Here is an 86010-nt window from a genome sequence, read left to right as displayed (position 1 = left end):
CTGCCCGAGGAGGCGATCGCCGCGCTGGGTGCGCAGGTGCCGCATCCGGCGCGTCTGGGTGACCCGGTCGAGTACGCGGCCCTGGCCCGGCACATCGTGGAGAACCCGATGCTCAACGGTGAGACCATCCGCCTGGATGGCGCGATCCGCATGGCGCCGCGCTGAATTTCACGCCGATTCGTCGGCGATGACGCGGGGCCCGGTCCGTATCCCCACGGACCGGGCCCCGTCTGGCGTGTGCGAGCGCGGGATACCTTCGCCCGCAACGTATCGGAAGAATCAGGCGACGACGGGCTTCACGCCGGCGACCAGCTCGGGACGCAGGATGTCGGCGAGCCGCTCGGGCGGCAGCAGCCCCTTCTCCAGCACCAGCTCGGCCACCCCGCGGCCGGAAACCAGTGCCTCCTTGGCGATCTCGGTCGCGGCGAGATATCCGATATAGGGGTTCAGCGCGGTGACCAGACCGATGGAGTTCTGCACCATCGCACGGGTGACCTCGGCGTTGGCGGTGATCCCCGCGACGCACCGTTCCGCGAGGGTGCGGCAGGCCGCACCCAGGTGCACGATGCTCTTGGACAGCGAGTGCAGGATGATCGGCTCGAATGCGTTGAGCTGCAACTGCCCCGCCTCCGCGGCCATGGTGATCGTCATATCGTTGCCGATCACCTCGAAGGCCACCTGATTGACCACCTCCGGAATCACCGGATTGACCTTGCCGGGCATGATCGACGAACCCGCCTGCACCGCAGGCAGATCGATCTCGTTGAGCCCGGCGCGCGGTCCCGAGGACAGCAGTCGCAGATCGTTGCAGCTCTTGGACAGTTTCACCGCGATCCGCTTGAGCACACCCGAAAGCTGCACGAACGCACCGCAATCCTGGGTCGCCTCGACCAGATTGGCCGCGGTCACCAGGGGCAGCCCGGTAATGGCGGCCAGGTGGCCCCGTGCGGCCTCGGCGTACCCCTCGGGCGCATTGAGCCCGGTGCCGATCGCGGTGGCGCCCAGATTGATCTCCTCCATCAGCACCACCGCCTCGGCCAGCCGGCTCTGATCCTCCTCCAGCATCACCGCGTAGGTGGAGAACTCCTGGCCGAGCGTCATCGGCACGGCGTCCTGCAACTGGGTGCGGCCCATCTTGAGCACGTCGTGGAACTCGGTCGCCTTGTCGGCGAAGGCGTTGCGCAGCACCGTCATCGACTCGAGCAGCTCGTGCACGGCCAGAATCGTCGCCACCCGCACCGCGGTCGGATAGGCGTCGTTGGTGGACTGGCTGAGGTTGACGTCGTCGTTCGGATGCAGGTGCGCGTATTCACCCTTGGCGTGTCCGAGGATCTCCAGGGCCCGGTTCGCGATCACCTCGTTGGCGTTCATATTCGTCGAGGTGCCCGCACCGCCCTGGATGACGTCCACGATGAACTGATCGCGCAGCCGACCCTGTTCGCGGATCTCCCGGCAGGCCGCCGAGATGGCCGCGGCCTTGTGCGGAGCGAGCAGACCGAGTTCCTCGTTGGCTCGCGCGGCGGCCTCCTTCACCGCGGCCAGCGCGGTGATCAGATGCGGATACGCGGCCAGCGGGGTGCCGGTGATCGGGAAGTTCTCGCTCGCGCGCAGGGTGTGCACACCCCAGTAGGCGTCGGCGGGAACGTCGCGGTCCCCCAGCAGATCGTGTTCGCGGCGGGTCACGGCGGTCGTCATCGTGCGGGCATTCCTTCACTGGGACGGGATGCGCCGTGGCCGGAAGGGTACCGCGGGCCGCGGCGCATCCCCTAGGTTTCGCGCCGGTCGGCGCCCGGATGACCCTACGCCGATCCAGTGGTATATGCCACCATTTACTGGCATATACCAAATTTCGTTGGCCCATAGGCAGGTGGTGCGGCGGAGGGAACTACTGCTTCGGCGGCCCGGGGTGGCTAGGGTGGTGGCCATGTCCACCGACTCACGTCCTGCCGCCGCATCCGGAACCTTCACCCTCGGCGGCGATCTGCCCATTCACCGCCTCGGTTACGGCGCCATGCAGATCACCGGTTCGGGCGTGTGGGGCGAGCCGAAGGACCCGGACGAGGTGGTGCGGCTGCTACGCCGCGCGGTGGAACTCGGCGTCAACTTCATCGACACCGCGGACTCCTACGGCCCGTTCGTCAGCGAGACCCTCATCCGCAAGGCCCTGCACCCCTACGCCGACGACGTGGTCATCGCGACCAAGGCCGGTCTGACCCGGCCGGGCCCGGACGTGTGGCTGCCGCTGGGACGGCCCGAATATCTGCGCCAGCAGCTGGAATTGAGCCTGCGACACCTCGGGCTCGAGCGCATCGACCTGTACCAGTTGCACCGGATCGATCCGAAGGTGCCGCTCGCCGACCAGATCGGCGAGCTGGTGGCGCTGCAGAAGGAAGGCAAGATCCGGCACATCGGCCTGTCCCAGGTCACCGTCGCGCAGCTGGAGGCCGCGCGCAAACTGGCGACCATCGTCTCGGTGCAGAATCTGTACAACCTGGCCGACCGCAGCTCCGAGAAGCTGGTCGACCACTGCGAGACGAATCAGATCGCCTTCATCCCGTGGTTCCCGATGGCCACCGGTAAACTCGCCCGCTCCGGCGGCCCGCTCGACGAGATCGCCAAGAACCACGAGGCCACCCCATCCCAGCTGGCCCTGGCCTGGCTGCTGCGCCGCTCGCCGGTGATGCTGCCGATCCCGGGCACCTCGAGCGTCGCCCACCTCGAGGAAAACGTTGCCGCGGCGACGGTTTCGCTGTCCGACGAGGACTACGCGGCGCTGTCCGCGGTGAGCGCCCCGCCGAATTCCTCGGGCGGCGTTTCCCGACTGTTCAAGCGACGCTGAGCCGAATTATCCTTGCTATCAACGCAATTCGGGCTGAGGCAGACCAGACACCCGGCTGCCACAGCCCGAATTGCGCGTCCCTACAGCGGCGTCACGTACGCGCCCGCGATGCCGCCGTCGACCAGGAACTGTGACGCGGTGATGAACGAGGAGTCGTCGCTGGCCAGGAAGGCCACCGCGGCCGCGATCTCCTCCGGCTCGGCGAAACGGCCGATCGGAATGTGCACGAGGCGACGCGCGGCACGTTCGGGATCCTTGGCGAACAGCTCCTGGAGCAGCGGAGTGTTGACCGGTCCGGGGCACAGGGCGTTCACCCGAATTCCCTGACGGGCGAACTGAACTCCGAGCTCGCGGCTCATCGCCAGCACGCCGCCCTTGGAGGCGGTGTAGGAGATCTGCGAGGTGGCCGCGCCCATGACCGCGACGAAGGACGCGGTATTGATCACCGATCCCTTACCCCGGGTCAGCATGTGTTCGATGGCGTACTTGCTGCACAGGTAGACCGAGGTCAGATTGACCTGCTGCACCCGCTGCCAGGCGTCCAGGCCGGTGGTGAGGATCGAATCGTCTTCCGGCGGTGAGATTCCCGCGTTGTTGAACGCGATGTCGAGCCCGCCGTAGACCTCCACCGCCGTCTGGAACAGCGCCCGCACCTGCTCCTCGTCGGTGACATCGGTGCGCACGAACCGTCCGTCGACCTCCGCGGCGGCGGATTCGCCCGCGGCATCATCGATATCGGCGACCACCACCCGCGCACCCTCCTGCGCGAAGCGGCGGACGGTGGCCAGGCCGATACCGCTGCCGCCGCCGGTGACGACGGCGACGCGATCCTGTAAGCGCTGCACGATGACTCCTCTGCGAACGAACTCCGGACGTTCCGGAGCGGGGAGATGTGAATGCGATGGTGCCGGACGGCTATTCGGTGGCGATGAAGACGTTCTTGGTCTCGGTGAACGCACGCGCCGCGTCCGGACCGAGTTCACGGCCCAGACCGGACTGTTTGAATCCGCCGAACGGTGTCCAATACCGCACGGAGGCATGCGAATTCACGGACAGGTTCCCGGCCTCCACCGCACGCGAGACGCGCAGCGCCCGACCGACATCGCGGGTCCAGATCGAACCGGACAGCCCGTACTCGGTGGCATTGGCCAGCGCGATCGCCTCGGCCTCGTCCTCGAACGGCAGCAACGCCACGATCGGACCGAAGATCTCCTCGGTGGCAATCCGCTCCGACGCGCTGCCGGGCAGCACAACCGTTGGCGGATACCAGAATCCGGGCCCGGACGGATTCGTCCCGGTGTAGGCGACCGTGGTCGAGGAGTCGACGAATCCGGCGACCCGCTCGCGGTGTTCGGCCGAGATCAGCGGGCCCATCTCGGTCGACTCCTCGGCCGGATCACCCACCCGCACCGCCCGCACGGCCGGTTCGAGAAGTTCCAGGAACGTATCGAAGACGCTGCGCTGCACCAGAATCCGCGATCTGGCACAGCAGTCCTGACCGGCGTTGTCGAACACACCGGCGGGCGCGGTGGCCGCGGCGGATTCCAGATCGGCGTCGGCGAAGACGATATTGGCGCTCTTACCGCCCAGTTCCAGCGTGACGCGTTTGACCTGCCGCGCGCATCCGGCCATGATCTCGCGCCCCACCTCGGTGGATCCGGTGAAGACCACCTTGCGCACGGCCGGATGGGTCACGAACCGCTGCCCCACCACGGAGCCCTTGCCAGGCAGGACCTGGAAGACATCCGGAGGCAGACCCGCCTCGAGGGCGAGTTCGCCGAGCCGGATCGCGGTCAGCGGGGTCAACTCGGCCGGTTTGAGGACCACGGTGTTCCCCGCCGCCAGCGCGGGCGCGAAACCCCAGCCGGCGATCGGCATCGGGAAATTCCACGGCACGATCACCCCGACCACGCCCAGCGGTTCGCAGAAGGTGACGTCCACCCCGCCGGGCACGGGAATCTGGTTGCCCAGCAAGCGTTCCGGCATACCCGCGCAGTAGTCGAGCACATCGCGGACGTTCCCGGCCTCCCAGCGCGCATTACCGATGGTGTGCCCGGAATTGGCGACCTCGAGCCGGGCCAGATGCTCCAGATCGGCATCCACGGCCGCGGCGAAACGACGCAGCAGCCGGGCCCGATCCCCCGGCGCGACCGCTCGCCAGGACGCCGCCGCCTCGGCCGAGCGCGCGATCGCGGCATCGGTCCGCGCGAGATCGGTCGATTCCACCGTTGCCACGGGCTGTTCGGTGGCGGGATTGATCACCTGCACGATTGTCACCGTCGACACTCCTTTCGCCTCAGAGCCGTTCGAAACCGCGCACGCGTTCCCAATCGGTGACCGCGGCGTCGAAGGCGTCCAGTTCGACCTGCGCCGCGTTCCGGTAGTGCCGCACCACGTCCTCGCCGAACGCCGCCTGCGCCACCGTGCTCTCGCCGAACAGCTGCGCGGCTTCGCGCAGCGTACCGGGCACGCGCGGGCGCTGCGACCGGTAGGCGTTGCCGTGGAATTCGGGCTCGAGCGGAAGGTTGCGCTCGATGCCGTACAGGCCCGCCGCGATCAGTCCGGCCACGGCCAGATACGGATTCACATCCCCGCCGGGGACCCGATTCTCCATGCGCAGCGACGAGCCGTTGCCGACCACGCGCAACGCGCAGGTGCGGTTGTCCCGGCCCCACGCGGCGACCGTCGGCGCGAAGCTCCCGGCGACGAATCGCTTGTAGGAGTTGATGTTCGGCGCGTACAGATAGGTGAACTCACGCAGGCAGTCCAGCTGTCCGGCCAGGAAGTGCCGCATCAGCGCCGAGGGTTCACCGTCGTCCTTGGCGAACACCGGCCGGTCCTGCTCGTCCCGCAGGCTCAGATGGATGTGGCACGAATTCCCCTCGTGCTCATCGAATTTCGCCATGAACGACAGGCTCCGGCCCTCCTGGGCGGCGATCTCCTTGGCGCCGGTCTTGTAGATGCTGTGGTTGTCGCAGGTGTTCAGCGCCTCGTCGTAGCGGAAGGCGATCTCATGCTGGCCGGGTCGGCATTCCCCCTTGGCCGATTCGACATACAGTCCCGCGCCGGACATCTCGCCGCGAATGCGGCGCAGCAGCGGTTCGATCCGGGAGGTGCCGAGCAGGGAGTAGTCGACGTTGTACTGATTGGCTGCGGTGAGATCGCGATAGCCCGAACGCCAGGCCGACTCGTAACTGTCGTCGAAGACCAGGAATTCGAGCTCGGTGCCGACATAGGCGCGTAATCCGTGCTCCGCCAACCGATCCAGCTGCCGGCGCAGCACCTGCCGCGGCGACACCGCGACCGGCACACTGCCGGATCTGCCGGTCGCGTCGACATGGGCGATATCGCAGAGCACCAGCGCGGTGCCCGGCCACCACGGCAGCAGCCGGGCGGTGCTCATATCCGGCCGCAACGCGAAATCGCCGTATCCGGTGTCCCAGGAGGACATCGCATAGCCCTGCACCGGTGTCATCTCCACATCCACCGCCAGCAGGTAGTTGCACGCCTCGGCGCCGTGCGCGAGCACCTCGTCCACGAAATACCGTGCCGAACAACGCTTCCCCTGCAGCCGGCCCTGCATATCGGTCACCGCGACCAGCACGGTGTCCAACGTCCCCTCCTCGACCCGCTCCACCAGCTCGACCACACTCAACATCCCGGTGCGCATCCCGAACCCCTCTCAGCGTCGACCAGCTCACGCTAGAGGAACCCGCGCACTTCGGCCCGTCGAACACGCAATCGCAACCCGGTCAGGGCATGAGGACGACGATGTTCAGGCCGTGCGCATCGGCCGCGGCGGACAGGGCCGCCGCGGGATCGGCCAGGCCGACCACCGTGACGTTCAGGACCGACAGGTCCAGCACACCGTGCCGGATCATCGACCACACCTCGCGCACCGTCGTGTCGTGCGCCATCCACGAGCCGCGCACGGTCAGCCGGCGGTGCATCAGGTCGTGGTAGGGAATGGGCAGTTCGTGGCGCACGCCGCCGACCAGAACCCAGGTCCCGTCGGTGCGGATCGCGTCGTACCCGGCCATCGTCGGCTCCGGCGAGGGCACCATGCCGAGGGTGTCGACGACCGCGTCCAGCGGCCCGGCCGCCGCGCGAATCGCCCGAGCGTCGACCTCGCGTTCACCGGACAGCGGCACGGTCAGCACGCGCGGATCCAGAGCGGCCAGTGCGTCGAGCGACGTGCGATTGCGGCCGACCGCGACCACCGCCGACGCACCGCGCGCGAGCGCCAGCAGAACCGCCGCCGAACCGAGCTGCCCGGTCGCGCCGACGACGCCGACCGTGTGACCGGGGCGAACACCTGCCCGCTCGATTCCCTCCCCGGCGATGCCCAGCCATTGCAGGAAGGCCAGCCGTTCGGGCGCCGGATAGTCCTGCGCGCCGGGCAGCGCGACGAGCGTGCGTTCGGGTTGCAGTGCGCGTTCGGCGAACAGGCCGTCCCGCCAGATCTCGCGCATCCGATCCGTGGTCGGGGTGGGCCGCCCGTCGCCGCCGATCCCGGTCCAGCTCAGCAACACCTCCTGCGGGTCGTCGGTGCGATTCGAGCGGAACATCGCGTTGGCGGCGACGATGTCGCCCGGCTGCACCGCGAACACGTCGTCGGCGGCTTCGGTGACCCGCGCAATTCCGCAGGGGCCCAATACGATCGGTGTCGGGAACCCGCCGCGACCACCGGCCACGAGCTGCCCGGTGTACGCGGGGATCATCGAGGCGAGCACCTCGAGCGTGGCCCCGCCACCGCGCAATCGCGGTTCCGGGACGTCCGCGAGGTTCAGGCCGCTGTCGAGTGCTGTCATCTGCCATGCCTTCATATCCCCAGTCCACTACCGACCCGTCGCGCCATCCAGAATCGCGTGATCGTGGAACCGGGAGTACCAGGCTGCCCGGTACACGGTCACGACGGCCGCGGGCGAATTCGGATCCGGTCGCCGACTGCTCCGGGACCTGCTCGACGTGGTATCCAGAAGTACGTGATCGCGGAATCGGAGATCGTGGACAGTGCGGGGAACGGAACACAGCGGCCGGCGACGCTGGCCCGCCGCCGCGAACTCGGCGCATTTCTACGTGCCCGCCGCGAACGCACCACTCCCGCCGAGGTGGGGCTGCCCGGTTCGGACCGTCGCCGCACGCCCGGCCTGCGGCGCGAGGAGCTCGCGGTGTTGTCCGGGGTCAGCACGACCTGGTACGCGTACCTGGAGCAGGGTCGCGATGTGAACCCGTCGGACCAGGTGCTCACCGCCATCGCCGACGCCCTGCGCCTGACCCCCGACGAACGCGCCCACCTCCGCACCCTGGCCGACGACACCGCCGGATCGACTCCCCCGCCTCCGAGGGAAATCCTCGCCCCCGAGGTCGCCGCCATCCCCGCACTGCTCTCCCCCGCCCCCGCGTACATCACCGGCGCGACCACCGACATCCTGGCCTGGAACGACGCTGCGGCGGAATACTTCTCGGGCATGATCGACCGATCTGCCTGCGCCGCACCGAATCTCGCACGCTGGGTCTTCCTCGACCCCGCCGCCCGCCGAATCCTGCTGGACTGGACCGAGGTGGCCCAGTCCGTCCTGGCCCGCCTGCGCACCAACGCCGGTCGCCACCCCGGTGATCCCCGATTCGCTCGTCTGGCGACCGAACTCCGGGAGGGTAGCGCCGAGGCCGCGGCCTGGTGGCCCCGCTACGACATCGCGACCAGCCACTCCGGCACCAAACGCCTGCATCACCCGACGCGCGGGCCGCTCACCCTCACCCACGCGTCGTTCGCCGTCACCGACGCCCCGGACCAGATCCTCGTCGTCTATTCCGTTCCCTGACCGCTCGGTCCAGCGGCGCATCCCCTGGTGTCCCGCTGTCGACGGCTGACTACCCGGACAACTGGGCAGATCGACTCGTGCGGCCGGATCCGGCCTTGATCCCATCCGGCATTAAATCCGATGCATGCTCGGCCTTCCCTGTGAAATAACTGTGCCCCATCGAATTTCAGATGAGAAGGAGACAGAGCATGACATTCAGGACAATCGCCGCCGCAGCGATGACAACCGCCGCTCTGACGGGGGTCATCTCGTTCGCCGCCCCGGCTCAGGCCGCGACAGGCTACGACCGGTGCCCTACCGGTAATTTCTGCGTCTTCACCGGGGCCGGCGGCGGTGGCGCGATCGCCTACTTCAAGGTCGGATCGTCCGATCTGCGCCTGCAAGGCGTTGACGGACATGTGCATTCGGTCTGGAACCGCACCTCGCTGGTATGGGACGGCTTCACCGGCTACAACTACACCGGCGGCATGATCATGCACGTGAACGGCGGTTGGAAAAGCGACTTCCCGGCCGCCGACTCGCCCAATCTCCACTCACTGAAGCACGAGTGATTCGGTCGGGGCGGTCCGTCCGTCTCCGACGCGCGGACCGCCCCGTCGCCATGGTCCGGTGGCCGAAATGCCGGGATGAGACCGCGGTTCGGAAACCCAGCCGAGAAAAGGCGGCGATCACCGATGAATTCGGCGAACGGACGCGGTCCACATCGATGACCCGCACGCTGTGGACCGTCAGGGAGGACCCCATGAGTACCGATGCACTGCCACCCGTCGTCGACGCCGAGACCTGGCAACGCGAACTCGACGCACTGCGCGTCCGGGAGAAGGCCGCGACCCGCGAGCTCGACGCGATCGCCGCCCAGCGCCGCCGCCTGCCGATGGTCGAACTGCCCGACTACACCCTCGAGGGCGAGCAGGGTCCGGTCCGCCTGGCGGACATCTTCGACGGCCGATCACAGCTGATCGTCTACAACCACATGTGGTTCGAGGGCGAGCAGTGGCAGTGCCCCGGCTGCACCGGATTCACCTCGCAATTCACGCGTTTGGAGTTCCTGGACAACTACGACGCGCGTTTCGTCATCGTCACCCAGGGCCCGATCGACGAGGCCCTGGCCTACAAGCGCCGCGTCGGCAACAAGATGCCCTGGTACTCCACCGCGCACAGCCCGTTCGGCGCCGAGGTCGGCGCACCCCCCAACAGCGGCTTCGCAGTCAACGTCTTCCTGCGCCACGACGACACCGTCTACCGCACCTGGCACACCAACGGCCGCGGCACCGAACAACTCAGCCACACCTTCTCCCTCATCGACCTGCTCCCCTACGGCCGCCAGGAAGAGTGGCAGGATTCCCCCACCGGCTGGCCCCAATCCCCCACCTACACCCGCTGGACCAGCTCCCAGGACGTAGCCGCCGCCTACGGCGAAGCGGACTGAAACTCGGACCGCGAGTATCGAATCCGATCGCGGTGATCGGATTCGAGCTCGTCACACCCCGTTCGAGGAACGGTTACCGGCGGGCACTACTGTGAGCGGCGTCTCGTCGTTGTCGTCAGGAGTGCCGATGCGTGGGATCTCTGGAATGGCTCGACTCGTCTCGGTCCTGGCCGGGACGGTGATTCTCGGTGTCGCGGCCGCCTTGGTCCCGGCCACCGCGTCCGCGGCCGTCCCGAGGTTCGATCACATCGTGCTGGTGATGTTCGAGAACGTCGGATTCGATTCGATCATCGGCAGCTCGCGAGCGCCCTATTTCAATCATCTCGCCGACAGCGGCGCGCTGTTCACCGACGCGCATGCGCAGACCCATCCCAGCCAGCCGAACTACATCGCGTTGTTCTCCGGCAGCACGCAGGGCGTGACCGACGACAGCTGCCCGCACAACCTCGGTGGGCCGAATCTGAGCACCGCACTCGCCGCGACCGGACACTCGTTCACCGGCTACGCCGAGTCGATGCCGACGCCCGGCTACACCGCTTGCACCGGCAGCAACGGCCGGTACGCACGCAAACACAACAGCTGGGTGGACTTCGCCGACGTCCCGCCCGCCGCGAACCAGACCTTCGCCGCGTTCCCCAGGGACTACTCGCGGCTACCCACGGTCTCGTTCGTCAGCCCGGACATGTGCAACGACATCCACGACTGCCCGGTTTCCACCGGCGACACCTGGCTGCGCAACAACCTCGGCGGCTACGCCGACTGGGCCAAGGCGAACAACAGCCTCCTGGTGGTGACCTTCGACGAAGACGAAGGCACCCGCGCCAACCACATCCCCACCATCTTCTACGGTACAGGCATCAACCCCGGCCGATACAGCCAGCGCATCGACCACTACTCGGTCCTACGCACCCTCGAAGACGCGTACGCCCTCCCACCCCTGGGCGAATCCGCGCACGCCGCGCCGATCACCAACATCTGGGCACCCACCCTCGGCGGCATCCCTCTCCCGACCGGCTCACACTGAGCGCGCTCTCGCCGACCGACCGTCAGATCAGCCGCACCCGACCCTCGTGCGGGATGTGACGGCGAACGATCGCCATGCGCAGCAGCCACAGCGAGTTTGCTCCGGACGGCTCCCGGTTCAGCTTCGCGACCCCGGCAGGACGGCGAGCAGAGTCGTCGCGACAGCCGCCTCGTCGTCGCTGAACAACGCCGGACACCCGCAATCACGGACTGGCCTGATTCCGAACTCTTCGAAACTTCCCATACAGCGTATGGCTAATTCGGTCTCGGCGCGCTACCGTTACTAGCCATACACCGTATGGGAAGTTTGAGTCGGAGGAGCTGAGAACGATGTTCGGTGGGGCAGGAACGATCGTGCTGGTGGTCGTCATGCGAGTGCTGATGGCACGCGCCTGGCGGGAAGGCATCGGGCTCAGCCTCAAACGCCGGTTGATGCTCCCGGCGATCGCGCTGCTGCTCGCACTGGTGACGCTGCGCAACAGCGGCGGACACGTATTCGCCTCCTCCACCATGCTGCCGGTGGTGCTGCTCGGCATGGTGCTGACCGCGGCCGCGGGCGTGGTGCGGGCCCGGAGCGTCGACTACTCGTCGGTGCCCGAGACGGACTCGCATCCGGGCGGAATCTGCATCCGCGCCCGGCAGATCACCCTCGCGGCCGACGTCGCCGCGGTGGTGTGCTCGGCGCTGGTGATCTTCCCGGTCGTGCTCCCGGCGGCGGGCATATCGGCCGCGGCGGGATCGTGGACGCTGACGGTCGCGATCGGCGACATCGTCGCCTCGGTCCTGCTGGTGTTGCGCGGCCGTCCGGCCTCGCTCGCGCGGTGATCAGCGATGTCGTTCCGGTCCGTGACGTCCGGGCTGCGGTTGCCCGGCACGTGGTCGCCGGGGCAGCGCACCCGGTGGGACCTGACGAGGTCGGACCCGTCGGGGCGCGGAACCCGATCACTAGAATGGCCAGGTATGTCGACCGGCGAGCGCACGCACGGCTCTGTGTGGATACGTCCCGTGCGGACCCCGCGCGCGGCCCGGGGGCAGGCCTTCACCCAGAACGATCTGGCGAACACCGCGATCGCGCTCGCCGACCGGGACGGGCTGGACGCGTTGTCGATGCGCCGGGTCGCCGGTGAACTGGGCATCACGGCGATGTCGCTCTACTGGTACGTCGACACCAAGGAACAACTCGTCGAGCTCATGGTCGACCGGGTTTTCGCCGCACAGCAGGCTCCCGTCGGTGACACCTGGCGGGAGCGGCTGCGTTCGATCGGACGCGACACACTCGAGCTGTACCGCGCGCACCCGTGGTTCGTCCACGCCCTCGGGCGTCCGGGGACGTTGCCCGGCCCCGGGCAACTGAGCAACTGGAACGACCACGTGCGGGCGCTGACCGATCCGGACATCACCCCGCGGCTGGAACCGCAGCATGTGACGCTGGCCGTAGGCACGGTCAAGAACTTCGTGTTCGGCTACGCCGTGAACCCGGCGCCCGGCGTCCTCACGCCCTACGCCGGACATCCCGAGATCGATCAGTACCTGCGCGACACCGTGCTCGGCAACGAACTCGAGCATCTGCGTTCGCTGGCCGGGATACGGCACCAGTTCATCGAGGACCGCTTCGACAGCGGACTGGACATCGTCCTCGATGGGCTGCACGCCCGCATGTTCGGCAGCGCCACGCTCTGACCGGCGCCAGAGCGCCAACCCCGCACATACGCGATCCGCACGACGGGACGAATCGCGCTGTCCCCATGCCCCCTGTGAAAGGCCGGACACCCCATGACCGAGTCACCCGAAGTCCTGATCGTCGGAGGCGGCCCCGCCGGGCTCACGATCGCCGCAGACCTGTTGCGCCGCAACATCAATGTTCGGGTCGTCAGCGCAGCCGACCAAAGTTTCCCCGGCTCCCGCGCCAAAGGAATCCAGCCCCGCACCCAGGAGATCTTCGAGGATCTCGGCGTCCTGGACGAGATCATCGAGCACAGCACGAACTACCCGAAACTCGGCATCCATCTCGGCCCGTTCGTCCTGCCCCGCACCATGTTCGACGTGCGCGAGCCCAGCGACGACGTGCCCTACCCGAACACGCTGCTGGTCGCCCAGTACGACACCGACGCCGCCCTCCGCCGCCGAGTCGAGAAGCTCGGCGGGCTCGTGGAGTTCGACACCCGGCTGACCGCTCTGGAGCAGGACAGCGACGGTGTCACGGCCACCCTCGAAACCGCGACCGGCACCGAACAGGTGCGCACCCGCTATCTCGTCGGCGCGGACGGCGGCGCGAGCAAGGTGCGCGCGGCCTGCGGGATCGAGTTCGCCGGCAGCACCGACGACAGCGACCGCATGATCGTCGCGGACCTGCTGGTGCGCGGCCTGTCCCGCGACCACTGGCATATCTGGCCGGCCCGCAAGGGACGGTTCCTGGCGCTGTGCCCGCTGCCCGGCGACGACGAACGCCTCTTCCAGCTCATGGTCAAACTGCGTCCCGGCGAGGACGCCGACACCGGCCCGGAAGCCATCGAACGCCGGATCCACACCTATGCCGGCACCCGCCGCCTCGCAGTCGACGCCGTGCGCTGGAAGTCGGTGTGGCGCCCCAACATCCGCCTCGCCCACCACTACCGCACCGGGCGGGTGCTCCTGGCCGGCGACGCCGCCCACGTACACCCACCGACCGGCGCACAGGGGCTCAACACCGGCGTCCAGGACGCCTACAACCTCGGCTGGAAACTCGGCCAGGTACTCGCCGGCGCACCCGACACCCTGCTCGACACCTACGAAGCAGAACGCCGCCCCATCGCGGCACGAGTATTGGGTCTGTCCAGCGAGCTCTACGCCGACACCAAAGGCCGCCCACTAGCGGCCACGACCCGCGGCGACGAGGTACGCCAACTCTCCCTCGGCTACCGCGGCGGCCCCCTGGCCCCCGCCGCCACGACAACCACCCCAACCGCCGGCGACCGCGCCCCCGACCTCCGATGGCACGACCCACACACCGGCCCCCAACGCCTCTTCGACCACCTCCGCGGCCCCCACTTCACCCTCCTGGCCATCGGCACCCCCGCAATCACCGCCCTGCCCGAAATCCCCTGGCCCACAACCGGAGCCCCCCTCCACCGAGTCCCAATCGAAGGCCCGGACCAATCAAAGGTCGCCCAAACCTTCGCCTGCCCCTCCCCAGCACACATCCTGATCCGCCCGGACGGCTACCTCGCCTACATCACCGACAAGGAATGGACAACGACCGCAACACGTTTCGCAACACTCACCGTCCCCGCCCAACAGACCTGCCAGGCCGAACACGAACCCGCACAGCAAGAATTCATTCGCACAATCGAGAAGGGAGAACTGGACCGATGAGCCACGCACGCTGGAAGATCCTCCGGGAACGCAAACTCGCAGAGGGTTACACCGAACCCGACGATGTCACCGAGGCCCGCCGCGAAATCCGGCTCTCCATGGCACTGGCCAAAGCCGTCTACGACCGCCGCACCGAACTCGGACTCACCCAATCCGACCTCGCCGAACGCGCAGGCCTGACCCAAGCCAAAATTTCGCGCACCGACACAGCCTGAATCCACCACAGCTGCGACGAGTAGCAATCAAAGGCCCGGACCAAACGAACGTCGCCCGAATCTTCGGGGTCGCCGACTAGAAACATGTCAGGTAAAGGAACACTTTCGACGTGCCATCCTTGCGGTCCTCGACAGCAACCCACCTCTGAGGTGGCTGCTCTACGTGCACGGACCGGGTCGAGCCCGGATCTGCGGTACGCAGACCGGATGCCCACTCTTCCTTCTGCCAGCGGCCGGGTCGCAACCAGTCCTGCGGTATACCCGGGGTGAACTGTGGAAGTCCCGACATCGTAATGAAGTCGGAGATCTCATTCGTCGGAACCTGTGCCACGAATGCCACCAAGGCATCACCGTTCCACGTAGTGTCCCCACTCGTGGACAAAATCTGCGGCGGATGTCGAAACTTGATGTGGCCACACTCCGACGCCTTGTTCAGAGCCTGATCCGCCGGCGTGGAATTCGAACACCCCGCAACTGCCAGTAGAAGTACACCAGCAATCGTGGCGATTACCTTCCCCATGACCACCTTCGGGTTGATGTTCAGCATTCTTCAAGGAAGAGTTTCCGACCTGCAATCTATGTCTGCTTCACCATTCGCTCTATAGCTGCGCGCACTACCGGCCTCTTCGAGCCAGACGCAAGCACGATCGAGTTCCGCACCCATCGTGCCGCCGACAGTACCATGGAAATAATAAAAGTCGCTGACATACAGCCTCGACGTAATCAACGCCGACAAGGCCGATCCGTCATCGGCGGGCCTCGCAACAACCACATCCGCGCCGACGGACATCCAGTAATGCCCGAGAGCATTATGGACATCTTCGTTGTCCGAGGGGCCTGCGGGAGCCCAATCGGTCGTGATCTCCATAGTCATGCCATAAAGAAGCCGGTTGGCCAGAACGGCCCGCTTTGCGTTGGTTTTGATCTCGGACATAGCATTCTCGATACGCCCCCGCATATCACTCGTCGCCAGAACCTGACGCATGTCACGGTCGCGAATCGTATATCTGGTTCCTTCCTCATGGTTGGCCAGATAGAAATCGAGTTGATCTGCGGCGAAATCCCATCCGTGATGAGCGAAGTCCATACGTGCCGCGACAACCTCTGTCATGTAATCGTTTGTGGTCTGCCAATCCCAAACATTGGTTCTCCAGCCGTATCTCGGGCGATTTTCCGGTGGACCATAGCCGGGAGTCGGTCGTTCAGCAGGTGGATGCAAAAAAGCCCCCTCAACTCACCCCTGATCGATGAAGCGATCCGGTCTCGGAACGCCTTAAATCGCCTGGATCATACTGTGCGAGAAGAACTCTCGTCAAGACAAATAGTGGCGCCACCACCGATGTCGACCAGATCGGTTGTAGGGCAGCCGCCGCATCGACACTACCGCACAGGATACGGCTCCTGATACGATCGCGAGAGTGGTTGACGTTGGGGGACAGCGGAATCGGCCCATTCTGAAGGGCTCCGGATCCGACCTCCACAGGAGGGCGGGATCTTGTCGAACGAAGTAACGGTCACGTCGGCGGCCCTGAGCGGCTTCGCGAAAGATCTGACCGACGCCGGCGAGAGCCTGTTGTCCAACACGAGCAGGGCGACATCCGGATTGTCTCTGAAGACAGGAACCGGAGGCCTGCTGGCCACCATCGCGCCCTCGCTTCAGGACTTCAGTAGCGCTGTGTCTGCGCTCAGTTCGAAGAACAACGATCAGATCCAGCAGTTGGGATCGAATCTCACCACCACCGTTCGAAATTTCCAGCAGCAGGACACCACATGGGCGAGGGCGGTGAACTCCCTTTCGGGACTTTCGCTGCCATCCCAGGCAGGAACTTCCGCCGAAATACTCCGGTTCCGCGGAATGCAGTCACTGCACCTCCCCGACGTGCAGTCCGGTAGTCTGACATTGAGTGCCACCGTCACGGCCGTCCGCGACACGATCGCCATATTCGACGATCGCCTACAGAAGTCCATCGGGATCAAACCAGCGGAGAAGTACCTCACACCACTGATCGGCGATTGGGAGACTCTCCAGACCTTCGGACAATGGATCCGACACCTCGCCGGAAACGATACCCTTACTGCTGGCAACCTGAGCAACGGATCCCACTGGTTGACCTCGCAGTGGTCGGGAGATGCCGCCCGATCCTATTCCAATGCGATCAGCACTCTGCAGTCTTCGATCTTCGAGCGCGGCACCGACATGGATTCCATCGCCAAAACCTTGGAGAAGGCGGGCGAATGCCTGGAGCGACTCGTGTACAACCAGGCAGCCGGTATTGCTACGGGGTTGATGGAGCAGCTGTCGATAATGGGCTTCACCCTGCCGGTCGGCATGTGGGCACAGATTGTGGACCGACCGATGCCCGAGACGGCAAAGAATCAGATCACCGAGAAAATGGACGCCATCAGAACTCAGGCGGACTCGCGGGAGACTTCGATCGGAGAACTGGTCGACCGAGTCCGTAGCGCATTGAAGTACGAACCGGGAACCACCGTTGCGCAACCGGCAGGGAACCTCTTCGTGGTTCCCGGCAAGGTCGTGGCCGACTTGACAACTCTCCGGTACGGATTCAACGACAATGTCTGGTTCCAGCACAGCCTTGCGAGCGCTCTGTAGATCGGTGTGGGTCTCGCAAAAAGCAAGAGCCGCAGGTCGCTGACCTGCGGCTCTTGCCTCAGTGGAGCTGCCGGGAATCGAACCCGGGTCCTCCGCCGCTTCTCCAGGGCTTCTCCGTGTGCAGTTCGCGGTGTCTCTGCTTGGATCTCTCAGTCTTGCGAACGAGCCGAGATGACGATCCCAGTCGCTGTTGGTTGTCCCGTCCTACTCCGCGACCGAGCAGGACGGTGAGCCTTCTAGCTGATGCCAGGGGCCGGGCCGAAGGCGAACCCGGGCTGACAGACACGCTCTACTGCTTAGGCAGCGAGAGCGTAGTCGCGCTGATTGGAATCGGCGCTTATAGGGTTGCAGCGACGCTTACGGTGGTCTCTTGCCTGCACCGACACGCTTCCCCTGAATCGACGCACGTAGTCGAAACCGTTCAGCCCCGTACTTCAATCCAAGTGCCCGGCTGGTGACCGGGCTGTTCATAGTAACACCCCGCGCGCACAAGTCATTCCCTGCCACACCGGCGGGTCGGCGGTCCCGGCCTCGAGAAGCTACGAGTTCCGTACTATATGCATCTCGTACTTCCAGGCGTACGATCGGTCGCATGAACGCAGACAGATACCGCCGGACGACCAACACGATCAACAAGGTCATCACCGGGTTGCAGCGCCTGGGCATCGCCTTCGGGCCGATGCAGCTGCTGACCGTCACGGGTCGGCGGAGCGGACGATTGCTCACCTTTCCGATCGCGGTGAACGAACTCGACGGCGGCCGATACATCTTCCAGGCATTCCCGAAGGCCGCCTGGGTCGCCAACGTGCGCGCGGCCGACACGGTCACGCTGACTCGCGGCCGCCGGTCCAGCACGGCCCGCCTGGTCGAGCTACCCGTGGACCAGCGCGGCCCGGTCCTGCGCAATCTGGTCGCCACCAGCCCGTCCAGTGTCGGATCCCGATTCGTCACCACGGGGCTGGCGGACGAGGCGACACCCGACGGAGTCGCCGCCGCCGCGGACCGGATCGCGGTGTTCCGCGTCGAACCCGCCTGATCCGGATCGTTCCCGGGCGGATCGGTGCGGCGGCGCGGCCCGACGACGCGATACCGTATGAGTTTCATACGATCCGACGTGAGGACGGCAGATGGGCGACCGCACCCTCGGCGACCCCTCGTTCGAGGGCACCGGACAACCGAGCACTCGCGGGGCCCGCGCATGAGCCCCGACGCCGATCGGACCGCGACGCGACGACACCGTCAGCTCACCGTCGCGGTCCGGGATGCGTTGCGCGATCTGAACATTCAGCTGTCCCTGCTCAATCGACGCTTCGGGAACCGGGTCGAACTCCGCGATATCGATTGGACCTGTCTGGATCTGGTCAACCGGCACGGACCGCTGTCCCCCACCGCACTGGGCCGCCTGGCCGGAGTGCACCCGGCCACCCTGACCGGAATCCTGGATCGCCTGCAGAAGGCGGGCTGGATCGTGCGCGAGCGCGACCCCGAATCCGCCGACCGCCGCGCGGTCACCCTGCGCCCGGTGCGCGACCGCAATCCCGTTCTGTACCAACTTTTCTCGGGAATGACCCAGCGTATGGACGAGGTCTGCGCCGACTACACCGACGCCGAACTCGAGGTCATCGCCGACTTCCTGCGCCGAACCAGCGCAGCCGGTCACGACTCGGCGGAGGAACTGGCGCACTGACTTTCAGGCCGTGGCGATCAGCGCGACGGACCCCAGCGCCATCGCCATGCCGATCTTCTGCAGCGGTCCGGCCCGTTCGCCGAGCAGAACCATGGCCAGCAGAACCGTCGCCGCCGGGTAGAGCGAGCCGATCACGCTGATCAGGGACAGCAGACCGGAATGGAAGGCGTACTGCATGGCCACATTCGCCAGCACGTCCAGAACGCTGACGTAGCAGGCCAGCCGCAACGGCTCGCCGCGCGGCGCGCGGAACTGACCGGCAGCCAGCGCCGCCACCCAGACGACGACGGTCGCCGCGACACGCGAGAGCAGCACCGGCCACACGCCCGAGGACGGCGTGGTTTCGTGCAGACAGACGAAGGCCAGGCCGAACGCCAGACCCGAGCCGACCGTCAGCAAGGCGACGCGACGATCGAATCGCAGCTTCCGGCCGCCGGTGATCTCCTCGGTCACGTCATCGGGCGATTCCTTGCTGACCAACACCACCGCGATCAACGCACACGCGATCCCGACATACGCGGGCGGACTCGACCGCTCCCCGGTCACCATCCCGACCAGCACCGGAACCCCGGCAACCAGCACCGCCGTCAGCGGTGAGACCACCGCCATCGGCCCACTGGCCAGCGCCGCGTAGAACCACCACACCGCGAGCCCGCTCGCCACCCCCGAAGCCAGGCCCCACAGCATCGAAGCCGTATCACAATGCCCGCCGACCAGCGGCGCGACGACCAACAGGATCAGCACCGACAGCGGATAGGACACGATCACCACCCGCAACGCGGCAACCCGCCGCGACGCGACCCCACCCGCGAAATCGCTCACGCCGTAACCGACCGCCGCCAGCAGCGCCAGGAGAACTCCGATCAACGCATACCCTTCACGCGTCGACCGAGCTCCCGAGTCACCTCCCGCTCCATCGTGCGGCGGGCCAGATCCTGACGTTTGTCGTAGTCCTGCTTGCCCTTGGCCAACGCGAGCTCCACCTTGACCTTGCCGTCGGAGAAGTACATCGACAGCGGGACCAGCGTCTGATTGCTCTCCTTCACCTTGCCGGTGAGCTTGTCGATCTCCCGGCGGTGCATCAGCAGTTTGCGGGTGCGGCGCGGCGAATGGTTGGTCCACGTGCCGTGCCCGTATTCGGGAATGTGCAGCCCACGCAGCCACACCTCACCGTCGTCGATGGTGGCGTATGCGTCCACCAGCGACGCTTTACCCTCGCGCAGGCTCTTGACCTCGGTACCGACCAGCGCGACCCCGGCCTCGTAAGTGTCGAGGATCGCGTAGTTGTGCCGCGCTCGCCGGTTGGTGGCGATAACCTTGCGCCCCTGCTCCTTCATGTACACCCTTCTAGCACATCTGCCCTGGTGAGCGGCAATCGATTTATGCCCGCACCACCGTGCCACGCCGCGCTCCCCGATCTGCTCGAGGACGCGTGTGATCGAACCTCCCACGCACAACAACTCGCAGGTGCAGTATCTTCCGGCGCTTCGCGACCAGCACACACCCGATCTACGAAGCGATCAGCACGCCGGTCAACGCGATCGTCGCGACCCAGACAGTGGACAGGACCGCCAGGACCAGGGGCCGAGCGCCGACCTTCGCGATGGTGGCCGCGCGCACACCACACCCCAGGGCGAACATCGCGGCGGTCAGCAGGATCGTCTGCGCGGTCTTCGCATTGTCCAGAATCACGCCGGGCAGCAGTCCGGAGGAACGGAGCAGAACGCAGACCAGGAAGGCGACGACGAACAGCGGGACGAGTGGCGGACGTTTCACACCGGCGTCGGATCCGAGCCGATTGCGTTGCCGCACACTGAGAGTCAGCATCACCGGAGCCAGCATCAGCACGCGCGCGAGTTTCACCACCACCGCCACGCCCAGTGCCGCACCGCCGATCGCGCTGCTGGCCGCGACGACCTGTGCGACCTCGTGGATCGAACCACCCGCCCACAGCCCGGCGGTCTGGTCGGACAGGCCGAACTCGTGCGACAGCAACGGAACGACCGGAATCATCAGCGTGCCGAACAGAATGACCAGCGCGACCGCGGCGACCACCTCCTGTTCGTCGGCATCCACGACACCGTCGACCGCGGCGACGGCGGCCGCGCCGCAGATGGAGAATCCGCACGCGATGAGCAGTCGCTGCGTCCAGCTGAGGCCGAGAAGTTTTCCGGCGAACATCGTCCCGGCGATGCCCAGGAAGACGATCGCGATCACGACCACGATCATTCCCCAACCGAGATCGATGATATTTCGCACCATGAGTTGCAGACCGAGCAGAGCCACACCGACCCGGAGCAGTCGCTTGGCGGAGAACTGCAATCCGGGCTGAATGCGCTCGGGTATTCGCACCACATTCGTGAGAATTGCGCCCAGTACTATCGCGATCAGCAACGGGCTGATCGTCGGCAGAAAGTAATTCACCGTCATCGCGATCGCCGTGGCGAGGACGCACAGCGCCGAACCGGGCGCCAGCGCGGTCGCTGCGGCAATCGTGCGCGAACGGCGTGATTGCGCAACGTCCTCGACCACGCCAGCCGCGTCACCATTCACTCGAGTGCTCATGAATTCACAGTCGGGCATTACCGGGAGATGCGGAAGCCCGCTTTTCTACATGAGGCCATATCAGATGGACATACCCCTGCGCGAGGCTATATCGTCGACGCATGTCGAGGCGGTTCCCGGATTTCGGTGCATTGGAGCTGCTGGTAGGCGTCGACGACTACGGGAGCCTCAGCGCCGCAGGTCGCAAGCTGGGGATTCCGCAACCCAATGCGAGCCGCGCCGTCAAGCGGCTGGAGCGGCAGTTCGGCGTGCCACTGCTGGAACGCAAGACCAGCGGGTCATCATTGACGGCGCAGGGAACCGTCGTCGCACACTGGGCGCGGATCGTCCTGGCCGACGCGAACAAACTTCTCGACGTCGCCGAGGGATTACGCATCGGACATTCACCGGAACTCACGGTGGGCGCGAGTATGACGGTCGCCGAACATCTGATGCCGCGCTGGCTCGGCCGCCTGCGCGGATTACATCCGGAAATAACTGTTCATCTCCAGGTTTACAATTCCACCCAGGTATTCGAGCGGGTGATCAGCGGTGAATGCGGGGTCGGCTTCGTGGAATCACCGACGGTTCCGTCCGAATTGCACAGTATCGTTGTTGCCCGGGACAAACTCGTCGTCGTCGTACATCCCGAGCATCCGTGGGCTCGAAGCGGGAAGCCGATTCCGATTGCCGAATTGGCAGCGACGCCGCTGGTGGTTCGAGAACCCGGATCGGGTATGCGGAATACGCTGGACATGGCGTTGCAGGAATACGACCGGGCGGAGCCGCTGCTGGAATTGGGCAGCGCCGCGGCAATCCGCACCAGCGTATTGGAAGGAGTGGGTCCCGCCGTGCTGAGCACCTTGGCGGTCGGCGATCACCTGAGTTCGGGCGCATTGCGAACCGTCGAGGTCCAAGGCCTGGACCTGTCGAGACTGCTGCGAGCGGTGTGGCGCTCACCCCGGCGCCTCGCGGGCCCCGCGGGTGAACTCGTCGACCTGGCCTGCCGAGGCGTTCAGGACGGCGGCCTGGAGTAGACCGAATCATCGGTCGTGAACGGCGGCGAGTTTCCGCAGTCCGGCCGGATACAGACACCTGCCCGCCACCAGCGCGGCAATCGCGACGAGATAGGCCAGCGGTGCCAGCCGCAGCGCGGCGGTCAGGCCGCAACGATCAGCGAGCAGGCCGACCACGAAGGGCCCCAACGCCATTCCGAGCAGACTGTCGGACAGGGTCAGCATTCCCATCGCCGAGGCGCGGACCGAGGAGTGGGTGAGATCGGCGACCACCGCGGCGATCGGCCCCGAGGAACCGCCGGAGAACCACGCACCGATACCGATCAGAATCAGCTGCGCCGGGCCGGGCTCGATGCTGAACCCGAGCATCAAGCAGATCAGCGAGACCGCACAGAATGCGACCGCTGCCGGCCATTTGCGCGACAGATCGCGGCGGCCGATCCGATCGGCGACGACGCCGCAACACACCATTCCCGCGCCGACCAGCAGCACCACGCCCGACGCGGCGGCAGCGGCGGTATCGGTGGCCAGACCGTAGACGCGGTTGAAGAAGCTCGGCGTCCACGCGAGCAGCACCGCCGCGGTGAACAGCTGCGCGCCACCGCCGACGTAGGCGCACCACACCGCGGGGTTGGTGAACAACGTCGAGATGGGAGCCCGGAACCGACTGTGCCGCACGGATTCCGCCGATCCTCGGTCGACATACCGCGCGAGTTTCCGCTCACTGACCAGCGCACCGAACAGCGCGGCCAGAACCAGACCCACCAGCGCCATGGTGACGAACGACCAGCGCCAGCCGAGATGAACCGCGATCGCACCGCCCGCGGCGACACCGAGCACCGATCCGAACGAACCACCGGCCATGAACGCGCCACCCAGCGCGGCATGGACGCGCGAGCCGAAAATGCCCAGTACCAAGGCGATTCCGACACTTCCGTACGCCGCCTCGCCGACTCCGACCAGGAATCGAGCGCCGAGCATCTGGTGGTAGTTCGCTGCGACGGCACACAGCAGCGTCGCGACGCTCCAGAGCGTGGCCATCAGCACGAGGCTCTTGACCCGTCCCCATCGGTCGGCCAGCAGGGACAGCGGAAAGGTCAGCAGTCCGACCATCAGTGCCACCACGCTGTTGAGCGATCCGAGCCGTGAATCGGTCAACCCCCATTGAGTTTTCAACACCGGGAAAACGGCACTCAGGACCTGCCGGGACATGTAGTCGGCGAGCAGCAGGGCGAAGGTGAGGACGAAGACCAACCACGGATACATCCGTGTGCGCCCCGTATTTCCCACCGAGTCGATCGGACCGTCCGCCGCCGGTGTCCCTGGGGTGGTGTGCAACTGCATGGATGCTCCTACGAACCGAGGCGGCACACCCGCCGCACCGAGGCCTGTGACAGATACGGATTGCGCCGCAACGCATTTCGGGCACGATGCCGGACATCGCGCCATCCCGATGTGATGCAGACGACATTAGGCCGGAGTGACCCTCGGTGCTTTACTCTGGGGGACATGGATACAAACAATCCGGGACATCGAAGGCGGCCATGAAGCCCCTCGCGCGGTATGCGGCCTTGAACGATTACGTGGCTCTGGGGCAGTCCCTCGGCCTCGATCCGGCCCGGCTGGTCCGCGAGGCGGGAATGGATCCCGCGAGCCTGAGCATGCAGGATCGGTGGGTGCCCGCCTCGGCCGTCACCGAGCTGCTGGAGCGCTCCGCCGCCGAATCCGGCCGCGAGGACTTCGGCCTCCTGCTCGCCGAACGGCGACGCCTGTCCAATCTCGGCCCGCTCGGCTTGGTCATCCGCGAGGAACCCGATGTGCGCAGCGCACTCGAACTGATGGTCCGCCACCAGCACACCTACAACGAATCGCTCTACATCCGGCTCACCGAACGCAACGGCTTCGCCAGCGTTCGCCTGCATCTGGACGTCGGCGAGCGCCGCAGCACCCGCCAGGCCACCGAACTCGCCATCGGGGCGATGCACGGAATTCTGCGGGGATTCCTCGGACCGAACTGGCAGCCCGCCGAAACCACCTTCGCCCATCCCGCACCGCACGATCGGACCACCCATCGGCGGCTGTTCGGCCTGCAGCTGAAATTCGACCACGAGTTCACCGGAATGACCCTGTACACAACGGATCTCGACACCGCGAACCCGATGTCGGATCCGCTGCTGCGGCCCTATGCCCAGCAGTTGCTCGACTCGGTGAGCGCCACAGCGGAGACGGCGGTTCGCGATCGGGTGCAGGAACTCGTGGAACTGCTGCTGCCGACCGGACGCTGCTCCGTCGATCAGGTCGCCCGCAGCCTCGGCGTCGACCGCCGCACCGTGCATCGCCGCCTGGCCGACGAGGGGTGCACCTATTCGGAGATCCTGGAGAACACTCGCGTCGATCTCGCACGACGAGCGGTGGAGAACCAGCGGCGACCGTTCACCGAGATCGCCGACATGCTGGGCTTCTCCAGCCCCGCGAGTTTCACCCGCTGGTTCCGCAGTCGACACGGGTCCAGCCCGAGCCAGTGGCGGGCGGCGGCGGCCGCCGGCGCCGACTCGGTCAGCGCGCCCGCACCAGGTCGACGGTCTCGGTCAGCAACTCCCGGGCACGACTCCAGGGACCGAAACCCGAAGCGGGATTGAGATGCCCGACATCACCGAGGTCGACGAGTCGACTCCCCCACGCCTCCGCCATTCCCGCAACTCTCCGGAAGGACGCCAGCGGATCGGTGGTACTCGCGGCCGCGATACTCGGAAACGGGAGGCGGCCGCGCGGAATCGGCAGCCATCCATGATGATTCAACTCTTCGGTGGTCGGATATCCAGGGGGAAAAGCAGTTTCGATATCCGCTGGGGTAGCGAGTAAGGCGCTGTGGATATCCCGAGTCGGCCGCTGCGCCCACTGCACGGTGGTCATCACTCCGGCACTGTGGGCGACCAGCACCACCGGACCCGACACAGCGGACAGCACCCGATCCAACGCCGCCACCCGTGCGGCGAGACTGAGCCCGTCCTGCTCCAGCGGCGGCACGATTCGCACCTGTTCGAGCTCTGCGGCGAGCCTGGTCTGCCAGTGGTCGAGGACGTGATCGCGCAATCCTGGCACGATGACCACGGTCGGATCGATGGTGGGCTGCACTGTGCTGCAACTCCTTCGGTGAGTAGGTGCGCCGGAGCGACTGCGCGGAGCCGGGCCCGGCGAGCGGTGACGGCGGACCGCTCGCCGGAGTGCCATCCGGTCAGGCGTGGTGCGTGAAGCCGACCTGTCCCGGTTTCCGGTTCGGTGCGAAGCCGATCTTCGCCAGCGTTTCGTCGGCATCGCGGTACCGCTCGTCGAGTTTGTAGATCTGCCGGGCTTCCTTACCGGTCGCCACCTCCCGCCCCAATTCCTCGGAGATGCGGACCAGCTGCCGGATCTGCTGCACCGAGGTCATCTTCTCGCCCTTGCGACCCCACAGCGTGTCCTCATTGCCGCAGCGGGTGTGCAGACCCATGGCGATCGCCATGGTGTTCACCGGGAGGCAACTGCGCATGAGCGTCTCCAGCGTCAGCACCGCGCCGTCGGGAACACGGCGGATGAACTCCATCATGTTGTACGGATTCGGGCCGTCGAAGCCGCCGCCGATGCCGACCCAGGTGACCATCATCGGACCGGTGTACCTGCCCCGGCGGATCAGCCGCTCCACGGTCTCCAGCTGCGGAATGCTGGAGAGCTGGAAATGTGGCTGAATTCCCTTGGCCTGCAACCGCTTCAGATGCTCCTCGACCCAGCCCGGTCCAGCCGGAACGTACATCTCGCGGTACGCCTCGTAGACCTCCGGCCGCGTGAACGAGGTACCGGCGATATCGTCCTCGGTCATCAACTCCACGATGTTCATCTGGCTGGTATTGATGGCGATGGTGACCTGATCCGGCTTCGGATCCAATTCCGCCAGCATGTGGCGGGCATCGTCGGACAGCCACTTCGCGTCGGCTCCGTCGCCTTCCGGCGCGAACGAGATCGACCCGCCGACCTGCAGGATCATCTCCGGAACCGCCTCGCGCAAACGACCCAGCAGCTCGTTGAACTGCGACAACCGCTTCGAGCCCTTGCCGTCCAGCTCCCGCACGTGGATGTGCAGTACGGTGGCGCCGGCCTCGTAGCAGTCCACCGCCTGCTGGACGTGCTCGTCCATCGTCAGCGGCAGGTCGTCGCGGAAATCGTCGAGTTCCCATTCCGGACCGTAGGGCGCTGCGGTGATGACCAGCTTCTCCTGGTTCTCCGGAAACAGGGCGTCGTCGTGAAAGAACATGGCACTACTCCTAGCGAAATCAATTGTGGCGAAATAGTTTTCAGAACGGCTTGTCGCCGATGATGCCCGCTCGTTCCATCTTGCGAACGTCGGGGAAGTAATCCTGCACCGCGTAGTGCTGGGTGCAGCGGTTGTCCCAGATCGCGAAGCTGTTCTCGGTCCACCGCCAGCGGACCTGATATTCGGGGACGCTCGCCTGCCGGATCAGATAATTCAGCAGCTCGGATGCGCCGGGCGCGTAGTCGATGCCGAAGCGCACGTTCTGCGGGGTGTGGTAATTGACGAAATGCGTGGTGAAAGCGTTGACGAACAGCACTTTCTCACCGGTTTCGGGGTGCGTGCGCACCACCGGATGCTCGGCGTCGGGAAACTGTTCGTGCAGCCGGAGGCGTTCCTCGGTCGGCCGCATCGCACCGAAACTGGCCTCGATGGAGTGGCGTGCCCGCAACCCGTCGATCCGCGATCGCACCTCTTCGGGCAGACGCCGGTACGCCTCGGCCATATTCACCCAGATGGTGTCGCCGCCGACCGCGGGCGACTGCACGCAACGCAGGACCGATCCCATCGGCGGTGCCTCCCGCCAGGTCGCATCGCAGTGGAAGGCGTTCTCGTAGTGCTCGGGTCCGCTCTCGAGATCCTTGTAGATCCGCACCAGGCCGGGGTGGTCCGGATCGCTGCCGATCACCGGATGATCCTCCAGCGGACCGAAATGCTCTGCGAGAGCGACATGGTCGGCTCGACTGATGTTCTGGTCGCGGAAGAACAGCACCTTGTACTCGAGCAGCGCGCCCTTCAGCGCGGCGAACAGCGCCTCGTCACGCGCGACCTCACCGAGGTCCAGGTCGAACAGCTCCGCACCGATGGCGCAGGTCAACGGACGTATGCCGAACGGCGCGGACCTGGTCGAAATATCCACGGGGGCAGTGCTTGTCATGACAGCCCTTCCTGGTCCACCGTGAGTACCGACGAGCCGACGCTCATCCCCTTCTCCAGATCACGGTGTGCGGCAACCGCATCCGCGAGCGCGTAGCGTTGATTGATGCCGATGCGAATACGCCCCTCGGCCACGTGCGAGAACAGTTCTTCGGCGAGTTCGGCGCGTTCGGCCGGATCGGCGATGTAATCGGCCAGGGCCGGACGAGTGAGGAACACCGATCCATTGACCGCCAACTGCATGGCGTCGATCGGCGGCACCGGTCCCGACGAGGTTCCGAAACACACCAGAAGTCCGCGCCGCGCAAGCGAATTCAGCGAGGACTCGAAGGTCGTCCGGCCGATGCTGTCGTAGACCACGCGGACACCGGCGCCGTCGGTCAGCTCGCGAACACGTTGTGCGACATCCTCTCTGGTGTACACGATGACGTGGTCGCAGCCGTGCGCGCGAGCGATCTCGGCCTTGTGTTCGCTGGATACCGTCCCGATCACGGTGATACCCAACAGTTTCGCCCACTGGGTGAAGATCAGGCCCACCCCACCGGCGGCGGCATGCAACAGCACGGTGTCACCGGATTGCAACGGATGGATGCGGCGAAGCAGGTAGGCCGTCGTCAGACCGCGCATGGTCATCGCGGCGGCGGTGTCGAACGGAATCTCGCGCGGGAGCCGGATCAGATGTTCTGCGGGCATCACCCGCTCGGTGCTGTAGGCCCCCAGCGGACTGCCGGTGTAGGTGACCCGATCGCCCGCGGCGAACTCGGTGACACCGGGTCCGACAGCCTCGATCACCCCTGCGGCCTCCACCCCCATCCCGGCGGGGAGTGGCGCCGGGTACAGCCCCGTCCGGAAATAGGTGTCCGCGAAGTTCAGGCCCACGGCTCGGTGTCGAATCCGCACCTCGTTCGGGCCTGGTCGGCCGACTTCGACCTGCTCCCACCGGAGCACCTCGGGCGCACCGGTCTCGTAGAAGCGAAATGCTTGTGCCACAGGGTATCTCCTCCTCCACCGAGCGAGGACGCTCGTCCCCGACGACAGGTGCCGCACAGTTCGCGAGTTGCCCGTTCATCGGGCAGGTGGCGAGTCTCGGCTCGCCGACCGTCGCACTGCCTCTGATGCAATCAACGGTAGGCATCCGAATGGAGACTTTCTTACCCCTGCGGGACATTCTTCTGTACATATCGGGACATGGCCACGGGACCGAGGCGTTCCGGACGGCCGGACTGACTTGCCCATTCGATTCAGCGGTCGTCCGATGCGTCCGCCGCTTCATACAGCGAATCGGGGAACGAATTCCGCTCACAATTTTCGCGGTTCGTTCCCCGATTACCGAAAAACTCGTATATCAGGCTCCGGCCTGAATCGGCTGGATATGAGCGGCGGTGGCGCCGGACGCTTTGTCTCCATTGTCGACCGGATTTCCGACGCTCCACGGAACCGAGAGTTGCGTGGTTTCGTTCGGCGGGGTGACCGACACCTTCGTCGGGGTCCACAGCGCCGCCGTCTCGCCCGGCGGAAGGCTGCCCGACGGGTCGATGTAGTAGATGACACTGTGCGCGCTGGCGCCGGCGGCGAGGGTCACGGGCGACGCGTTGCCGACTCGCGGCAGGGAGTAGGTCGAACCCGGTCCGACCAGATCGACTCCGGGGAAGCCGGACATGACGCAGGCATGTGCCGAGTGATTGGTGAAGATGAGCGGCAGATTGTAGTGCGTACCAGCGGCTCCCAGCTGTCCCTGAACGTTCACGGGGACCTTCTTCTGCGCGCCGAGCCGGGCCGACAGGTCTGCGGTGTGGCAGGGCGAGGCGGTATTCGACTGCTGCTCACCCGTGGCGGCAGGAGGCGCGGGGGACGCGGCCTGCTGCGCGGACGATGCCTGCGGTGTCGTTCCCGACGTCGCCGAACCGCTCCCCTGACAGCCCGAGACCGACAACGCGAGCCCTGCCACGGCGACAGCGATCCCCACCGAATGCCTGTATTCCACGCCCGCTCCCATCGATATACGAAAGAGGTTTCGCCAACCCCATGAGGTCCTGAATCCGGTGCAGACCTTACAGCCTCGCCACCACACCTGAGGTGCGACAACCTGTACTCGACGGAAATTCTGATATGCGCGATTTTTCACAGACCCGATCTGTAAACGCTGTGCGACTGCCATGCGATATTGATCGGGGTCGCCCGCCATCCCCGTGCGGGCGACCCCGAGAAACCGGCCGCGCAATCCTGCCCTGTGAATGTATTCCCCTCCGAAACATCACAAGTGCAGTTCACCGTGGGCGCGGGCCCGACCACGCTATTCCTCGTTGGTCAACGCACATCCGTGTTGTCGGTGAAAGGATTTCGCTATCGGTATCAATTTCTACTGGTTCCCAAGGTGCTTCGAGACGGCTCCGCGCACGCCGAACCGGCGGGCGAGGTTGTGCTTGTTCGAAAACGTTAGGCGTCGACGCGGCCGGGTCTCTACCGTTTTCCGGCAAAGTTGCGACGTTTTTCGGCAAGCCCTACCTCGTCGTTGCGACGTCGGCAGCCGAATTGTGACGTGCCGCACGAGGATCCGCGCCGGTCACCCCTCGGCGGCGATACCCGTCAGCTGGTCGCGCCACTGGGCCGGAGTCTGCCCGAAGTGCTGCCGAAAGCTCTCTCGGAACCTGCGGGTCGTACCGAAGCCCGTCTCGAAGGCGATTCTGTCCAGGTCCACGGGGAACGGGGTGGACAGCCTCCGACGTGCGCGGTCGAGGCGGATCGTGCGCAGCATCGCACCCGGCGCGAGCCCCTCGGCCTGTTTGAGCGCGTTGTGCAGTGTGCGCAGGGAGCAGCCGCACATCCCGGCGATGGCCTCCGGTGTCACCGTGTGGTCGCCGGCGTGGACCTCCATGAACGCACGCGCCCGTCGAGCGACACCCGAGAGATTGTCGGGCGTGACCGGCCGGACCGGGTCGAGCACGCCCTCGAGCAGTGCGAGTGCGCCCGAGAAAGCGACGGTGAAATCTTGCGCGGTCCACTCCTGACGGCAGGCGACGAGTTCGCGGACCTGATTCGCCAGCAGACGTACCAGCGGCCGCGTCTCGTCCAGGGCGAGCGGGGCGTCTGCGGCGCGGGCGAGGGTGACGGACTTTTCGGGAACGGTCATGATCAGCGCACGAAGCGTCTCGTCCTGCCGCATGTACATGGGGTGGCCCCAGTGGAAGAAGGCGAGTTTGCCCGGCTGGACGACCTCCTTCGAATCACCTTGTGCGAATTCGAATTTCCCTTCGAGCGGAATGAGTAGCCGGTAGCTGTTATCACCGTCGTCTCGCACATTTCGTTGCGAGCGTTGGTAATCCAGCGGGTCGGACTGGAACTCGACGACCTGGAGCGGGCCCACCTCCTGAGCGAACGCCGAGGAGTAGAAGTCGTCGCCGCTGTGGAAGGCCAGGCCGACCGATCCCTGTCGGGTACGAAGATAGTTGTGCCAGAGCTCAGCCCGGTCGGCTCTGGTCTGGACATCGTTCGTGGAGACGCGTTCTGTCCGGTACTCGGGATCGGTCACACGGACACCCTTTCGCGTACCGCTGCGAGGCTACAAGGGCTTTCAACATACCAAGGCGCCGAAGCAGACGCGCTCGGCCGAAATCCGAACTCCGTTGCGCTCGGAATCGGATCAGCCGGTGTGCACCTCGAGGTACAGCACCAACAGCGCGATCCACACGATCAGCAGGATGATCGTCGAAATCCGCGGATGCCCCAGATGACGATAGGTATGCGGACGCAACCAGCCGGTGTCGACGGTTCCATCGAGACCGCGGGCGCGAGCAGCGACCGACTCGGGCGCATCCGCCTGATCTCGATCGGAACCACCGGATTGGGAATCGCCACCATCGGAGTGATGGTCGTGATGAACCATGCCCAGAACGCTAACCGGGTGCGCCTGCGCACTCACGTAATTCGCGCGAATCGGAATGTGTTCGTGCCGTTGCCGCGGGCGCGTGCCGATTCATGCCGGGCGTATCTCCAGATACAGGGCCAGGACCGCGACCCACACCGACATGAGCACGAGGGTGGACACCCGGGGCCGACCGAGCTGTTCCCGACGAGGCCACAGCCGGTGCTGGCGGGAATGCCCCGCGGCACCCGGATGCGGCTGGGTGTCGGGTCCTGTCACCGTGAGGGTCGGCACCTCGGTGGGGCCCACGCCACCACCGGCCACATCATCGTTACCGAGCGTCATGTCCGAAAGTTACCCACATTTCGGGTTCCGATAAACGGATTGTTCGATGTCGCGCTCAGTACCCATCGTCCGGCGGCGGCTCGAAATCCCAGTCCGGTGGCGGTTCGCGATCCCAGGCCGACGCCTCCGAAACCGGCTCCCGAGGCGGTTCCGGCCGGGCCGCTGCGGCCCGGGGCCGCGACGCCGTGGGGGCCGGGCGCGAGGTCGAATCAGCACGGGAGCGAGCCGGGGCAGGGGGCCGGCTCGACGGCGCGGGGGCAGCCGGTTCGCCCGACTCCGGCTCCCCGGCGACCGTCTCCAGCACGCCCTCGCCGTATTTGGTGAGCTTGTTCTCCCCGATGCCGCTGATCTCGCCGAGCTGAGCCAGGCTCGTGGGTCGGCGAGCGGCGATCTCGCGCAACGTCGCGTCGTGGAAGACCACATACGCCGGAACGCCCTGCTCCTTGGCCGTGGCCGCGCGCCAGGCCCGCAGCCGTTCGAACAGTCCGGCATCGGCCGGAGCCAGATCGGCGGCGGCGAGGCGAGATGCCTTGGCGCGCGGCGCTTTCGCCGCCTTGGCCCGTTCGGGCTCACGCCGCAGTGCGACCTGACGGCCCTTGAACAGCACCTCCTCGCTGGCCTCGGTGAGCACGAGGACGCCGTAGTCCCCGTGCACCGCCAGCAGGCCCTGCGCGAGCATCTGCCGGACCACCCCGCGCCATTCGACATCGCGCAACTCCGCGCCGACGCCGAAGACCTTGAGCTCGGTGTGCTTGTGCTGCAACACTTTCGGGTTGGACTTGCCGACCAGGATGTCCACGATGTGCCCGGCGCCGAAGCTCTGCCCGCGCTCGCGTTTGAGCCGCAGCACCGCGGAGAGAACCTTCTGCGCGGGCACCGTGCCGTCCCAGGATTCGGGCGGATTCAGGCAGGTGTCGCAGTTGCCGCAGGGTTCCCCGCGTTGGCCGAAATAGGCCAGCAACTGGGTGCGGCGGCACTGCACCGTCTCGCACAGCGCGAGCATCGCGTCCAGATGGAGGTTAAGCTGGCGGCGGTGCGCGGCGTCGCCCTCGGAGGAGTCGATCATCTTGCGCTGCTGGACGACGTCGTTGAGGCCGTAGACCATCCACGCGGTGGACGGCAGGCCGTCGCGACCGGCACGCCCGGTCTCCTGGTAGTAGCCCTCCACCGATTTAGGCAGGTCCAGATGGGCGACGAACCGCACGTCGGGCTTGTCGATGCCCATGCCGAACGCGATGGTCGCCACCACGACCAGCCCGTCCTCGCGCAGGAAGCGCGACTGGTTGTTCGCGCGGGTGCGCGCGTCGAGCCCGGCGTGATACGGCACCGCCTCGATGCCGTTGCGGGTGAGGAATTCGGCGGTCTTCTCGACCGAGTTACGCGAGAGGCAGTAGACGATGCCCGCGTCACCGGCGTGCTCGGAGCTGATGAAGCTCAGCAGCTGCTGATCGGCCCGGTTCTTGGGCTCGATCCGGTACTGGATGTTCGGGCGGTCGAAGCCCGCGACGAAATGCTTCGCGCCGGTCAGATCCAGGCGTTCGGCGATCTCGCGACGGGTGGCCTCGGTGGCGGTGGCGGTCAGCGCGATGCGCGGCACATCGGGCCAGCGCTCGTGCAGCACCGACAACGCCAGATAGTCGGGCCGGAAGTCGTGGCCCCACTGCGACACGCAGTGCGCCTCGTCGATCGCGAACACCGACACCTCGCCCTTGTCCAGCAGTTGCAGCGTGGAGTCCAGGCGCAACCGCTCGGGGGCGAGATAGAGCACATCGAGTTCACCGGCGAGGAACTGCTGCTCCATCGTGCGACGCTCGTCGGGGAACTGGGTCGAGTTCAGGAAGCCCGCACGCACGCCGAGGGCATTGAGCGCGTCGACCTGATCCTGCATGAGCGCGATCAGCGGTGAGACCACCACGCCGACACCCGAACGCACCAGCGCGGGAATCTGATAGCACAGCGATTTGCCGCCGCCGGTCGGCATCAGGACCAGCGCATCGCCGCCCTCGATGACCTGCGAGACGATCTCGTGCTGTAATCCGCGGAAGCTGTCGTAGCCGAACACACGCCGCAGAACCTGTTGCGCCGCATCGGGTTCGGCACCCGCGCCGGACTGATCGATCAGCGAATCGGCCACCGTCTCGAGCGTCTCCTGCGAACTCACCCCCGACATCCTACGGATCCCCACCGACCGCGCGAGCACTCTCCCGCAGCCGCACCCGCCGCAAACACAACGCACCCGCTCCGAACGCTGGAGCGGGTGCGTGCGCGTGTACGGGGTGCGGCGCTATTCGCGAACGTAGTAGCGCAACGTCCCGTAGGCCGTCGCCGCGGCGAAGACGATCCCGACCGGAACGATCGTCATCGCGACCAGCAGGACGTCGTCACCGGTGATGCGCGGGAACACCTTCGATTCGAACAGCGACCCCAGTGCCTGATCGATCACCAGCGGCCGCGCCACGAGCAACCCGACCACCGCCAGCACCGAACCGACGATCGCCGCGGCCACCGCCTCGAGCAGGAACGGCAACTGCGTATACCAGCGGCTCGCGCCGACCAGTCGCATGATGCCGACCTCCTCCCGCCGGGTGAACGCCGCAATCTGCACCATGTTCGCGATCAGCAGCACCGCCGCGAACGCCTGCAGCACCGCCAGGCCGAACGCCGCGTTGCGCAGACCGTCGAACAGGCTGACCAGGCGGTCGACCACATCCTTGTCGTTGCGCACGAACTTCACGCCGGGCCGGGCCTGGAACTTCTGCAGGATGCTCGGATACGCCCCGGCATCGGTCATCTTCACCCGCATCGACGCAGGCAGCGGCGACTGCGCGACGTAGGCGGCCAGCTCCGGCTGATCCTTGAACGTCTTCTCCTTCGCCTCGCGGATCGCGTCCGCGCGGTTGAGGTACTGCACCGACACCACACCCGAGGTGTCCTTCAGATCCGCGAGCAACGTCTTGCACGGATCCTTCGAGCAGTCCACGTCCGTGGCGGACACGGCGTCGTCCAGGTACAACCGCACCTCGAGCCGGTCCAGGAAGTACTGCTCGGTCTTGTCGGCCATCTTCACCGCGAGCAGACCGCCGCCGAGCATGGTCAGCGAGACCGCGGTGGTCAGGATCATCGCGATGGTCATCGTGACGTTGCGGCGCAGGCCGTTGAGGACCTCGCTGAGTAGGAACGCTCCGCGCATTACCGGCCCACCCCGTACACGCCGGTCGCCTCGTCACGGACCAGGCGGCCACGATCGAGCTCCACCACACGCCGGCGCATCGCGTCGACGATGTGGTTGTCGTGGGTCGCCATCAGCACCGTGGTGCCGACGCGGTTGATCCGTTCGAGCAGGGTCATGATGTCCTGACTGGTATCGGGGTCGAGGTTGCCGGTGGGCTCGTCGGCCAGCAGCACCAGCGGCCGATTCACGAACGCCCGCGCGATCGCCACGCGCTGCTGCTCACCGCCGGACAGCTCGCTGGGCAACCGGTCGGCCTTACCGGACAGGCCCACCAGATCCAGCGCCTCCGGCACCGCGCGATTGATGAACTTGCGGTTCTTGCCGATCACCTCGAGCGCGAAAGCCACGTTCTGCTCCACCGTCTTCTGCTGCAGCAGCCGGAAGTCCTGGAATACGCAGCCGATCCGCTGCCGGAGCTTGGGCACCTTGCGCCCGGCCAGGCGGTCCACCCGGAAGTCCGCGACGTGGACCTCGCCTTCGGTGGGACGCTCCTCCTTGAGCAGCAGCCGCATGAACGTCGACTTACCCGATCCGGACGGCCCGATGATGAACAGGAACTCGCCCTTTTCCACCTCGACCGAAACATTGTCCAACGCGGGACGCGTCGAGGTTTTGTATGACTTGGTGACGTTCCGCAGGGTGATCACGAGGTGCCAGTGTAGCCAGCAATGCAAGTGCGCTCTCCGGCACACACCCGGTAATTGCCTGGTGTCACATTCGGGTCACTTGGCCTGCGTGGATGAAATCACCGATTTCGGAATCGTATTGGCAATCGGTGAGAACCCGCTGTGATCCGGGGTAGCGGGCTTGACGAATACGTACAAAACGAACGTGGCGACCCAGACAGCGATCAGAGCCGCGGTGGATTTACGCAGTTTCACTCATGCCCTCCCGGCGTAACGCCGCAGCAACCCGTACCCTGAGCTCGCGGCCGACTTCGAACTGTTTGCCCGGCAGCGTGCGGGCAACCATGCGGATGTTCATCTGGTCCACGGTGAGGTCCTCGAGTCCCATCACCGTGGGCTCGTCCAGCAGGAGCGATTTCAGTTTCCGATCGGCGAACGCCTTCGCGCCGACATCGTGCAGGATCTCGTTGACCTTGGTGATGTCGGAGGTCGCCGGAACGGGGACGTCGATCGCCGCGCGCGCCCAATCCTTGGACAGGTTCGTGACTTTCACGATCTGCCCGTTGGGCACCGTGATCACCTCACCGTCCGGATTGCGCAACGTGGTGATCCGCAACGTGATGTCCTCGACGGTCCCTTCGGCAGGGTAGGTCTGCCCGGTGACCGCGATACTCACCACATCGCCGAATCCGTACTGCCGCTCGGTGATCAGGAAGAACCCGGCCAGCAGATCCTGCACGATGCGCTGTGCGCCGAAACCGAGCGCGGCACCGATCACCGCCGCCGGGGCCACCAGGCCGCCGAGTGGAAAGCCCAAGCGCTGCAACACTTCCAGCGCGACCAGGAAGTAGACGATGGACAGCAGCACCCAGGTGACCACCTGCGCCAGCGCGTGCCGGTGCTTGGCCGCCTCGGAGCGCACCAGCGAATCACTTCCCTGGAAGCCCGCATCGATCCGGCGGATGATCCGGTCCCGGACGAACTGGGCGAGCCGGCTGAACAGCATCGCGCCGATCACGAACAGCACGATCTCCAGGCCGCCCGAGCGCGCCCAGGCGCCGACCCCGGCCAGGGTCGAGCCGTCGGCGAGATTCACGGTCATCCTCTCACCTCTGCCGACCTCGGCCCACACCCGTCAAAATCTGCCATGCTGCCACCCGAACACACGTCCAACAGGTTACTACGGCGCGCGCACCGTTCGAAACGTCGTGATTGTGCCGTGATTGGCTTGCTTCCGGGCAAACCTCGGATTACTCTTCCGCACCCTGGCGCATCCGCCAACGGATTCCCTCTTCGATGAAGCCGTCAATCTCACCGTCGAGTACTGCTGTCGGATTGTTCACCTCATAATTGGTGCGCAGATCCTTGACCATCTGATAGGGGTGCAGCACATACGAACGCATCTGGTTGCCCCAGGACGCGCCCTCGGTGGTCTTGAGGGCGTCCATCTGGGCGCGCTCCTCCTGCCGCTTGCGCTCGAGCAGCTTGGCCTGCAGCACGCGCATCGCCGAGATCTTGTTCTGCAGCTGCGATTTCTCGTTCTGACAGGTGACCACGATGCCGGTCGGGATGTGCGTGATGCGGACCGCGGAGTCGGTGGTGTTGACGCTCTGCCCGCCGGGGCCCGAGGAGCGGTACACATCGACGCGGATCTCACCCTCGGGCACGTCGATGTGGTCGGTGGTCTCGACCACGGGCAGCACCTCGACCTCGGCGAAGGAGGTCTGGCGGCGGCCCTGGTTGTCGAACGGGCTGATCCGCACCAGCCGGTGCGTGCCCATCTCCACCGACAGCGTGCCGTAGGCGTACGGCGTCTTGACCGCGAAGGTCGCGCTCTTGATCCCGGCCTCTTCCGCGTACGAGGTGTCGTAGATCTCCACGCCGTACTTGTGCCGCTCGGCCCACCGGACGTACATGCGCATCAACATCTGCGCCCAGTCCGCGGCGTCGACGCCACCGGCGCCGGAGCGGATGTTCACCAGCGCCTCGCGCTTGTCGTACTCACCCGAGAGCAGCGTGCGCACCTCCATCGCCTCCACGTCGGCGTGCAGGGCGGCACGTTCGGCGTCGGCGTCGGCGAGGGCCTCGGTGGCCGCCTCGCCCTCCTCGGCCTCGGCGAGTTCGTAGAGCACCGGCAGATCGTCCAGGCGCTGCCGCAGATCACTGACGCGGCGCAGCTCGCCCTGGGCGTGCGACAGCTCGCTGGTGACCTGCTGCGCGTGCTCCTGGTCGTTCCACAGGTCCGGATCGGCGGCCTGGTGTTCGAGCTCATCGATGCGACGGCGCAACTCGTCGATGTCGAGCACCGACTCGACCGTCTTGAGAGTCGTGTCGAGTTCGGCGAGATCAGCGGTGACGTCGGGATGCACGATGTCCCAATCTACCGTCCGCGCTCGGCACGATGAAATACGACGTCGGCGACGCTGTGCGGGGCGCGGCCCGCGCGGTGCGCGCCGATCGGATCGGCGGACCGGGAGCGCGCCGGATCTGCCGCGCGGACAGCGCATTCCGGATTCCGGGGCAGTCTCGCTGAGCGGGATCGAATCGTCTGCGGCGCTTGTAACCTCGCAGGGTGAAGGGCGTAAGCACCGTCGACGAGGAGGTTGTATGAGAGCGATCGGCACGGCCGCGCAAGGGTCCGGCAGCAGTGAGGTGCAGTCGTGAGCGTCCTCGCGGTCACCGGCAGCGCGTCGGGAATCGGCGCGGCGGTCGTCGCGCATCTGGAGAAGGCCGGACATCGCGTGATCGGCGTGGATCTGCACGACGCCGACGTCACCGCGGATCTGTCCACCGCCGAGGGCCGCGCCCACGCGATCGCCGAGATCACCCGCCTGAGCGAGGGCGTCCTCGACGGCTTCCTGCCCTTCGCCGGTGTCGCCGCCGCCACCGGACGCCCCGGTGATCTGGTCGTCTCGGTCAACTACTTCGGCGCGATCACCGTGCTCGAGGGCGTACTGCCGCTGCTGCGCAACTCCGACTCGGCCTCGGTGGTCCTGGTGTCCTCCAATTCCACGACGACGCAACCGAATTGGCCGGTCGATCTGGCCGAGGCATGCCTGGCCGGCGAAGAGGACCGCGCGCGGGAGATCGCGAACTCCTTCGGCGAATGGGGTGCGATCCAGGCGTATCCGGCCACCAAGGCCGCCCTGGCCTGGTACGCGCGGACGCGGTCGGCGGATCTGATCAAGGACGGTATCCGCATCAACGCCATCGCCCCGGGCATCATCGACACCCCGATGACCCAGGAGGGCACCACCGATCCGCTGGTCGGCGAGGGCATGAAGGGTTTCCTGGGCGCGACCCCGATCGGCCGGGCCGGACGGCCGGAGGAGATCGCCGAACTGGCCGGATTCCTGATCTCGGATCGGGCCTCCTTCTTCGTCGGCTCGGTGCTCTTCTGCGACGGCGGCATCGACGCGGCGTTCCGCGGTAAGGACTGGCCTGCGGTGTGGAGCTTCGAACAGTCCTGAACGTCCCCGGTAATCTTCAGGCCGTGACCGACCACACCGCCGACCTCGACCTTGCCCTGCGTCTGGCCGAGGAGGCCGACACGATCACCCGCGACCGGTTCGGGGCGCTGGATCTGCGGGTCGACAGCAAACCCGATCTGACTCCGGTCTCCGACGCCGACCTGGCCGTGGAGAAGGCGTTGCGGGCGACGCTGGGCCGGTACTGCCCGCAGGACGCGGTGCTGGGCGAGGAATTCGGCGGCAATGCCGAGTTCTCCGGCCGTCAGTGGGTGATCGACCCGATCGACGGCACGAAGAATTTCGTGCGCGGCGTTCCGGTGTGGGCGACGTTGATCGCGCTGCTGCAGGACGGTGTTCCGGTGGTGGGCGTGATCAGCGCGCCCGCGCTGTTCCGGCGTTGGTGGGCGGCCACCGGTTCCGGCGCCTGGACGAGCGTGATCGCCGCCGAGCCCGAACCGATCTCGGTGTCCGCGGTCGCCGAACTGGGCTCGGCGAGCCTGGCCATCTCGAGCCTGTCCGGCTGGCGCGATCTGGGACTGCGGGATCAGCTCGTCGGCCTCACCGACGAGGTGTGGCGGACCCGTGGCTACGGCGACTTCTACAGCTACTGCCTGCTCGCCGAGGGTGCGGTCGACATCGCCACCGAACCCGAGGTCTCGCTGTGGGATCTGGCCCCGCTGGATGTGCTCGTCCGGGAGGCCGGCGGTTCGTTCACGGCGTTGAACGGCACTCCCGGCCCGCACGGCGGCAGCGCCGTGGCGACCAACGGGCTGCTGCACGAACAGGTTCTCGCGCGCCTGGAGAAGTGAGCAATTTCCCGGGAAATTCGCTCGATCGAGCGAACTCCCGCAATAATTCACAAATATTCGCGTCGCAGGAAAGCGTCCATGTTGACGTAAATCGCGGCGGCAGGCCCGAAATTCGCCCCGCCGACCGGTCTTTCCGCGGCATTGTCGCTCGTAGCCGCCGCAGCTGACCTGCGGCCGGTCTACGACGCCGGCCCCGCGGTGCGGCGGCACGAGGATCCGCGGATCATCCGGCCCTCGGCCCGCTACGCCGGGCCGCCCGCGCCGCAACCGATCCCCTGGCCGAGCCGGGCCTCGTCGTCGCGAGCACGGAAGTTGCCGCGCGATCGCGACGGGGCCGGTCCCGGCCGGTCGGATTGTTCATCGCACCCGCGCGGTGGGTACGCACCGGCAGGGACATCACCCGCGTAACTGGTCCGGACCGGGGCGTTGCGGTCGAGATCGCGGTGCGTGTGCTCCCGGTTGGCGGCGTTCTTACTCTGGAGTAAGATAGACTTACTCTCAAGTAAGAAGCTGGGACCACCCGATCACCCCCACACCCCGAGAAGACTGGTGATTATGAGCACTCGAGACACCGCAACGAAGCGACGTCCGGATTCCGCCGTCGGGCTGAACCCGGTCAAGCGCGACTGGATGGGCGCGGCCATGCGAGTCATGACGACCATCACGGGCTCGGAGCTGGCCGAGAAGTACAACCTGCGCAAGCCCATCGAACGATGGACCTACGAGAGCACCAAGACCGGCTTCCGCACCCTCGGCGCGGCCACCCGCGCATTCGGCAAGGTGTCGGGGGGCGGTAAGCCGAAGCGGCTGCCCGCCAACGAATCCCGCGGCAAGGACTACTTCGACCTCACCCCGTCCGACGAGCAGCAGATGATCGTCGAGACAGTGCGCGACTTCGCCGGGGAGATCCTGCGCCCGGCCGCCCACGAGGCCGACTCCGCCACCGCGGCCCCGCGCGATCTGCTCGAGCGCGCCGCCGAGCTGGGCATCACCCTGATCAACGTGCCCGAGGAGCTCGAGGGCGCCGCCACCGAGCGCGGCGCGGTCACCAATTCCCTCGTCGCCGAGGCGCTCGCGCACGGCGACATGGGTCTGGCGCTGCCGATCCTGGCCCCGTCGGGCGTCGCGGTCGCGCTGTCCCAGTGGGGCACCGACGCCCAGCAGAAGACCTATCTGGGCGCGTTCACCGGTGAGAACGTCCCGCAGTCCTCGGTCGTGATCAGCGAGCCGCGGCCGCTGTTCGATCCGTTCGCGTTGTCCACCAAGGCAACTCGCTCGCCCAGCGGTTACCGGCTCAACGGCGTCAAGAGCCTCGTCCCGGCCGCCGCCGATGCCGAGCTGTTCATCGTCGGCGCCGAACTCGACGGCCGCCCAGCGCTTTTCGTCGTCGAATCGGACACCCCCGGCCTGGTGATCGAGGCCGATCCGAGCATGGGTCTGCGGGCCGCGGGCCTGGGCCGGTTGATCATGGACAACGTCCCGGTCGCCACCGACGCACTGCTGGGTGACGGCGATGCCGCGCAGCACGCCGAGGACTACGCCGACGCGGTGCGTCTGGCCCGGCTGGGCTGGGCCTCGCTGGCGGCCGGCACCGCCGGAGCCGTCCTGGACTACGTCAAGCCCTACGTGAAGGAGCGCGAGGCGTTCGGCGAGCCGATCGCGCATCGCCAGGCCGTGGCCTTCATGGTCGCCAATATCGCCATCGAGCTGGACAGCATCCGCCTGGTCACCCTGCGTGGCGCCTCCCGCGCGGAGCAGGGCCTGTCCTTCGCCCGCGAGGCCGCCCTGGCCAAGAAGCTGGCCACCGACAAGGGTATGCAGATCGGCCTGGACGGTGTGCAACTGCTCGGCGGCCACGGGTACACCAAGGAGCACCCGGTCGAGCGCTGGTACCGCGATCTGCGGGCCATCGGCATCGCCGAGGGCGTGGTGCTGTGCTGAATTGCCTCCGCTCCGCTCCGGCGGGGCCACGGCCCTCCAAGGGCCGATTCTTCCCTCCCTCCGCTCCCCCGCTTCGCTCCTCCGCTCCGCTCAGTCCAGAATCGACCCGGGCCGCGGCCTCGGAGCTGGTGTTGTCCGGGGTCAGCGAACCGGGTGCGACCCCCCACCGGTGTCGTGCGGGTAGTCCCGCGACCCCCATCCCCTTGATGGAGCCGAATCCATGATCAACCTCGAACTGCCCAAGAAGCTGCGGGCCAGCGCCAATCAGGCCCACCAGGTCGCGGCGGAGATCTTCCGCCCGGCCTCGCGCAAATACGATCTCGCCGAACACGAGTACCCGGTCGAGCTGGACACCATGGCCGCCATGGTGGAGGGCCTGGCCGACTCCGGCACGCAGGACATCTCCGGCGCGACCGGCGGCCGCAAATCGGAGACCAAGACGGACGGCGAGGCCGACTCGCACGCCACCGAGCTGCTCGGAAACTCCAACGGCGGCAATATGTCCGCGCTGCTCAACGCCCTCGAAACCTCCTGGGGCGATGTGGGCCTGATGCTCTCGATCCCCTATCAGGGCCTGGGTAACGCCGCCATCGCCGCGGTCGCCACCGACGAGCAGCTCGAGCGCTTCGGCAAGGTGTGGGCCGCGATGGCCATCACCGAACCCTCGTTCGGCTCCGACTCGGCCGCGGTGACCACCACCGCCACCCTCGACGGTGACGAGTGGGTGCTCAACGGCACCAAGATCTTCGTCACCGCCGGTTCGCGCGCCACCCACATCGTGGTGTGGGCCTCGGTCGACCGCAGCAAGGGTCGCGCGGCCATCAAATCCTTCGTGGTGCCGCAGGGCGCGCCGGGCCTCACCATCGCCCGGCTCGAGCACAAGCTCGGCATCAAGGCGTCCGACACCGCCGAACTGCGGCTCGAGGACTGCCGGATTCCGAAGGACAACATCCTGGGCAGCCCGGAAGTCAACGTGGAGAAGGGTTTTGCCGGGGTCATGCAGACCTTCGACAACACCCGCCCGCTGGTCGCCGCGATGGCCATCGGCGTCGGCCGCGCCGCGCTCGAGGAGCTGCGCACCATCCTGACCGAGGCCGGTGTGGAGATCTCCTACGACACCCCCGCGATGAACCAGCACGCCGCCGCCGCGGAATTCCTTCGGCTCGAAGCCGATTGGGAGGCCGCGTATCTGCTGGCGCTGCGCGCGGGCTGGATGGCCGACAACAAGAAGCCCAACTCGCTCGAGGCCTCCATGTCCAAGGCCAAGGCCGGCCGGATGGGCACCGACGTCACCCTCAAGGCGGTCGAACTGGCCGGCGCCCTGGGCTATTCGCAGCGCACCCTCTTGGAGAAGTGGAGCCGCGACTCGAAGATCCTGGACATCTTCGAAGGCACCCAGCAGATCCAGCAGCTCATCGTCGCCCGCCGTGTGCTGGAACTGAGCAGCACCGAGCTGAAATAGGCTGTCGCACAGCAAGGAACCGGCGCATGGTCTTCGTGACCCGCGCCGGTTCTTTCGCTGCGGAGTAGGTTGCGCCGATCATGATGCGTTCTCGGCCAACAGAATCCAGCGCCCGATGCGGTAGCCGGAGTCAGTCCGGTGACCGTATCGACGCGGAGTCATCGACCGGGCCGTCCACCGCTGTCTCCTCGGCGGCAGTCGAATCGGCGACGGACTCGGATGCCGACCGGGATTTTCGCTGCGCGATCGCAACGCCGAGCAGGCACAGGATTCCGCCGAGCAGGGCCAGGGCGGGCGGGAACTCACCGAGCGTGGGCCACGCCAGCGGCACGGTCAGGGACGGCACGACGTACGTTGTCGCGGCCAGGCGCCCCACCGGCATATGAGCCACCCCAATTCACCACTGCCGCAAGGTTTTCCGCCGAGGCATGACCCACGTCGGTCACCAACTGGCCGCTGCAGGGCAGGCAGGCGATCGCACCGATCGCACTGGCGTATGCGGTGACCTGCACGTACCGCGTAGCACAGATGCTCACCGTCCTCGGCGAAGACGGCGGGACCGTCGGTACCGGCCGGCACCGGCAGATCGGTGCGCCAGATCTCCTCGGCCGGAAAGTCATTCCCGCCGGCCATATGGGTGGTCAGACGTGGCGCGCGCGCCCTCACTGCGCGGCTTCGCCGAGCACCGCTCCGATGAGGCGGGCGGATCGGTCGGCGATCTCCTCGGGCGGGCAGGGGCGGTCGCGTTCGAGCCACCAGACGATCGATTGGACGAACATCGCGGAGATGACGCTGGGGACCAGGGCATCGGGTTGCCTGCCGGGGAGGTGCGCGGTGGACATGGCGGCCAGCGCCGAGCGCATCCGGTCGGCGAACCACGGGCTGCCCTTGCGCCCGAGCAACGCGCCGTAGAGCCGGTGGTAGGCGTCGATGTGCCGGAAGAAATCGGCCCAGCGTTCCCGGGACGTCCGGGTGTCGTCACCACCCGCGGTCATCTCGGCCATGGCCTCGTCGAAGATCTGCTCGACCAGCTCGTACTTGTCCCGATAGTTCCGGTAGAACGCGGCACGGCTGATCATGGCGCGCGAGGTCAGCTCCCCCACGGTGACGCGATCGAATCCGCGCTCCTCGATCAGGTCGACCAGTGCCTCCCGCAGCAGGGCGCGAGTGCGGCGCACGCGCACATTCGGTCGAGACAATTCTCGTTCTCCGTCTCGTTCGGGACAGTGTCGGTGATGTGGTTCTTGTGGGCCCGATCCTCGCGATCGGACACTGCACTGGTCGTTTCGAACGAGACAACCTGTCTCGTTCCGTACCGAGTGTAGGAGTAACGCTATGCGGGCTGTGCAGGTCACCCGATTCGGCGGACCGGAGGTGCTGACCATCGATGACGTCGCGGATCCGACGCCGGATGCGGGACAGATCCTGGTCGAGGTCGACCTCGCGGGAGTCGCCTACGGGGATGTGATCGTGCGCTCGGGGCGGTATCCGCTGCCACTGCCCTGGACGCCCGGACTCGAGGTCGGCGGCCGGGTGATCGCGGTCGGTTCCGACGCGGACCGCGATCTGATCGGCAGGACCGTCGTCGCGACCACGGTCGGACAACGCGGCGGATATGCCGAGCGGGCGATCGTCTCGGCGGACTACACGTTCCCGCTGCCGGACGGCCTGCCGCTCGATATCGCGCTGACGGTGTTCCAGGCCGGTGCGGTGGCGCGGGGCCTGCTTGCCGAGATGCGGGTCGGCAGTTCCGACATCGTGCTGATCACCGCTGCGGCGGGGCGTATCGGTTCACTGCTGGTCCAGTTGGCGAAGTCGGCGGGAGCCACTGTCATCGGCGCCGCGAGCGGTGAGAAGTCCGCTGCTGTAAGGGATTTCGGAGCCGATCATGCGCTCGACTACGGTCTCGCCGAATGGCCTTATCGGGTCCGGGAACTGACCGGCGGCCGGGGCGTGGACGTGGCGCTCGACGCGATCGGCGGCGAGACCGCCCAGCAGGCGCTGACGGCCGTCGCGGACGGCGGCGGCCGAATCGGCTTGTACGGCTTCGCATCCGGCCGCTGGCCGGACCTGGATGCCCGAACGCTCGCCAGTCGCGGACTGACGGTCTCGGGCCCGCTGGGTGCGGTCGTCCGCAAGTCCGATGCCGAACAGCGGGACGACGCCGCACAGGCGCTCGCGGCGGCGGCTCGCGGCGAGCTGACGCCGCGGATCCACGCTCGATTCCCCCTGGCGCAGGCCGCTGCGGCGCACCGCGAGATCGAACAACGTCACTCGATCGGCGCTGTGCTCATCACGGGCTAGATTCCCTTGTCCCGCAGGCTCTTAGACTGCGACGGGTTTCAGCAGCCGTAGAGCTTGCCGATGCCCTCGGTGGGCGATTTCTCGCTCAGGCAACCGAACGGGAGGATGCCCGCGTCGCTGATCCGGACCGCGGACTTGGTGGACTTGTCCTCGCAGATCAATCCGCTGGAATCCATGCGGCAGGTGTAATCGCCTGCGGCGATCCGTGATCCGTAGGGAAGCTGGTTACCGTAGCCGCGCACGAACGGGCCCGGATCGCCGTGCATGGAGCCCACCGATGCCTTGGTACCGGTGAAGTCGATCCAGTTGGCCACGAACTCGCCCTCGCCGCTGCGGGCCGGCTGGGCCGGCGGATTCTTCAGATCGACCAGGCAGTACAGGCCCGGCATACCTTCCTCGGAATCGCTGGTGCACTTGATCTTTCCGGTCGGGCTGTTGAAGGCGACGTCGCCGTCCTTCAACGGGGTGGTCGTACCGTCCTGGGTCGTCGCGGTGGCGTATTTCGCCGCGTCGGCGGCGCGTCCTTCGTGAACCCATGCATCGACCGCGGCGAAGGATGCCCCCTGCCCCGGCGCGTCACCGGACGACGCGGTGGTCGAGGTGGCAGACGAGGCGGAGGTGGCCGACTCGGTCGGCGCAACGGTGTGCGCGTGCTGATCGGTTGCGGTCGAACAGCCCGCCACCAGAAGTACGAGCACTGTCAATGCCGCGATACGCATACCGCCCACCCTAGGGGCACAGGACCATCCGCGCGAAAGCGCCGCGCGGCGCAGCGAAGCTGTCGTACCCCCCTGCCATGCTGGAGCGACCGAGGGGCGGCGGATCGAAAAGAGATCCGACACATATGGGTTCGGGAGACCGTTCGTGTCGATTTCGGGGATGTTCGTTCGACGGGTAGGTGAAGGGGCCGAAAGACGGCCGCACAACCGGAAGGACAACAGCATGCGCAAGCTCGTGGCGTTCGAGCATCTCACCCTGGACGGCTTCGCCTCGTCCAGGCAGGGCACGGGATTCGAATGGACCCACCGTGCCTACAGCGCGGAGCTCGCCGAGTACGCAGCTCATATCCAGGCCGATTTCGATACCGCCGTCTACGGACGCGAGACCTACCTCGGGATGTACGGCTACTGGGCGAACCAGCCCAACGAGGAGAGTTCGCCGCAGGAGCGGGCACATGCGGAATGGGTGAACGCGGTCGACAAGATCGTCTGCTCGACCACGCTGGAGTCGGCCGAGTGGAACAACACCAGGCTGATCACCGGACATCTCGCCGAGGAATTCTCGCAGCTCAAAGCCGAATCCGGCGATACGATCGCAATCTACGCCAGCCCGAAGCTGGTGCACTCGTTCCTCGATCTGGGCCTGATCGACGAGTTCCGGATCGTCGTGCACCCGGTGGTCATCGGTTCCGGAACTCCCCTCTTCCCGGACAAGACAGCACTGGACCTGGAACTGATCGAATCGAAATCGTTCGAATCCGGCGCGGTGTACCTCCGCTACCGGACCGCCTGAGCAAAGGACATCGGATGCGTCACCTACTTCTGATCCGCCTCGATCCGGCAGCCCAACCGGTCCAGGGCCCGGATCCCGCGCTCGCCGAGGATATGGGCAAGCTGATCGAGGAAATGACCAAGGCGGGTGTCCTGCTGGACACCGCCGGACTGCGGCCACTCGACGAGTCGACGCGGATTCGGCTCGCCAGCGGCGAACTCACCGTCCTGGACGGGCCGTTCACCGAATCCAAGGAGATGATCGGCGGCTACTGCCTGCTGCAGACCCGCTCGCGGGACGAGGCAGTGGAATGGGCCTCCCGGTTCCTGCGCGTGCACGGACCGGAGTGGACGATGGAGATCGAGGTCAGACAACTGGATCAGCAATGAGCCGACACCGACGATGAACAGTGAGCCCGCGCCCGCCCGACGGGCGGTCGAGGCCGCCTGGCGGATCGAATGGCCGCAACTGGTGGCCGGGCTGACCCGCGTCGTCGGCGATATCGACACTGCCGAGGAATTCGCCCAGGATGCCCACGTGGCGGCGCTGGAACAGTGGCCGCGCGAGGGCGTTCCGGCGAATCCGGGCGGCTGGCTCATGTCTGTGGCGAAGCGTCGTGCGATCGACCGGTTCCGGCGTGATGCGACCTTCGCCCGCAAACTGGCTCTGCTCGGACGAGATCTCCTCGACGAGCAGAGGTCGGGATTTCCCGGTGCCGACGCGAATATCGGCACCGGGATATCCGATGACATGGTGCGCATGATCTTCACGACCTGTCATCCCGCACTCCCCCGCCAGGCGCGCGTCGCGCTGACCCTGCGGATGGTCGGTGGCTTGACGACCGAGGAGATCGCGCGCGCCTACGTGGTGACCAAATCGACTGCGGCACAACGGATCGTCCGCGCGAAACGCATCATCAAGACACTCCGGATCCCCTACGAGGTTCCGGAGGAGAGCGAGCTCGCCCCGCGCGTGGACGCCGTACTCGAGGTGATCTATCTGATCTTCAACGAGGGCTACACCGCCACCTCCGGCGAGGATTGGATGCGTGGCGAACTCTGCGACGACGCCCTGCGCCTGGCGCGCATCCTGACCGCCCTGCTGCCGACCGAACCGGAGGTGCACGGCCTGGCGGCGCTGCTCGAATTGCAGGCGTCCCGGCTCGACGCCCGCAGCGACGCGGCCCGCCGCCTGGTGCCACTGCCCGATCAGGACCGCTCGCGCTGGGACCAACTGCTGATTCGCCGCGGATTCGCCGCACTCGGACGAGCGCATGCGACCGCCCGGCAACGCGGAGCGCCGCCCGGCCCCTACGCGCTACAGGCCGCCATCGCCGCCGCACACGCCTCGGCCCGCACCCCCGAGGACACCGACTGGCAGCGCATCGCCGGACTGTATGCGATTCTGGCCCAACGCTTTCCGTCCCCCGTCGTCGAACTCAACCGCGCCGTGGCCATCACCATGGTGCACGGCCCCACGGCCGGACTCGAACTCGTCGACGCCGTCGAAGAGACCGGCATGCTGGACAGTTACCACCTGTTGCACGCGGTCCGCGCCGATCTGCTCGCCCGGCTCGGCCGCAACGCCGAAGCGCGCCGCGAATTCATCCGCGCCGCGGAACTCACCGGGAACGCCGCCGAACAGTCACATCTGCGCGCACGCGCCGAGGACTGCGCGAAACCCGATTCGGGGTAGCTCTCCGCCCCCAGAGATCGTCGCCCTGCCGACAACCGGCGGCTCCGGTTTCACACCTGGCACAGTTGGCCGAATTTCTGCATCCCGCGCCAGTTCCGGCTGCTACCGTCCACAGCACCCGGTCGGTAGGCGTGCGGGTTCGCACGGTATGCGCATGGAGGTGGTCGCAGATGACTTCGGTTCTGGAACAGTTGCAGCGCAAGGTGATTCACTCGGTCGAGGCGATCCGCGGTATCAACGTCCTGCGGGAGCGCGGCATCATCGATATCGGCAATCTGCAGGAGACGCTGCGGACCGCCCAGGAGGGCGCGGTCCTGGGCTCGCAGGCGACCGCGGTGCGTCATGCGGCACGGCTGTGGCCCGAGCGCACGGCGGTGGTGGACGAGCGCGGCTCGATGACCTACCGACAGCTCGACGAGCAGTCCACCGCCCTCGCGCGGGGCCTGCAGGGAATGGGCATCACGCCGGGCACGGTGATCGCGATTCTGGCCCGGGACCACCACGGGCTGATGCTGGCGATGGCCGCGGCAGGCAAGACCGGTGCGCGGGTCGCGCTGATGAACACCGGTTTCGCCAAACCGCAGTTCGCGCAGGTGTGCGAGCGGGAGAAGGTCAAGGCGGTGCTGCACGACAGCGAATTCGTCGGCCTGCTCGACGCCCTGCCCCCGGAGCTGCCGCGGGTCCTCACCTGGGTGGACGAGGGCCACGAAATCCCCTCCGGCGCAACAACTATCGAACAGCTCATCGAGGCGAACCCGACCGACGAACTGCCGCTGCCGGAGAAGGTCGGCGGCTTCGTCATCCTCACCAGCGGCACCACCGGCCTGCCCAAGGGCGCGCCGCGCGGCAAGATCTCGCCGATGGCGACGGTCCAGGTGGTCGACCGGATCCCGTTCCCCCGCCAGGGCACCGCGATGATCGTGTCGCCGATCTTCCACAGCACCGGCCAGGCCACCTGGCTGGTCGCGGTCGCACTGGGCAATACCGTCGTCACCACGCGCCGGTTCGACGCCGAGGACACCCTGCGCAAGATCGCCGAACACCGGGTGCAGATGCTCGTGGCGGTGCCGACGATGTTGCACCGCATGGTCGAACTGAATCCCGAGATCCGCAAGAAGTACGACCTGACCTCGTTGAAGTCGATCGTGCTCGCCGGTTCGGCGCTCTCGCCCGAACTGACCGTGCGGGCCACCGAGGCGTTCGGCCACGTCCTGCACAACCTCTACGGCTCCACCGAATGCGCCGTCGCGACCGTGGCCCAGCCGCAGGATCTGGCGATCGCACCCGGCACCGCGGGGCGCGCGCCGGTCACCTGCGAGGTGGTGCTGTTCGACGACGACGGCCACCGCATCCACGACACACACGTCACCGGACGCATCTTCATTCGCTCCGGCTCACCCTTCGAGGGCTACACCGACGGGCGGCACAAGCAGATCATCGACGGCTACATGTCCTCCGGCGACGTCGGGCATTTCGACGAGCACGGCCTGCTGTTCGTGGACGGCCGCGACGACGACATGATCGTCTCGGGCGGTGAGAACGTCTTCCCGCAGGAAGTGGAGAACCTGCTGCTGGAACGTCCCGACGTCTTCGACGCCGCGGTGGTCGGGGTGGACGATGTGGAATTCGGGAAGCGGTTGCGCGCGTTCGTGGTCGCCGAGCCGGGCAGCACGCCCGACGCAGAGGAGATCAAGGCCTATGTGAAAGGCACGCTCGCGCGCTACAAGGTGCCGCGCGAAGTGATCTTCCTCGACGAACTCCCCCGCAACACAACGGGCAAGCTCCTGCGTCGTGAACTGGTCGAGTATCGGATCACAGAGTAGGCCCGGCCGGACCTGTTGGAGGTACCGTCGGTAACAGAGACGCTAACCACATACGAGCAGGTCTGCTTGCTAGTGTTAGCACGCACTGGATCTCGATGTTGCGGTCAGCCCGGCCCAGGTCAGGCGGGATCGCGGAAGGTTGTACCTATGTCAGCTGTCCTTCCGTCGGCAAGCACCACCCTCCGCAAGGTCGGGGATTTGGCTCTGGGGGCCAACACGATGCGCAGGCGCGGGCTGTTCAACCCGTTGCGCCTCGATCATGCGGTGCGCTCGGTCGTCGCGATCGGCAAGTACGGCCCGTTCGCGGGCGTGGTCGTGCATTCCGCGCAGACCCGCCCGAACTCCCCGGCGATCGTCGACGAGCGCGGTGAGCTGACCTTCGGCGAACTCGACCGGCAGTCGAATGCGCTGGCACGGGCGCTGACTGCGCAGGGCATCGGTGAGGGCGACGTGATCGCGGTGCTGGCCCGCGACCATCGCGGCCTGGTGCTGACGCTGCTGGCCACCGGCAAGTTGGGCGTGCGCGCGGTGCTGATGAACACCGGATTCGCCAAGCCGCAGTTCGCCGACGTGGCCGCGCGCGAGAAGGTCAAAGCGGTCCTGCACGACAGCGAATTCGTCGATCTGATGAGCGCGATCCCGGATTCCGTGCCGCGCATCCTGACCTGGTCCGACGAGAAGGACGGCGTCGACGCGTCGGTGCCGACGCTCGATTCGCTGATGGCCGATCAGTCCGACGATCCGGTGAAGCTTCCGGCCAAGCCGGGCGGGATGGTGATCCTGACCAGTGGCACCACCGGCACTCCGAAGGGTGCGCCGCGAGACAAGGTGAGCCCGTTCATCTCCGCGCAGCTGGTCGATCGGATTCCGGTGCCGCGCGACGGCACGATCCTGATGGCCGCGCCGATCTTCCACGCCACCGGCCTGTCGCAGTTCACCATCGGCCTGGCGCTGGGCAACCGAATCGTGTTCCAGCAGAGGCGCTTCGATCCAGAAGCGACACTGGCCAATATCGAGAAGTTCCGGGCCGAGGAACTGGTCGTGGTGCCGACGATGTTGCAGCGCATGCTCGATCTGCCCGCCGACATCCTGGGCAAGTACGACATGTCCTCGCTGAACGTCATTTTCGCGGCCGGTTCGGCGATCCCGCCGGATGTGGTCACCCGCAGCCTGGACTACTTCGGCGACTCCCTCTACAACGTGTACGGCTCCACCGAATGCGCCGTGATCACCGTGGCCACCCCGCCGGAGCTGCGCCGCGCGCCCAACACCGCGGGCAAGTCGCCGGTGGGCATCCGTGTCGCGCTGTACGACGAGCAGCGCAAGCGGGTCACCGAGCCGAATGTGACCGGCACGATCTTCATCGAGAACCCGCACTCGTTCAAGGCGTACACCGACGGCCGCACCAAGGAGACCGTCGACGGCATGATGTCCAGCGGTGACGTCGGCCACTTCGACGAGACCGGTCTGCTGTTCATCGATGGCCGCGACGACGACATGATCGTCTCCGGCGGTGAGAACGTCTTCCCGCAGGAGGTCGAGCATCTGCTCGCCGACCGGGCCGACGTGCTGGAGGCCGCGGTGATCGGCGTGGACGACCGCGAATTCGGAAAACGCTTGCGCGCGTTCGTCGTTCCCGGTCCGGACTCCAAGCGCGACGTGCAGGAGATCAAGGATTACGTCAAGTCGAACCTGGCTCGGTACAAGGTGCCGCGCGAGGTGATCTTCCTGGACGAACTCCCGCGCAATGCCACCGGAAAGCTGCTGCGCAAGCCGCTGGCGGAAATGGACGTCCCCGCCGAGTAGCACGGTCGGCGCCGCCTCACCGACGGTTCGGCGGCGCCGCCTCGGTATCATCTTCGGGTGATCCTCGCCCCCGGCCGATCCCCGGCCCGCGATTCGGCTGCGGCGCAACAGCGCCGGAGCGCGGTCGCGCGGCTGCGCGGGGGATCGGCCGGAGCCGTCTCCGGCGCGCTGGCCATCGGGGCGCACGGCTGGGCTGCCGGAGCCATGCCCCTGCAGTCGCGCACGCTACTGCTGCTCGTCGCCGCCTGCGCGGTGGTGGGCGCTCTGGTGACAGGTCTGCGCTCCCTGCGCACCACCCGAACCGGCCTGGTCACGGCCTTGATCGGCGGACAACTGCTGGGCCATGCGGCGATGTCCGTGGACATGCTCGACATGCCGCATCCGGGTTCGCTGTGGAGGCCGGCGATGCTCGCCGCGCACGTCGCGGCCGCATGCGCCGCATCCGTCGTGATCCACGGCGCGGAGGCCGCCTACCGAATCCTCATCTCCGCACTGTCCCGTGCACTGCCGCTGCTGGTTCGCCCGCCCGCGGCCGCTCCCCCGTCGCCGCTGCCGATCGCGCACCGCGACCGCGTCATCCACCGGATCTTCGCCGCAGACTCCTGCCGGACTCGCGGCCCACCGCTGCCTGCCTGATCCCACATTCATCCATACACCCGTGCGCGCGAACATCTTTCGCGCGTTTCGCAGCACACCGATGACCGACCGGCCACTTGCCGACGGCCCCGATCATCGTGTCGCAGGGTGAATCCTCGCACCACACAAGTGGATCGACGTACGTCGCACCGGATCGGTTGGCGGACAGACGCTCAGGCGTGCCTGGCACCCGCCGATCGACGCAGCAGCACCGCACCGCCTGTCGCGCGGAATCACCGACGGAATGCCTTGTCATTCCAAGTCGGTGGCTGTGGCGAATTCAGGACGGGCACTGTCGAATCGGTCGGATCATCACCTGGCAGCAGCAATGCCTGCCTAGTGAGATTCAACCGGAGTGGCACAGCGTGACGGAGAGTCCGGCACGACGCCGCCGCCTCGGACACTGTCCGGCGTGATCGTCGAGCATCCGCCGAGGCACCGCCGATCGGAGCTGTCGGACCGGAACGACCGTGCGTCGCGGACTTTCGATACGAGTCCGACCGGACTGCTGCCGAGTCTCGTCGATCCGGCGTCCCCCGGGACCTCGCCGTGTGGTGTCTGACGAACGTGCCTGCCGGAACGCTCATCAGAGGAGAAGGCGTCCGCATATGAGGGGCGGACGTCCTCGCACACCGAGGACTCACCCGGACAGCAGCGCATCCACGGGTGGCAGCCAACCAGGAGCAACGCCGTGAGCACCACCAATCCCCCGATCCCGGACGCCACCGCCGAACCACCGGCCGAGTCGACCGCCGGCACACGTGACGATCCCGAGCCCACACCCGCCGCCGATCCGCATATCGATCAGAGCGGTTCAGCCACCACGCATATCGGCATATCGGCCGATCGCGCGGGCAGGCCGCCGACCGAGCCGTTCGACGAGTCGGCAGGCGACAGCGCAATGACCACTACGGACGCTCATCTGTTTGCTACGCCGGACGTGCCATCGAGCGGATCGGCCGACGTCTCGAGTGCCGCATCACCCGAGCAGAGCTACGGTGCGCCGATCGGCGCCCGGGACGCCGAGCCTCCAACGCCCACGGCCAACCGAATACCTGCCGAGTCTGATCGAGTTTCGCAGTCGCACAAAGGAATACCTGTCGAATCGACCGAAGGATCGGTGACCGCACAATCCGCGGAGCCGTCGGCCGGGCGGTCGAACTCGCGCGGCGCGATCACTGCGCTGACAATGCGGTTGCACTTCTATGCCGGGGTGTTCGTCGGCCCGTTCATTCTGATCGCGGCGCTCACGGGGGCGCTGTATTCGATTGCTCCGACTCTCGAGTCGATCGTGAATCACGATCTGCTGCATGTCGATTCGACCGGACCTGCGCGGCCGCTGGCGGATCAGGTGGCCACTGCCGTGGCGGCGGAGCCGAAACTCGCTCTGGCGGCTGTTGATCCGGCGCAGCACGCTGGGGATACGACCCGGGTGCTGTTCACCGATCCGTCGTTGGGTGAGTCCGAGCAACGGGCCGTGTTCGTGGATCCGGCGACCGCGAAGTCGGTCGGCGTGAGCGTGGTCTACGGCAGTACAGGCGCGTTGCCGCTGCGGACCTGGATCGATCAGCTGCACCGGAATCTGCATCTGGGACAACCGGGTCGGCTGTACAGTGAGGCGGCCGCGTCCTGGCTCTGGGTGGTCGGGCTGGCCGGACTGGTGGTGTGGATGCGCCGAGCCGGCTCGCGATACCGTGGCCTGCGACGGCTGATCTGGCCTGATCGCAGCCGCCAGGGACGCCTGCGGACGGTGAATTGGCATGCTGCCGTGGGTATGTGGGTGCTGTTGCCGCTGTTGTTCCTGTCCGCGACCGGGATGACCTGGTCCACCTATGCGGGCGCGCACGTCGATGCGCTCAGGGCGCAGTTGAGCTGGACGACGCCGTCGGTGAGCAGTGCGCTGCCGGGATCGGGTGCACAACCGAGCAGTTCGTCGAGCATGCCCGGGATGGATATGCCGGGCATGGACATGTCCGCGGGCGCCCCCGCCGCAACGCAACTATCCACCGATCGAATTGCCCAGGTGGACAAGGTTTTCGCCGTAGCACGCGGTCACCACGTCGACGGCTCGGTCGAAATCACTCTCCCCACAACGGATCACACGGCATTCATCGTGAAGGAACGCCGCATCGCCGGCTCACTCACCCAGGATGCGATCGCCGTCGACGGCGTCACCGGCGAGGTCACCGGCACCGTGCGCTACGCGGATTGGCCGCTGATGGCCAAACTCGCGAACTGGGGTATCGCCCTGCACATGGGCATGATGTTCGGCCTGGCCAACCAACTGCTGCTCCTGCTGACCATGCTCGCACTGATCACCGTCATCGTGCGCGGCTACATGATGTGGTGGCGCCGCCGCCCGCTGCGCGCGAGCCGATTCGCCCTCGGCACACCGCCACGACGCGGCGTCCTGCGCGGCATCCACCCGGCGCTGCTGACCGGTCTGGTCGTGATCGCCGCGGCCGTCGGCTGGTTCGCCCCGGCGCTCGGCATCACCCTGCTGGGCTTCCTCGTCGTCGACATCATCATCGGCCTGGTCCGGCGTCGTCGCGCTACAGCCTGATCCCACGCGCTCACCGCTGTCGGCCAACCTCACCACTCGCGTATCCGACGGTGCATGGCCGATATCGACATGCGTGCTTCGAGGTGCACCTCGAAGCACGCATGTCGGGCTTCAATTGATTCACTGCTGCCGCGATGAACCCGAATCCGGTTGCGCCACTTTCCTGTCAACCTGAGTTCGCGCACCACGATGGCGCCCGAAGGTGATCATCCGAGCGCGCAATGCCGTTCCTGCATAGTCAGATTGGGTGTTCCACTGCCCTCGACGAGCCAATTCGCCACGGTGGGACATATGGCACGCTGGCCTCGCGCTGCAACGATCACGCACCGATGCGAGCAGCCAGGATCGATTGTCCTGAGCCGGTGAGTTCGCTCAGAACGCTGGGACGGCCGGTAATCGCCAGGAGTAGCGCTTCACCGGTGCCGACAACCTCCGGCCCGGTGCCGTGTGACCAATCGATGTCGTTGGCACGCAAGCGAAGTCCACGGATTCGATGCCAGGCGCCCAGGCGCGGGTTGGGGAGGGTGGCGTCGAGAACACGGGTCAAACGATCTGTCGGGATCTGCCGTGGGATGCCCAGGGGACGGCGGATGTCCTGGTGGTGGATGGTGCCGTCGACCAGCGCGATCATGCCGCCGAATCCGGCGGTCAGTCCGCGGGGCACCAGATGTGCGTTCAGGAATTGCAGCAGACGTTCGGGGCCGAGCGAGCCGAACTCGTCGACACCGGCCTGGTTGGCGCGCACGATCCGTCCCTTGGCGAAGCGCCGGAGCAGACCCCAGCGCCCCAGTTCCTCATAACTGATCATGTGCGCCACCACATCTCGAACCCGCCAGTGCTCACAGAGGGAGGGCTGCTCCCACTGGTCGGGAGTGAGGGTGGCGAGGAATTCGGCCAGGTCCACTCGCTCGAGGCGCGCCATCTCCATATCGTTCATGCGGGATCGCCTCCCGTGGAATGATTTTCGGCGGTCTTCGCGAACAGCTCGAGCAGGGTGCTCCATCCGCCGCCCCGCTCGGCGATGGTGTGCGCGATACCCTCGCCCGCGACGAGACGATCGATGTGACGATGTTCGAGCGTCACCGCGGTCTGACCGTAATCGTCTGCGGCGAAACGTATCTCGATCTCACTGGCTCGGACGGGATCCGGGTCGAACTGCCAGTGCCCGTTGACCTGCCAGGTCACCACCAGGCGATGCGGCGGCTCCCATTCCAGCACCCGGCCCCAATCGCATTCGGCGCCGTCCACACCCCGCTCGTACCAGCGCCCACCGATGCGCGGTTCCAGAACCACATCGGCCATCTCGGACTGCCCGATGTGATATGCCGCAGGCCACCAGCTGCCGAACGATTCGGTGAAGAAGGCGAACGCCCGGTCGACCGGTAGGGCGACTGTCGCGGAGCCCTGCAGGATCGGAACGGCGGGTGTGCTCATGAGGGATTCTCCTGTTCGGGTTCGGGGATAGCCGCATCGGCGGCCTTCTGGAAAGCGGTGAGCGCGTCGTCCCAGATCCGTTGGAAATACGCCTGAATCGCGGCGAGCCCCTCCGGATTTATCCGGTATATGCGCCGTGTGCCCTCGGGCGTGGCCACCACCAATCCGCCGTCCCGCAACACCCGCAGATGTTGCGACACCGCCTGCCGGGTGATCGGCAGCGACTCCGCGAGCTCTCCCACCGACGACGGCCGCCGAGCCAGACGCTCGAAGATCGCCTGCCGCATCGGATCACCCAGAATGGCCAGATCCACATCTCTGAAAGCGGACACGAACGTAAGTGTACGCTTTCAGAGTGTGATGACAAGGGGTTCCGTATTCCGGAACGCGCCTGATCAGTCGGCCGGACCGCGGCGGATGGCACCGGCAAGTTCGGTGAGCTGACGCTGGAAGATCTCGGCGTAGAGGATCGCCTGCGAGCCATGAAAAGCGCCCGGCCACTCATGCAGTTCGACCGACACCCCGGCCTGCAGCAGGCGCAGTGCGTAGTCGATGTCCTCGTCGCGGTTCGGGCAGAATTCCGCGGACCCGACGTAGGCGGGCGGCAGCCCGGACAGATCCGTCGCGCGGGCCGGGGCAGGCACCGGATCCCTGCGAACCTGTTGCGAGACAACGCCGATATCGCAGCGATAGACCGAATCGCCTCGCGCCATGAAGATCTCGACGCCCTCGATGCCTACTGCACCACAGGCTCGCTACGTCGAGCCGCCGACCTGCTACACCTGCACCACAGCAGCGTCGCCCGCCGCCTCGAAAACCTCGGCAGAACACTGGTTTTCGACCTCACCGCCCCCGCCGGACTCATGCGCGCGGGCCTTGCACCGACGCTCTGGAGGTTGCTCCACGACGGACAGGTCGCTGGCAGCGGCCGCTGATGACCGATCTCTGCGGCTGCACCTCCTCGACGAGTCCGGCCGTACGACCGACACCGGATCGGTCACTCCGGACTCACAACCCGACGCACGCAACATCATCGGCCCACGCGAGTACCCCCGGAGGTCGAATTCCCTCCGGGTTCAGGTCGCGATACCGCCAGGTTGGCGTCACGGCCACAGACCAGACCGCAGCCTCGTCGCATTGGCGATCACGGCCCCGGTTCAGGCCGCGACACCTCCTGGTTGTCGCTCACGCAACCAACGCCGATGCGCCACACGATCCCGCTCCCGCTCTCGTTCCCGACACCGGTGAATACCCGCCACAACCTCCGCCAGCAACTCACCCGCTCGATGACGATGGTTCACTCGCGGAGTACCAGTCGGATCAATATGCCCCGGCGCGATCCACCCCGTCCGGCCAGGGAACTGTGAACCCTCGTTCAGGACAACAGTTCCCCAACCCGTCTCGGTGTCGTTGATCAGCGAATGACAGTGATCACACGCCAACACCAAATTCTCGATATCAGTCGAACCACCCTTGCTGAAATCACGCACATGATGCACCACGCACAACGACGCGGGCGCATCACACCCAGGCCGCGAACAACCACCCAACGCAGCAATCAACGAAAACCGTTGCGCGGATGAAGCCAACCGACGCATCCGACCCAAATGCAGTGGTAAACCACTGTGGTCGAACACCGCCAGATACGGGCGGGACCGCTCCGCCAACCACAACGCCTCAGTGACCGCCACCGTCCCACCGGTCGCGGTCGTCGCCACCCCGGACAGGCGCTCCACATCCTGCACCCGCATCGTCAGCACCGTGGTAACCGGAATCCCTCGATGCGAGCCGAGCTTGTCGGTATCCACCAACTCACCCAGCAACAGAGCGAACGCGTCATGAGTACGTTGGGCGGCGGTGCGGGAATCACGCTGCGCCGCAGCAGCAATCAACTCCGAATCCATACGGTCCACATCCGCACCAGGACTGGTCGGATCGTCCGGATTCCCTACCCCCGGGCGCGCGTATTTCGCGAGCACCGGATCGAGTAACGCCCGCAGGATCGGATCGATCTCGCCACTGATCGGGGACATCCCATCCGCACGCTGTCGGCCGATTCGGATACCACGCATGCGCGCACGATCGGTCTCGTCGGTGACTTTTCCGTCCGGGTCCAGATACGCCAGAATGCTGTCGCCGACCTTGCTCATATCATCAGGAGACCCGGTCTCGGCGAATTCGGTCAGGATCTGTTCCGCCGCAGCACGATCGGCTTCGTCGGCGGCGCGGGGGATCCTGGCCATCACCGCCGCGATACCCCGCGCGTGCTCCACCGAAATATCCCCGGACCGCAACGCCGCTGCCGCGCACGGTAACTCGGGCTCACGCTCCTCACCGCACAAATCACGGAACGTGCCCACCTTCGCCGCCGCGCGTACTCGTGCACCGGCTTCGGCGTTCGACAGGCGCAAGGTTTCCATCAGGAACCGTTTGATCGTCTTGGCACCCGAATCCGCCGGAATCGAGCGGGAATCCACCTCGATCAACACCCGATGCTGCACCGCAGCCAACATGCGTGCCGCACGCTCCACACCGCGGAGCAACTCCACCGTTCCAGCGTCGGACAACGGGGTCAGCGATTGTTCGACCAACTCACCTACCGCAGCCAACAACGCATCGGCTGTCGACCCTCCAATCTCCCCCATCGAATCCATGTTCGAATTCTACCGAGAAAACCACCCCGAAACACCCCGCGAATCCATGTGAAATCAGAATCTTCACCCTGGACAACTGACCCAATCATCCACGCACACACCAATTTTCAGAGAACCGCTGATCAATTCCAGTCTACGAGGACCCATGATCGCAACCGCACGACAAAACACGCACCCCAACCCGAAACCACAGCAGCACCCACCATTGCCGACAGCCCGCTGTCGCGAGCACTTCTCGACGTTGGGCACAGCGCCCCGCCCCAACGTTGCCGCGTCATAGACAACGACTGCGGTTCGATTACGAAATCTGTACCCAGCCAAATCGTCGCCCCGGCCCAGTTCACCCACAATGACGGACAGGGGACTCGAAGATCTCAGGCAGCAGAACAGGACGGAATACCCGGAGAAGCACTCACCACGCGGCGGATCGGGCCACGTAGGCGATTCGCAGGATCGCCCCTTGCCCTTGCCCTTGCCCCTTGCCCGCGCCCGCGCCCGCGCCCGCGCCCGCGCCCCGACGAGTCTGCATCGTTCAGATCAGCACCAGGGTGTTCGACTCGCCGGCTCGATCACGGTCGACTCTGGGATTCCGCTACGGCTTGCACTTCGGCGAGGGTTCGGCGGGCGAGTTCGCCGAACTCGTCGTGGTTGGCCGGGTCGCTCCAGCGCTCGTAGGCGATCTTCCAGGCGATCCCGCAGAGTTCGGCGACGACGCGGGCGGTCAGGTCGGGGACGCCGCGGCGTTCCAGCGCTTCGATCATCGACGCGGTGAGGCCCAGACCTTTGAGCGCCTCGCGTTCCCGCAGTTCCGGGTGGGCGGCGATGACCGCTTGCCGCCGGGCGGCGAACTCGCGGCGTTCCGGCGGGAAGGCTTCTCTGCCGATTACGTCCAGGGCGTGCGCCACCGCTTCGAGCGGGCCGGCTTCGGCCGGGGCCGCGGTGATTCCGTCGACGAGCAGTCCGGTCATCGTGCCGCCGCCGAACAGCACCTCCCGCTTGTCGGGGAAATGCCGGAAGAAGGTGCTCTTGGTGAGTCCGGCGCGCTCCGCGATCTCGATCACCGTCGTGTTCTCGTAGCCGCGCTCCTCGAACAGTTCGAGAGCGGCGACGACGAGTCGCTGTGATGCGTTTGGTTGCCAGCGGGCCATGCCCACATCGTACCGGGACTTGGTCCCGTCACTGCGGTACAGTGATGGAACCAAGTCCCGTTACTGTTTCTCTGGAGGTCGCAATGAGTCGAGCCGTCATCTACGAGACGTTCGGCGGTCCCGAGGTACTGGAGCTGCGCGAGGTTCCGGAACCGCATGCCGGACCGGGCGAGGTCCGCGTCCGCGTCACCGCCGCCGGTCTGAATCCCATGGACTGGCTCATCGCCGCGCAGCCCGAGGCGGCGGCGCAGTTCGGCATCACCGTGCCGGCCGGATTCGGTTACGACTTCGCCGGCGTGGTGGACGAAGTCGGTGACAGCGCAACGGGTTTCGCTGTGGGCGACCGTGTCTACGGTGGTGCGATGGGTCGGGCCGCCGCCGATTTGGTGGTGGTCGATACGCGCGCCGGAGCGGCCGAAGGGCTCTGGCACACACCGGAGGGCATCAGCGACGAGGTGGCGGCCACGCTTCCGGTAGCCGGTATGACCGCGGCCGCCGCACTGACGGCGATCGATCTGCGATCCGGCGACACCGTCCTGATCGGCGGTGCAGCGGGCGGTGTGGGCGTGTTCGCCGTCCAGCTCGCGAAGCTCGCCGGCGCCAGAGTGCTCGGGACGGCGTCGGAAGGCACCTTCGAATTCCTGCGCGGATTCGGCGCCGAACCGGTCACCTACGGCCCCGGACTGGCGGATCGGGTGCGCGCCGCGGCCCCCGAGGGCGTGACCGCCGCCACCGATCTGTTCGGCACCGAAACGGCTGAAACCGCACTCGCACTGGGTGTTCCGCCCGAGCGGATCTCCACTGTCGCCGCAGGGCCCAATCCTCCCGGCGGTGCGCGCGCGACCGGCGGAATGAACGCGGGCCCGGACGACATGACCCGGATCAGCGACGCGATCCTCGCCGGAACGCTCACCGTGCCGATCGCCGCGACCTTCCCGATCGAGAAGATTCGCGATGCGGTGACGATGCAGGCCGGACGTCACGTGCACGGCAAGATCGTGATCACGCTCTGACCCGCACGGGCTCAGCGAAAGCTGTCCACCGCAAGCTGGACGAAACTGCGGACCAGCGGGCTCGGCGCAGCCTCGGATTGCGCCACCACCAGATGACTCGGAGGGCGATCGCGGAACGGGACGACGACCAGACCTGCGGGAAGGGGCTGATCGAGGGGCGCGAGAGCCGATGTCGCATTCCACAGGACTGATTGCAGGCATTCCTGGATGGTCCGCACGATCGGTGACGAACCGTCCGGCGGGCCGCCGGTCCAGTAGGCCGCCCACAGTGGATCGGCGTTGTCCGGGAGCCGGACCCAGCGGCGGTCGGTCAGATCGTCCGAGCCGATCGACTCGCGCCCGGCCAGTGGGTCGTTCTCGCGCAGAACCACGCCGACGGGGATCCGGCGCAGGACTCGGGTGCTGATTCCGTTGTCCTCGAACGGAGTTCGAGTCAATGCCACGTCGACCAACCCGGCGCGCAGCCCGGCGGTCGGATCACCGAGGTCGGCCTCGCGGATACTCACCTCGACCGACGGATGCTGCTCGCGGAATCGGGTGACGAGCGTTCCCGCGACGAGTTCGGCGGTATCCGCGAGCGTGCCGATCGTGAGCGTGGTGGCGCCGGCCGCGGCGGTCACCCGGGTACGAAGCAGGTCGGCGTGTTCCAGCAGCGCGACCGACTCGTCGAACATCACCGTCCCCGCGGGGGTGAGGGTGACGCCCTTCGAGGTGCGCTCGAACAGGGTGACGCCGAGTTCGTCCTCGAGCTCCCGGATCGCGCGGCTCAGCGGCGGCTGGGTCATGTGCAGACGACGCGCCGCGCGGCCGATGTGCCGCTCCTGTGCGACGGCCACGAAGTACCGGAGCGAGCGAAGGTCCACCGCAACACGATACCCACGCGGTATGGGACGTGCGGAAAGGGTGTTGGACGCACTGCGGCCGGGTCGGGAAATATCGAAATCAGCTCGCCGACAAAGGAGTTCGAAAGGAGTCGAGATGACCGACGAAACCCTCACCATAGGAACCTACCGATACGATACGACCGCGGCGCTGTTCGACGGCAGCGTCGGCCTCGACGGCACCGACATCGCCATGCGGACCGCGGCCACCCTGCCGGAGATATTCGAGCGAGCGGTGCGCAAGAACGAGTACGACATCGCGGAACTCGGCCTCACCTTCTACCTGCGGCTGCTGGAATCCGGGCTGCCGTATGTCGCGTTGCCGATCTTCCCGAACCGCGTGTTCCGGCATTCCTGCGTCTTCGTCAACACACACAGCGGAATCACGGGCCCGGCGGACCTGACCGGCCGGACCATCGGCGAATTCGGCACCTACGGCCAGGACTCGGGCGTGTGGGCCAAGGGAATCCTGATGGACGAGTACGGATTCGATCCCGCCGCGAACCGCTGGGTGATCGGCGGACTCGAATACGCCTCGCCGCCTTTCGATTTCATCCCGCACCCGCATCCTTCGAACGTGCAGGTGACCAACGCGCCCGCGGACGCGACGTTGAGCGAGATGCTCGATGCCGGTGAGATCGACGCGTTGTTCTCGGCGAACGTCCCGCAGTGCGCACTGGACGGATCCCCGAACGTCGCCCGCCTGTTCCCCGATTTCGAACCGCTCGAGCGTGATTACCACCGCCGCACGGGCATCTTCCCGATCATGCACACCGTCGTCGTCCGGCAGGACCTGCTCGACACCCGCCCCGACCTGGTCCGCGAGGTCTACGACACCTTCTGCCGCGCGAAAGACCAAGCCGCCGAACGCTACCGCCGAGACCGCAGGCTGTACCAGGTCCCCACCATGGTCCCGTGGATGAATGCCCTGATCGAACGCAACGAGGCTCAGTTCGGCCCGGACCATTGGCCCTACGGCATCACCGCCAACCGCGCCGCCCTGGACACCTATCTGCGCTACCACTACGAGCAGGGCCTGTCCCCGCGTCGCCTGCGGATCGAGGACGTCTTCGCCGCGCAGTTCCTCGACACCTGATCCAACGACTCGGCCGCGACGGCACAGTTGCCGTCGCGGCCGAGCGTTTCACTACCGCGTGAGCGTCCCGATTACTCTGCGGGACTGCTGGATTCGGTCTGACGCGGCACCTGCGTGGGCCGCAGGCGAACCCAGATCAGGAATCCGACGGCGATGACCGCCATGACGATCCCCGACCACAGATTGGTGTTCCAGCCGCCACTGCGCTGCAGATCCGCGGCGCTGTGGTTGACGGCCCCGACGATGATCAGAATCACGCCGTAGATGCCGAGCAACCCGCCGACGATTGTGCGGATATCGAAAAGCATTACGTCACTTCCTTATCCGAAGAAGATGTTCAGCGCGATGACCAGGACCAGGGAGATCCCCGCGAGCAGTACCGGACGCTGATACCACGGCAACGTGGCGGCGTCGGCATCGGTCAGGCTGGCCTTGGGGGTCTGCGAGTACACCAGCCCGACCAGTTCGGCCTCGGGTCTGGGCGCGGTCACCAGACTCACCACCACGCTGAGCACGATATCCACCACGAAGGCCACACCGGCGGCCAGGAAACTCGAGCCCTGACCGGACAGGTTGATCACCCCGGTCTCGCTCAGAATGAAGATGAAGATCGCGGACAGGGTGCCGAACACCAGACCGACCCAACCGGCCGTCGCGGTCATCCGCTTCCAGAACATACCGACGATGAACGTGGCGAACAGCGGCGCGTTGAAGAACGAGAACAGCGTCTGCAGGTAGTCCATGATGTTCGAGAAGTTCCCGGCGATGAACGCGGTGAAGACCGCGACCACCGTGGCGCCCACGGTCGCCCAACGCCCGACATTCAGGTAGTAGCCGTCCGGCCTGTCCTTCTTCACGTACTGCTGCCACAGGTCGAAGCTGAACACCGTGTTGAACGCGGAGATGTTCGCCGCCATGCCCGCCATGAACGCGGCCAGCAGACCGGTCAGCGCCACACCCAGAAGTCCGTTGGGGAGAACGTCTTTCATCAGGTACAGCAGCGCGTCGTTGTACGTGACATCGCCCTTGCCGGTCGCCTTGTACTCCGCGATCTGCGGCACGATCAGCGCGCTGACCATTCCGGGGATGACGACGATCAACGGGATGAACATCTTCGGGAACGACCCGATGATCGGGGTGCGCCGCGCCGCGGAGATCGAATGTGTGGCCAGCGCGCGCTGCACCTCGACGAAGTTGGTCGTCCAGTAACCGAACGAGAGCACGAAGCCCAGACCGAACACGATGCCGACGATGGACAGGAAGTTGTTGGAGAAGCCGCTGAGCTCGTTACCCGGCCAGGAGTGGATCTGCTGCGAGGCATCGGGGACCTTGGCGGCGATCTGGTGCTTCAACCCGCTCCAGCCGCCGACGCGATGCAGGCCGACCAGCGTCAGCGGCAGCAGCGCGGCCACGATGACGAAGAACTGCAACACCTCGTTGTAGATCGCGGCCGACAGACCACCGAGCGTGATGTAGGACAGCACGATCGCCGCGGCGACGATGATCGACACCCACAGCGGCCAGCCCAGCAGCACGTTCACGATCGAACCCAGCAGGTACAGGTTCACACCCGCGATGAGCACCTGGGCGATCGCGAAGCTGAGCGCGTTGACCAGATGCGCGCCCGTGCCGAACCGCCGGCGCATGAACTCCGGCACGCTGCGCACCTTGGAGCCGTAGTAGAACGGCATCATGACCACGCCCAGGAACAGCATGGCCGGGATCGCGCCGATCCAGTAGTAGTGCATCGTCGGCATGCCGTACTGGGCGCCGTTGGCGGACATGCCCATGATCTCGACCGCGCCGAGGTTCGCCGAGATGAACGCCAGACCCGTGACCCAGGCGGGCAACGAGCGCCCGGACAGGAAGAAATCGATGCTCGAGGACACCCGCTGACGGGCCAACAAGCCGATGCCGAGTACGAAGGCGAAATAGATCGCGACAAGGACGTAGTCGACGGGTGAGGCGTCCAGGCGCAGCCCGCCGCCTTCGGCCAATATTTCGTGTGCCGGGCCTCCTGCCAGCACCGATTCGACAATTCCTGGTGGCGCTGCAGCGGGTGGCATGCGGCCCTCCTGTCCGATAAATCCTCATTCGACCACTTGGTCGTGTCCGGATCTTAGCGGGCCGTTAGCGTTCACATCCGAGGTATGCACCGACCCGCCGACGGGTGTTCACGCAACCGGGGGTGATACGCGACAGATATGAAACGATGTTTTTCAGTTCCAGGAAGTTTTGCCGCAAGATCACCCTTCAAAATGCAACACTGGGATCCCCGGGGGAAGGATCACAGGATGCTCATAACCCACCGACACCACGGCACATTCGGAACCGGAAGTACCGCCCCACCCCGCCCCGCCGCGCTGACCATCGAGGTCGGCGCGGCGGTCGGAGTGGGGTCGACCAGAATCTCCGCATTCGACGCCGCGCTGCGCGAACTCGGTGTGGGAGAAGCGAATCTGGTCCGCCTGTCGTCGGTGATCCCGCCACACGCCACGATCGAGCGGACCCGCAGAGTGCGCAAACCCATCGTCTGGGGCGATCGGCTGTATTGCGTGTACGCGGTGGAATTCGCCGAGACCGAGGGCGCGACCGCGGCGGCCGGAATCGGCTGGACCGTACGCGACGACGGCTCCGGCGCGGGCCTGTTCGTCGAGCACGAGGCCGAAACCGCCAGGGCGGTCGACGAACTCATCCACGCGAGCCTGACCGAGATGACAGCGGCCCGCGCCGGGGTCTTCGGGCCGGTGTGCACCAGTACGATCGCGGCCACCTCCGACGGACGGCCGACCTGCGCGCTGGCCCTGGCGGCGTACAACACGGCGGGATGGAACCAACCGTGACCGAACCCGAGGAACCGGAAAGATCAAGTCGTACAGCGACTTCGGCTGCCGGCGGCATCCGGGTCAGCGTGGAGACCACGATTCCGGATCCGCAGATCGAACGCTTCCAACTGCTCTACGAGGACGCGTTCGGTCCATTACGCACTCGGGCGATCGCACGGCAGGTTCTGCATCCGGGCGAATTCCATCAGGAGATGACAGATCCGCGAATCCAGAAGCACGTGGCCCGCGCGCCCGACGGCGAACCGATCGGTCTGACCACGTTGACTCGTCATCTGGAGACCGTTCCGTGGATCAGTCCCGAATATTTCGCGGCGCGTTTTCCCCAACACGCCGAGCGTGACGCGATCTACTATGCAGGGTTCACATTGGTCGCGCCGGGCGCGCGACAAGGGGCCGCATTTCATGTCATGATCGAATCAGTCGTCCGGATATTGGCGGCGGAGCGCGCGGCCGTCGGCTGGGACATCTGCTCATACAACAACTCTCGCTTCTCGTTCGCCGACGCTCTGCGGACGGCGATCGGAGAACGGGCCACCGTCGAGATCGCAGTGGAGGATTCCCAGACTTACTACGCGGCACGGTTCATCGGGGACGGAGCGGACAAGGGGGACTGATGATGCTCAGCGAACAGCACACGGTCGACCTCCGGCATCTGGCCGGGCCATTGTGGCGCGCATTCGTGCCGATGATAGCCGCGGTCATGATCGCGCTCCCCCTGCTCACCGCCGCGGAAGCGGTCGTCACCACCGTCTTGGCGGCGGTCGTCGTGATGACGGTGGCGATGATCGCCGTCGGCGTGCACCGACATCACCCGCCCGCACCGATGCCGTGGTATCTGCTGGCCGGATCGGCCGTACTGTTCGGTTTCGGCATCACGCTGCGCGATCTCATACCGGCCGAGCAGTACCTGTTCGACGACATGTTCACCCTGTCCGGATATGGCGGCGTACTACTCGCGGCGCTGTTGTGGCTCGCGCCGCGCCGCGTGCACGGCGGCGGCAACGATCTGCTGCTGGACTCCGGGCTGATCGGCCTGGGCGCACTGCTGGCCTCGTGGACGTTCCTGATCTCGCCGATCCTGAGCAGCGGGCACGGGGCGAGCGCGGTGATCGCGGCCTGCTACCCGGTCATCGATGCGCTGCTGCTGACCGTGGTCACCCATTCGGTGGTCACCGCGATGCGCTCGGAAACCTCACTGCGCCTGCTGCATACGAGTCTGCTGGCGATCCTGATCGCCGATTTCGGCTACAACCTGGTGGCGGCCGGGTCGATCCACCCGCCGCTGCAGATTCTGCTGGTTCCGCTGCTGGGCGCGTATCTGCTGGTGGGGCTGGCGGCGCTGCATCCGACCATGGTCACCCTGGGCCAGCAGCAGCGCATCCGGCCCGATCAGTCGCGTCAGCGGGCCAGTGTCATCGCGGTCGCACTCGTGGTCGCCTCGCTGGTGCCGACCATGGGCCATCGGCCCGGCGTGGTGGATCGAGTGGTGGTCTCCACCCTGCTGGCCGGACTGCTGATCGGCGTGCTGGCGCGCAGCGAGCGCGCGATCGGGCGCAGCGCGCGCAGCGAGCGACGCGCGCAGTATCAGGCCGATCACGACATGCTCACCGGCCTGCTGAACCGCTCGGCTCTGCTGCGCGCCCCCGCCCGCAATCACGAGCGGTGGGCCGGGCGCACACTGTGCCTGCTGTTCATCGATCTGGACGGCTTCAAATCCGTCAACGACAGCTACGGCCACGCCATCGGCGACGAGCTGATCGCCAATGCCGCGGCCCGCATCCGCCGCGTCATCCGGCACGACGACGTGGCCGCCCGCTACGGCGGTGACGAGTTCGTCGTGCTGACCTGCGCGAACCGCTCGGACACCGCAACCCTCGCCGAACGGCTGATCGCCGCGTTCGACAATCCCTTCGAACTCAGCGTCGGCGCGGTCTCGATCACGGCCAGCATCGGCATCGCCGTGGGCTCCGCCCGCCCGGCGGGCTCGGTGCACGAGATCCGCGGCCACACCGTCCCATGCCCGGCCTCGGCCCCGGCCGAGGCATTCCTCGCACAGGACGTCCCCACAGCGCTCCCGACGGAGCCCACCCCCGCCGAAACCTCGGTCTACGACCTACTGCGCGAAGCGGATTCGGCCATGTACCACGCCAAGGAATACACCCTCGGCTACGTCTTCCACGACGAGATGCGCCACCAGGGCCACCCCGAATCGCGCCGAGTCTGGCGCCGCGAAAGTCACAAAACCCGCGAAACCGCCGTCTAGCTCGGCGGCTGCCACGGTTATCGAACCGGGCCCGTGGTGACGATTCGCCCGCAGGTTCGCACCTGCACCGAACGCACCGGGAAATCCATGCCTGCCGGGATCGCTTCGTGGTTCGTGGCCGTCACAAGGGCCAGCGCCTCGGCTCGACGACGCCTGCCGGACCCGGCGGAGCGTGCCGCGAGGACCGCAGCGACGACAGCGGAGGCGAGCAGGGCGATCAAATGCAGCAACAACGCGCACCCCTGGGCGATCGGGAACCTGTGCGACGCACGGTTCGCTGGTGGACAACTCACGCGGTGGGCGGCCGCACTCTGTCGCCGCCTCCCGCACCACGGTTCGATGACGCTGCATCGAGGTCCGGATCGCCGCTCGGTCCAGTTCATTCGATGCGACTGCACTGATCAGCGACCCACTGGCAGGGAATCCATCGGGGCCCGCGCGCCGGTGTTACGTCGCGGCTGTCGACGATCCGGCGGGAGCGGTCTCGAGGTCCTGCGCCACGGCCGCCAGCACGCGACGCAGGACCGGTGCCTCACCGTCGCCGAGGTAGCGGGCGAAATGGCCACGGACGCCGCGGACGTGGGTCGGCCATGCCGCTTGCAGGGCTCGAACTCCCTCGGGGGTGAGCGTGACCAGGGTCGCGCGCCGATTGGCGGGGTCGATCCGGCGTTCGGCGTAGCCGGATTTCTCCAGGCCGTCGACGATGCGAGTGAGTCCACTGGCGCTGTAGAGCAGCGCGGCGGCCAGATTCCGCATGTACATCGCCTGGCCCGGCGCTTCGGACAACTGCACCAGGGCGTCGTAGGTGAGCAACGTCATGCCGTGTTCGGCGCGTAGCTCGGCGTCGAGGGTGCGGGTGAGCAGGGCGTGCGAGCGCAGGTAGGACCGCCACGCACTTTCTTCGTCGGTGCTCAACGCCTCGACCTCCATACCCACGTCTCCTTCGTCGGTTTCGCATTCGGACAATACACCCCGCAAGACTCCATACGAAGATATTACTCATGCGAACAGTTGCTACGGAGAGTGTTGTGATGCATAGTGTTCGTGTTCGTAGCGATATGCGTCACATGGACGCCCCACATGAGGAGTTCTGCGAGTGATGGGTTTTCGGCAGTACCGGCAGCGACAGCGGGTCGTCGGCCTGTACGTGGAGCGGAATGCGCTCTTTGCCCTACGCGACCGCGACCACCCCGGTTACCGGACGCTGACCAGCGACGACGAGCGCGCGGCCTTCCTGACGCCGGTGCCGGTCGGACTGCAGAAGGCGGAGGTGACGCTCACCGGCGAGTCGGGCGCGAACGCCGACCCGGCGAGCGAGGAAGAGGAATTCACGCCGGTCGTTCCGGCCAACGCGAAAAATGTTCCGGTGTACTGGATCTCGGTGTACACCTGGGACGGCGGCGAATATCGGGCCTGGTCGTTGCACCCGCGGGCGGCATTACGCCTGCACCGGCAGATTCAGCAGCTCATCACCAGCGCGAACACCCCCGGCCGTGACGAACCCGCATCGGCCACGTCGCCACCGACGACAGCGCCGATCGTCGCGCCGCAGATCGGAGCCCTGGCATGACCGGCGCGACCAACGTCCAGCCCCTCGACGAACAGGTGCTGGCCGTGCTCGACCGCTACGACACCGCACTGGCGTGCGGCGACAGCGCCGCGGTCACAGCCGTGTTCGCCGAATACGGCGCGTGCTACCCCGCTGATGACAGCGCCGCATTCGGTACCGATGTCGACACGTACTACCGCCAGGTGTGCGCCACCGCACGTCCGGCACGACAGCGACGTGTGCACTACATCGCCTCGGGTGGGGAGGTCGTATTCGTCACCACCACCCTGACCCCTTCGGACGAGGCGGACAGTATCGCCCCGGCCGGTGAAGTATTCATCCTGCGCCGACGCGGGCAGCAGTGGGCGATCCTGGCCCACCTCGGATCACGCGGGCGAACCCCGTAATCGGCCGACGGCGTGGCGTCGAAGACTCGCTAGCCCGAGAGCTCGTCGAGGAGGCGACGCGCGTGTTCGAGTTCGGACTGGAGCTGTTCCACCTTGACGCGCTGGGAGTTTCGCACCGACTCCAGGACCGAGTCGACCACCTCGGCGACCTCGGGGTGCAGGAGTTTGGCGGCCTGGGCCACCGACGAGCCCGCGACGGTCAGGCCGCGCACGGTGCGCTTCTTGCCGTTCACGACGTCGACGGTCCACTCCCCGTCGGCGGTGCCGGACAACGTGACGGTGACCTCGGGGGTCTTCGCCTTGCGGGCGGGGGCGGCCTTCGCGGGGCGGGCGGGCTGCTTGGCGGCGGCCTTGCCGTTCTCGGCGGAGCTGTCGGACTCGGCGGTGGGCTTGGGCCCGGCGGGCTTGGCGACGGCCGGGGCCGGTTGCGCGGGGGCCGCGGTCTCCTGAGCCGGGCTGGGCGGCTGCGGCGACGGGGTGACGGACGACGGCATGCTCACTGGGGTGTCCTTCCTGGGTTTCGCGGTGGCCGGGGGCGCGGTGCGCCGGGCCGGTTTGGTCAGCGTCACTTCGGTGGGCGAGAACGACAGCACATCCTTGGAACCCGTGGGACGCACCTGGAGGAAATCGCCCTCGGCGGGATCACCGAGCGCGAGTACCTTCCCCGAGCGACCCTCGGGCACCCCGACCGCTTCCGCGGTGAACCACACCATGGGTGGGCGATCGGCGGCGAGGTCCGCGGCGATCTGCCGAATTTCTGTGTCGGACAACGGCTGCGGCTTCGTTCGACGCGATGACATGGTGCACTCCGGGCGGGTTCGTTGACGTCTGCGTGCCAAGAGCATGCCCCATAGCACCGACAAGTCCACATCGCCGGATGCGCCTCGACCTCGCCTCGAAGATCAGCAATCATTCGGCAAAACCCAGCTGCCGCAACCGCACCGCCACCTCCGACCCGATCCCGAGAACTCGACCAACCAGGAGAATCGTAGGGGCTGCGGAGAACTCGCGACGCCGATTGCCGCAACCGCACACACCGATTCCATGTCACGCAGCAATCTTCGGGTATTCCTCCTCGGCACGGACAGCCGGGCCGTAACCGGGTAATGTCCGGACTCCATGAGGAGTCCGGCGGTCGACGGGGCGATGCGATGAGTTCGGCACATCTGCCCGCGTTGCACGACGAGCGCCGCGCCGTGCTCGACTTCTGCCGCGACCTGAGCGCCGCGGACCTCGGCGCGCCCAGCGCGGCGGCGGGCTGGTCGGTCGCCGACGTGCTCATCCACATGACCACCGTGCTGCGCGCGATCCTCACCCCGACCGCCGCGGCCTATATGACCACCCGCGACGTGGAACGCCTGAATGAGCGACTCGTCGACGAAAAGCGTTCGCACACAACCAAACAGCTCCCCGGCGAATTCGAGACGTGGAGCCGTCGCGGCATTGCCGCCCTGACCGTGCTGACCATGCCGGGGCTCAACGCGATCCGCATCCCGTACGGCGAATTGGGCTGGTACCCACTCGAACTCGCGCCGGCCATGCTGGTGTACGAATGGCACACCCATGTGCGCCACGACATCTCCCCGGCGCTGGACCGCCCCACTCCGCCCACCGACCCGCGCCGGATGACCTCGATCCTGCGCTGGCTGACCACACTGCTCGAGCATTCGCACCGGGAGGCGTTGAGCTGGCTCGACACTCCGGTGGCACTGACCCTCACCGGTCCGGGCGGCGGCACCTGGCGGCTCGAGCCACGCGGCGGACGGCTGCGCGTGCGGCCGGGACGCGCCGCCGGGGCCACGGCCCACATCGCGGCGATGTCGGTGGAGTTCCCGCAGTGGAGCACCCGGCGCGTGCCCTGGCGCGCCTGCGCCGTCGCGGTGACCGGCGACACCGAGATCGGCACCCGCGTACTGGACTCGATCAACCTCGTGTGATTCCCGACGAAGTTCACAGTTCCGACTCATACAGCGCGGATAGCATGCAGATGCACCCGTCCCGGGGTGATCGGGTGCCGGACGACCCGCCGCGTGCGGGCGGTCGGATCGCGAATACGAAGGGGATTCGAGTGGACAGGCCGACGTGGGCGCCCGACGGCGTCGACATGACGAAGGCGAGCCCGGCGCGGATGTACGACGCGTTGCTGGGCGGCTCGCACAATTTCGAGATCGATCGCAAGGCCGCGGAGATGGCCAGAGAGCTGGTGCCCGATCTGCCGCGACTGGCCCTGAGCAACCGGGCCTTCCTGCGGCGGGCGGTCCGGTATCTGTCCGACGCCGGTATCCACCAGTTCCTCGACATCGGCTCGGGCATTCCGACCGCGGGCAACGTGCACGAGGTGGCCCAGGCGATCGATCCGCGCAACCGCGTGCTGTACGTCGACATCGATCCGGTGGCGGTCGCGCAGGCGCGGACCATCCTGGTCGGCAACGACCACGCCGACGCCCTGGAAGCCGATCTGCGCAAACCGGCGGATCTGCTGGCACGGGCCGCGGACAGCGGCTTGATCGACTTCACCCAGCCGGTCGGCCTGCTGCTGATCGCGGTACTGCATCTGGTGCAGGATCACGAGGGCCCGCGCGAACTGGTCGGCGAGTTGCGCACCGCGGTGCCCACCGGCAGTTATGTGGCGATCTCCCATCTGAGCTCGGCCCAGCGGCCCGGCGACGCGGCCCGGCTCGGTGATCTGTCGGCGAACCAGTCGCACACCGGCATCCGATTCCGCGACCGCGCGAGCATCACCGCCATGTTCGACGGCTGGGAGACGGTCGAGCCCGGCGTGGTCGAATTACCGTTGTGGCATCCCGAATCCGACCGGGACCTGCACGAGACGCCGGGGCGCTCACTCGGTCTGGCGGGTGTGGGCCGTAAGGTCTGACCGGGGGCGATTCGGACAGGGGTGTTCAGGTGGGTTCGCACGATCTGGCGGTGCGCTGGGCGGACGCGCTCGACGGCGTCGTCGCCCCCACCCTGACCCGGACGCAGATCGAGGCCCTGCTGGCCGGACTGTGCGAACAACTGCTCGCCGCGCTGCGCGGGGACGGTGGCCTGGACTGCGCGCGGGTCGCCGCCGCGGCGCTGGTCGCGGCCAACTACCGGGACGAGACGGCGGTCAGCCGCACCGTCTCGGTGATCTGCCGGGACATGGTTCGCGCCGCTGTCGAAACCCCCGATCCGCGGCGGGACGGGGCCCTGCCCGATCCGGAGCGGGTGCGCGAACGCGCGATCGACGTGGCCGCGGAATTCGCCGCCGGATTCACCGCGGCCCTGCGCGCGGCGGCGCTGTCCGAACAGGAGACGACGGTGGCCGCGGCGCTGTCGGCGATGCGGGAGGCCCAAGCACAGCGACAGTTGTCGCAGGCACGGTTCTCGGCCATCTTCGCGGGCGCCTCGGTCGGCATCGGCACCATCGACGTGCGCACCGGACAGGTGGTGGACGTCAACGCCGCGATGGCCGAAATGTTCGGCGCCCCAGCGGAATCCATCACCGGAATGCAGGTCGCCGACGTACTCGGGCCGATCAACATCGGGCCCGCCTACGCGCAGTTCCAGCAGTTGCTGGAGGGCGGGATCGACCGTTTCCGGCTGGAGACCGGGTACACCCATCCCAGCGGGTATCGCACCGCGATCGACCTGTCCATGTCGGCGGTCCGCGACGAGCGGGGGCAGATACGTTTCCTGATCGGCGTCGCGGTGGACATCACCGAGCGCAAGGCGCTGTCGGATCAGCTGTGGCACGACGCACATCACGACAATCTGACCGGCCTGGCCAACCGGGTGTTGTTCTTCGACCGGCTCGCCCACGCCACGCCGTCGATCGGTCTGTGCTACCTGGATCTGGACGGCTTCAAGGAGATCAACGACGCGTACGGGCACACCGTCGGCGACCGGGTGTTGCAGGCGGTGGCCGAGCGGTTGCGGGAGGTCGCCGAACCCGGCGGGCTCGCGGCACGGCTGGGCGGCGACGAATTCATCGTGCTGATCGAGAAATGCCGGGACGACACCGGACTGCAGATCCTGTCCCGGCGGTTGCTGGACGCACTGTCCGATCCGATAGCGATTGCGGGACATACGATCTCGGTAGGCGCGTCGATCGGGACGGCGCTGGTCGACGAACCTCCCGCCGCCATCGACGATCTCATGCACACCGTCGATACGGCCATGTACCGCAACAAGTCCGCGCGATCGCGTCCGGGGCTGCACACCCGGCGCAAGCGCTGAGGGGTTTCGCCCGCCCGACGATCGGCCCGACCTACTATTCTGTGGTAGCCCGGAGTTGACCGGACGGTGAAGGGATTCGATGATCGCGCTGACCTCGACGGCCGAGGATGTGCAGCGGGCCGCGGACCTGCTCGGCGTATTCGCCTTCGGGGTTTCCGGTGCGCTGCTGGCGGTCCGCAAGGACTACGACATGGTCGGCATCGCCGTGCTGGCCTGTGCGACGGCCTTCGGCGGCGGCGTGGTGCGCGATGTGGTGATCGGCGCGGTGCCGCCGGTCGCGCTGACCGATCCGTGGTACCTCGGCCTGCCGATCCTGGCCGCGGCGATCATCTTCCTGTGGCGGCCGCCGCCCCGGCTGGTCGCGACGCCGCTGGATCTGGCCGATGCGGTCGGGCTGGGCGTGTTCAGCGTCACCGGCACGGTCGCCGCGTATCAGCACGGGTTGGCCACGATGCCCGCGGCACTGCTCGGCGTACTCACCGCGGTGGGCGGCGGACTCATTCGCGATGTGCTGGCCGGTGTGCAGCCCAGCGTGCTGCGCCCGGATCAGGAGATCTACGCGCTGCCCGCACTGCTCGGCGCGAGTGTGGCCGCGGCACTGCTGCATTTCGGCGCGCTCACCGCCTGGACCGGTGCGGCGGCGTCGGCGGGTGCGGTCGTCTTCCGGGTGCTGGCCCTGCGCTATCACTGGCACGCGCCGCGGGCCCGCCGGCGACGGGGCTGAGCCCGCCGCCGGTCACCGGTGCAGCCAGGTGTCGAAGAACTGCAGCCGGGCCGAGGCCTCGAACTTCAGATCCGACACCGCCGCGGACGCCCCGATCGTCTGGGACAGCTCGATCGTGGGGATCCACAGCCCGTTGTCCAGGACCTGCTGCTGCGCCTGACCGATGAGCTCGGATCGCGCCGCGGTGTCGGTCGTCTGCAACTCACCCGACAACGTCCGGTCCAGATCCGGAATCGGGCCGCGCACATTGAAATTCTGGCCGTCCAGTCCGAAGACGGTGCGCAGGATGTCGCCGTCCGCGCGGGTGGTGTTGTAGTAGAGCGCATCGAAGTCCTTGCGGCTCTGGCGCGCCGCGTACTCCGCGTCGGACGCGGGTTCCAGGCGCAGGTCCACCCCGACGGTTCGCAGTTGCTGCTGGACCAGTTCGAGGATCGCCTGATTCCCGGCGAAGGCATGGCTGAACAGCACGCCGAAGGACAGCCGCACACCGTCCTTGACCCGGATGCCGTCACCGCCCGGCGTCCAGCCCGCCTTGTCCAGCAGCGACTTCGCAGAATCGGGGGCGTAGCCGAGGCGTTTCGAAAGATCCACGTACCCAGGGGTTTTCGAGGCCAGCGAACTGGTCGCGGTCTTGAACTGCGGCCCAAGCACGGTATCGACGAGTTCCTTGCGGTTGATCGCGGGCAGCAGTGCGGCACGCACCGCCGGATCGCCCAGCGGACCGCGGGTCAGATTCGGCTGGATACCGAACGGGACACCGGGATTCGGCGTGACCAGCAACCGACCGCCGGAGCCCTCGATCTGCGGGGCGTCCTGCGGCAGTGCATCACTCACCGCGTCGAGCTGACCGGAGGACAGGCTGCCGGTGCGGACCCCGGACTCCGGGATCACGGTGAATTCGATCCGGTCCAGATACGCCGCCCCGTGATGACCGAAAACTGTTGAGCCCCAGTTGTATCCGACACGCTTGGCCAACGTCGCGGAGGCGCCCTGCCGGTATCCGGCGTAGGTGAACGGCCCGCTGCCGATATCGTTGCCCAGGCAGCGTCGATCGGCGGGCTGGGCAGTCGTGGCGTCGGCGAGAATGCCCAGCTGCGGCGTCGAGGACGCCTGCAGGAACTGCGCATTGGGACGGTCGAAATCGACCTGTGCGGTGAGCGGATCCAGCACGGTGGTCCCGGTGTACCCGGCCAGATAGCTCGCCCCCAGCTGCGCCTTGGCGCCGGTGAGCGTGTGCACGATGGCGTCGAAGTTCTTCTGCACGGACGTCGCGGTCAGGGCGGTGCCGTCGCTGAAGGTGACCCCGGGCCGCAGATGGAAGGTGAACGTCCTGGCATCCGGACTCACCTCCCAGCTCTGCGCCAGCCAGGGCGTGATCGCGCCGGTCTTCGGATCCTGGTCGGTCAGCGAATCCACGATCTGCCGTGTGACATAGAGGGTTTGGTTGGTCCCGGACTGGGCCGGATCCGAGCAGGTCGGCGCGAGCGACAGGCCGTAGCGCAGGATTCCGCCGGGTCGTGGCGGTCCGGCGGCGTCACCGGAAGGGGTTCCGGAACCGCAAGCCGCGAGGGTGAGCGTCGCGGTGAGTGCGCAGAGGGAAGCGAGAAAGCGTTTCATGGTCGATCTCCGGGGAGGCTGTGCTGCAGGGGTCGTCGAGTCGCCGGGCTGCCCGGTCACGGGGCCTTCTTCGGCAGTCCGGGCGGATTGATCCGGCTCTGCTGCACCGCTTCGCCGCCCAGGCCCCAGCGGTCGAGCACCTTGCGGTACAGGCCGTGGTCGATGGCGTGCTGCAACGCCTGGTGCACCGGACCGATCAGACCGTTGTCCTTCTTGGTGAGCACCGCGATCTCGGCCTGCAACGCATCACCCGCACCGGAGAAGGTCGAGACGATCTTCGTCTGTCCCGTGGTGGCGACGTGGTAGGCCGCGTCGGGATCGGGGCCGAGGAAACCATCGAGCCGGTGCGAGGCCAGCGCCAGGTAGTAGTCGGTGGTCTTCTGGTAGTAGGCGATCTCGATCTTCGGCAGGCCCTGGGCCACGTTCTGCTGATCCCACTGCACGAGCAGCTGTTCCTGGTTGGTGCCGCTGCCCACGCCGATCCGCTTGCCCGCCAGCGATTCCCGGTCCTTGTAGGTCCAATTCGCGTCCTTGGGCAGCTCCAGCGCGAGCGTGTCCTTGCGGTAGGTGGCGAAGTCGTACTTCTCCTTGCGTTCCTCGGTGACGGTCACGTTGGAGATGAACGCGTCCACCGCGCCGGAATCCACGGCGACGAAGTTCTGCGCCCAATCCGCGGTCCGCGCATCGAGTTTCAGCCCGAGGATGTCCGCGACCAGCGAAGCGAAGTCCAGTTCCGAGCCGATCACGGTGCGGTCGTCGGTGGCGTAGAAGCGCAGTGGCGCACCGGCATCGGCGGATCCGGTGACGATCAGCGTGCCGCGATCGCGGATCGCGGCGGGCACCTGCGCGGCGATCGAATCCACCTTGTCCGCGTGTACCCGGCTCGCCTGTTGCGGCGAGAGATCGTAGGTCTGCCCGTTCACCGAGCGGACCTCGTCACCGGCGCCGTCGCCACCGCCGCACGCACCGGCCACCAGCGCCACGGTGCTGAGCACGGCGGTGAGCATCACGGTGCGCCGCCGAATTCCTGCCTGGACCCTCATCGAATCGCCTCGTCCTCCATCGAGCCTGGCGGTAGCACTGTGCCCGCGAGCCGGATCGTCGCGACGTCCGCGAGCCAGGTCTGCGCGGGTCGCCCCAGCTGGGCAACACCGACGCTAGGTGCGAACCCGTTGGCGCGTCTGCACTCTCGATCGGCGTGAATCGAACGCTGTTTCCTGCGCGGCGGGTGTGCAGTGCCTTCGGATCGGCTGTGCAGTTGCCCGAACGCACACCCGCGGAGTCAATCGGAGAATTTCTCCTCTTATCATTGGAGGCAGCAGTGTGCACCTCACGGGAGGCCCCATGGACGCAACGACGCGGCCGATGCGCGCCGATGCGCGCCGCAACTACGACCGCATCCTCGAATGCGCTCGCCAGACGTTCGCCGAACTGGGCACCGAGGCGCCGCTGGACGAGATCGCCCGCCGCACCGGTGTCGGCCCCGGCACCCTGTACCGGCACTTCCCGAATCGCGCGGCACTCATCGAGGCCGTCTACCGCTCGAGTATCGAGGCGCTCAGCAGGCGCGCGGCGGAATTGCTCGATGCGGACTACACGCCGCTGGAAGCCCTGGACCTGTGGGTGCGCGCGCAGGTCGACTTCGTGATGAACCGGCGCGGCCTGGCGGTCACCCTCAAGGCCGCCCTGGACCGCGACTCGGACACCTTCATGCTCTGTTCCACGATCGCCACCGAGGCCGCCGCCGCTGTGCTTCGACCCGCGCAGGAGGCCGGACTCGTTCGCCCGGAACTGGAACCGAAGGACCTGATCCGCCTCGGTCACGGCATCGGAGCAGCCTGCGAACAGACTCCCGAGGCCGCCGAGCGGCTGCTCACGGTCGTCCTCGCGGGGCTGCGCACATCACCCTGAGCACCACATCGGCTCGAGCACCGCGATGCCAGCCGGGCCGAAGCCCGGAAACCGGCAACCTCAGCCCGCGGCGCCGAGTGCGAGTTCGTAATCGCGACAGCGAGCCGAGAGGGCCAGGCCCGCCGTGGCCAACGCCGTGCGGACGCGCTGGTCGTCGTGCTCGAAGACGCGCAGCACCAGGGCCTGTGGCACCTGGTCGTGCAATTCGGTGATGACCGCGCCGACCAGTGCGGCCAGGCCGCCGGGATCCACGTCCTGATAGGTGAACCCCTCCCCCGCGTCGATGTACGCCGCGCTGCCCACGACCGAGGTGGCCACGCTGGCCACCGGATCCACCGAACCCGGTGTCAGCAGGGCGACCACGAGCGCCTCACCGGCCGGTTCGGTGGATTCGGCGAGGGCGTGCAGCACACAGTCGACCGGTTCGGCGAAACTCAGCGCCATCGGAGCCCGCCAGGTGCGCGGTTCGGCGGTCCACACGCGGGCGTGTTCACCGACCGCGACCGCGCCGAGCGCGGCGGCCGCACGTCCCTCGGGACCGATGTCGGTGCCGCGCCACCGCAGCACCCGATAGCCCAGTGCCCGCGCCTGTCCGGCCGCACCGGCCAGCAACGCCTCCACGACGGCCTCCTCGGCCGCGGTGGCCGGTTCGAAATCGTAGTGCCCCAACCGAATCCGCCGGGCATACCGCGAGACGTAGACGGCTTCGGTCAGTGCCCGCGCATGTTCGTCGCCGGTCAGCGCGGCCCAGCCGAGCAGTTCGCCGTCGCGCCGGGCGGCCAGGATCCCGAGTCGGCCGGGCGCAGGCCCGAGATCCTCGGCGACGGCCAGTCCGGCCGCACCGGCCAGCTCGTTCGCCAGGCGCAGACCTGTTCCCGGATGCCGATCCCATTCGAGCACCAAGTCCATATCCGCACAGTAGCCACGAAATTTGCTGTTTGATTACCAGACACGGTGCGAGGCGCCGGTGAGCCCACTTCGAGTCACATCGTTCTGCTCTATCACGATCCAGACTCGTGTGATACATCGCCAGCTCGAAGTGGTGCTAACGTTAGCGAACCCAAGGTTGCCAATCGGTAACAGGGAATGTAGTTCAGTCGGGCTTCAGCAAGGAGAATTGCGATGACAAGCTCACTGCGACTCGGCCGCACCCGTACCGTCGCCGCACTGGCGGCAGCCGCTTGCCTCGGCGGGACAGCCCTCGCGAACGCCATGCCCCTCACCGTCGATCCGCATCCCAGCGCGGCCGCCAATCTGGTGACCAACGCGAATTTCCACAGCGGACTCAGCGGCTGGTCCGGCCACGTCTATCACGCGAACGTCGGCGGCAGCGGCGCCAGCGTGCACGACAACGGCTACATCGGCCAGGACGTCCCGGTGACCAACGGGGCGCGGTACACCTATTCGGTGCGGGCCGGTGCGAATCCAGGCGGTTCGGTACTCGCCCTGGCACTGGATTCGCGGACCGGCGTGGCGTATGTCAGCCGCTCGGTGACCGCGCCGACCACCGTCGGCCAGACCTTCACCGCGGTCGGCCCGACGGTGTACATCGCCTGCCAGGCCACCGGCGCCGCTGCGGGCGGATGGTGCAACGACTTCAGTCTCGTCGCCGCACCCGGAGCGTCCAGCGGATCGGCCGGCACCGGCTCGGGCTGAGGCCGCGGCGCTCAGCCGAGCATGTCCAGTGCGGCCAGGTGACTGAACAGCACCGAGGCGCCGATCGGATTGCCGCCGCCGGGATACACCGTGCCGCTCACCGCGGCCATGGTGTTGCCCGCGGCGTACAACCCGCGAATCGGTTCCCCGGACGCGGTCAGCACCCGCGCCGCGCTGTCCGTGCGCAGACCACCCTTGGTGCCCAGATCCGAGATGCCGAAGGCAGCCGCGTGATACGGGCCCGCGCCGATCGGCACGAGCGGTGATTCCCCGTTGGAGAACGCCCGGTCGTACGCCTCGTCACCGCGCCCGAAATCCTCGTCGCGGCCGCGTTCGGCCAGCTCGTTGAACCGGGCCACGGTCGCGACCAGCGCCGGGCCCGGCACCCCGATCCGCTCGGCGAGCTGCTCGAGCGTGTCGGCGGTGTGCCACAGGCCCGCGGCCGCGTACTGCTCCGGCTCGACCGTCGGCACATTCGTCGCCTGCACCGGCGGGACCACGCCGGTGCTGTCGTCGTAGATCATCCAGTACGGCAATATCGTTGCGCCACTGCGCATCTGCTCGATGACCTCGCGGCCCACCCGATCGTAGGGCGCGGATTCGTCGACGAACCGCACGCCGTCCTGATTGACGAACAGACCGCCGGTGAACCACAGCGCGAAGGCCGCGCGCCCGTCCGGATGGATCATCCCGGGCGACCACCACGCCTGGTCCATCAGGTCGGTATCGGCCCCGATCGCGATCGCGGCCTCGTGCGCGCGGCCCAGATTGCCCCACGGGCCCATGGTGTCCCGGGCCGTGCCGGGCACACCGTACCGCTCGCGCAGCTCCTGGTTGCCCTCGAAACCACCTGCGGCCAGGATGATTCCGCGACGGGCGCGAACGGCGGTCCGCACGCCCTCGCGTTCGACGACGGCCCCGGTGACCGCACCGTCCTGCACGATCAGCTCGGCCAGCGCGGTGTTCAGCCGCAGTGCGGCGTTCGGAAACTTCGACAACGCCAGCAGGAAGCGGCCGATCAGGGCCCGCCCGCCGATCAGTGTGCTGGGTTGTTCCTCGCCGAGCCGGTCGGTGGCCAGCGGGCCGCGCACCGAATCGCTGAGCGCGCCGAGCCGATCGGCGGGCAGCGGGGTCGGGATGATGTGCCGATTGCCGTCCAGGCGCGCTCCGGGCGCCTTGCCGAAGTAGTCCGGCCAGGGGAAGACCTGGAAGGAGAAGCTGTCGTCCTGCTCGAGGTACTCGATCACCTCGCCACCGCGACGCACGTAGGTCTCCTGCAACTCGGCCGACGTGCGGTCGCCGACCACCGCCCGGAAATAGGTCAGCGCCTCGTCGAGGGTGTCGTCCACGCCCGCGCGCCGCAGCACCGGATTGCACGGAAACCACATGCCCCCGCCGCCGGAATACGACGTGGTGCCGCCGAATTTGTCGGTCGCCTCCACGACCAGCACGCTGTGCCCTTCGCGCGCGGCGGTGTACGCACCGCACAGCCCGCCGCCCGAACCCGCGACCAGCACATCGACTTCTTCGTCCCAGTTCACACCGCACCACTTCCGCCGGAAAAAATCTCCTCCGACGGTAGCCAGCGCAGACCTGCCCGGAAGGCAACTGTCCCGATCATTGGACAGCGACTTCTCAGCTACCAGCGTTTCGCCTGTCCCATTCGGGCGGTGCGGGTAGTTTTGACCGGGTGCGATATGCGCACGGAACCGTGGAAGCGATCACCGCATTCCTGGCGACCATTGTTGCCGGGCTGTCGCTGACGTTGCCGGTCGATTTTCGATGGGGCGTCGATTCCGGTCCTCTGCAGCTGAACATGCTCGCCAACAGTCAACCGCGAGCCATTGCCGCCGGGGCGATCGTCGCGGTGATCGTGGCGACTTTCGCCGCAACCGCGCTGAACGAGCTGGTGGCCTGGTGCACGGCGTTGTTCGGCATCGCGGTGCTGTTCGTCAACCATCTGCTCGGACAGTCGGCCGGGCCGGAATCCTCGCTGACCACCCTGAATTTCCTCGATGCGCTCGCGGGCGGTGTCCTGCTGGGCGGTCTGGCGGCGGCGGTGTTGCACCGGCGGATATCGGCGTTCGGGTGGACGGTCGGAGCGATCGGCAGCCTCGTCATCGTCGAGGCGCTGCCGGCCCCGTTCCGCACCGGAACGACCGATCACCACGTCCGGGCGAACTGGGTGCCGGGCAATTCGCCGCCGGCGTGGATGATCGGTCTGGTCCTGCTGTTGATCGCGATCAGCGCCTATCTGAACCGACGCCAGCCCCCGGCGAACCGGCTGTCGGTGGAGCTGCCGATGGCGCCGATCGTGACCGGCGTCATCCTGATCGCATCCCGGCTGTCCCTTGCCGGGTGGATCACACATCATGCGGACAGTGCGTTGTCCATCGTGGTCTGCGCGGCGGTCACGGTGGTCATCACGGGGGTCGCCGCACTGCTGCTGCCGGGTCGCGAGGGCATGTTCGTCCTGCTCGCCGCGGCCCTGACAGCCGCCGGGAACGCGGTGGAGCCCGCCGCCATCCCGCAATGGTCCGTCCCGTTCCTGATCCTGCTGTGTGCGGCCGGGGTGCTGATGGGGGTGCGGTGGTCGTCCCTGCCGGTCGCACTGGCCACGGCGGCGGCCCTGGCACTGGGCGCGGTGCTGCTGACCCACGTGCACAACTCCGTCACCGACGCGATCGCCGAGGTGGCGCTGGTGCTGATCGCGGGCTACTGCCTGGGCACCTCCCCGCCGAAGCACAGTGCGAGCCGGGTGCTGGCGATCGTGATCCTGCTGGTTCCCTCGGTGATCCTCGCACTGCGTGCCCGCCTCAGCTTCGGCACCTGCGATCTGGTCGGCGCCGACCGCGCGGTCATCTGCGAATTCGACGAACGTTCCTCCGCGGCGCCCGGGTGGACGGCCTTGGCGATGATCGCCGGATACGCGATCTTCGCCTACCTGATCAGCCGCAGGCCGATGGTTCCGGATACCGCGCCGGCAACGCCGCGAACGACCCCATCCTCCTGAAACCCTATGTCCGACAAGGAATGCGCAGGACTCGATCAGACCTGCGGTCCCGAATGCGGGAGCGGAATCCGGGGCTCCTGCGGCGTTCGGGGTGACGCGGCGGCGCGGTCGCGTTCGAAGGTGAGCAACAGATCCGCGGCGACGCTGACCGCGATGGTGGCCGGATCCTTGCCGGTGATCTCGGGCAGGCCGATGGGGGTGCGGATGCGGGCGATGGATTCGGGGGTGTGACCGCCCTCGGATTCGAGGCGGCGACGGAACCGAGCCCATTTGGCCGACGAGCCGATCAGGCCGATCGAACCGAAATCGCCGCCGCGCAGGGCCGCATCGCAGAGCGCGGCGTCCTCGGCGTGGTCGTGGGTCATGATCAGCAGGTGGGCGCCGGGCGGCAGTTCGGGCAGCACCTGTTCGGGCAGCAATGGCACCTCGTGCACGTGGATCCGGGCCGGTGCGTCGCGCAGGACGGACAGCCGCCGGTCATCGAGCATCTCGTGCCGGGTATCGATCAGATGCAGGTCGAGATCGTGGCGAGCGAGGATGCGTGCGAGTTCCAGCCCGACGTGCCCGACCCCGAAGATCGCGACGGCGGGCACCACCGGCAGCGGTTCCAGAAGCAGCACAACGGTTCCCCCGCAACACTGCACACCGTGCCGGTTGATCACCTTGTCGTTGAGCGCGAAATCCATCAGCTCCGGCTGCGGGTCCGGCGAGTCGATCAGCTCGCGGGCCCGCTCGACCGCGACCGCCTCGACATTCCCCCCACCGATCGACCCCCAGGTATCCGCCCGTCCCACAACGAGTTTCGCCCCGGCAGGCCGCGGCGCATGCCCGCGCACGGCCGCGACGGTGACCAGCACACCGGGCTCGCGGCGGTCCCGCAACCGCATGACCGCCGTCACCCAGGTCAGCTCAGCCATGACCGAGAACTCCCGTGCCGTCCGGGATCTCACCCATCGGCCGACGTCCCGCACGCGCGATGTCCGGCCGCGCGGCACCTCTCCCGTCACCGGCCGGACCCACCCCGACCGGAACCGGATCGGCGAACGAAACCTCCTGCATGGCAACCTCATCCGCGTGTATCCCGCGACGCGACCGCTCGATCGCCCAATACACCGCCTCCGGTGTCGCGGGTGAGGGCAGATCGATGCTGACCGTGGCGGGACCGAAGGCCGCGACCGCCGCCCGCAACGCCTCACGCACCGAGAACGCGAGCATCAGCGGCGGCTCACCCACCGCCTTGGAGCCGTAGACCGCGCCCTCCTCGGTGGCATCGGCCAGCAGTTCGACATTGAACTCCTCGGGCATCTCCGAGAAGCTGGGCAGTTTGTAGGTGCTGGCGGCCTGGGTCAGCAATCGGCCGCGGCCGGGTCCGTCGCCGGTGTCCCAGCGCAGATCCTCCAGGGTGAGCCAGCCCGTCCCCTGCACGAAACCACCCTCGATCTGACCGATATCGATCAGCGGGGACAGACTGTCGCCCACGTCGTGCACGATGTCGACCCGCCGGATGCGGTAGGCCCCGGTGAATCCGTTCACCTCCACCTCACTGGCCGCCGCGCCGTAGGCGAAGTATTTGAACGGCGAACCGCGCATACTCGCCGCATCCCAGTGCAATCCCTCGGTCCGATAGAAACCGGCCGCGGACAGCTGTACGCGCTGCCGGTAGGCGCTCCGCACGAGATCGTCCCAGGCGACGCCGTCACCGGAGACGCCCAGCGGCCGGGCCACACCGTCCACGATCCGGACATCCG

Annotated in this window: 86 protein-coding genes, 1 other RNA gene and 1 pseudogene (1 of these 88 cut by a window edge); 43 read left to right on the top strand and 45 right to left on the bottom strand. The window is 66.9% G+C overall.

Annotated features, from left to right (window positions below; all coding sequences use genetic code 11):
• A pseudogene (locus K7711_RS42035) lies at positions 1-165 on the top strand (3-hydroxyacyl-CoA dehydrogenase); the annotation flags it as partial.
• 114 nt (positions 166-279) lie between these two features.
• On the opposite strand, the gene aspA reads toward K7711_RS42035, so the two are convergent.
• Positions 280-1695: an aspartate ammonia-lyase gene (gene aspA / locus K7711_RS42030; RefSeq protein WP_222977799.1), complete on the bottom strand. Its 1416-nt coding sequence runs from the start codon at positions 1693-1695 to the stop codon at positions 280-282.
• A gap of 229 nt (positions 1696-1924) precedes the next feature.
• Between aspA and K7711_RS42025 the strand changes: the two genes are divergently transcribed.
• Positions 1925-2839, top strand: coding sequence for an aldo/keto reductase (locus tag K7711_RS42025; protein ID WP_222977795.1), 915 nt, complete (start codon positions 1925-1927; stop codon positions 2837-2839).
• A gap of 80 nt (positions 2840-2919) precedes the next feature.
• On the opposite strand, the gene K7711_RS42020 is transcribed toward K7711_RS42025, so the two are convergent.
• The 4 genes from K7711_RS42020 to K7711_RS42005 all read right to left on the bottom strand — a co-directional run bounded on the left by K7711_RS42020 (position 2920) and on the right by K7711_RS42005 (position 7650).
• Positions 2920-3687: a 3-oxoacyl-ACP reductase gene (locus K7711_RS42020; RefSeq protein ID WP_040827094.1), complete on the bottom strand. Its 768-nt coding sequence runs from the start codon at positions 3685-3687 to the stop codon at positions 2920-2922.
• 67 nt (positions 3688-3754) lie between these two features.
• Complete coding sequence (locus K7711_RS42015) at positions 3755-5116, bottom strand: aldehyde dehydrogenase family protein (protein ID WP_222977793.1); 1362 nt, start codon at positions 5114-5116, stop codon at positions 3755-3757.
• Between the two features lie 19 nt (positions 5117-5135).
• Positions 5136-6509, bottom strand: coding sequence for a glutamine synthetase family protein (locus K7711_RS42010; RefSeq protein WP_222977791.1), 1374 nt, complete (start codon positions 6507-6509; stop codon positions 5136-5138).
• A gap of 82 nt (positions 6510-6591) precedes the next feature.
• Positions 6592-7650: a zinc-binding dehydrogenase gene (locus tag K7711_RS42005; RefSeq protein WP_222977789.1), complete on the bottom strand. Its 1059-nt coding sequence runs from the start codon at positions 7648-7650 to the stop codon at positions 6592-6594.
• Positions 7651-7824: 174 nt separating this feature from the next.
• On the opposite strand from K7711_RS42005, the gene K7711_RS42000 reads away from it, so the two are divergent.
• The 8 genes from K7711_RS42000 (at position 7825) to K7711_RS41965 (ending at position 14682) form a co-directional block, all read left to right on the top strand.
• Positions 7825-8664 (top strand): helix-turn-helix transcriptional regulator, encoded by an 840-nt coding sequence (locus K7711_RS42000; RefSeq protein ID WP_222977787.1) that lies wholly within the window; start codon positions 7825-7827, stop codon positions 8662-8664.
• Between the two features lie 188 nt (positions 8665-8852).
• Entirely contained in the window at positions 8853-9215 is a 363-nt protein-coding gene (locus K7711_RS41995; RefSeq protein ID WP_222977785.1) for a peptidase inhibitor family I36 protein, read from the top strand.
• Positions 9216-9406: 191 nt separating this feature from the next.
• Entirely contained in the window at positions 9407-10093 is a 687-nt protein-coding gene (locus K7711_RS41990; protein ID WP_222977782.1) for a DUF899 domain-containing protein, read from the top strand.
• 127 nt (positions 10094-10220) lie between these two features.
• Complete coding sequence (locus K7711_RS41985) at positions 10221-11117, top strand: alkaline phosphatase family protein (protein WP_235748626.1); 897 nt, start codon at positions 10221-10223, stop codon at positions 11115-11117.
• A 329-nt stretch (positions 11118-11446) separates the two neighbouring features.
• Entirely contained in the window at positions 11447-11941 is a 495-nt protein-coding gene (locus K7711_RS48740; RefSeq protein WP_222977780.1) for a hypothetical protein, read from the top strand.
• A gap of 135 nt (positions 11942-12076) precedes the next feature.
• Entirely contained in the window at positions 12077-12796 is a 720-nt protein-coding gene (locus K7711_RS41975; protein WP_222977779.1) for a TetR/AcrR family transcriptional regulator, read from the top strand.
• Between the two features lie 93 nt (positions 12797-12889).
• Positions 12890-14467, top strand: coding sequence for an FAD-dependent monooxygenase (locus K7711_RS41970; protein WP_222977778.1), 1578 nt, complete (start codon positions 12890-12892; stop codon positions 14465-14467).
• Complete coding sequence (locus K7711_RS41965; protein ID WP_222977776.1) at positions 14464-14682, top strand: helix-turn-helix domain-containing protein; 219 nt, start codon at positions 14464-14466, stop codon at positions 14680-14682. Before K7711_RS41970 ends, K7711_RS41965 begins: the two co-directional genes overlap by 4 nt.
• Positions 14683-15232: 550 nt before the next feature.
• On the opposite strand, the gene K7711_RS41960 is transcribed toward K7711_RS41965, so the two are convergent.
• On the bottom strand, positions 15233-15793 hold the full coding sequence (locus tag K7711_RS41960; RefSeq protein ID WP_222977775.1) for a hypothetical protein: 561 nt from the start codon (positions 15791-15793) through the stop codon (positions 15233-15235).
• A gap of 384 nt (positions 15794-16177) precedes the next feature.
• Here K7711_RS41960 and K7711_RS41955 point away from each other — a divergent pair, with 384 nt between their 5' ends.
• On the top strand, positions 16178-17296 hold the full coding sequence (locus K7711_RS41955; protein ID WP_222977773.1) for a type VII secretion target: 1119 nt from the start codon (positions 16178-16180) through the stop codon (positions 17294-17296).
• 59 nt (positions 17297-17355) lie between these two features.
• On the opposite strand, the gene ssrA is transcribed toward K7711_RS41955, so the two are convergent.
• Positions 17356-17725, bottom strand: a transfer-messenger RNA (tmRNA) gene (ssrA, locus tag K7711_RS41950).
• A gap of 163 nt (positions 17726-17888) precedes the next feature.
• Here ssrA and K7711_RS41945 point away from each other — a divergent pair.
• On the top strand, positions 17889-18332 hold the full coding sequence (locus K7711_RS41945) for a nitroreductase/quinone reductase family protein (RefSeq protein WP_222977769.1): 444 nt from the start codon (positions 17889-17891) through the stop codon (positions 18330-18332).
• Positions 18333-18494: 162 nt separating this feature from the next.
• A complete protein-coding gene (locus K7711_RS41940; RefSeq protein ID WP_222977767.1) occupies positions 18495-18983 on the top strand; it encodes a MarR family transcriptional regulator in 489 nt (162 codons plus the stop codon).
• A gap of 3 nt (positions 18984-18986) precedes the next feature.
• Here K7711_RS41940 and K7711_RS41935 read toward each other — a convergent pair whose 3' ends face one another.
• From K7711_RS41935 to K7711_RS41925, 3 genes are all read right to left on the bottom strand, one after another.
• Positions 18987-19850, bottom strand: a complete 864-nt coding sequence (locus tag K7711_RS41935) for a DMT family transporter (RefSeq protein ID WP_222977765.1) — start codon at positions 19848-19850, stop codon at positions 18987-18989.
• A complete protein-coding gene (gene smpB / locus K7711_RS41930; protein ID WP_067897081.1) occupies positions 19847-20320 on the bottom strand; it encodes an SsrA-binding protein SmpB in 474 nt (157 codons plus the stop codon). The genes K7711_RS41935 and smpB overlap by 4 nt, the downstream gene beginning before the upstream one ends.
• Positions 20321-20492: 172 nt before the next feature.
• Complete coding sequence (locus K7711_RS41925) at positions 20493-21548, bottom strand: YeiH family protein (RefSeq protein ID WP_222977763.1); 1056 nt, start codon at positions 21546-21548, stop codon at positions 20493-20495.
• A gap of 101 nt (positions 21549-21649) precedes the next feature.
• Between K7711_RS41925 and K7711_RS41920 the strand changes: the two genes are divergently transcribed.
• Positions 21650-22564, top strand: a complete 915-nt coding sequence (locus K7711_RS41920; RefSeq protein ID WP_222977760.1) for a LysR family transcriptional regulator — start codon at positions 21650-21652, stop codon at positions 22562-22564.
• A 6-nt stretch (positions 22565-22570) separates the two neighbouring features.
• Here the strand turns inward: K7711_RS41920 and K7711_RS41915 are convergent, their stop codons facing one another.
• Entirely contained in the window at positions 22571-23887 is a 1317-nt protein-coding gene (locus K7711_RS41915; protein ID WP_222977758.1) for an MFS transporter, read from the bottom strand.
• Positions 23888-24087: 200 nt separating this feature from the next.
• On the opposite strand from K7711_RS41915, the gene K7711_RS41910 reads away from it, so the two are divergent.
• A complete protein-coding gene (locus K7711_RS41910; RefSeq protein ID WP_222977757.1) occupies positions 24088-25182 on the top strand; it encodes an AraC family transcriptional regulator in 1095 nt (364 codons plus the stop codon).
• Here K7711_RS41910 and K7711_RS41905 read toward each other — a convergent pair.
• The 14 genes from K7711_RS41905 to prfB form a co-directional block, all read right to left on the bottom strand.
• Complete coding sequence (locus tag K7711_RS41905) at positions 25100-25678, bottom strand: RBBP9/YdeN family alpha/beta hydrolase (RefSeq protein WP_308015193.1); 579 nt, start codon at positions 25676-25678, stop codon at positions 25100-25102. The genes K7711_RS41910 and K7711_RS41905 overlap by 83 nt on opposite strands.
• Positions 25679-25778: 100 nt before the next feature.
• Positions 25779-26831 carry a beta-keto acid cleavage family enzyme gene (locus tag K7711_RS41900; protein ID WP_222977753.1) on the bottom strand — a complete coding sequence of 351 codons (1053 nt, stop codon included), beginning with the start codon at positions 26829-26831 and terminating at the stop codon, positions 25779-25781.
• A gap of 40 nt (positions 26832-26871) precedes the next feature.
• On the bottom strand, positions 26872-27765 hold the full coding sequence (locus K7711_RS41895; protein WP_222977752.1) for a TauD/TfdA dioxygenase family protein: 894 nt from the start codon (positions 27763-27765) through the stop codon (positions 26872-26874).
• Positions 27762-28754 (bottom strand): quinone oxidoreductase family protein, encoded by a 993-nt coding sequence (locus K7711_RS41890; protein ID WP_222977750.1) that lies wholly within the window; start codon positions 28752-28754, stop codon positions 27762-27764. The genes K7711_RS41895 and K7711_RS41890 overlap by 4 nt, the downstream gene beginning before the upstream one ends.
• A gap of 355 nt (positions 28755-29109) precedes the next feature.
• Positions 29110-29748: a DUF4232 domain-containing protein gene (locus K7711_RS41885; protein ID WP_222977748.1), complete on the bottom strand. Its 639-nt coding sequence runs from the start codon at positions 29746-29748 to the stop codon at positions 29110-29112.
• 579 nt (positions 29749-30327) lie between these two features.
• Complete coding sequence (locus K7711_RS49155) at positions 30328-31293, bottom strand: AraC family transcriptional regulator (protein ID WP_222977746.1); 966 nt, start codon at positions 31291-31293, stop codon at positions 30328-30330.
• A 111-nt stretch (positions 31294-31404) separates the two neighbouring features.
• Positions 31405-31647: a WLR motif membrane protein gene (locus K7711_RS41875; protein WP_222977744.1), complete on the bottom strand. Its 243-nt coding sequence runs from the start codon at positions 31645-31647 to the stop codon at positions 31405-31407.
• Between the two features lie 90 nt (positions 31648-31737).
• Complete coding sequence (locus K7711_RS41870) at positions 31738-31971, bottom strand: WLR motif membrane protein (protein WP_222977742.1); 234 nt, start codon at positions 31969-31971, stop codon at positions 31738-31740.
• 55 nt (positions 31972-32026) lie between these two features.
• Positions 32027-34141, bottom strand: a complete 2115-nt coding sequence (gene recQ / locus K7711_RS41865; RefSeq protein ID WP_222977740.1) for a DNA helicase RecQ — start codon at positions 34139-34141, stop codon at positions 32027-32029.
• A gap of 114 nt (positions 34142-34255) precedes the next feature.
• Positions 34256-35161 carry a permease-like cell division protein FtsX gene (gene ftsX / locus K7711_RS41860; RefSeq protein ID WP_222977738.1) on the bottom strand — a complete coding sequence of 302 codons (906 nt, stop codon included), beginning with the start codon at positions 35159-35161 and terminating at the stop codon, positions 34256-34258.
• A complete protein-coding gene (gene ftsE, locus K7711_RS41855) occupies positions 35161-35850 on the bottom strand; it encodes a cell division ATP-binding protein FtsE (RefSeq protein ID WP_040827011.1) in 690 nt (229 codons plus the stop codon). Before ftsE ends, ftsX begins: the two co-directional genes overlap by 1 nt.
• A 75-nt stretch (positions 35851-35925) precedes the next feature.
• Positions 35926-36084 (bottom strand): Rv3103c transmembrane domain-containing protein, encoded by a 159-nt coding sequence (locus tag K7711_RS41850; protein WP_222977737.1) that lies wholly within the window; start codon positions 36082-36084, stop codon positions 35926-35928.
• Positions 36071-36931, bottom strand: a complete 861-nt coding sequence (locus K7711_RS41845) for a mechanosensitive ion channel family protein (protein ID WP_222977735.1) — start codon at positions 36929-36931, stop codon at positions 36071-36073. The genes K7711_RS41850 and K7711_RS41845 overlap by 14 nt, the downstream gene beginning before the upstream one ends.
• Before the next feature lie 148 nt (positions 36932-37079).
• Complete coding sequence (prfB, locus tag K7711_RS41840) at positions 37080-38198, bottom strand: peptide chain release factor 2 (RefSeq protein WP_222977734.1); 1119 nt, start codon at positions 38196-38198, stop codon at positions 37080-37082.
• 32 nt (positions 38199-38230) lie between these two features.
• Between prfB and K7711_RS48725 the strand changes: the two genes are divergently transcribed.
• The 5 genes from K7711_RS48725 (at position 38231) to K7711_RS41820 (ending at position 43511) form a co-directional block, all read left to right on the top strand.
• On the top strand, positions 38231-38362 hold the full coding sequence (locus tag K7711_RS48725; protein WP_268929734.1) for a hypothetical protein: 132 nt from the start codon (positions 38231-38233) through the stop codon (positions 38360-38362).
• A 127-nt stretch (positions 38363-38489) separates the two neighbouring features.
• Positions 38490-39299 carry an SDR family oxidoreductase gene (locus K7711_RS41835; RefSeq protein WP_222977732.1) on the top strand — a complete coding sequence of 270 codons (810 nt, stop codon included), beginning with the start codon at positions 38490-38492 and terminating at the stop codon, positions 39297-39299.
• 23 nt (positions 39300-39322) lie between these two features.
• Positions 39323-40108, top strand: a complete 786-nt coding sequence (hisN, locus tag K7711_RS41830) for a histidinol-phosphatase (RefSeq protein ID WP_222977730.1) — start codon at positions 39323-39325, stop codon at positions 40106-40108.
• A 549-nt stretch (positions 40109-40657) separates the two neighbouring features.
• On the top strand, positions 40658-42049 hold the full coding sequence (locus K7711_RS41825; RefSeq protein ID WP_372460245.1) for an acyl-CoA dehydrogenase family protein: 1392 nt from the start codon (positions 40658-40660) through the stop codon (positions 42047-42049).
• A gap of 220 nt (positions 42050-42269) precedes the next feature.
• A complete protein-coding gene (locus K7711_RS41820; RefSeq protein ID WP_222977724.1) occupies positions 42270-43511 on the top strand; it encodes an acyl-CoA dehydrogenase family protein in 1242 nt (413 codons plus the stop codon).
• Positions 43512-43641: 130 nt separating this feature from the next.
• Here the strand turns inward: K7711_RS41820 and K7711_RS41815 are convergent, their stop codons facing one another.
• Positions 43642-43893: a hypothetical protein gene (locus tag K7711_RS41815; protein ID WP_222977723.1), complete on the bottom strand. Its 252-nt coding sequence runs from the start codon at positions 43891-43893 to the stop codon at positions 43642-43644.
• Positions 43894-44173: 280 nt separating this feature from the next.
• Positions 44174-44710, bottom strand: a complete 537-nt coding sequence (locus K7711_RS41810) for a TetR/AcrR family transcriptional regulator (protein WP_235748623.1) — start codon at positions 44708-44710, stop codon at positions 44174-44176.
• 136 nt (positions 44711-44846) lie between these two features.
• Between K7711_RS41810 and K7711_RS41805 the strand changes: the two genes are divergently transcribed.
• Positions 44847-45815: a zinc-binding dehydrogenase gene (locus K7711_RS41805; RefSeq protein ID WP_222977720.1), complete on the top strand. Its 969-nt coding sequence runs from the start codon at positions 44847-44849 to the stop codon at positions 45813-45815.
• 38 nt (positions 45816-45853) lie between these two features.
• On the opposite strand, the gene K7711_RS41800 is transcribed toward K7711_RS41805, so the two are convergent.
• A complete protein-coding gene (locus tag K7711_RS41800) occupies positions 45854-46534 on the bottom strand; it encodes a hypothetical protein (RefSeq protein ID WP_222977718.1) in 681 nt (226 codons plus the stop codon).
• Positions 46535-46757: 223 nt separating this feature from the next.
• Here K7711_RS41800 and K7711_RS41795 point away from each other — a divergent pair, with 223 nt between their 5' ends.
• The 7 genes from K7711_RS41795 to K7711_RS41765 all read left to right on the top strand — a co-directional run bounded on the left by K7711_RS41795 (position 46758) and on the right by K7711_RS41765 (position 55829).
• A complete protein-coding gene (locus K7711_RS41795; protein ID WP_222977716.1) occupies positions 46758-47327 on the top strand; it encodes a dihydrofolate reductase family protein in 570 nt (189 codons plus the stop codon).
• 14 nt (positions 47328-47341) lie between these two features.
• Positions 47342-47695, top strand: coding sequence for a YciI family protein (locus K7711_RS41790; protein WP_222977714.1), 354 nt, complete (start codon positions 47342-47344; stop codon positions 47693-47695).
• Positions 47696-47708: 13 nt separating this feature from the next.
• Positions 47709-49001, top strand: coding sequence for an RNA polymerase sigma factor (locus K7711_RS41785; RefSeq protein WP_222977713.1), 1293 nt, complete (start codon positions 47709-47711; stop codon positions 48999-49001).
• Positions 49002-49171: 170 nt separating this feature from the next.
• Positions 49172-50824: an acyl-CoA synthetase gene (locus K7711_RS41780; protein WP_222977711.1), complete on the top strand. Its 1653-nt coding sequence runs from the start codon at positions 49172-49174 to the stop codon at positions 50822-50824.
• Positions 50825-50971: 147 nt separating this feature from the next.
• On the top strand, positions 50972-52630 hold the full coding sequence (locus K7711_RS41775) for an acyl-CoA synthetase (RefSeq protein WP_222977709.1): 1659 nt from the start codon (positions 50972-50974) through the stop codon (positions 52628-52630).
• Positions 52631-52687: 57 nt separating this feature from the next.
• Positions 52688-53266 (top strand): hypothetical protein, encoded by a 579-nt coding sequence (locus tag K7711_RS41770; protein WP_222977708.1) that lies wholly within the window; start codon positions 52688-52690, stop codon positions 53264-53266.
• A 691-nt stretch (positions 53267-53957) separates the two neighbouring features.
• Positions 53958-55829 carry a PepSY-associated TM helix domain-containing protein gene (locus K7711_RS41765; RefSeq protein WP_308015192.1) on the top strand — a complete coding sequence of 624 codons (1872 nt, stop codon included), beginning with the start codon at positions 53958-53960 and terminating at the stop codon, positions 55827-55829.
• A 319-nt stretch (positions 55830-56148) separates the two neighbouring features.
• Here the strand turns inward: K7711_RS41765 and K7711_RS41760 are convergent, their stop codons facing one another.
• The 4 genes from K7711_RS41760 to K7711_RS41745 all read right to left on the bottom strand — a co-directional run bounded on the left by K7711_RS41760 (position 56149) and on the right by K7711_RS41745 (position 57976).
• Positions 56149-56766: a maleylpyruvate isomerase family mycothiol-dependent enzyme gene (locus K7711_RS41760; RefSeq protein WP_222977707.1), complete on the bottom strand. Its 618-nt coding sequence runs from the start codon at positions 56764-56766 to the stop codon at positions 56149-56151.
• Positions 56763-57263 carry an SRPBCC family protein gene (locus K7711_RS41755; RefSeq protein ID WP_222977706.1) on the bottom strand — a complete coding sequence of 167 codons (501 nt, stop codon included), beginning with the start codon at positions 57261-57263 and terminating at the stop codon, positions 56763-56765. Before K7711_RS41755 ends, K7711_RS41760 begins: the two co-directional genes overlap by 4 nt.
• Positions 57260-57595 (bottom strand): ArsR/SmtB family transcription factor, encoded by a 336-nt coding sequence (locus K7711_RS41750; protein ID WP_222977705.1) that lies wholly within the window; start codon positions 57593-57595, stop codon positions 57260-57262. Before K7711_RS41750 ends, K7711_RS41755 begins: the two co-directional genes overlap by 4 nt.
• Before the next feature lie 63 nt (positions 57596-57658).
• Entirely contained in the window at positions 57659-57976 is a 318-nt protein-coding gene (locus tag K7711_RS41745; RefSeq protein ID WP_222977699.1) for an alpha/beta hydrolase fold domain-containing protein, read from the bottom strand.
• On the opposite strand from K7711_RS41745, the gene K7711_RS41740 reads away from it, so the two are divergent.
• Positions 57926-58198: a helix-turn-helix domain-containing protein gene (locus K7711_RS41740; protein WP_235748622.1), complete on the top strand. Its 273-nt coding sequence runs from the start codon at positions 57926-57928 to the stop codon at positions 58196-58198. The genes K7711_RS41745 and K7711_RS41740 overlap by 51 nt on opposite strands.
• 222 nt (positions 58199-58420) lie before the next feature.
• Here the strand turns inward: K7711_RS41740 and K7711_RS41735 are convergent, their stop codons facing one another.
• Complete coding sequence (locus K7711_RS41735; protein WP_222977697.1) at positions 58421-59917, bottom strand: HNH endonuclease signature motif containing protein; 1497 nt, start codon at positions 59915-59917, stop codon at positions 58421-58423.
• A gap of 569 nt (positions 59918-60486) precedes the next feature.
• A complete protein-coding gene (locus tag K7711_RS41730) occupies positions 60487-61065 on the bottom strand; it encodes a TetR/AcrR family transcriptional regulator (RefSeq protein WP_222977695.1) in 579 nt (192 codons plus the stop codon).
• Between the two features lie 83 nt (positions 61066-61148).
• Here K7711_RS41730 and K7711_RS41725 point away from each other — a divergent pair, with 83 nt between their 5' ends.
• Positions 61149-62078, top strand: coding sequence for an NADP-dependent oxidoreductase (locus K7711_RS41725; protein ID WP_222977693.1), 930 nt, complete (start codon positions 61149-61151; stop codon positions 62076-62078).
• Positions 62079-62089: 11 nt separating this feature from the next.
• On the opposite strand, the gene K7711_RS41720 is transcribed toward K7711_RS41725, so the two are convergent.
• Positions 62090-62941, bottom strand: coding sequence for a LysR family transcriptional regulator (locus K7711_RS41720; RefSeq protein ID WP_222977691.1), 852 nt, complete (start codon positions 62939-62941; stop codon positions 62090-62092).
• 115 nt (positions 62942-63056) lie between these two features.
• Here K7711_RS41720 and K7711_RS41715 point away from each other — a divergent pair, with 115 nt between their 5' ends.
• Complete coding sequence (locus K7711_RS41715; RefSeq protein WP_222977689.1) at positions 63057-64055, top strand: substrate-binding domain-containing protein; 999 nt, start codon at positions 63057-63059, stop codon at positions 64053-64055.
• Positions 64056-64126: 71 nt separating this feature from the next.
• Here K7711_RS41715 and K7711_RS41710 read toward each other — a convergent pair whose 3' ends face one another.
• Positions 64127-64363, bottom strand: a complete 237-nt coding sequence (locus K7711_RS41710) for a hypothetical protein (protein ID WP_222977688.1) — start codon at positions 64361-64363, stop codon at positions 64127-64129.
• A gap of 12 nt (positions 64364-64375) precedes the next feature.
• Positions 64376-66121, bottom strand: coding sequence for a sodium:solute symporter family protein (locus K7711_RS41705; RefSeq protein ID WP_222977686.1), 1746 nt, complete (start codon positions 66119-66121; stop codon positions 64376-64378).
• 228 nt (positions 66122-66349) lie between these two features.
• Here K7711_RS41705 and K7711_RS41700 point away from each other — a divergent pair, with 228 nt between their 5' ends.
• The 3 genes from K7711_RS41700 to K7711_RS41690 are packed head-to-tail and all read left to right on the top strand — an operon-like array spanning position 66350 to position 69164.
• Positions 66350-66898, top strand: a complete 549-nt coding sequence (locus tag K7711_RS41700) for a pyruvoyl-dependent arginine decarboxylase (protein ID WP_222977684.1) — start codon at positions 66350-66352, stop codon at positions 66896-66898.
• Positions 66895-67515 carry a hypothetical protein gene (locus tag K7711_RS41695; protein ID WP_235748620.1) on the top strand — a complete coding sequence of 207 codons (621 nt, stop codon included), beginning with the start codon at positions 66895-66897 and terminating at the stop codon, positions 67513-67515. The genes K7711_RS41700 and K7711_RS41695 overlap by 4 nt, the downstream gene beginning before the upstream one ends.
• Entirely contained in the window at positions 67515-69164 is a 1650-nt protein-coding gene (locus tag K7711_RS41690; RefSeq protein ID WP_235748619.1) for a GGDEF domain-containing protein, read from the top strand. Before K7711_RS41695 ends, K7711_RS41690 begins: the two co-directional genes overlap by 1 nt.
• 447 nt (positions 69165-69611) lie before the next feature.
• On the opposite strand, the gene K7711_RS41685 is transcribed toward K7711_RS41690, so the two are convergent.
• Positions 69612-70094 carry a MarR family winged helix-turn-helix transcriptional regulator gene (locus tag K7711_RS41685; RefSeq protein ID WP_222977812.1) on the bottom strand — a complete coding sequence of 161 codons (483 nt, stop codon included), beginning with the start codon at positions 70092-70094 and terminating at the stop codon, positions 69612-69614.
• A gap of 169 nt (positions 70095-70263) precedes the next feature.
• On the opposite strand from K7711_RS41685, the gene K7711_RS41680 reads away from it, so the two are divergent.
• Both K7711_RS41680 and K7711_RS41675 read left to right on the top strand, forming a co-directional pair.
• Complete coding sequence (locus K7711_RS41680) at positions 70264-70734, top strand: hypothetical protein (protein WP_222977682.1); 471 nt, start codon at positions 70264-70266, stop codon at positions 70732-70734.
• Complete coding sequence (locus K7711_RS41675) at positions 70731-71120, top strand: nuclear transport factor 2 family protein (RefSeq protein ID WP_222977681.1); 390 nt, start codon at positions 70731-70733, stop codon at positions 71118-71120. The genes K7711_RS41680 and K7711_RS41675 overlap by 4 nt, the downstream gene beginning before the upstream one ends.
• 29 nt (positions 71121-71149) lie before the next feature.
• On the opposite strand, the gene K7711_RS41670 is transcribed toward K7711_RS41675, so the two are convergent.
• Positions 71150-71920, bottom strand: a complete 771-nt coding sequence (locus K7711_RS41670) for a DUF6319 family protein (RefSeq protein WP_222977677.1) — start codon at positions 71918-71920, stop codon at positions 71150-71152.
• 351 nt (positions 71921-72271) lie between these two features.
• On the opposite strand from K7711_RS41670, the gene K7711_RS41665 reads away from it, so the two are divergent.
• The 4 genes from K7711_RS41665 (at position 72272) to K7711_RS41650 (ending at position 76065) form a co-directional block, all read left to right on the top strand.
• Positions 72272-73057, top strand: coding sequence for a DinB family protein (locus K7711_RS41665; RefSeq protein WP_222977674.1), 786 nt, complete (start codon positions 72272-72274; stop codon positions 73055-73057).
• A 131-nt stretch (positions 73058-73188) separates the two neighbouring features.
• Positions 73189-73998, top strand: coding sequence for an SAM-dependent methyltransferase (locus K7711_RS41660; RefSeq protein ID WP_308015191.1), 810 nt, complete (start codon positions 73189-73191; stop codon positions 73996-73998).
• 29 nt (positions 73999-74027) lie between these two features.
• Positions 74028-75341: a sensor domain-containing diguanylate cyclase gene (locus tag K7711_RS41655; RefSeq protein WP_222977673.1), complete on the top strand. Its 1314-nt coding sequence runs from the start codon at positions 74028-74030 to the stop codon at positions 75339-75341.
• A gap of 79 nt (positions 75342-75420) precedes the next feature.
• Positions 75421-76065: a trimeric intracellular cation channel family protein gene (locus K7711_RS41650; RefSeq protein WP_222977672.1), complete on the top strand. Its 645-nt coding sequence runs from the start codon at positions 75421-75423 to the stop codon at positions 76063-76065.
• Between the two features lie 12 nt (positions 76066-76077).
• On the opposite strand, the gene K7711_RS41645 is transcribed toward K7711_RS41650, so the two are convergent.
• The gene (locus K7711_RS41645; protein WP_222977668.1) at positions 76078-77682 is read right to left on the bottom strand and encodes an ABC transporter substrate-binding protein; all 1605 of its coding nucleotides are present in this window, start codon (positions 77680-77682) and stop codon (positions 76078-76080) included.
• 56 nt (positions 77683-77738) lie between these two features.
• Positions 77739-78725: an ABC transporter substrate-binding protein gene (locus K7711_RS41640; protein ID WP_235748618.1), complete on the bottom strand. Its 987-nt coding sequence runs from the start codon at positions 78723-78725 to the stop codon at positions 77739-77741.
• Between the two features lie 301 nt (positions 78726-79026).
• On the opposite strand from K7711_RS41640, the gene K7711_RS41635 reads away from it, so the two are divergent.
• Complete coding sequence (locus tag K7711_RS41635; protein ID WP_235748617.1) at positions 79027-79593, top strand: TetR/AcrR family transcriptional regulator; 567 nt, start codon at positions 79027-79029, stop codon at positions 79591-79593.
• Positions 79594-79653: 60 nt separating this feature from the next.
• Here the strand turns inward: K7711_RS41635 and K7711_RS41630 are convergent, their stop codons facing one another.
• Positions 79654-80502 carry a hypothetical protein gene (locus tag K7711_RS41630; RefSeq protein ID WP_222977666.1) on the bottom strand — a complete coding sequence of 283 codons (849 nt, stop codon included), beginning with the start codon at positions 80500-80502 and terminating at the stop codon, positions 79654-79656.
• A 213-nt stretch (positions 80503-80715) separates the two neighbouring features.
• On the opposite strand from K7711_RS41630, the gene K7711_RS41625 reads away from it, so the two are divergent.
• A complete protein-coding gene (locus K7711_RS41625; RefSeq protein ID WP_222977664.1) occupies positions 80716-81249 on the top strand; it encodes a hypothetical protein in 534 nt (177 codons plus the stop codon).
• Between the two features lie 11 nt (positions 81250-81260).
• Here K7711_RS41625 and K7711_RS41620 read toward each other — a convergent pair whose 3' ends face one another.
• On the bottom strand, positions 81261-82790 hold the full coding sequence (locus tag K7711_RS41620) for an FAD-binding protein (RefSeq protein WP_222977662.1): 1530 nt from the start codon (positions 82788-82790) through the stop codon (positions 81261-81263).
• A gap of 149 nt (positions 82791-82939) precedes the next feature.
• Here K7711_RS41620 and K7711_RS41615 point away from each other — a divergent pair, with 149 nt between their 5' ends.
• Entirely contained in the window at positions 82940-84262 is a 1323-nt protein-coding gene (locus K7711_RS41615; protein WP_222977660.1) for a hypothetical protein, read from the top strand.
• A gap of 35 nt (positions 84263-84297) precedes the next feature.
• Here the strand turns inward: K7711_RS41615 and xdhC are convergent, their stop codons facing one another.
• Both xdhC and xdhB read right to left on the bottom strand, forming a co-directional pair.
• On the bottom strand, positions 84298-85179 hold the full coding sequence (gene xdhC / locus K7711_RS41610) for a xanthine dehydrogenase accessory protein XdhC (RefSeq protein ID WP_222977658.1): 882 nt from the start codon (positions 85177-85179) through the stop codon (positions 84298-84300).
• Positions 85172-86010: the end of a xanthine dehydrogenase molybdopterin binding subunit gene (xdhB, locus tag K7711_RS41605; RefSeq protein WP_222977656.1), read on the bottom strand. 1660 nt of this gene lie beyond the right edge of the window; 839 of the gene's 2499 nt are visible here — the last part of the coding sequence; the start codon falls outside the window, past its right edge; it ends in the stop codon at positions 85172-85174. Before xdhB ends, xdhC begins: the two co-directional genes overlap by 8 nt.

The sequence above is a fragment of the Nocardia coffeae genome (genome assembly GCF_019890715.1).
In the GTDB taxonomy this organism is placed as follows: Bacteria; Actinomycetota; Actinomycetes; order Mycobacteriales; family Mycobacteriaceae; genus Nocardia; species Nocardia jiangxiensis.
The sequence above is the reverse complement of the archived record's forward strand: the minus strand, read 5'-3'. Positions and strand labels throughout refer to the sequence as shown.

What these genes read in the sequence shown, in the direction of transcription:
- K7711_RS41630 (WP_222977666.1), bottom strand. Translation starts at nt 80,502, where the DNA reads ATGGACTTGGTGCTCGAATGGGATCGGCATCCGGGAACAGGTCTGCGC.
- K7711_RS41645 (WP_222977668.1), bottom strand. Translation starts at nt 77,682, where the DNA reads ATGAAACGCTTTCTCGCTTCCCTCTGCGCACTCACCGCGACGCTCACC.
- K7711_RS41820 (WP_222977724.1), top strand. Translation starts at nt 42,270, where the DNA reads ATGATCAACCTCGAACTGCCCAAGAAGCTGCGGGCCAGCGCCAATCAG.
- K7711_RS41640 (WP_235748618.1), bottom strand. Translation starts at nt 78,725, where the DNA reads ATGAGGGTCCAGGCAGGAATTCGGCGGCGCACCGTGATGCTCACCGCC.
- recQ (WP_222977740.1), bottom strand. Translation starts at nt 34,141, where the DNA reads ATGTCGGGGGTGAGTTCGCAGGAGACGCTCGAGACGGTGGCCGATTCG.
- smpB (WP_067897081.1), bottom strand. Translation starts at nt 20,320, where the DNA reads ATGAAGGAGCAGGGGCGCAAGGTTATCGCCACCAACCGGCGAGCGCGG.
- K7711_RS41685 (WP_222977812.1), bottom strand. Translation starts at nt 70,094, where the DNA reads ATGGAGGTCGAGGCGTTGAGCACCGACGAAGAAAGTGCGTGGCGGTCC.
- K7711_RS41625 (WP_222977664.1), top strand. Translation starts at nt 80,716, where the DNA reads ATGACAAGCTCACTGCGACTCGGCCGCACCCGTACCGTCGCCGCACTG.
- K7711_RS41775 (WP_222977709.1), top strand. Translation starts at nt 50,972, where the DNA reads ATGTCAGCTGTCCTTCCGTCGGCAAGCACCACCCTCCGCAAGGTCGGG.
- K7711_RS41700 (WP_222977684.1), top strand. Translation starts at nt 66,350, where the DNA reads ATGCTCATAACCCACCGACACCACGGCACATTCGGAACCGGAAGTACC.
- K7711_RS41760 (WP_222977707.1), bottom strand. Translation starts at nt 56,766, where the DNA reads ATGAACGATATGGAGATGGCGCGCCTCGAGCGAGTGGACCTGGCCGAA.
- K7711_RS41965 (WP_222977776.1), top strand. Translation starts at nt 14,464, where the DNA reads ATGAGCCACGCACGCTGGAAGATCCTCCGGGAACGCAAACTCGCAGAG.
- K7711_RS41675 (WP_222977681.1), top strand. Translation starts at nt 70,731, where the DNA reads ATGACCGGCGCGACCAACGTCCAGCCCCTCGACGAACAGGTGCTGGCC.
- K7711_RS41665 (WP_222977674.1), top strand. Translation starts at nt 72,272, where the DNA reads ATGAGTTCGGCACATCTGCCCGCGTTGCACGACGAGCGCCGCGCCGTG.
- K7711_RS41895 (WP_222977752.1), bottom strand. Translation starts at nt 27,765, where the DNA reads ATGACAAGCACTGCCCCCGTGGATATTTCGACCAGGTCCGCGCCGTTC.
- K7711_RS41915 (WP_222977758.1), bottom strand. Translation starts at nt 23,887, where the DNA reads ATGCAGTTGCACACCACCCCAGGGACACCGGCGGCGGACGGTCCGATC.
- K7711_RS41945 (WP_222977769.1), top strand. Translation starts at nt 17,889, where the DNA reads ATGAACGCAGACAGATACCGCCGGACGACCAACACGATCAACAAGGTC.
- K7711_RS41940 (WP_222977767.1), top strand. Translation starts at nt 18,495, where the DNA reads ATGAGCCCCGACGCCGATCGGACCGCGACGCGACGACACCGTCAGCTC.
- K7711_RS41970 (WP_222977778.1), top strand. Translation starts at nt 12,890, where the DNA reads ATGACCGAGTCACCCGAAGTCCTGATCGTCGGAGGCGGCCCCGCCGGG.
- K7711_RS41985 (WP_235748626.1), top strand. Translation starts at nt 10,221, where the DNA reads ATGCGTGGGATCTCTGGAATGGCTCGACTCGTCTCGGTCCTGGCCGGG.
- K7711_RS41670 (WP_222977677.1), bottom strand. Translation starts at nt 71,920, where the DNA reads ATGTCATCGCGTCGAACGAAGCCGCAGCCGTTGTCCGACACAGAAATT.
- xdhC (WP_222977658.1), bottom strand. Translation starts at nt 85,179, where the DNA reads ATGGCTGAGCTGACCTGGGTGACGGCGGTCATGCGGTTGCGGGACCGC.
- K7711_RS41705 (WP_222977686.1), bottom strand. Translation starts at nt 66,121, where the DNA reads ATGCCACCCGCTGCAGCGCCACCAGGAATTGTCGAATCGGTGCTGGCA.
- K7711_RS41960 (WP_222977775.1), bottom strand. Translation starts at nt 15,793, where the DNA reads ATGACAGAGGTTGTCGCGGCACGTATGGACTTCGCTCATCACGGATGG.
- K7711_RS41735 (WP_222977697.1), bottom strand. Translation starts at nt 59,917, where the DNA reads ATGGATTCGATGGGGGAGATTGGAGGGTCGACAGCCGATGCGTTGTTG.
- K7711_RS41790 (WP_222977714.1), top strand. Translation starts at nt 47,342, where the DNA reads ATGCGTCACCTACTTCTGATCCGCCTCGATCCGGCAGCCCAACCGGTC.
- K7711_RS41785 (WP_222977713.1), top strand. Translation starts at nt 47,709, where the DNA reads ATGAACAGTGAGCCCGCGCCCGCCCGACGGGCGGTCGAGGCCGCCTGG.
- K7711_RS42010 (WP_222977791.1), bottom strand. Translation starts at nt 6,509, where the DNA reads ATGCGCACCGGGATGTTGAGTGTGGTCGAGCTGGTGGAGCGGGTCGAG.
- aspA (WP_222977799.1), bottom strand. Translation starts at nt 1,695, where the DNA reads ATGACGACCGCCGTGACCCGCCGCGAACACGATCTGCTGGGGGACCGC.
- K7711_RS41870 (WP_222977742.1), bottom strand. Translation starts at nt 31,971, where the DNA reads ATGACGCTCGGTAACGATGATGTGGCCGGTGGTGGCGTGGGCCCCACC.
- K7711_RS41690 (WP_235748619.1), top strand. Translation starts at nt 67,515, where the DNA reads ATGATGCTCAGCGAACAGCACACGGTCGACCTCCGGCATCTGGCCGGG.
- K7711_RS41780 (WP_222977711.1), top strand. Translation starts at nt 49,172, where the DNA reads ATGACTTCGGTTCTGGAACAGTTGCAGCGCAAGGTGATTCACTCGGTC.
- K7711_RS48740 (WP_222977780.1), top strand. Translation starts at nt 11,447, where the DNA reads ATGTTCGGTGGGGCAGGAACGATCGTGCTGGTGGTCGTCATGCGAGTG.
- K7711_RS41910 (WP_222977757.1), top strand. Translation starts at nt 24,088, where the DNA reads ATGAAGCCCCTCGCGCGGTATGCGGCCTTGAACGATTACGTGGCTCTG.
- K7711_RS41990 (WP_222977782.1), top strand. Translation starts at nt 9,407, where the DNA reads ATGAGTACCGATGCACTGCCACCCGTCGTCGACGCCGAGACCTGGCAA.
- K7711_RS41815 (WP_222977723.1), bottom strand. Translation starts at nt 43,893, where the DNA reads ATGCCGGTGGGGCGCCTGGCCGCGACAACGTACGTCGTGCCGTCCCTG.
- K7711_RS48725 (WP_268929734.1), top strand. Translation starts at nt 38,231, where the DNA reads ATGAAATACGACGTCGGCGACGCTGTGCGGGGCGCGGCCCGCGCGGTG.
- ftsX (WP_222977738.1), bottom strand. Translation starts at nt 35,161, where the DNA reads ATGCGCGGAGCGTTCCTACTCAGCGAGGTCCTCAACGGCCTGCGCCGC.
- K7711_RS41875 (WP_222977744.1), bottom strand. Translation starts at nt 31,647, where the DNA reads ATGGTTCATCACGACCATCACTCCGATGGTGGCGATTCCCAATCCGGT.
- K7711_RS41745 (WP_222977699.1), bottom strand. Translation starts at nt 57,976, where the DNA reads ATGGCGCGAGGCGATTCGGTCTATCGCTGCGATATCGGCGTTGTCTCG.
- K7711_RS41920 (WP_222977760.1), top strand. Translation starts at nt 21,650, where the DNA reads ATGTCGAGGCGGTTCCCGGATTTCGGTGCATTGGAGCTGCTGGTAGGC.
- K7711_RS41845 (WP_222977735.1), bottom strand. Translation starts at nt 36,931, where the DNA reads ATGACCGTGAATCTCGCCGACGGCTCGACCCTGGCCGGGGTCGGCGCC.
- K7711_RS41995 (WP_222977785.1), top strand. Translation starts at nt 8,853, where the DNA reads ATGACATTCAGGACAATCGCCGCCGCAGCGATGACAACCGCCGCTCTG.
- K7711_RS42025 (WP_222977795.1), top strand. Translation starts at nt 1,925, where the DNA reads ATGTCCACCGACTCACGTCCTGCCGCCGCATCCGGAACCTTCACCCTC.
- K7711_RS41635 (WP_235748617.1), top strand. Translation starts at nt 79,027, where the DNA reads ATGGACGCAACGACGCGGCCGATGCGCGCCGATGCGCGCCGCAACTAC.
- K7711_RS41710 (WP_222977688.1), bottom strand. Translation starts at nt 64,363, where the DNA reads ATGCTTTTCGATATCCGCACAATCGTCGGCGGGTTGCTCGGCATCTAC.
- K7711_RS41975 (WP_222977779.1), top strand. Translation starts at nt 12,077, where the DNA reads ATGTCGACCGGCGAGCGCACGCACGGCTCTGTGTGGATACGTCCCGTG.
- K7711_RS41725 (WP_222977693.1), top strand. Translation starts at nt 61,149, where the DNA reads ATGAGTCGAGCCGTCATCTACGAGACGTTCGGCGGTCCCGAGGTACTG.
- K7711_RS41650 (WP_222977672.1), top strand. Translation starts at nt 75,421, where the DNA reads ATGATCGCGCTGACCTCGACGGCCGAGGATGTGCAGCGGGCCGCGGAC.
- K7711_RS41795 (WP_222977716.1), top strand. Translation starts at nt 46,758, where the DNA reads ATGCGCAAGCTCGTGGCGTTCGAGCATCTCACCCTGGACGGCTTCGCC.
- K7711_RS41900 (WP_222977753.1), bottom strand. Translation starts at nt 26,831, where the DNA reads ATGTTCTTTCACGACGACGCCCTGTTTCCGGAGAACCAGGAGAAGCTG.
- K7711_RS41925 (WP_222977763.1), bottom strand. Translation starts at nt 21,548, where the DNA reads ATGAGCACTCGAGTGAATGGTGACGCGGCTGGCGTGGTCGAGGACGTT.
- K7711_RS41730 (WP_222977695.1), bottom strand. Translation starts at nt 61,065, where the DNA reads ATGGCCCGCTGGCAACCAAACGCATCACAGCGACTCGTCGTCGCCGCT.
- K7711_RS41680 (WP_222977682.1), top strand. Translation starts at nt 70,264, where the DNA reads ATGGGTTTTCGGCAGTACCGGCAGCGACAGCGGGTCGTCGGCCTGTAC.
- K7711_RS42005 (WP_222977789.1), bottom strand. Translation starts at nt 7,650, where the DNA reads ATGACAGCACTCGACAGCGGCCTGAACCTCGCGGACGTCCCGGAACCG.
- K7711_RS41800 (WP_222977718.1), bottom strand. Translation starts at nt 46,534, where the DNA reads ATGCGTATCGCGGCATTGACAGTGCTCGTACTTCTGGTGGCGGGCTGT.
- K7711_RS41715 (WP_222977689.1), top strand. Translation starts at nt 63,057, where the DNA reads ATGACCGACGAAACCCTCACCATAGGAACCTACCGATACGATACGACC.
- K7711_RS41805 (WP_222977720.1), top strand. Translation starts at nt 44,847, where the DNA reads ATGCGGGCTGTGCAGGTCACCCGATTCGGCGGACCGGAGGTGCTGACC.
- K7711_RS41755 (WP_222977706.1), bottom strand. Translation starts at nt 57,263, where the DNA reads ATGAGCACACCCGCCGTTCCGATCCTGCAGGGCTCCGCGACAGTCGCC.